A 111,877-nucleotide genomic window follows, 5' to 3' on the forward strand; every position below is an offset into this window, starting at 1 on the left:
GATGGCTTAACCGAAGAGGCGGTTGCCGCGCGCATCCGGCCGGTCGGCACCGTCGAGCTGCGCGATCCTTCGGCCCCGCGTGTGCTCAAAACCGGCCAGGAGGTCTACCAAGCCCAGTGCGTGGCCTGCCATGGCGCAGGCCTGGCTGGCGCGCCCAAGTTCGGCGATGCGGCTGCCTGGGCGCCGCGGGTGGCGCAAGGCTACGAGACGCTGCTGAACTCCGCCTTGAAAGGCAAAGGCGCCATGGGCGCGCAAGGGGGGGGCGAGTTCAGCGATCTGGAGATTGGCCGCGCCGTGGTGTACATGGTCAACAACTCGGGCGGCAACTTGCCCGAGCCGGCCGCACCGGCGGCCGCCGCAGCGGCTTCGCAATAAGCCGCGCGCCCGATGCGGCAGGGCAACGCAGGCCCTGCTGGAGCCGAGCCGGCCGCTGGCCGGCTTTTTCATGCCTGCGCGGCGGCGGCCTGGGGGCTGAGCACGTAGCCGTAGCGTTCGGGCAGCTCGGTCGATCGCACCTCCCGGGGCTGCCACCAGCCGTCTTCGATCGCCTGTGAGGCATCGTGCATGTCTTGGCTGTGCACCAGCCCCACGCCCAGCTCGGTGGCCAGGTACAGCCGGCCGGCCTCGTCGAGCAAGCAGTCGCGCACTTGGGTGGCCGCCAGGCCGGTGTGGCTGGTGATGGAGGGGGGGCGCTCGGACCCGTGGCTGCGCACGCGCCACACCCAGGGCGTGCATTCCAGCTCCACGTAGACGCGCTGCGGGCCGTTTTGGAAATACCACTGGCCGCGTTCATCGGCCTCGTAGTTGCGGTGGATGAATTCGCGCAGCTTGTCGTGCGTGATCAGACTGCCTTTGACCCGCGGGAAGGGGCCGGCTGCCTGGGTGCGCTCGTCACGCATGTACCACTGACCCCGGGCGTCCAGCGCCAGCCAGCCTCGGCAGGCGGGCACGTTGGGCCATTTCTTCAGTGCAGCTCTGACGATGTCATCCATGCGGCAATCATCACTCAAAGCCGTTGGTGCAGCCAGTCCGTCACCGCCTGCGGCAGGGTCATCACATGGCCGGGCAGCGGGCCGGCGGCAAAGCCGACATGGCCGCCATGCGGGGGCTGCCACAGTGTCACGAAGCGGCCGACCTCCTGCGGCCGGGGCAGGCTGGCTGCCGGCACGAAGGGGTCGTTGAGGGCATTGAGCACCAGCGCCGGGATGCGGATGCGATGCAAATGGGGTTTGGCCGAGGCGCGCGACCAGTAATCCTCGGTGTTGCGAAAGCCATGCAGCGGGGCGGTGAAGACATTGTCGAACTCGTAGAGGTCGCGCGCGGCCAGCAGCCGCTGGCGGTCGAACAGCCCGGGATACTGGGCCAGCTTGCGCAAAGCCTTGGGCTTCATGGTGCGCAGGAACATGCGCGTGTAGACCAGCCGGTTGAAGCCGCGGCCGATGGCCGCGCCGCCGGCGGCCAGGTCCAGCGGCGAGCTGATGGCGCATACGGCGCGCACGGTCTGCGCGGCTGTCTCACCGGCTTCTTCGGCCCAGCGCAGCAAGGCATTGCCCCCCAGCGACACGCCCACGGCCAGCAGCGGGCCGCGGTGCGAGCCGCGCAGACGCTGCAGGATCCAGCCGACTTCCTCGTAGTCGCCCGAATGGTAGGCCCGTGGCGCGAGGTTGAGCTCGCCCGAGCAGCCTCGGAAGTGCGGCACCGCATAGTGCCAGCGACGCTGCCGCGCCCAGTGCGCGAATGCCTCGGCGTAATGGCTGCGTGAGGAGCCTTCCAGACCGTGAAAGAGCACGAGCAAGGGCGCCTCGGGGGCCGGGGGTTCGGCCGTCCAGGTCAGGCGGTCCACGTCGATGAAATCATGGTCCGGGGTGGTCCAGCGCTCTCGGGTGTACGCCGGCCGCGGCCCCAGGAAGCGGCGTGAGAACAGCGCCGGCCAGATGGTTTGAGCATGGCTGCCGAGCGGACCGGCGGCGGCGAGCCAGCGCGGGGCGCGGTAGGTCTCCATCGGCGGTCAGTGCAAGGTGGTGGGCGCTTCGCCCGCCTCGGTGGGCTCGTGCGGCGAGCCGGGGCTTGCATGGTGGCACACCATGCGCCAGCCCAGGGCGGTCTTCACGTAGACGTTGGTGGCCACCACCAGCACCGACCGCGGCCCGTCTTCGGTCATGACGCGCACTTGCTCGATCACGCTGTGCACCGCGCTGTCATGGGCGTGCATGCGCCGCACGCGTTCGGGTTGGGCCTGGATGCTGCCATGGGCGAACAGGGCTGCGAACTGGGCCCGGATCGCGCTGAGCCCCACCAGCCGCGGCCCACCCGGGTGGATGCACACGACGTCTTCATCGTCGGCCCATACGGCCATCAGCTTGTCGATGTCGCCTTGCTGCAGGGCCTCGTAGAACTGGGCCTCGGTATCGTCGGGAGAGGCCAGGGGCGCGAGCGGGCGGGGCATGGGTGTTGCGGGTTTACTTGAACACGACGGTCTTGTGGCCGTTGAGCAGCACGCGGTGCTCCACATGCCAGCGCACCGCGCGGGCCAGCACCACGCATTCGACGTCGCGGCCCACGGCGGTGAAGTCCTCCGGACTGAGCGTGTGGTCCACGCGCTCGACGTCTTGCTCGATGATGGGGCCTTCGTCGAGGTCGGCGGTGACGTAGTGGGCGGTGGCGCCGATGAGCTTCACCCCGCGGTCATGGGCCTGGTAATACGGCTTGGCCCCCTTGAAGCTGGGCAGGAAGCTGTGGTGAATGTTGATCGCCCGACCTTTGAGGAATTCGCAGAACTCGGGGCTGAGGATTTGCATGTAGCGCGCCAGCACCACCAGATCGATGCCGTGTTCGGTGATGAGTTGCTCGATCTGACGCTCTTGCGCCCGCTTGGTGTCGTGCGAGGCCCCGGTGGGCAGCGGCAGGTGGTGGAAGGGGATGCCGTAGCTGGCGGCCAGTTCCGCGAAATCGGGATGGTTGGAGACGATGGCCGGCACCTCGATGGGCAGCAGGCCCGAGCGGTGACGGAACAACAAGTCGTTGAGACAGTGGCCGTGCTTGCTCACCATGATGAGCACGCGCGACTTGCGCGACAGCGCATGGAAAGCCGCTTGCATGCCGAACTGCTGGCGCACGTGGGCAAACAGCTTGTCCAGCGTGGCCACGTCGGCCAAATGTTCGGGCGCTTCGAAGTGCACCCGCATGAAGAACAGGCCCGTGCCGTCGGGGCTTTGCACGTCGCCGAATTGCTGGGAGTCCAGGATGTTGCAGCCGGCCTGGTACAGCAGACCAGAGACCGCATAGACCACGCCCTTGGTGTCTTGACAGGACAGGGTGAGGATGAATTCGCGGGAAGTGTTCATGATGGCTTTCAGACCTTGCCGATTGTACGGAGGCTGTACGCTGGCCGTCGGCGACGGCACAATGCGCCGCCATGACCATGTCGTTGCCGGATTCGCCTTGGAGTGAGCGCAGCCAGGAGCTGGGCCGCCTGCTGGCGCAGACCGCCTTGGGTCAACGGGCCGCCTTCGCGCAGCTGTACCGGCTCACCGCGGCGCATCTGCTGGGCGTGATCCTGCGTATCACCGGGGAACGCAGCCAGGCCGAGGACGTGTTGCAGGAGGTCTACCTGGCGGTCTGGAAGGCCGCAGGCAGTTTCGATGCCGCGCGCAGCCAGCCGATGACTTGGCTGACCAGCATCGCCCGACATCGGGCCATCGACAGCCTGCGGCGAGCCCAGGCGCGACCGCGCTTCAGCGATGAGGGGGCGGTCGATGATGAGCAGGATCCCAGCGGCGTGTACGACGAGCATCCCGACCCTCACCCCGGCCCGTCCGAGCTGCTGCAGCGCGCCGTCGAAGCGCGGCTGCTGCGGCACTGTCTGGCCGAGCTGTCGCCCGAGCAGCAGCACAGCTTGGCGCTGGCCTATTACCAGGGGCTGTCGCACAGTGAGGTGGCCCGGCAGTTGGGGCAGCCGCTGGGGTCGGTGAAGTCATGGATCCGACGGGCGCTGCTGTCGCTGAAGGGCTGCTTGGAACGGCTCGCGCCAGGAGGGCTGGCATGAGGGCTCTGCGTGCGGAGGTGGTCGAGCGGCTGGCGGCCGAGTACGTGCTGGGCACCTTGCGCGGTGGTGCGCGTCGGCGATTCGAAACCCTGATGATGGCGCATCCGAGCCTGCGCGAGGCCGTGGCTGGCTGGCAGGACCGGTTGCAGCCGCTGTCCGAGGCGGTGCCGCCGGTGGCGCCGTCCGAGCGGGTATGGCGCGCCATCGAGGCCCGGCTGGACGGCGCGGCGCCCGCGGCCGATGCGCGCCGCAGCCCGTGGGCGCGGCTGAACTTCTGGCGTGGCTGGTCGGTGCTGGCCAGCGCCGCCGCAGTGGTGATGGCCGTGCTGCTGCTGCGGCCCACGCCGATGCCGCCACCGCTGGTGGTGGTCTTGGCCGCGCCGCAAGGCCCCAGCACCTTCGTGGCCGGACTCAGCCCCGATGGCTCGAGCCTGGTCGTGCAGCCGGTGGCGGCCGTCCCCGTGGAGGCCGGGCGGGTGTTGGAACTGTGGGCCGTGCCCGGGCAAGGGGCGCCGCGTTCCTTGGGCGTGATCCGGGCCGACCGGCCCACGCGGCTGCAGCGCCGCCTGGAACTGCCCGGCACCGCGGCGCTGGCGGTCAGTCTGGAGCCGCCCGGCGGCTCGCCCACCGGCGCGCCCACCGGGCCCATTCTCTACACCGGCCGCGTGTCGTTGTGAGCGTTCTCGCGCATCCGGAAGGCGGTGCGCTGCGTATGGAAGGCAAGCCGGGGCGAGACCCGGTCCCGGCGTCCTGAACCCCTCTGACCGATTGGAGACTTCCATGCACAAGACCGTTTTGTCCAGCCTGGCTGGGTTGAGCCTGGCTGCCTGTGGATCGATGACCTCCGCGCCCATGGCCTCTGCGCCGGTGGACAACATGAGCCTGCCGCCGGAGATCCGTGTGCCCGCCGGTGTGCGCCAGACCCTGCACACCGTGGGCAGGGGCGAGATCACGTATGAATGCCGGGCCAAGGCCGGTGCGAGCGGCGTTTACGAATGGGTGTTCGTCAGCCCCATGGCCACGTTGTACGACCGCCAGGGCAAGGTGGTGGGCAAGTACTACGGGGGGCCGACCTGGGAGGCCCAGGATGGTTCGAAGGTCACGGGCAAGCAAGTCGCGGTGGCACCGGCCGGCGCCGGCCACATTCCTTTGCAGCTCGTCCAGGCCGAGCCGTCCATGGGCATGGGCTTGCTGCAGGGCACGGCCTACATCCAGCGCCTCAATACCCGCGGTGGTGTGGCGCCGGCGCCCGCCTGTACCGCGGACCAACAGGGACAGCGCCGCCAAGTGCCTTACCAGGCCGACTACGTGTTCTACGCTCGCTGAGTCAGGGCCGCAGCACGATGGCGCTGGAGTCGCAGCCGCGTCCTGCGGCGATCCAGCGCTTCAGCCACGGGGCGATCCAGGGCCATAGCGGCTGTGCAACCCGGGGCAGGTGGCGCCCAGGCTGCGTCAGGGCCCCACAGCGGTACCTTTGCTCGGCGGGCTCCCAGTGCAGGGCCCGGCAGCGGCCGCGGCGGCGCCGGCTGAGCACTTGCCCCAGGGGGCAGGGCTCGGCGGCGCAGCACACGCCGCAGCCATTGCACGGCTGTCCGGGGAGGGGTTTGCTGGGAGCTCGAGCTTGCAACAGGATGACGCGCGCCATGCTGGCATCATCGCGGTTGGAACGCCGGTGCGATCGATGGATCAACCCGACGCCACCGGCTCAAATCACAAGGAGAGCGACCGCATGACGCAGATCCCGACCCTGGAAGTTGCGCCCAAGTCCATCATCCACCTGGTCGGTGGTGAGAAAGGCGGCGTGGGCAAATCCCTCGTCTCGCGCCTGCTGGCTCAGTACTTCATCGACCACAACCTGCCGTTCGTCGGCTTCGACACCGACCGCTCGCATGGCACGTTCATGCGTTTTTATGCGGGCTATGCCTCGCCGATGGCGGTGGAGCGCTACGAGGCACTGGACGCCATGATCGAGTCGGCCATCGAGCAGCCCGGCCGGCGGGTGCTGGTGGATCTGGCCGCCCAGACCCATGCGCCGCTGGTGAAATGGATGGACGAATCCGGCGTGCTGGACTTGGCGGATGTCTCGGACCTGGCCATCCACTATTGGCATGTGATGGATGCCGGCAAGGATTCGGTGGACTTGCTGAAAAAACTGCTCGACCGCTTTGGCCGTCGGTTGCAGTATGTGCTGGTGCTCAACCAGCTGCGCGGTGACGACTTCAGTCAGCTGGAAAGCTCAGGCGAGCTGGAGCGCGCCCTGGCGCTGGGGGCGCGACAGATCACGCTTCGCAAACTGCACGAGTCGGTGGCGCAGAAGATCGATGCGGCCAACATGAGTTTTTGGTCCGCCCGCAACACCAGCGGCGGCGACGGCAGCAGCCTGGGCCTGATGGAGCGCCAGCGGCTGAAGCTGTGGATGAACCATGCGTATGCCGAGCTCGACACCTTGCGCATCTGAGCGTCTCCTCGGCATGGCACCAAGGCCCCATGCGCGTGCATGGGGGCGTCGCCGGCCGGCGATGGCCGCTTCAGGCTCAGTGGCCGTGGACTTTCTCGCCGGCCTTGAGCCGGTAGACCGTGCTGCAATAGGGGCACTTGCCCTCGCCGGTGGTGGCCACGTCGATGTACACCTTGGGATGGGCGCTCCACAGCGGCATTTTGGGGTGGGGGCAAAACACCACCCCATGGCCCTGGAGATCCCGGGCCGACAGTTCCACGACAGGGAGGGGTTGGTTGCTGCTCATCACTGCGACCTCAGACCCGTGTCAGCCATTGCGCGTACTTGGGATTGCGGCCATTGACGATGTCGAAGAAGGCCGTTTGGATCTTTTCGGTGATCGGGCCGCGCTCGCCGGCACCGATCTGGATGCGATCGAGCTCGCGGATCGGCGTGACCTCGGCGGCCGTGCCGGTGAAGAAGGCCTCGTCGGCGATGTAGACCTCGTCGCGCGTGATGCGCTTTTCGATGAGGTCGATGCCCAGGTCGCGGCAAATGGCGAAGATGGTGTTGCGCGTGATGCCATTGAGCGCCCCGGCTGATAGATCGGGCGTGTAGACCACGCCGTTCTTGACGATGAAAAGATTCTCGCCAGCGCCTTCGGAGACGAATCCGGCCGCATCGAGCAACAGGGCCTCGTCATAGCCATCGTCGGTGGCCTCCATGTTGGCCAGGATGGAGTTGGTGTAGTTGCTCACCGTCTTGGCCTGCGTCATCGTGATGTTGACGTGATGACGCGTGTAGCTGCTGGTCTTGACGCGAATGCCGCGCTTCAAGCCTTCTTCGCCCAGATAGGCGCCCCAGGCCCAGGCGGCGATCATCAGGTGGATGGTGTTGCCCTTGGGGCTGACGCCCAGTTTTTCCGAGCCGATCCAGGTCAGTGGGCGGATGTAGCAGCTGTCGAGCTGGTTGGCGCGCACGACTTCTTTCTGAGCCTCCATCACCTGTTCGACGGTGTAGGGGATCTTCATGCGCAGGATCTTGGCGCTGTTGAACAGGCGCTCGGTGTGCTCGCGCAACCGGAAGATGGCCGTGCCTTGGGCGGTGTGGTAGGCACGCACGCCCTCGAAGGCGCCGCAGCCGTAGTGCAGCGTGTGGGTCAGCACATGGATCTTGGCGTCGCGCCAGTCCACCAAGCGGCCATCCATCCAGATTTTGCCGTCGCGGTCTTCCATGCCCATGCAAGGCTCCTCGGAAATTCGGGGTAAAACGGCGATTTTACGGGGGTGAGGGCGCATCCGCGCCGGCGCCGTCGGGGCGCCACAGCGTCCAGCGCACGAGCTTGCCGCCGCGCAGCTCCAGCGTGACATGGGAGCCGCCGGGGTCGGTCCAGCGGTAGGCTTCCGGCTCGTCGCTGACCTTCTGGCCCAGGCTGCGCGTCATCATCACGATCTGGAGCATCGGCAGGCCCTTGCGTAGCTTGGCATTGAGCATCACGGCGCTGTCGATGTAGCCGATGGGGGCGCTGCCGGCCTGGCGCATCACGCGCACGGCCTTGTTGAACTGCAATAGCAGCCAGAAGGTGATGGCCGAAAAGGCGAACAGCAGGCCTTGCCAGCCATACTGTTGCCACGCCAGCAGGGTGAACAGGGCCGCCAAGCCCCAGCCGATCCAAGGATTCATGGGCGTGATCTTAGGGGCTGCGCCCCGGCGGCGGCTGCGTAGTGTCCGCAATCTCGGCCGCTGAGGGCTGGCCGGCCAGCTCCCGCATGCGCTGGCGCAGGGCGCGTTCGCGTCGTTGTTCCGAGCGCCAGTCTTGGCGCACCGCCAGCCACAGCGACACCGCCATGCCCACGATGACCACGGTGAAGGGCAGGGCGAAGACGATGGTGGCCGTCTGCACCGCTTGCACCCCGCCGGACATCAACAGCGTGATGGCGATGCCGGCCACCAGCACGCCCCAGATCAGCTTGACGCGGGCGCTTGGATTGGGCTGGCCCTGGGTGCTCATCATGCCCAGCACCAGCGTGGCCGAGTCGCCCGAAGTGACGAAGAAGATCAGCACCAGCACGGTGGCCGCCAGCGACATCACCATGCCCAACGGCAGCGCGTCGAACATGGCGAACAGGGCGGTGGAGACATCGGCTTTGACCGCCTCGGCCACCGGCACGCCCTGGAAGATCTCCAGGTGCAAGGCTGTGCCGCCGAAGACGGCGAACCAGACGAAGCCGGCCAGCGTGGGCGCCAGCACGGTGCCGATGACGAACTCGCGGATCGTGCGCCCCCGCGAGACCCGCGCGATGAACAGGCCCACGAAGGGGGACCAGCTGACCCACCAGGCCCAGTAAAACACCGTCCAGCTGCTCACCCAGTTGCTGTCGCGAAAGGGCGTGGTGCGCAGGCTCATGCGGACGAACTCGCTGAGATAGGCTCCCAGCGTGGTCGTGAAGGTGTCGATGAGCGCCACGGTGGGCCCCAGCAGGAAGACCATCAGCGCCAGCGCGCCGGCCAACACGAGGTTGGCGCTGGACAGCCATTTGATGCCGCGAGTCACGCCGCTGAGTGCCGAGGCAAGGAAGATCGCCGTCACCCCCAAGATGATGGCCACCTGCACGGCCTGCCCCACCGGCACACCGAAGACGGTGTGCAGTCCGCTGTTGATCTGCAGCGCGCCAATGCCCAGTGAGGCCGCCACGCCGAAGGCCGTGGCCACCACGGCCAGCACGTTGACCACGGGCGACAGCCGCCGCAACGGCTGCCAAGGCAGGGCGTCGGTGGACGCACTCACCAGGGCGGGCGCCCCACGGCGAAACTGGAAGAAAGCGATGCTCAAGCCGACCACCGCATACACCGCCCAGGGGTGCAGGCCCCAATGGAAGAAGGCGTAGCGCATGGCTGCATGGGCGGCCTCGGGGGTGCGCGGCGCGATGCCCGGCGGCGGCGAGGTGTAGTGGGAGATCGGTTCGGCCACGCCCCAGAACACCAGGCCGATGCCCATGCCCGCGGCAAACAGCATCGCAAACCAGGCGCCGATGGAGAACTCGGGCTCGTCATCTTCGGCGCCGAGCTTGAGCTCGCCATAGCGGCTGAAGGCCAGCAGCATGGCCAGCGTCACCAGTCCCAACACCACCCACAAATAAAACCAGCCGAAGTTGTGGGTGATGCGGCTCAGGGCGGTGTCGAAGAATGCGCCCAGCGAGGTCGGCGCCAGCAGGCCCCACAGCACGACGGCCAGGATCAGTCCGGCCGAGACGATGAGTTGCATGGTGTGTCCTCCGCAGAACCGCAAAAAGGGCGCGATCCTAGGCGCTTCGTTACATTGAGACAAATGTATAGCCCGAAAGCCGCACCGCCGTACTGCGAATTGTGTCCCCGGCCAGCAAGGACATCTTCAGCACAAATATAGCTTGAAGGCTAAGTGAGCGTTCGCACCAGTTCGATGGCCTGCTCGACGCGCTCCACCGGGTGGATGGTCAGGCCCTCGATGGGCTTTTTCGGCGCATTGGCCTTGGGCACGATGGCCACCGAAAAGCCGAGTTTGGCCGCTTCCTTGAGCCGTTCCTGCCCGCGCGGCGCGGGGCGCACTTCGCCGGCTAAGCCGACCTCGCCGAAGGTGAGGAAGCCACGCGGCAGCGCCTTGCCACGCAGCGAGCTGTGGATGGCCAGCATCACGGCCAGGTCGGCGGCCGGCTCGCTGATGCGCACCCCGCCCACGGCGTTGACGAAGACGTCTTGGTCGAAGCAGGCGATGCCGGCATGGCGGTGCATCACGGCCAGCAGCATGGCCAGACGGTTTTGCTCCAAGCCCACCGACAGCCGCCGCGGGCTGGGAATGGGGGAGCTGTCCACCAGGGCTTGCACTTCCACCAGCAAGGGGCGGGTGCCTTCGAGCGTGACCAACACACAGGAGCCGGGCACCGGTGCGCCATGGGTGGACAGGAAGATGGCGCTGGGGTTGGCCACGCCCTTGAGCCCGCGCTCGGTCATCGCAAAGACGCCGATCTCGTTGACCGCGCCGAAGCGGTTCTTGATGGCGCGCACCAGGCGGAAGCTGGAATGGGTGTCGCCTTCGAAATAGAGCACCGTGTCGACCATGTGCTCCAGCACGCGCGGGCCAGCCAGCGCCCCTTCCTTGGTGACATGGCCCACCAGCACGATGGCCGTGCCGCTGGCCTTGGCGCTGCGGGTGAGATGGGCGGCACATTCGCGCACCTGGGCCACCGAGCCGGGGGCCGAACTCAGCTGCTCGGAATACAGCGTCTGGATGGAGTCGATGACCGCGATGGCCGGGCGTTCGGCGGCCAGCGTGGCCAGAATCTTTTCGAGCTGGGTTTCGGCTTGCACACGCACCTGCGAGGCATCGAGCCCCAGCCGCCGGGCGCGCAGCGCCACTTGGGCGCCGGATTCTTCCCCGGTGACGTACAGCGTGGGCAGCGAGCGCGACAAGGCATCCAGCGCTTGCAGCAGCAGGGTCGATTTGCCGATGCCCGGGTCGCCGCCGATGAGCACCACCCCCCCTTCGACGATGCCGCCGCCCAGCACGCGGTCGAGTTCTTCCAAGCCGGTGGGGGTGCGCCGCACCTCGTTGGCCTCGATCTGGGCCAAGGGGGTGACCGGGGCGCTTTGCGCCCAGGACTGGAAGCGGTTTCTGGAGGCCGAGGCGGTCTGCGCGAGGGTTTCCTCCAACGTGTTCCAGGCGCCGCAGTGGGGGCATTTGCCCAGCCACTTCGGGCTCGTGCCGCCGCACTCGCAGCAGGTGTAGATCGTCTTGTCCTTGGCCATGGGGGGCGATTGTGGCCCCGTCTCAGCGCAGGAAGAACAGCGCGACCACTGCGCCGGCCAGCAGCGCGCTCACCCACATGAGCACCCGGGTGCGCAGCCGCAGGGTGTCGACGGCGGCCACCAGGCGTTCGTTGTGCTGGGCCAGGGCCTGGATCAGCTCGCTGGAGGCCACGGCCTCGCGGCTGAGTTCGGCCACGCGCTGTTCGAGCTGGGCCAGCCGGGCTTCGGGGGAGATGGGAGTGGCGGCCGCATCTTGCATCGCCGAGGCGGCGGCGGAGTCGTCCTGGCGCACTTTGCTCCACAACTGCTTGGCCCCCCGCACGATGGTCGGTGTGGCTTCGATGACATCCTTCCAGGGGATGATCTTGAAGGCGGTGATCCAGGGAAAAGCCATGGCAAGCTCCGCTCAGGCGTTCTTGATGCCCAGGTAGCGCTGCTCGAGCTCCCGGCGCAGCTGCTTGCGCAGCAAGGCGGCCTGGTGGCGGCGCTGTTCGTCCGGCGTGGTCGGGGTCAAGGGCGGCACCGGCGTGGGCCGGCCTTGGTCATCGACGGCCACCATCGTGAAAAAGCAGCTGTTGGCGTGGCGCACGACCTGGGTGCGAATGTTCTCTGCCACCACCTTGATGCCGACTTCCATCGAGGAGTTCCCGGTGTAGTTCACCGACGCGAGGAAGGTGACCAGCTCGCCCACATGGATGGGCTGGCGAAAGATCACCTGGTCGACCGAGAGGGTGACCACGTAGCGTCCGGCGTAGCGGCTGGCGCAGGCATAGGCCACTTGGTCGAGCAGTTTGAGGATGGTGCCGCCGTGGACATTGCCGGAAAAATTGGCCATGTCCGGCGTCATCAGCACGGTCATCGTGAGTTGGTGGCTGGGCAGGTCCATGCAGTCAGTGCGATCGCGAGGAGGAGGGGCGACGAATCACCATCACCGCCAGGGTGACGATGGTCAGGGGGATCACGAAACTCATCATGACGGTGGAGTAGGCCGCCAAGGCCTCATGGTGTTGGGCTGCCAGAACGAGGTAGGCCGTGTAGGCGCCATAGTAGGCCAGCAGCACACCGCCTTCCCAGCGCGCGATCTGGCGGTCGGTCATGAAAATCGGCAGGCAGGCCAACAAGGTGGCCATCATCACCCACAGGTCGAAGTTGCGCACGGCCTCGGGAATGGGCAGGCCGCCGTCGGCCACGACGCCGGCCAGGCCCAGGCAGCCCAGGATGTTGAAGAGGTTGCTGCCGACCACATTGCCCACGGCGATGTCGCGCTGGCCACGCAAGGAGGCGGTGACCGAGGCGGCCACCTCCGGCAGCGAGGTGCCGGCGGCCACGATGGTCAGGCCGATGACCACATCGCTGACGCCCAAGGCGCTGGCAAAGGCGGTGGCCGCCTGCACGAGCCAGCGCGAGCCCAGCACCAACGCGGCCAGTCCGACCAGCACCAGCAGGATCTGCACGCTCCAATGCCGATCCCACTGGCTGGCCGGTGCGTCGGCCGCGAACTCGCTTTGTTCTTGCGCCGGCGCGCGGCGTGCCTGCACGATCAGAAAGATGGTGTAGCCCAGCATCAGCGCCAGCAGCAGCGCCGCCTCGGGCCTCGAAATGACGCCGTCCAGGGCCATGGCGACCAACACGAGCCCGGCGGCCAACATGAGGGGTACTTCTTGCCGAATGACTTGCACGTGCACGACCAGTGGCGCGATCAAGGCCGACAGGCCCAAGATGAACAGCACATTGAACACGTTGCTGCCCACGACATTGCCCACGGCCACCTCGGTGGCGCCTTGCGCGGCCGCGCCGACGGAGACGGCCATCTCGGGTGCGCTGGTGCCGAAGGCCACCACGGTCAGTCCGACCACCAGCGGGGAAATGCCCCAGGACAGCGACAAGCGCGAGGCCCCGCGCACCAAGGCTTCGGCGCCCGCGACCAAGGCCATCAGGCCGGCGATGAAGGTGACGATGGACATGCTCCTGCCTCCATGAGTTGCCGCCATGGTGCCATGACCGGCGGCCCCCCGGAGGCATCCTTGCAGGCCAGGCCGTTCGATATAATGGACGACACGCGCCGGCTCAGGGGGGCGAGTATTCACTCAGGGAGGGCGACATGGCATCGGTGCAGACGATCGGCCGCGCGCTGCAGCGCTTTCGCCACCAGCGCGGGCTCAGCCTGGCGGGCTTGTCCGAGCGCAGTGGTGTGGCCAAATCGACGCTGTCGCAGCTCGAAAACGGCGAAGGCAACCCCACGATCGAAACCCTGTGGGCGGTCGCCAATGCCTTGGGCGTGCCTTTCGGTGTGCTGATCGACGACGGCGGCGGCGAGCAGCCCGCCTTGGGCGGCCCTGGCGTGCATGTTCGATTGATCGAACGATCGCGCGACGATCCCGAGATCGAGGTCTACACGATCGAACTGTTGCCGGGTTGCCGTAAGGAGTCGGCTCCGCATTTGCACGGCGTGAAAGAACGGGTGACGGTGCTGGCCGGGACGATGTTGGCCGGGCCGGCGGATCGCCCGCGCTTGCTGCGTTCGGGCGAAACCCATGTGTTCGAAGCCGATGTCCCCCATGTGTATGCGGCCCATGAGCATGGTGCGCGGGCCTTGGTCTTGATCGAGTATCCGCCCAAGGCCTATGGCGGCTGTGCCTCCACGCTGTACGTGCCCCAGCCCGCCGATGCGGCGGCGTGGGAGGGCTTGCTCGGGGTGTTGGAGCGGGCCTTGTTGGAGGTGTCCAATGGCTTGGGCATGCGCTTGTTGCGCTTGCGCGGCGAGCCCGAGCCCGGACGGGACGGGCGGCAGCTGTGGGCGCAGGCCCTGGCCGAGCTGCAAGCCGGTCCGTGGCCTTGGCCGGTGCATGCCTTCGTCGAGGAGGATGCGCAAGGGCCGTTCATCGGCCTGGTGCCGATGCTGGCCTGTTCGGCCTTTTCCGGCGAATGGGCGCCGCAGGCCTGGTCGGCCCAGCCCTTGCCCCAGCGATGCCTGCGTTTGGCCCGGTGGGCGCAATCGCCCACGACCCCTTTGGGCGAGGACGATGTGCGTTCGTTGCTGGCGGACCTGGAGTCGCCCTCGTGGGTGCTCAATGGGTTGGCGCTGGAGGTGTCGCTGCAGCGTGGCCAACGGCGCTTGCCGCGCGTCTTGCGGGCCGGCTTGCCCGAGGGGGCGTCGTGCCCCGAGCGAAGCGGGCCGCTGGGCAGCCGCATCGATGTCGAGCAGTACGATGCCTTCGAGTTGCTGCACCCGGCCTATGCGCGTCAGGTGGTGGCCGCCGCGCAGGACATCGCCAGCGCGGCATCGGCGCCACCGTCGGGCTTGGTCATCGACGTGGGCAGCGGCCCCGGGCTGCCCTTGTTGATGTTGCGCGAGTTGCACCCGTCTTTGGAGTTCTTGGCCGTGGAGCCCGATGAGGCGGCCTATGCCTGCTTGCAGCGCCGCACCGGCCAGACGCCGGGCATCGAGACCCATCGGGGCGATTTCCTGGCCTTGGAGTGGCCGGCAGCGCGCACGTCCTTGATCACGTCCTTCGGGGCCTCGCATCACTTGAACACCGCCTTCATGTTGCACAAGGCCGCGGCGTTGTTGCAGCCCGGAGGCTTGTTGGTGGTGGCCGATGAGTTCCTGCCCGAATTCACCAGCGTCGAAGAACGCCATGCGGCCTTGGTGCGGCATCACGGGGCGTATTTGCTGGCCAGCATGGCCTGGGTGGGCGAGCCGTGGCCCCAGGCCCATGGGGAGGACGCGCGGCTGTACCGGGACTTCCGTCGCACGGTGTTGATGGCTTCGATGGCCGCCGCCGAAGGGCGGGGCGCCCAGGCCGTGGGCATGTGCCGTCAGCTCTACGCCCGCCTGTGCGACTCCGAGGTGCGCCGCTGGCCGCAAGACGAGTTGGGCGCCTTCGTGCGGTTTTATTGGCTGGAGCTGCAAGCCATGGTGGCCGGCTTCGACTATGAAGTCGAACGCAAAACCTTTGCGCGGCGCTTTGCCGGTTTGGCGGCTTTGGCCGGTTTGGAATTGGTGCGTCACCGCCGGGTGTTCGCGACCGTGGGGCAAGACGATTGGGGCGGTGGCACGCATGTGTTCACGTTCCGCAAGCCACAGACCGCATGAGATCAGGGGTGTTCAGCGGCTTGGCCGACAGCGTGCCGATCGCGGCCGGCTATGTGCCCGTGGCTTTTTCTTTCGGCTTGGCGGCGGTGCAGATGGGACTGGGCAGCGCTTGGGCGGTGGCCATCTCGGCCTTGGTGTTTGCCGGGGCCAGCCAGTTCGTGCTGCTGTCGTTGTGGGCCGCGGGGGGCACGCCACTGGCGGTGGTGCCCACGGTGTGGCTGCTCAATGCGCGCCACTTGCTCTATGGCCAGGTGGTGGCCGAGCAGCTGGCGCAGGGGCGGTCGGCCCGGGTGTCGTCCACGCTGGCGTTTGGCTTGACGGACGAAGTCTTCGCCTGCGCAGCCACGCGTCTGCCCGGTCTGCCCCCCGAGCGACGGGCCGGCTGGCTGGCCGGTCTTCAGGCCGGGGCCTATGGGGCCTGGATCGCCGGGACCGCGCTGGGGGCCGCCGCAGGGGCTCAGTGGATCGATCGGTTCCCCTTGCTGCGCGAGGCCTTGCAATTCATGTTGCCGGCGCTGTTCCTGTCTTTGCTGTTGCAGATGGGCATGCGGGGGCGGGCCGTGGCGCTGGGGGCGGCCGCAGGGGTGACGCTGCTGGGGCTGGCGCTGGCGCCGGTGGCCGTGGCCCTTCCGGCGGGCATGCTGGCCGGTGCGGGTTTCCAGCTGTTGCACGCAGGCCGCGAGCATGACTGAGGCGGGCTGGACGTTGCTGCTGACGGTGCTGGCCTGCGGGCTGGGCACCTTCGTCCTGCGCGCCTTGCCGTTTTGGTGGCGCTTGCGGCGCCGCGGCGCGTCGGGCTCGCAGTCGATCCGCCGCTGGTCTTCGGCCATGGGCCCGGCGGCCCTGGCGGCTTTGCTGGTGGCCTCGCTCCATCCGCTGGTGTGGCCGGCGGCCGGCCCGACTCGAATCCTGCCGGTGGCCGCCGCCGTCGCCGCGGTGGTGGTCTGGCAGCGTCTGTGCGGGGGGCTGGTCGGTCCCACGCTGTGGGGGACGGCGGTGTATGCCTGGATGGTGTGGGTGGACGGCGGGCCTTGAGTCGGCTGATGCTCGGCTTACGCGGCCTGCGGCCCCAGATCGCGGACCGTCACCGGCACGCGCGCAGCCAGCGCGCACATCAATTCATACGCCACGGTGTGGGCCGCCGCAGCCACTTCGTCGATGGGCAGCAGGCTGCCGTGGGGGCCCTGGCCCCACAAGGTGACTTCCGCGCCGAGGCCGGCGTGGCGACCGGCTTGCTCGACCGGCGTGAGATCCACCGTGAGCATGTCCATGGACACGCGGCCCACCACACGGGTGCGCACCCCATCGACCAGCACCGGTGTGCCGGTGCCGCAGTGGCGCGGGTAGCCGTCGGCATAGCCGCAGGCCACCACACCGATGCGCATGGGCTGCGGCGCGGTGAAGGTGCTGCCGTAGCCGACGCAGTCGCCCGCCTCCAAGGACTGCACGGCGATCAGGCGCGATCGCAGAGTCATGGTGGGCAGCAAGCCCCAGTGGCGAGCGCTATGGGCGGGGAAGTCGGGGGCCGAGCCGTACACCATGATGCCAGGGCGTACCCAGTCGGCGCGCACGTCGGGATGGTCGCCCGCATAGCGCAAGGTGGCCGCGCTGTTGCAGAGTGAGCGCTCCCCGGGCAGGTCGGCCGTGGCGGCTTGGAAGGCCGCCACCTGATGGGCGATGCCGCGTTCGTTGTCGGCATCGGAAAAATGGGTCATCAGCGAGATTTCCTCGACTTGCGTGAGGCCGCTCAAGCGCATCCAGGCCGTGCGGAAGGCGTCGCGCTTGAAGCCCAGCCGATTCATGCCGGAGTTGAATTTGAGAAAGACCCGGTGCGGCCAGGTGGTTTTGTGGGTGGCCAGCCAGTCGATTTGCTGCTCGGTGTGCACCACATGCCACAGGTTCAGGCGCGAGCAGGCTTCGAGGTCGCGGGCTTCGAAGCAGCCTTCGAGCAGCAGGATCGGGCCGCGCCAGCCCAGGTCACGCACGCGTTGGGCCTCGGCAATGTCCAGCAGGGCGAAGCCATCGGCCCCTTGCAGTGCGGCGTAGGCGCGTTCGATGCCATGGCCGTAGGCATTGGCTTTGACCACGGCCCAGACCTTGGCGTCGGGGGCGCACAGGCGGGCGCGTTGCAGGTTGCGTGCGAGGGCGTCGGGGTGGATGATGGCTTCGATGGGACGGGGCATGGCCGCTAGGCTCCGGGGCAATCCCGCCGATTCTGCCAGCCGGGCGGCCGCATCCGATGCGATGTCAGGCCGTCTTGGGCGCAGCATTCACGGGTTTTCCGGTCGGCGCCGGGGGATCGCCGCATGCTATAAACCCGCTCGCTTCCCGCGACGAGGAAGCAAGCGTTGTCTGTCGTTTCAAGGATGTCACCCTGCCCGGAAGCCGGCGCCCAGCGAGCCCAGTGAATGAAAAAAGGCTTCTACACCATCATGTCGGCGCAGTTCTTCAGCTCGCTGGCCGACAACGCATTGTTCGTCGCGGCCGTGGAGCTGTTGCGGCTGTCGGGCGCTGGGGAGTGGCAGCGCGCGGCCTTGGTGCCGATGTTCGCGCTGTTTTATGTGGTGTTGGCGCCGTTCGTGGGGGCGTTTGCCGATTTCTTGCCCAAGGGCAAGGTGATGTTCGTCTCCAACAGCGTCAAGGTGCTGGGCTGCCTGATGATGCTGTTCGGCACCCATCCGCTGATGTCGTATGCGATCGTGGGCTTGGGCGCTGCGGCCTATTCGCCGGCCAAGTACGGCATCCTCACTGAGCTGCTGCCGCCTTCACAGCTGGTCAAGGCCAATGGCTGGATCGAGGGCCTGACGATCGCCTCGATCATTCTGGGGGTGTTGTTGGGCGGGCAGTTGGTCGGCCCGGTGTTGGGACCGTGGCTGTTGTCGGTGGACTTGCTGCCGGGCTGGGACACCGGCATCGAGACCGCGCCGCAGGCGGCGATCGCCTCGATCATCGTGTTGTACGTCTTGGCCGCGGTCTTCAATTGGTTCATCCCACGCACCAGCGCGACGCTGCAGCCGCTGCCGGCCTCGCCGCTGGAGCTGTGGCGAGACTTTCGCACCTGCAATCGCCGGTTGTGGCGCGACCGGCTGGGGCAGATTTCTTTGTCGACCACCACGCTGTTTTGGGGGGTGTCAGGGAATTTGCGCTACATCGTGCTGGCCTGGGCTGCGGCCGCCTTGGGCTATTCGACCACGCAGGCGTCTTCCCTGGTGGGGGTGGTGGCCGTGGGCACGGCGGTGGGGGCGATGGTGGCCTCGGTCTACATGCGCTTGGATCAGGCCACGCGGGTCATTCCCTTGGGCATCGCCATGGGGGTGTTGGTCATCGGCATGAACTTCATCGACAACGTCTGGGTAGCTGCGCCTTTCTTGATCGTGTTGGGCGGGCTGGGCGGCTTCCTGGTGGTGCCGATGAATGCGCTGCTGCAGCATCGGGGCCACAACCTGATGGGTGCGGGGCGCTCGATCGCGGTGCAGAACTTCAATGAGCAGGCCTGCATCTTGGGGCTGGGCGCGTTCTACACCGGGATGACCAAGCTGGGCTTGTCGGCGTTTGGGGCCATCACGGCGTTCGGGTTGGTGGTGGCCGGCACGATGTGGGCGATCGGGCGCTGGCATGCGCACAATCTGCGCCACCATGCCGAGGAGGTGGAGCACTTGCTCGAGATCGCGCGCAGCGATCGTCATTGAGGGCCGCGGCATGGTGTGGCCCACGCTGGCGTTGCTGTTCAATGCGGCCGTTTGGGGCCTGTCGTGGTGGCCTTTGCGGCTTTTGCGCGACATGGGCGTGCATCCGCTGTGGGCCAATGTCGGGCTGTTTTCGATCGGCTGCGCGGTGCTGCTGCTGTGGCGGCCGCAGGCCCTGGGACAAGTGCGGCGCACGCCGGTGCTGTGGGCCATGGCCTTGGCCTCGGGCGGGGTCAATGCGGCCTTCAACTGGGGGGTGAGCATCGGCGAGGTGGTGCGGGTGGTGTTGTTGTTCTACCTGATGCCGGTGTGGACCGCGCTGTTGGCTTGGCTGTGGCTGGGCGAGCGGCTGGGGTCGGGGGGGCTGCTGCGGGTGGGGCTGGCCCTCGGCGGCGCGGCCCTGGTGTTGCAGCCCGAGGGTGGGGCTTGGCCGCTGCCGCGCAGCCTGGCCGACGTGCTGGGGCTGTTGGGCGGCCTGGGTTTTGCCTGCAACAGCGTGCTGGTGCGGCGCTTTGCACCGGTCACGCGCGACGAAGGCCGCGCCTTGGCGATGCTGATGGGCTGTGTGGGTGTGTCTTTGGTCTTGGCCTTGGCGTTGGGGCCGCTGACCGGGATGCACTGGGTGCCGGCGTTGCCGCCGGTGCAGCCGCCGTGGATGGCGCTGCTGGGGCTGACGGCCTTGGCTTTCTTGGCCGGCAATTTGGCCTATCAGCATGGGGCGTCGAGGCTGCCGGCCAATGTCACGGCGGTGGTGATGCTCACCGAAGTGGTGTTTGCGGCGCTGTCGGCGGTGTGGATCGGCGCAGAGCCGCTGTCGGGGCGCACGCTGCTGGGGGGTGGGCTGATCGTGATGGCCGCTTTGCTGGCCACGCTGGCTCCTGCGCGGGTCGGTCGGGGTGCTCAGCCTGCGGCGAAGGCCAACCGGCGCACTTCGGCCAGCAGCTCGGCTTCTTCGTAAGGCTTGGTGAGGAAGACATCCACGCCAGCGTCTTCGGCGCTGCGCACATGCTTGGGGGTGGCGCGCGAGGTGAGCATGACCACCGGCAGGGTCTTCCATAGGCGCGATTCGCGCAGACGGCGGGTCAGCTCCAGGCCGTCGAGATTGGGCATTTCCAGGTCGGTGAGCACGACGTCGGCCTGGCGACGGATCAGCGCATCGAGTGCCTCGAAGCCGTCGCGCGCCGTGGTGACCTCATAGCCCGCATCGCCGAGGAGCTGGGCCAGGGTCTGGCGCACCGACAGGGCATCGTCGACCACCAACACATGCTTGCGTTGGACCTGCATGCGCCGACGCAGGCGCTCGGCGGCCTGGCGGCGCACGGGCGAGGCGTACGCTCGCTCCAGGGCTTCGAGGTCGAGCAGGAACACGAGCCGGCCGTCGGCGCGAAACGCGCCGCCGGCCACGCCGCGCAAACGGCGCAAGTAGCGCCCGATGTCTTGCAGGATGAGTTCGCGCGAGTCGAGGATGCGGTCCACTTCGAGCGCGAGGTCGCGTCCGCCCACGCGCGCCAGCACCACCGCAGGGGTCGCGACGGTGGACTCCGGCGGCGGCAGGCCCAGCCAGGCACCGAGCCGTTGGTAGGGGTACAGGCGCTGCGCATGGCGGAACTGCGTGCCTTGGGGGCCGACGACGACTTGCCCTTGGCCCGGGGCCAGCGCCAAGCTCAGGCCCTCGCTGGGCAGGGCATAGACCTGACCGCTGACTTCGACCATCAGCGCGTGTTGCAGTCCGGTGGTGGCTGGCACCGTGAGCACGAAGCGGCTGCCCGAACCCGGGCGGCTGTCGATGTCGATGCGGCCCTTCATCGCACGCAGGCGGTCGGCCACGATGTCCAGGCCCAGGCCGCGACCGGAAATTTCGCTGACCTCGCTGCGGGTGGAAAAGCCCGGCAGCAGGATGAGCCGGGCCAGCTCGGCCTCGGTGATGGGATCGTCGCGGCGCAACAGCTCCAGCTCCAGTGCGCGGGCATGGATGGCCGCCAGGTCCAGGCCGCGGCCGTCGTCTTGGCATTCGACCGTGACGGTGCGGCTGTCGCGTGCAAAGCGCAGCCACACGGTGCCGCAGGGCGGCTTGCCGGCGGCCAGGCGTTCGGCGCCGGGCTCGATGCCGTGGTCGACCGCATTGCGCAGCAGGTGCAGCAAGGGCTCGGTCAGGCGGTCTAGCACCTCGGTGTCCAGCGGCATGTCTTCGCCCTCGATGCGCAGCTCGACTTCTTTGCCGGTGAGGCGTGCGGTTTGCGCCACGTTGCGCTTCAGCCGCGCGACGATCTGACGCACGGGCACCAGGCGCGCGCTGATCAGCTCGCGGTGCTGCTCGACGAGCTCGTGCCCTTGTTTGCGCAGGGCCTGCACGGCGGCTTGGGCCTGGGCCCGCGCGGCGCGGGTGTGTTCGGCCTCGTCGGCCAGGGCTTCCGTGGTGAAGCGCACGAGCGATTGCAATTCGTTGTAGCGGTCCAGCTCCAGGCTGTCGAAGCCCGCGGCCGGGCTGGGCGCCGCAGGCGATCGCGCATGCACGTGTCGGTCGATGGCCAGCTCGAGGTCGCGCAGGCGGTCTTGCAGCGCGCGTTGGGCCCGATCGATCTGTGCCAGCCGGTCTTCGACCTGACGCACCATTTCCTCGGCGCGCCCTTGGTGCACCAAGGCTTGGGCGGCTCGCCGCACCAGGCGGTCCAGCCGCTCGGCGGGGATGCGCAGCGTGGCGCGCACCGTCTCGTCTGGCGTGGGCACGTGGAGGGCCGGCGCGGCCGGCGGGCCACCGGGGGCCGCAGGGGGAGCCAGCGGGATGGGCTGGGTCGGCTCGGCCAGGGCCTCGGCGCAGCCGTCGTGGAGCGCCTGCACCCAGCGTTCCAACCGCTCCAGGCAGTGTGGCGCGTCCAGAGGCGGGTCTTCTTCGCCACGCAGGGCGTAGACCATCTGGTCCAGGCAGGCGACGGCCTGTTCCAGGTCGCGCGCCACGGCGTGGGGCAAGCGGCCTTCTTGCTGGACGGCATGGTCCAGCACGTCCTCGATGCGGTGCGCCAGCCGCCCGATGCCGCGGATGCCGATGATGTGGCCACTGCCTTTGAGCGTGTGGGCGACGCGCCGGGCTTCGTGCAGGCAGGCCGCATCGGCACGGCCGGCGGTCAAGGCGCGCACGGCCTCGGCCAGCGTGGCCACTTGGCCCGGGGCGTCGTCGAGAAACGCTTCGTACAGCGCGGCGTCCACGTCGGCGGGCACTTCGAGCGACATTGCATCGGCATCGGCGGCGTGCGGCACGGGCGCGGCGAGCGCGTCCACGCCCGCGTCCGCGGGGCGGTGGAGCAGCGCCTCGCGCAGGGCTTGCAGCGAGTCCGGCGGCAGCCCCAGCGGTCCGCTGCGCAGAAAGTCGATCAGCGCCTGGGTGGCTGTCGTGCTGGCCGGCTGATCGAGGTAGTCCTGCACCGGCGGCTGCCACTGCGCCAGCCAGCCCAGGGCGGTTTGACGGTCGAGCCGGTCCAGGGTGGCCAGGGTGCTGATGCCATCGCGCAGCAGCTCCAACACCGCGGCCAGTCCGTCCAGGCCGACGACGCGGCAGGCTTGGTTCAAGCGGTCGAACAGCGTGGCTGCCTCGGCCGCCGCAGCCGCATCGTCCGGGTTGCTGAGCCAGCGCAGCAAGGCGTCGTCGACGTCGGGGGCCGCCAGCGCGAATTCCTCGCGCAGCACCTCGAGCAAGTCGTCGGTCTTCATGGGGGGGCTCAGGGGTGTTGCGCAGGTGGCAATCGGAACTGTCCGACGGCTTCGGACAGGCGTCGGGCGTAGTCGACCAGGGTGGCCGTCGATTCGGTTTGCTGTTCGATGGCCAAGATGGTTTGGGCCGATCCGCGGTCGAGCTGCTCCACCGACAGGCGCAGCTCTTGGGCCAGCGTGCTTTGGGCCTGCGAGAACGCGGCGATTTGCTGCACCAGGCTCACCAGCTGGGCCGTGGTTTGCCGCGTTTGCGCCATTTGCGCGCCGGCTTGGCGGGCTTGTTCGGACTGGCGCACCACTTCGGCGATGAGGCGGTTCATCGTCAGCAAGGTGTCGCCCGTCTCGACCTGGATGCTTTGCACGAGCTGGGCGATTTGCGCCGTGGCTGCCCGCGCGGATTCGGACAGGCGCTGCACTTCTTCGGCCACCACCACGAAGCTGCGTCCGGCTTCACCCGCGTTGCTGGCTTGCATCGAGGCATTGAGCGAGAGGACGTGGGTGCGCTCGGCAATCGCATGGATGAGGTTGACGATGGTGGAGATCTCTTGGCTGCGCTCGCCCAAGCGCTTGAAGCGCTTTTCGGTCTCGGCCATGGTGCCGCGCAGCGCTTCCATGCCACGCACCGTGGCGTCCACCGCATGCAGGGCAGCGTCGGTGGCGGCACTGGCCAGCTCGGCGGCTTCGCTGGAGGAGGTGGACAGCGCAGCCATCTGGGCGAGCTGGTAGGTGGCTTGGCCGAGATGGGCGGCCATGCCCTCCAGCGCGGCGCGTTCTTGCTGGGCGGTTTCATCCACGCGCAGCGCTTGCTCCCCGACGAATTCGCAGGCGCTGCGCACTTGATCGGCGATGTCTTGCACTTCTTGCAGGGTGCGGCTGGTTTCTTCGCCGAGTTGATTGATCGAGGCCGACAGGGTGCCGATGATGTCCTCGGTCACCTCCGCACGGGCGGTGAGGTCTTTGTTCGACATCTGGAACACCGTGTGCAGCAGGCCCACGACCGAGCGATTGAGGCTTTCGTTTTCCTGCGCGATGCGCTGCAGGCGTTGGCCCCGCTCATCGAGCACGCGGTCCAGTGCGGCGCCCAGAGCGCCCCATTCGTCATGGCGCTGCAGCCGGGCGCGGATCTGGGTGTCGCCGCCGGCGGCGCGCTCCAGGGTGTGGCGCAGCTGGTGCAAGGGCGCTTGCCAGCGCCGACCGAGCTGCGCCATCAGCAGTGCGCCCAGCAACGCGGCCAGCCCGAGGGCGAGCACCAGGGGCCAGGGCATGCCTTGCCCGGGCGGGGGCGCCCAATGCAGGGCCGCCCAGGCCGACACCCCGCCCAGCACGGCGGTGAGGGCTCCGCCCAGCAGCAGCTTCAGGCTCAAGTTCACACGAGGCTCCTGAGTGAGTCCATCACGCGCAGGTCGGCTTCACGCCAGACTGAGCTCGGCCGCCCAGGCTTCGAGCAGGGCGGCCGCGTCGATCACCGCCCAGGGCTGCCCTTGGGCATCGACGGCGGCGCCGCGCACGAACTCGGCCAGGGCCGGCGGCACCCCGGGGGCGGCGCCGGCGACGGGGTGCACCGGGGTGGGCAGACCGCGGAAGATCAGGCCGGCCACCTGGTCACCGTCGCCCCCCAGGAGCATCCGGCTGCCGGGGCCGGTGGGCGTGCCTTGCGCCGGATCCAGCCAGCGCAGCAGGTCGAACACCGGCACGACCGAGCCGTCCACGTTGGCCGCACCCAACAACCAGGCCGGCGCGTGCGGCACTTCCGACAGCTCGATGTCTTCGACGAACGTGCGCGCCCAGCTGTAGGGGAAGGCCAGCGCCCAAGGGCCGCAGCGCAGGCCCTGGGCCTGGGCGGGGGCAGTCGCGTGGCGGGAGGGAAGGTCGGCGGGCGGGCTCACGTCGAAGGCATCGGTGTCGGGCTAGTGTAGAGGCGCATCGGCTTCGAAAGAAAGCCCGGCCTGCCCGGTGCGGCGCCGACACGGGGGGAGACCGACGGCGTTGGCGGTTCGTCGGCGGTTGTCGGTGGTCCGTGGGCGGTCAGTTGGCGGCGGTGTTCTCGAACCCCCGCTGGAAGGCCGCGTCATAGCGGCTGATGACCCGCACCAGTTCGTCCTCGGACAGCGGTTTGGTCAGGTAGGCATCGCAGCCGGCCAGGGTGCCACGGATGCGATCGACCGGCCCGGCGCGGCTGGTGAGCATCACCACCACCGGCACGCGGCGTCCCGGCGACGGGGGCTTGCGTTTGATGGCCTTGCAGGTCTGGTAGCCATCCATCCCGGTCATCATCACGTCGAGGAAGACGAATTCGAATTGTTGTTGGGCGATACGCTGCAGCGCCTCCTCGCCGCTGCGCGCCAGATGGACCTTGAAGCCGAAGCGCTTCAGGCGCGCTTGCATGAAGCGCAGCGCGATGTCGGAGTCGTCCACCACGAGGATGTGATCGAAGCGCTCGTCCCCATCGACGGTGACGGAATTGGAGAAATCACTGCTGCCGGAAAAATCAGGCCGGCTGGGTGACATGGCGCGGGCGCGGCCCGAGGCGGCCGCCGGCATGGCCTCCAGCGCCAAGGGGGCGGCTGCGGCCGGGCGAGAGGGGGCTGCGGACAGGGCCGAGCGCTGCGGCGCGGCACCGGGCTGGCTCATTTCGTCCAGCATGCGCAGCACGTTCATCAGGTTGATGGGGCGCGGCAAGCGGCCCAGTCCGGCGCCCACGTCGTGCGCGCCGATGAACAAGCAGCGTGGCAGCCGGCCGGCCTCGCGCACGGCCGACACCGCCGCCGGCTGGTCGGCGTCGGCGATCACCAAGTCGGCGCTGCGCAAGTCCTCGACCAGGTCGTAGGCCGGCTGGCGTCGGGCGGCCAAGCGGAAGAACGACTGAAAGGTGGAGCGTTCGAAGGCGCTGAAGCCTTGGAGGGCCACCCGATATCGCATGCTCATGGGAACAAGGCTCCTGACGGCCGCCTCGGCACCCCGGGCCGGGAGCGCCGAGGCACGGCTGCATGCGACGATGTTCGGCCCCGCCTGTGGGGGCGTCAAGCCCGGAAACGTGGGGCGATGGGCTGGCGCAGGGGGGCGATGCGCCGGCCGTGCTTGGGCCCACGGCGGGCTCGGCGTACCATGTGCGGCTGGTTGACCCCGCTGAGTTGCGACATGACTTCGCCCCAGACCCGCAGCGTGTATGACTTCGAAGCCCAGGCCATCGACGGCCGCGTGGTGCGGCTGGCCGACTACCGCGGCAAGGTGCTGTTGATCGTCAATACGGCCAGCCGGTGCGGCTTCACGCCCCAATTCGCTGGGCTGGAGGCGCTGTGGCGCAAATATGCGGTTCGCGGCTTGGTGGTGCTGGGCTTTCCGAGCAATGAGTTCGGCGCTCAGGACCCGGGCAGCAACGAGGAGATCGCCAACTTTTGTCAGGTGAACTATGGGGTGAGCTTTCCGATGATGAGCAAAATCAAGGTCAACGGTGCGCAGGCGCATCCGCTGTACCAATGGCTCACCGCCCAGGCGCCGGGCTTGCTGGGCACCAAGGCGATCAAATGGAACTTCACCAAGTTCCTCATCGATCGCCACGGCCAGGTGCTCAAGCGCTATGCGCCCACGGACCGGCCCGAGGCCATCGAGCGCGACATCGAGGCGGCGCTGGCGGCCGACTGAGCGGCAGGCGATCGATAATCCGGCCATCGCGCATCGAAGGAGCTCTCATGTTTCAACACGTCGACCCTTATGGCGGCGACCCCATCCTGACCCTGAACGAGAACTTCCAGAAGGACCCCCGGCCGGGCAAGATCAACCTGAGCATCGGGGTGTATTTCGACGACGACGGCCGTCTGCCGGTGATGCGCGCGGTGCGGCAGGCCGAAGCGGCCCTGCTGCAGGACATCGGGCCACGGCCGTACCAGCCGATGGAAGGAGCGGCCAATTACCGGCAAGCCGTGCAGCACTTGATCTTTGGCGCCGACCATGAAGCCGTCCGCAGCGCCCGCATTGCCACCATCCAGACCCTGGGAGGCTCCGGCGGGCTGAAGGTGGGGGCGGATTTTCTGAAGCGCTACTTCCCGCAGTCCGAGGTATGGGTCAGTGACCCCACGTGGGACAATCACCGCGCCATGTTCGAAGGTGCGGGCTTCACCGTCCACACCTATCCTTACTATGACGCGGCCAGCGGCGGCTTGCGCTTCGACGCGATGCTGGCGGCACTGCAGGACATGCCCGAGCGCAGCATCGTGCTGCTGCATGCCTGCTGCCACAACCCCACGGGCGTGGACCTCACGCGCCAGCAGTGGGCGCAGCTCGTCCCGGTGATCCAGTCGCGCCGGCTCATTCCCTATGTGGACATCGCCTACCAGGGCTTTGGGGATGGCATCGAGGAGGATGCCCATGCCATTCGCGCGCTGACCGATGCGGGCGTGAGCTTCTTCTGCGCCAGTTCGTTTTCCAAGAGCTTTTCGCTGTACGGCGAGCGCTGCGGCGCGCTCAGCGTGGTCTGCCCCTCGGCACACGAGGCCGAGTTGGTGCTGGGTCAGCTCAAGGCGGCGATCCGTCGCAATTACTCCAGCCCACCCACACATGGCGGCCAGATCGTCGCGCGCGTGTTGCAAACGCCCGAGCTGCGCCAAGCCTGGGCCGAGGAGCTCGACGCGATGCGCGCACGCATCCAGCAAATGCGCCGTCGCTTGCATGCGGTGCTGTCGGCCCAGCTGCCTGGGCGCAATGTCGATTACTTCCTCACCCAGCGCGGCATGTTCAGCTACACCGGCCTGAGCCCCGAGCAGGTGGACCGCTTGCGCGAGGAGCATGGGGTCTACCTGGTGCGCACTGGCCGCATGTGCGTGGCCGGGCTGAACCAGCACAATGTCGAAGCCGTGGCCAAGGCCATGGCCGCCGTGTTGGCCCAGTGAAGTCACGGCCTTGGGCGCCTTCTTGCTCAAGCGCTTGGTCAGTGGCATCGCCACCTTGCTGGCGGCCTCGGTGGTGGTGTTCGTCGTGCTGGAGGTCCTGCCGGGCAATGCCGCCGAAGTGCGCTTGGGGCCCACGGCCACGCCCGAGCAAGTGGCCGCGCTGTCGGCGCAGCTGGGGTTGGATCGTCCGGCGTGGGTGCGCTATGTCGAATGGGTGGGCGGCGCCTTGCGCGGCGATTTTGGGGTGAGCGTGGCCTATGACACACCGGTGTGGACCCTCATTGCCGAACGTCTGCGCGTGAGCCTGCCACTGGCCCTGTTGGCCATGGGGCTGACCGTGGTTGCGGGCCTGTGCCTGGGCGTGTATGCGGCCGCGCGTCACAATCGCTTGGGCGACTTGGGTGTGATGACGCTCAGCCAGCTCGGCTTGGCCATTCCCAATTTCTGGCTGGCCATCTTGCTGATCCTGGTCTTTGCGGTGCACCTGCAGTGGTTTCCGGCCGGCGGTTTTCCGGGCTGGACGCAAGACGAAGGCGGCAGTCTGTGGGCTGGCCTGAAGGCCCTGGTGCTGCCGGCCGTGGCGCTGGCGGCCGTGCAGTCGGCCATCCTGGCGCGCTTCACGCGTTCGGCCGTGCTCGACACGCTGCGCGAAGACTATGTGCGCACCGCCCGCGCCAAGGGGCTCAGCCGCCGCGCCACCTTGTGGCGCCATGTGCTGCGCAACGCGATGATTCCGGTGCTCACCATCATGGGCCTGCAGTTGGGCAATTTGCTGACCGGCGCCATCGTGGTGGAGAACGTCTTCGTGTTGCCCGGCCTGGGCCGCCTGGTCTTTCAGGCCATTGCCAACCGCGATCTGGCCGTGGTGCGTGACGTCATCCTGCTGTTGGTGGCGGCCGTCATTCTGATCAACTTCGTCGTCGACGTGCTCTATGCCTGGATCGATCCGCGACTGAAAGGGGTCGATGCATGAGGGCCGCCTTCGGGCACCGCAGCTTCGTCTTGGGGGCCGTGCTGGTGCTGGCCTTGCTGCTGGCGGCCGCACTGTCGCTGGTGTGGACGCCCTATCCGCCCGAGGCCATCGATATTGCCCAGCGCTTGCAGCCGCCGTCGGCCGCTCACTGGCTGGGCACCGACAGCCTGGGGCGCGACATCGCCACGCTGCTGCTGGTGGGGGCGCAGAACTCCATCCTCGTGGGCGTGGTGGCGGTGGGCATGGGGCTGGTGTTCGGCGTGAGCCTGGGCCTGTTGGCCGCGGCGCGGCGCGGATGGGTGGAAGAAGTGGTGATGCGTGTGTCCGACTTCGGCTTCGCCTTCCCGGCCTTGCTCACGGCCATCATGCTCACCGCGGTGTATGGACCCGGGCTGTTCACTTCCATCGTCGCGATCGGCCTCTTCAACATCCCGGTGTTCGCCCGACTGACGCGCGCTGCGGCCAAGGCCGTGGGCGCGCGCGAGTTCATTGCGGCTGCGCGCGCCTGCGGCAAGGGCAGCTTGCGCATCACGCTGGAGCACGTGCTGCCCAACATCGCCTCGGTGATCATCGTGCAGGCCACCATCCAATTCGCCACGGCCATCTTGGCCGAGGCGGCGCTGTCTTACCTGGGCCTGGGCACCCAGCCGCCCCAGCCGTCCTGGGGGCGCATGCTCAGCGAGGCACAAACCCAATTGTTCCAGGCGCCGCAACTGGCGCTGTACCCCGGCATCGCGATCGCGCTGTCGGTGCTGGGGTTGAACCTCTTGGGCGACGGGCTGCGCGACCTGCTCGACCCGCGTCTGGCGAGGCAGCGATGAGCCGCAGCCTGCTGGAGGTGCGCGATTTGCGGGTGACGCTGCGTACCGCGCGCGGGCCGGCCGAAGCGCTGCGCGGCCTGAGTTTCTCGCTGCAACGCGGGGACACGCTTGGCGTGGTGGGCGAGTCGGGCTGCGGCAAGAGCCTGCTGGCACTCACGCTGATGGGCCTGCTGCCCGATGGCGCCCGGGTGTCGGGCTCTGTGCGCTTGGACGGCCGCGAGCTGTTGGCGCAGGACGAAGCCGCCTGGTGCCGGCTGCGGGGCCATCGCATCGCGATGGTCTTCCAAGAACCCATGACGGCGCTCAACCCGCTGCAGCCCATCGGTCGCCAAGTGGCCGAGCCGCTGCGCCTGCACCGCGGCCTGGATGCCAAGGCCGCGCGCGCCGAGGCCCTGCGTCTGCTGGAACAGGTGCGCATGCCGCAGGCCGCACGCCGGCTCGATGCCTATGCGCACCAGCTCTCCGGCGGCCAGCGCCAGCGGGTGCTCATTGCGATGGCCCTGGCTTGCCAGCCCGACCTGCTCATCGCCGACGAACCGACCACCGCGCTGGATGTGACCTTGCAGCGCGAGATCCTGCAACTCATGGCCGACCTGGTGGCGCAGCGCCACATGGCCCTGATGCTGATCTCGCACGATCTGGCGGTGATCGCCCGCAATGTGCGCCGCGTGCTGGTGATGTACGGCGGCCTGGGCGTGGAACAGGGGCCGGTGGACCAGGTGCTGCGCCGACCCCTGCATCCCTACACGCGCGGTCTGCTGGCCGCCCGCCCGCGGCTGGGCGCCTCGCGCAGTCAACGGCTGCACACCATCCCCGGCCGCGTGCCGGAGCTTGCGGACCTGCCGCGCGGCTGCCCCTTTGCCGACCGTTGTGCGCATCGTGCGGCGGTGTGTGACGATCGCCCCATGCCGCAGGCCGCCTCCCCACAGCACGAGGTGGCCTGCGTGCGCTGGGCAGAATTGATGGCCTGACGATGTCCCCAGCCTTGCTCGTGGTCGATCATCTCAGCCAGCGCTACCGCCTGCCGCGCACATCGCTGTGGCAGCCGGCCGAGACCGTGCTGGCGCTGGACGATGTGAGCCTGCGCATCGAGGCCGGCCGCAGCCTGGGCGTGGTGGGCGAGTCGGGCTCGGGCAAGTCCACGCTGGCGCGCTTGGTGATGGCGCTGGAGCGGCCCACCGCGGGCACCGTGCGGCTGCTGGGCCGGGACTTGCACCGCCTGGCCCCGGCCGAGCTGCGCCGGGCGCGGCGCGACTTCCAAATGGTGTTCCAAGACCCCTATGGCTCGCTCGATCCGCGCCAGACCGTGGAGCGCATCGTGGCCGAGCCGCTGTCGGTGCTGGACGAGGTGACGCCCACCGAGCGCCGCCGGCGCGTGGCCGAAGCGCTGGAGGCCGTGGGTCTGCGCCCAGCGGACAGGGCCAAATATCCGCACGAGTTCTCCGGCGGCCAGCGCCAGCGCATCGCCATCGCGCGCGCCTTGGTCACACGGCCCCAGCTGATCGTGGCTGACGAGCCCGTCAGTGCACTGGACGTGTCGGTGCAGGCCCAGGTGCTCAACCTGATGCGCGATTTGCAGCGCGACTTCGGCCTGACCTACCTCTTCATCAGCCACGACCTGGCGGTGGTGGACTACCTGTGCGACGAGGTGGTGGTGATGCAGCATGGACGCATCGTCGAGCGCGGCGAGGTGGCCACCGTCTTTCGCGCCCCGCAGTCCGACTACACCCGGGCCTTGCTCGCTGCAGTGCCCACGCTGTGAGGGGCGCTGGCGATTGCCCGCTCGCACCATTCATGGTGGAATGGCAGCGCAGGCATTGCTTCCCGTTCGTTCCAGGAGGGTCTCCATGAAGTGGCATCTTCGCCTCGTCGGCGCCTTGGCCCTTGGTGCCTGGGCGGTGTGCGCCACCGCGCAGGCGCGCAAGGACGGCGTCGTCATCGGCATGACGCTGGAGCCGCCAGGGCTGGACCCGACGACGGCGCCAGCGGCGGCCATCGGCGAAATCGTCCACTACAACATCCTCGAAGGCCTCACCAAGATCCACATGGACGGCAAGGTGGGCCCGCTGCTGGCCGAAAGCTGGACCATCTCGCCCGATGGGCGCAGCTATGTCTTCAAGCTCAAGCGCGGCGTGAAGTTCCACGATGGCGAAGACTTCGACGCCTCCGACGTGAAATTCAGCTTCGAGCGGGCCAAGGCCGAGGGCAGCACCAACAAGGCCAAAAAAGCGGTGTTCGACAACATCACGCGCATCGACACCCCCGATGCCTACACCGTCATCCTCACGCTGGACAAGGCCGACGGGACCTTTCTGTTCCGCCTGGGCGAGAACACCGCCGTGATCCTCGACCCCAAGAGCGCGGCCACCACCAGCACGCGCCCCATCGGCACCGGTCCGTTCAAATTCGACAATTGGGTCAAGGGCTCGTCGGTGACGATGAGCAAATGGCCGGGCTACCGGGATGCGGCCAGCGTGCGACTGAACCGCGTGACCTTCCGCTTCATCAACGATCCGGCCGCCCAGGTGGCCGCGTTGCTGGCTGGCGATGTGGACGCCATCCCGCGCTTCCAGGCCACCCAAAGCGTGGGCCAGTTCCGCAACGACCCGCGCTTCAAGGTCGAAGTCGGTGGCACCGAGGGCAAGACCATTCTGAGCATCAATCATCGCCGCAAGCCCTTCGACGACGTGCGCGTGCGCCGCGCCGTGGCCCATGCCATCGACCGCCAGGCGCTCATCGCCGGTGCGATGGACGGCTTCGGCACCCCCATTGGCAGCCACATGGTGCCCAGCGATGCCGGCTACGTGGACCTCACCGGCATGTATCCCTACAACCCCGAGCGCGCGCGTGCATTGCTCAAAGAGGCCGGCGTGAGCACCCCCTTGAACGTCACCCTCACGCTGCCGCCACCGGCCTATGCACGGCGCGGCGGCGAGATCATCGCGGCCCAACTCGCCCAGGTGGGCATCCATGCCAAGATCGAGAACGTCGAGTGGGCGCAGTGGCTCTCGGGCGCTTTCAAAGGCCAGTTCGACCTGACCATCGTCAGCCATGTCGAGCCCTTGGACATCGCCATCTATGCCAACCCCGACTACTACTTCGGCTACGACTCCAAAGCCTTCCGCAGCCTGCTGGCCAAGTTCAACGAAACCACCAGCGACACCGGCCGCCTGGCCGTGCTGGGCGAGATGCAGCGCCTGCTGGCCACCGATGCCGTCAACGCCTTTTTGTTCCAGCTGCCCCACATCGCCGTGAGTCGCCGCGGCCTGCAAGGCATCTGGAGCAGCTCGCCCATTTTCGCCAACGACATGGCTGCGGTGCGCTGGCAATGAAGTCCGAGACCCCGACCGCCCTGCACGACCTCTCAGCCACCGAGCTGCTGCGGCAATACGCCCGCGGCGCGCTGTCACCGGTCGAAGTGACCCGCGCCCTCATCGCCCATGTCGAGCGCTGGGAGCCGCACCTCAAAGCCACCTATGCCTTCGACCCGGACGGCGCGCTGGCGATGGCGCGCGCCTCGGAAGCACGCTGGCGCCGTGGCGAGGCCCGGGCACTGGACGGCGTGCCGGTGATGATCAAAGAAAACATCGCCACCCGGGGCGTGCCCACCCCGCTGGGCACGGCGGCCACCGAGCTCGTGCCGGCCGAAGACGACAGCCCTCCTGCGGCGCGGCTGCGCGAGGCCGGCGCGGTGTTCCTCGGCAAGACCACCATGCCCGACTACGGCATGCTGTCCTCGGGCTTGTCGAGTTTCCATCCGCTCACCCGCAACCCCTGGGACTTGCGCAAAAACCCGGGCGGCTCCAGCGCCGGGGCCGGGGCGGGCGTGGCCGCCGGCTATGGCCCGTTGCACCTGGGCACCGACATCGGCGGCTCGGTGCGCCTGCCTGCGGGCTGGTGTGGCATCGTCGCGCTCAAGCCCAGTTTGGGGCGCATCCCCATCGACCCGCCCTATCCGGCCCGCGTGGCCGGGCCCATGACCCGCAGCGTGACCGATGCGGCGCTGATGATGGGCCCGCTGAGCCGACCCGATGCGCGCGACCACATGAGCCTGCCTTGGCAGGACCTGGCCTGGCTCGACCTCGACCGCGACCTCAAAGGCCTGCGCCTTGGCTTGCACCTGGAAGCCGGCTGGGGCCAGCCCGTCGATCCCGAGGTGCGTGCCGCGGTGGAGGCCGCGGCGCGGGCCTTCGAAGCGGCTGGTGCCCATGTCGAGCCGCTGGCGCCGTGGTGCGACCGCGGCATGATCGAAGGGGTGGACCGCTTCTGGCGCACCCGGTTCTGGGTCGAGATGCGCAAGCTCACGGCCGAACGGCGAGAGCGCATCCTGCCCTTCGTGCGTGCCTGGGCCGAAGGCGGTGCCGGCTGGAGCGGCGAAGACCTCTACGAGGCCTACAGTCAAACCCTGGTCCTTCGCAAAGCCACGGTGGACGCCACCCAGCCCTACGACTATGTGCTGTCGCCGACCGCGCCGATGGCGGCTTTCGAGGCCGAGCTGCCGTGCCCAACCAACGACGTGAGGCGACCTTTCGAGCACATCGCCTTCACCTTGCCCTACAACATGAGCGAACAGCCGGCGATCTCGATCAACGCGGGCTACACCGCCGAGGGCTTGCCGATCGGCCTGCAAATCGCCGGCCGCCGCTTCGATGATCTGGGCGTGTTGCGCATGGCCCGCGCCTGGGAGCGCCTGCGGCCGGCCCAGCGCCCCTGGCCGCAGCCGCCCGCCTGAGGCCATGCGAGACCATCGCGGCTGCCCGGTCGGCACCGCCAGCGCGGCGGCGCTGGATCATCTCGAACAGGCGCTGTGGCGCCTGTCGTCCTTCTACGGCGACCCCTTGGCCGATTTGGAGGCCGCCAGCGCAGCCGACCCTGACTGGATGCTGCCGCACGTGATGCGCGCCGGCTATCTGCTCACACTGACCGAAGCCCCCCTGCGGGGCCCGGCCCGCCAGGCCCTGGAGACTGCGGCGCGCTGTCGCGGCCACCCCCGCGAGCAGGCCCACCTCGGGGCCGCGTGGCGCGCCTGGGCGGGCGATTGGCAAGGCGCGTGCGCCCAGTGGGAACAGCGGCTGCTCGAGCACCCCTGCGACCATTTGGCCTTGCAGCTGGCCCATTTGTTCGATTTCTATCGGGGCGATGCGCGCGAACTGCGGCTGCGCGTGGCGCGTGTGCAGCCCGAATGGCCGCGCGACGACGCGCTCTATCCCTATGTGCTGGGCATGTACGCCTTCGGGCTGGAAGAAAACCATCTCTACCCCCAGGCCGAGGCCGTCGGCCGCCAGGCCCTCGAAGGCGGCGCCCGCGTGCCCTGGGCCGTGCATGCCGTGGCCCATGTGATGGAGATGCAAGGCCGCCATGACGAGGGCCGCGCCTGGTTGCAGTCGCAGCGGCGCAACTGGTCGGACGATGGCAACGGCCTGCGCGGTCACAACGCCTGGCATCTGGCGCTGTTCCATCTGGAAGCGATGGACCTGGACGGGGCCTTGCAAATCTACGACCTCGAGCTCGCCCCGCTGATCGAAGGCGGCCTCACGCTCCAGCGCTTGGATGCAGCTGCGCTGCTGTGGCGACTGCACTTGTTGGGGGCCGAGGTCGGCCACCGATGGCACGTGCTGGCCTCGTGCTGGGCCGGTCAGCCCCAGGGCACCGGGTACTACGCCTTCAACGACGTGCATGCGCTGATGGCCTGCCTGGGAGCCGCAGACAGGGCCGCAGCCCAAGCCCTGCTGGATCGCGCGAGCGCGCAGGCCGAGGTCGCCGCCCCCTTGCAACGCGCCATGGCCCGCGAGGTGGGCCTGCCACTCATGCGCGGGCTGATCGCCCATGCCACCGAAGACTGGGACGCCGCCGTGACCCAACTCGGCCCCTTGCGCGCCGTGGCGCACCGCTTCGGCGGCAGCCATGCGCAACGCGACCTCATCGACCTCACGCTGCTGAGCGCCTGCGCGCACGGCAGCCACCGCGCCTTGGGCCGCGCCCTGTTGAACGAGCGGCAGCTGGCCAAAGGACCCACGCCGCTGATCGCCCATTGGCGCAGCCGGCTTGGCTGCTGATCCTGCGCCCAGACGGCGCCTCACAAGCCAGCCATCTGGACTTGCTGGAAGAAGCCACGTATCAGCGCCATGCAAAACGGCGGCACCAGCGTGCCGTGGTATTCGGCGGCGACATTGTCGGATTGGGTTTTGGCGTTTTGGAAGCCGGCATAGAGTGCGTCGCCCACCGAGCCGGCCGGCAAGGTGTCACGGTCTTCCAGGTCGAAACTGATCGCTTGCAGCGAGGCGGGCAGGCGGCTGTTCAGGTCGTCACGCATCGCAAACTGGTTGATGCTGGCGGGCACCACCGGGTCTTGCGAACCCGTGCACATCGCCACCGGGCGGGTGGGTGTCCAGCCCAGCAAGGTGTTACGCGCCATCGCACGCCGAAAACCGTTGTTGGCATTGTTGACATAGTCCTGCCGGTAGCTGTCCAGGATCAGGCCGTCGGGGTGGGTGTCGTTCTGGAACAGCTTGGCCGTGAACGTGGGGTCGTTGGGCAGGCGGCCTTGCATCACCAGGGTGTCGATCGAGGACGTGCTGGGCAACAGCGACTCGATGGTTGCTGCATACAGCGCGTTGTAGGCTTGCGCCGGGCTGGTGTAGAGATCGCCATAGGAGCGCTGATAGCTCGTCAGCAACAACGGCGTGAAGAGCACGGCGCCCGCGTTGATCACCAGGTCCTCGTTGATCCGGCGTCCGAACTCGGCCAGGTTGTATGGCCCGGCCATCGGCCCCGAGGCGGCCACCGTGAACTCGCCGGCATGATCCCGCTGCAGGGCGCGGTGGGTGGCCATGGCCACGTGGCCGCCTTGCGAGTAGCCGGTGACGAACAGCGGGCCGGTTGGCTGCGCACCCCCGGCAGCCTGCAGCGCCCGGCGCGCCGCGCGCAGACCGTCGATCATGTCCACCGCCTGCGCCTCGGCATTGAGATAGGGGTGCCAGCTCAGCGAAGAGCCGGCGTAGCCCAGGTAATTGGGCGCCACCACGATGTAGCCCTGGGCGGCGAACATGGCCAGCACCAGCTGCACCTCGGGGTCACCGAGATTGGCCATGTTCTTGTTGCGATCGACGCTGGTGCCGTGCGCATACAAGACCACCGGGCGGCTGCCGGTGCAGGCCGCTGCAGTACCCGTGGGCACCAACACGCCGGCCGAGGCCTCGGCCTCGTCACCGTGCGGGTCGCGCGTGACATACCGCACTTGCAGCGCCGACACGGCGCATTGCGCCGCGCCGGACAAGGCTTGCAAGCCCGAAGACTGCGTGGCCGCGTCGATCTGCGCGGCGCTGAGGCTGCCTGCGGGCGTGGACTGCAGCAAGGCCCCGCGCGGCGCATCGCCCCCGCCGCAAGCCGACAACAACAACGAAGCCGCCACAGCCAAGGCGGTCAGGGATCTCGACAGCATCATCAAAGGCCTCCTGGACCAACAGTCACACGACGGGATTGACGAAAACGAACGACCGTTCACAATTCCAGGCCTCACTATAGAAACCGCGCTGCCGCGCATCCACCGGGCAAAACCCTGCCCAGGGCTTGCCCTAGGGGCCCCCGGTGGGCGCAGCTCCTGCCCCGGTCTTGCGCTTGGCCGGGGCCTGGCCGTCCCAGGCCTAGACGCTCAGTTTTCCACCATTGCCGAACGCAATCCCAGATACTCAACGAACGGATCGAAATCCCGATCGCTGTAAAGCAAAGGCAGGTCGTCCTCGATGCACCGCGTCGCGATGATCTTGTCCATGGTTTTGCGTATCGTCACGCCTTGCGCTCTCAGTGCGCGGCAGTTCCGGGCAGCCTGCAGCGCGACCTCTTGCCCGCCCAGCGTGATCACCTCCAGGGATGTCATCAGCCTTCGGGCCTGGTTGAAGTCTTTCTCCGTGCTAAAGCCCTGCAGCACTTCGGACGGGATTAAATCCCCAACCGCGAGCGGCTCGATACCCAACAGCGAATCGAGCCGCTCGGTCTGCGGCGTCACCACCCCGCGGAAGAAATCAATCCAAACGCGAGAGTCCACGACAATCACTCGTCGGTCCTCATGGCGTTCAGGTCGCCCTCCCACTGCAGCTTGCCGCGGAAGCGCCGCAGCTCTTCTTGCTGGCGCAGTCTCACCAGCGTGCGCAGCCCCAACTCGACAGCCTCCTTCTTGGTCTTCAGGTCAGTCAAGCGAAGGGCATCGCTCATCAACTTGTCGTCGATCTCAATGTTTGTGCGCATGATGTGTACCAATCGTGCATTTGGTACACACCCTAGTTAGTACCTTGTCATCATCGCTGCAAACGTCTTTGACCGCAGCTGCGCCAAAGGATTGGCGCCAATTCTTCAAGAGGTTTCGAGGAACCGTGTTCCCCCAAAGGGGGGGCGCAAGCGCCTCAATGAAAGTGGTCGCTACAAACGTGACGAGATGCAAGTCGTCTTGAAATCGTTACCCTGTTTGGCGCAGGCCTTCGTCGAGGCTTGCGAGGGGCGCGGGGCGCTGGGTATGGTAAGGAAATACCTCGGAATACTTCGATGAAGTCCGTCATGACTGCTGCCGTTCGTCCCGTGGCCATCAAGCTCGACGAGGACACCAAGGCCCGCGTGAAGCGCCGCGCCGAGGCGCGCCGTCGCTCGTCGCACTGGCTGATGCGCGAGGCGATTACCCAATACCTTGAACGGGAGGAACGGCGCGAGGCCTTCCGCCAGGACACGCTCCAAGCCTGGGAAGAGTACCGCACCACCGGCCTGTATGCGCCGGCTGAAGAGGTCGAGGCCTGGCTGGCGAGCTGGGGCGCGGACAATGAGTTGCCTGCCCCGACATGCCGCAAGTGAGGTTTGCACCGGCCGTCATCCGCGACCTGGAGCGCCTGCGCGAGTTTCTCCGGCCCAAGAACCCCATCGCTGACCAGCGCGCGGGTGAGGCCATCCTCCATGCCGTGCGGGTGCTCGGCCTGCAGCCTCAGATCGGCCGCCCCATCGAAGACCTGCCCGACGAGCTCCGCGAGTGGGTCATCGATTTCGGCGACAGCGGCGACGTGGCCCGCTACCGCATTGGCCCGGATGCCGTCACGATCCTCGCGGTGCGGCACCAGAAGGAAGTGGGCTTCTGAGTGCCCAGGTTTCTCCAATGAGGCCCAAGGCGGGGGCATTCACCGCCCTGCTCGAGTTTCGCGCCGACACCGCGAAGTGTTCGCCAAAGACCGAGAGGCGAATGACCTCCCGCCACGCGCCTCGGTCTCGACGTGGACAACGTCTTGAGAAACTACACCCAGAGGGCCTGGCCGCTGGACAGCGTCGCCGCCCAGAAAGATTCGCTTACCCATCCGCCGCGCCGAGCCTTTACAGTGGTGCGCTATGTCGATGCTGCCTTTGCGTCTGCCGTGGTCCAGCCCGTGGGCAGGGCTGGCTGCGGTGGTCCTGCTGGTGGGCTGTGCCACGCCGCAGATCCGCGGCGTCTCCAGCTTTCGCGTTCCGCCCGGCCAGGTGCCGCCGCTGGGCCAATGCGCCATTTGGTACCCGGGCATTCCCTCGGCCCATCAACCACCGCCCATGTCGTGCAACAAAGCCCATGCCGAGGCCGAGACCTGGGGCGGTGTGGTGATTTGGGCCGAATCGGCCGCAGCGCGCTTCAGCGGCGAGGTGGCCTATGTGCGCTACGGCCCCCATCGCCTCCATGGTGTGCCGCCAGCCATGCTGCCCCCGCCCGGTCGTTGCCGCCTGTGGCTGCCCGACCGGCCCGATGGGCAGCAACCGCCACCGGGTGATTGTCGCCGCATCGAGGCCGAGCAACGCGTGCGAGGAGGGCGGGTGCTCTACATGCCCGGCAGCGACTTGCGTTGAGGGCTGCCACTGACCGGCCGCACAGCGGGGGCTGCGGGACATCCCTGGTTAGAATTTTCGCGGCGGTGTGCCGAAATGGCACAGGTCACGGTTTTGGAAGTTGATTCAAGACATGAGCTTGCAGCAGGCCACCATCGGCGAATTACTGCGCACGTGGCGAGAGGACCTGCTCAGCGGCCGGCTCAGCCCGCGGGGCTTTCGTGAGGCGGTCACTGGCCATGTGCTGTCGCATATCCGTTGCACCGAAGTCAGCATCTGGCACTTCACCGGTGCCCCAGGGCGGCGGCAGTTGGTGCGCGTGGCTGCGTGCCACCACACCGTCGGCTGGCACGACGAGCCTTGCGAAGACTTGCTCGAAACTCAGCTGGGGGCGTATTTCGAGGAGTTGTCCCGCGCCCGGGTGGTGCGCAGTGACGACGCGTGGAACGACCCGCGCCTGGCGGGCTTCCGTGACACCTTGGTGGCCCGTGACGTGCGAGCCTTGCTCGATGTGAGCTTTGCAGTCAATGGCCGCATCTACGGCGTGATTTGCTGCGAGCAAATGGGCGTGCCGCGCATCTGGACCGCCGCCGAAGCCCAATGGCTGCGGCACTTTGCCACCGCCCTGAGCACCCAGATCGCCCGCGCCAGCGGGGCGGACCGATGGGAGGCGCCCCTGCCGGCAGGGCTTGCGTGAACCCATCGTGGCCCATCGCTTGCGTCTGAGCGGGTCCGGGTTGGGCAGAGCGACGCCCTGCGATCGGACATCCGCACGGAAGGTCCGTGTGGCCTGACTTCGTGGCCGCGTCGTGATGCGCGGGCCCTGTCTCAGGGTGCGCAGGCCCCCCTGATCAAAGGGGACGATCCCAAGGCTTCAATTCCTACAATGCCGGCCTTCGAAAACAACACAGGGAGGCTTGCATGGCAAGCATGGCAGGGAAATGGCGAGCGCTGCCTTTCATGGGCAGCTACGTGCTGCTGGCCGCCGTGGTGCTTGGCTATTCGATCCAGTTGCTGCACGCAGGCCAGTGGTCTGGCCCGGACATCAAGCACCTGCAAGTCGCGGGCAATATCGGCTATTTGAGTCTCTCCACTGAGCCCTGGAGGCTGCTGACCAGCGTCTTCATGCATGGCGGGTGGACCCACATGCTGATGAACGTGGCCTTTCTGGCGCAGGTCGGGCTGTTGGTCGAAAGCCTCTTCGGAACGGGGCGCTTCTTGCTGATTTTCTTGGCGGGCGGCGTGCTGGCCGCATTGGGCAGCGCGGTGGGCAGTTTGTCGAGCACGGTCGAGCTGGGCCGGTTCGGGCCGATGGTGACAGTGACCGTGTCGGTCGGGGCGTCCGGGGCCTTGATGGCGATGTGCTCTGCGCTGGTGGTGGGGGCCGCGATGCAGAGCAAGGCATCCAAGCCGGTGATCAGCCTCGACGATGCATTCAAAGTGGTCTTGCCTGCCGTGGGTTTGACGCTGGCGCAAGGCCTGTTCATCAAGGGGATCGACCAAGTCGCCCACGTGGTCGGCTTGCTGGCCGGTGCGGTGCTGGGGGCGCTGGCCTATCTGCCCGAGCAGGCGCCGTCGCTGCTGCGCCGGGGGCTGGCTTGGCTCGGCGTGCCCTTGGTCACGGCCCTCGCCGTGGGCATGGCGGTGCCTTCCTCCGAAGCCTATGAGATCCGGGATCTGGTGGCCAAGATCGAACGAGAGCGAGCAGCCCGGGCGGCAGCGCCCGCGCCCCGGCCTTTCGGCGGTTTGTATCTCGATCAGCAACGGCTTCTTGATGAGCTGATGCGCAAATATCTGTCTGGGGGCGTGTCGCCGGATCGGTGATGGCGATCGTCATGGTCTGCGGTGGGCAGGGCCGCGCAGCCGGCCGAAGTCCCGACCCCGCAGCCGGATGAGGCGCACGAGCCTCTGGTGGCCCGGGGTCCTGTCGTACAGGCGGCCCAGCGGCAGCCGGGCGGGGCCAGCCGCTCAGAGGCACCTCATGGACCCCCGTGGGGGCCTGCCGCTGCAGGGGGAAGGTGCCAGCCGGTGCGGGCTCATTCCAAGGTGGCCTGGCGCACCGCATGGTCCCAACGAGCCATGAGTTCTTCGGCCCGGTGGCGCGGCATCGTGGGCAGGAAGCGGCGGTCCACTTGCCACAGGGCGGCCAGTTCGTCCAGGCTTTTGTAGACGCCGCATTGCAAGCCGGCCAGGTAGGCCGCCCCCAGCGCGGTGGTTTCGATGACTTTGGGCCGCACGACGGGAATGCCCAGCAGGTCGGCCTGGAATTGCATCAGCAGGTTGTTGACGCAGGCGCCGCCGTCCACGCGCAACTCGGCCACGGCGCTGGCGCCGCCGGCTTGCGCGTCACGGCTCATCGCCTGGAGGAGTGCGGCACTCTGGAAGGCGATCGATTCGAGGGCGGCGCGGGCAATATGGGCCGCGGTGCTGCCGCGGGTCAGGCCCACGATCGCACCGGTGGCCCGCGGCTTCCAGTACGGTGCCCCCAGGCCGGTGAAGGCGGGCACGAACATCACGCCGCCGGAGTCGGGCACGCTGGCGGCCAGGTGTTCCACTTCGCCCGAGGTTTGGATGGCGCGGATGCCGTCGCGCAGCCATTGCACGACCGCCCCGCCGATGAAGACGCTGCCTTCCAGGGCGAATTCGGGGTTGGCCGAGGGTTGCGCGGCGCTGGTGGTGACCAGGCCGTTGCCGGAGAGCTGGAAGCGCTGGCCGGTGTGCATCAGCATGAAGCAGCCGGTGCCATACGTGTTCTTGGCCAGCCCTGCTTTGAAGCAGGCTTGTCCAAAGAGGGCGGCCTGCTGGTCGCCGGCGATGCCGGCAATGGCCAGATGCGTGGGGCCGCCGTCGCCCAGCAGGCCGGGTTGCACCTCGCCATAGTGGTGGCTGGAAGGATGGACTTGCGGGAGCAGCTCGGCGGGGATCTCCAAGGTGCGCAGCAGCTCTTCGTCCCAGCGGTTGTCGCGCACGTTGAACAGCATGGTGCGCGAGGCATTGCTCACATCGGTGGCGTGCACGCGCCCGCCGGTGAGCTGCCACACCAGCCAGCTGTCCACCGTGCCGAAGGCGAGTTCACCGCGCTGGGCCCGCTGGCGCGCACCGGGCACGTGATCGAGGATCCACTTGAGCTTGGTGCCCGAGAAATAGGCATCGATGCGCAGCCCGGTCTTGGCTTGCACCACGGGCTCCAGGCCGGCGGCGCGCAGGGCTTCGCAGGTGGGCTCGGCGCGTCGGTCTTGCCAGACGATGGCGTTGTAGATGGGCTCGCCGGTGGCGCGGTCCCACACCAATGTGGTTTCACGCTGGTTGGTGATGCCCAGCGCGGCGATGGCCTGGGCCCGCGGCCCCAGCTGGGCCCACACCTGGCGGGCCGTGGCCCGTTGGCTGTCCCAGATCTCGCGTGGGTCATGCTCGACCCAGCCGGGTTGTGGGTAGATCTGGCGGAATTCGCGCTGCGCCATCGCGACGATCTGGCCGTCGCGGTCGAAGACGATGCTGCGCGAGCTGGAGGTGCCTTGATCGAGTGCGAGCAGAAGGCTCATGGCGTGTCCTCAGGGGCGATGATGCATTGCACGTCGGCCTCGGCCAGCAAGGCGGGAAACGGCTCGGGCGGGGCGGCGTCGGTGAACAGGCGATCGAGTTCGCTCAGATGCCCGAGCTCGACCATGGCGGGCCGATGGAACTTGCTGTGGTCGGCTGCCAGCCAGATCTCGCGCGAGTGCTCGACGATGGCGCGCGAGACCTTCACTTCGCGAAAGTCGTAATCGCGCAGCGTGCCGTCGGCCTCGATGCCGGAGATGCCGATCAGGCCGATGTCCACGCGAAACTGGCGGATGAAATCCACCGTGGCCTCGCCGATGATGCCGCGGTCGCGCGAGCGCACCACGCCGCCGGCGACAAGGACTTCGCAGTCGGGGTTGTCGCTGAGGATGGCCGCCACATTGAGGTTGTTGGTGATCACGCGCAGGCCGCGGTGGCGCAGCAGTTCGTGCGCCACGGCCTCGGTGGTGGTGCCGATGTTCAGGATCAGCGAGCAGCCTTCGGGCACGGCCTGCGCCACCGCGCGCGCGATGCGGCGTTTGGCTTGGGCGTTGAGGCTTTGGCGCTGGCGATAAGCGATGTTCTCCACCGTGGAGCTGGGCACGCGCACACCGCCGTGAAAGCGCGCCACCAAGCCGGCTTCGCTGAGCAGCTTCACGTCGCGCCGCACGGTCTGCAAGGTCACGCCAAAGCGCTCGGCCAAGGCCTCGACCGAGACCGAACCCAGCCGGCGCACTTCCTCGAGCAGCTGGGACTGGCGCGGATTCGGAGTCATCGTGGGTAAGTGGGGCATGCCAGACATTGTCTCCCCTGCGGCGGCCGGTGGCGTCGCGAACCTTAATCGAAGCAAAACGAAAAGAAATGAGGGTTTACCAGGGCTTGAACTCGGCCCTGATTCGACCTAAAACGAAAAAAGAGGAGCAAAAAGGAACATAATCGAACAATCGGGGACGCAGCAGGCGTCCGAGCCCTCTCTGGAGATGCCCTTGAACCGCGAGCCTAGCGCCAGTGTCGATCGATCGGATGCCGCCTTGGCCGGCGCAGTGCCTTCGTCATGCGACGTGCTGGTCGTCGGCGGTGGCATCAATGGCGTGGGCATTGCGCGGGACTTGGCCGGCCGCGGCTTGAAGGTCGTGCTGTGCGAGAAGGACGACTTGGCCTCGCACACCTCGTCGGCCTCGACCAAGCTGATCCATGGCGGGTTGCGCTATCTCGAGTATTACGAGTTCTCGTTGGTGCGCAAGGCGCTGCAAGAGCGCGAAGTGCTGCTCAGGAGTGCGCCGCACATCATGTGGCCGCTGCGCTTCGTGATGCCGCACGACCCGGCGATGCGGCCGGTGTGGATGATTCGTGCCGGCTTGTTTCTCTATGACCATTTGGCGCGCCGCGAGGTGCTGCCCGGCTCCGAGACGATCGATTTGCGTGCGCATCCGGCTGGCGCGCCCCTGAAGGACCGCTACACCAAAGGCTTCGTGTATTCCGACGGCTGGGTGGACGATGCGCGGCTGGTGGTGCTCAATGCCTTGGATGCGCAAGCCCATGGGGCCACGATACTGACGCGCACGTGCTGCACCGAAGCGCGCCGCGATCCGCAGGGCTGGCATGCCACGCTGCAGCCTGTGCGGGGGCCTGCGCTGCAGCTGCGGGCCCGGGCCTTGGTGAATGCCGCTGGCCCTTGGACCGAGGACTTCCTGCGCCGCCAGGCGGCCCAGCCTCACACCAAGTCGCTGCGGCTGGTCAAAGGCAGCCACATCGTGGTGAAGAAGATGTTCGATCACCCGATGGCTTACATCTTCCAGAATCCCGACAAGCGCATCATCTTCGCCATTCCCTACGAAGGGCAGTACACGCTCATCGGCACCACCGACGTCGAGCACCTCGGTCCCATCGGCAGCGCTCGCATCGACGAGGACGAGATTGCGTACTTGTGCGAGCAGGCCAGCCGCTATTTCGCCAAGCCGGTCACCCGTGCCGACGTGGTGTGGACGTATGCCGGGGTGCGCCCCCTGCTGGACGATGCCTCGGGCGATCCTTCGGCCGTCACGCGCGACTATGTGCTGGAGCTGGATACGCGCCAAGCGCCTTTGCTGTCGGTGTGGGGCGGCAAGATCACCACGTTTCGCAAGCTGGCCGAAGAGGCGGCCGATTTGTTGGGACGGGCGCTGTCGCATGCGGCGGCCGGATGGACGCGCGGGCAGTTCCTGCCCGGCGGGGATTTGAGCGCCTACATCGGCGCGCCACAGCGGCCGGATCTCGATTTCGAGCGCTTCGATCGGGTCTTGGCGCAGCGCCATCCCTGGCTGGACGACGCCTTGCGCCGCCGATTGGCGCGCGCCTATGGGGCACGCATCGACGCCGTGCTGGGTGATGCGCGGCGCGCCGACGCCCTGGGCCGGGAGGTGGCCCCCGGGCTGTACGAGGCCGAGCTGCACTATCTGTGCACCCACGAGTGGGCCACCGAGGCCGAGGATGTGCTGTGGCGCCGCAGCAAGCTCGGATTGCACTACAGCGAGGCCCAGCGTCAGGCGGTGGCGCAGTGGTTTGCCGAGCAGGCCGGCCGCCTCGACCGGCCCAAGCGGGCCTCGTGCTGAGCCGCTGCGGCGACGACGAACGGCAACACAGGATGGAGACGACATGCAGTTGGTGCTCGAAGGCATCGAAAAGCAGGTGGGCGGACAGACCCATCTGTATCCCTTGAACCTGAGTTTGGTGCCCTCGGCCGTGACGGTGCTGCTGGGCGCCACCCAGGCCGGCAAGACCTCGCTGATGCGCGTGATGGCCGGGCTGGATGCGCCCACGCGCGGGCACGTACGGGTCGATGGCCGGGACGTGACGGGGCTGGGCGTGCGCCGGCGCAATGTGGCGATGGTCTATCAGCAGTTCATCAACTACCCCTCGATGACGGTGTTCGACAACATCGCCTCGCCGCTGAAGCTGCGGGGGGAAACGCACATCGAGGCGCGCGTGCGGGCCTTGGCGGCCAAGCTGCACATCGAGCCCTTCTTGCAACGTCTGCCGTCGGAGTTGTCCGGTGGCCAGCAGCAGCGCGTGGCCCTGGCGCGTGCGCTGGCCAAGCAGGCGCCGCTGATGCTGCTGGACGAGCCGCTGGTGAACCTGGACTACAAGCTGCGCGAAGAGTTGCGCGAAGAACTCACCCAACTCTTTGCTGCCGGGGACTCGACCGTGGTGTATGCCACCACCGAGCCCACCGAAGCCTTGCTGTTGGGCGGCTACACCGCAGTGATGGACGCCGGTGAGTTGCTGCAATACGGACCGACCGCCGAGGTGTTTCACCGCCCGCAATCCATCCGCGTGGCACGCGCCTTCAGCGACCCGCCGATGAATCTGCTGCCTGGCGAGGCCGCCACGCTGGGCGTGCACTTGCCCGGCGATGTGCGGGTGGCCGTGCCTTTGCCCGGCAGCGGTACACGCCGCGTGACCCTGGGCGTGCGTGCCAGCGCCTTGCGCGTGCAGCGCCGCGAGGGGGACGTGGCTTTGCCCGGCACGGTGGAGCTGGCCGAAATCTCCGGCAGCGACACCTTCGTGCACGTGGACACGCCAGTGGGCGAAGTGGTGGCACAACTGACCGGCGTGCACGACTTCGAGCTCGGGGCATCGATCACGCTGTACCTGCACCCCTCGCAGGTCTATGTGTTCGACGAGGCTGGTGCGCTGCTCGTGGCGCCCGAACGCGCAACCCGGAGGGATGCCTGATGGCCCGCATCGATCTGGACCTGGCCCATGCCTACAAGCCGAACCCGCGGCAGGACAGTGACTACGCCTTGTTGCCGCTGAAGATGAGCTTCCGCGACGGGGGGGCTTATGCCTTGCTCGGCCCTTCGGGCTGTGGCAAGACCACCATGCTCAACATCATCTCCGGCTTGTTGACGCCTTCGCAGGGCACGGTGACGTTCGACGGCCGCGACGTCACCCACCTCAGTCCGCAGGCGCGCAACATCGCCCAGGTCTTTCAGTTCCCGGTCGTCTACGACACGATGACCGTGGCCGAGAACCTGGCCTTTCCCTTGCGCAACCGTGGCCTCGGCGCTGAGCGGATCCGTCAACGGGTCGGGCAGATCGCGGAGATGCTGGACCTCAGTGGCCAGCTCGATCAACGTGCCGCCGGCTTGAGCGCGGATGCCAAGCAAAAGATCTCGCTGGGCCGCGGCTTGGTGCGCGAGGATGTCTCGGCCGTGCTGTTCGACGAGCCGCTCACCGTGATCGACCCGCACTTGAAGTGGCAGCTGCGGCGCAAGCTCAAGCAAATCCATCACGAACTCAAGCTCACGCTGATCTACGTCACGCACGACCAGGTCGAGGCGCTGACCTTCGCCGACGAGGTCGTGGTGATGACGCGCGGCCGGGCCGTGCAGGTGGGCACGGCCGATCAGCTGTTCGAGCGCCCACAGCACACCTTCGTCGGGCATTTCATCGGCTCGCCGGGCATGAATTTTTTGCCGTCGCGCTGTGCCGACGGTCGCTTGTGGGTCGGCGATCACGCGCTGGAGCTTCCGCCGGACAAGGCCGCGCTGTTGAACCAGGCGGGCGAATTCGTGCTCGGGGTGCGGCCGGAATACGTCGAGCCTGCCGCGCAGGGCGACCCCGGGGCCGTGCCGGTGCGTGTGGCCCAGGTGCAAGACATCGGCACCCACTGGCTGCTGAGCGGCCGGCTGGGCGAGCACCTGATCAAAGCGCGGCTGGACCCCGAGACCTGCGCCCCTGCCGTGGGCGCCACCGTGTGGTGGCGGCTGTTGGGGCCGCACACCTGCTACTACAAGAACGAGGAGCTGCTGGCATGAATGAGGCGCTCAAGCCCGTCAATCAAAAGGCCTGGCTGCTGGTGCTGCCGGTCATCGTGTGTGTGGCGTTCTCGGCGGTCTTGCCGCTGATGACCGTGGTGAACTATTCGGTGCAAGACATCATCTCGCCCGAGCGGCGCGTCTTCGTCGGCACCGAGTGGTTTGCGATGGTCATGCGCGACGAGGAGCTGCACGGGGCGCTGCTGCGCCAGCTGGGCTTCTCGCTGGCGGTGTTGCTGGTGGAAATTCCCTTGGGTATCGCCTTGGCGTTGTCGATGCCGGCGCAGGGCTGGAAGGCTTCGGCCGTGCTGGTGATCGTGGCGCTGTCGCTGCTCATTCCCTGGAACGTGGTGGGCACGATCTGGCAGATCTATGGCCGCACCGACATCGGCTTGCTCGGCGCGACGCTGCAGTGGCTGGGCTTCGACTACAACTACACGGGCGATGCCACCGATGCTTGGCTGACCGTGCTGGTGATGGATGTGTGGCACTGGACGCCGCTGGTGGCGCTGCTGTGCTACGCCGGCCTGCGCAGCATCCCGGATGCCTATTACCAAGCCGCGCGCATCGACGGGGCGAGCAAATTTGCCGTCTTTCGCTACATCCAGCTGCCCAAGCTGCGCGGCGTGTTGATGATCGCGGTGCTGTTGCGCTTCATGGACAGCTTCATGATTTACACCGAGCCCTTCGTGCTCACTGGCGGCGGGCCCGGCAATGCCACCACGTTCTTGTCGCAGTACCTGACGCAAAAGGCGGTCGGCCAGTTCGATCTGGGCCCGGCGGCGGCCTTTTCGCTGATCTATTTCCTCATCATCTTGCTGCTGTGCTTCATCCTCTACAACTGGATGCAGCGTGTGGGCACCACGCCGAAGGAGGGGGGGCAATGAACCCGACCCGACGCTTGCGCAAGCGCACGTTCTTTCTAATCGCCTACTTGGTCTTTGCCATCTTGCCCATCTACTGGATGGTCAACATGAGTTTCAAGACCAATGAGGAGATTCTGTCGAGCTTCACGTTCTGGCCGCAGGACTTCACCTGGGACAACTACCGAACCATCTTTACCGATCCGTCGTGGTACTCGGGCTACATCAACAGCTTGATCTACGTCGTGATCAACACGGTGATTTCGGTCACGGTGGCGCTGCCGGCGGCCTATGCGTTTTCGCGCTACCGCTTCCTCGGCGACAAGCACGTGTTCTTCTGGCTGCTGACCAACCGCATGACGCCGCCGGCGGTGTTCCTGCTGCCGTTCTTTCAGCTGTACACGACCCTGGGGCTGATGGACACCCACTGGGCGGTGGCCCTGGCGCACCTGGTGTTCAACGTGCCGCTGGCCGTGTGGATCCTGGAAGGCTTCATGAGCGGCGTGCCGCGCGAGATCGACGAGACCGCCTACATCGACGGCTATAGCTTCCCGCGCTTCTTCCTGACGATCTTCCTGCCGCTCATCAAGGCCGGGGTGGGCGTGGCGGCCTTCTTTTGCTTCATGTTCAGTTGGGTGGAGCTGCTGCTGGCGCGCACGCTCACCAGCGTGAACGCCAAGCCGATCGTGGCCACGATGACGCGCACCGTCAGCGCCTCGGGCATGGACTGGGCCGTGCTGGCGGCCGCCGGGGTGCTCACCATCGTGCCCGGGGCCATCGTGATCTGGTTCGTGCGGCACTACATCGCCAAAGGCTTTGCGATGGGGAGGGTGTGAGATGTTGGCTTGGATGGTCTGGACCACCCCCGTGGCGGTGTTTTTCATCTGCATCGCGTTGATGCTGGTGGGCATGACGATTTGGGAAATCAAGTCGCCCACCACCTTGCGCAAGGGCTTTCTGCCGATTCCCACCACCCGCGGCGATCGGCTGTTCATCGGCTTGCTCTGCGCCGCTTATGTGAACTTGGCCTGGGTTGGCCTGGGCGAGAGCTTCGTCCAGTGGTTTTCGCTCGAAGAGCCGCCTTCGGTGTGGATCAGCTTCGTGCTGTCGATGGGGCTGCTGGTGCTCATCATGCGCAAAGGCTGAATGCATTTTCCGGTGTCGGCCCGCTTTGCCCCCCGGGCCGGCACCCCCGACGAACGAGGGGCGCGCTCATGAGGAGACCCGTGATGAAAATTCATTTGAAGGCGGTGGCCTTCGCTGCGATGGCCTTGGCGCTCGGACAGGCGGCCTGGGCGGGCGAGGCAGAGGCCAAGCGCTGGATCGATACCGAATTCCAGCCATCCACGCTGAGCAAGGATCAGCAAATGGCCGAGATGAAATGGTTCATCGAGGCGGCCAAGAAGCTGCAGGCCAAGGGCGTGAAAGAGATCTCGGTGGTGTCCGAGACCATCACCACCCACGAATACGAGTCCAAGACGCTGGCCAAGGCCTTCGAGGAAATCACTGGCATCAAGGTCAAGCACGACTTGATCCAGGAAGGCGATGTCGTCGAGAAGCTGCAAACCTCGATGCAGTCGGGCAAGTCGATCTATGACGGCTGGATCTCCGACTCCGACCTGATCGGCACGCACTGGCGCTACGGACAGATCATGAACCTGACCGACTACATGGCCGGTGCGGGCAAGGAATGGACCAATCCGGGCTTGGACTTGAAAGACTTCATCGGCCTGAGCTTCACGACCGCGCCCGATGGCAAGGTCTATCAATTGCCCGACCAGCAGTTTGCCAACCTGTACTGGTTCCGCGCCGATTTGTTCGAGCGCAAGGACTTGAAAGAGCGCTTCAAAGCCAAATACGGCTACGACCTGGGCGTGCCGCTGAACTGGAGCGCCTACGAGGACATCGCCGAGTTCTTCACCAACGATGTCAAGACCATCGATGGCAAGCCCATCTACGGCCACATGGACTACGGCAAGAAGGACCCGAGCCTGGGGTGGCGTTTCACCGATGCCTGGCTGTCCATGGCTGGTGCGGCCGACATTGGCATCCCCAATGGCAAGCCGGTGGATGAATGGGGCATCCGCACCACGCCCGATGGCTGCCATCCGGTGGGGGCCTCGGTGGCGCGCGGCGGAGCGACCAATTCACCGGCGGCCGTCTACGCGCTGACCAAGTACGTCGACTGGATGAAGAAATACGCCCCCAAGGAGGCCACGGGCATGACCTTCAGCGAGGCTGGCCCGGTGCCGGCCCAAGGGCAAATCGCGCAGCAGATCTTCTGGTACACGGCCTTCACCGCCGACATGACCAAGCCGGGCCTGCCGGTGGTCAATGCCGACGGCACGCCCAAGTGGCGCATGGCCCCCAGCCCGTATGGCCCGTACTGGAAGCAAGGCATGCAAAACGGCTACCAAGACGTGGGCTCCTGGACCTTCTTTGCCAAGCATGACCCCGACCGCACGGCGGCGGCCTGGCTGTATGCACAATTCGTGACCTCCAAGACCGTGTCGCTGAAGAAGTCGATCGTTGGTCTGACCTTCATTCGGGACAGCGACATCCGCCACGACTATTTCACCAAGAACGCTGCGAAATACGGCGGACTGATCGAGTTCTACCGCAGCCCGGCGCGCGTGGCCTGGACGCCCACCGGCACCAACGTGCCCGACTACCCCAAGCTGGCTCAGCTGTGGTGGAAGAACGTGGCGGTGGCCGTCACCGGCGAGAAGACCCCGCAGCAGGCCATGGACAACTTGGCCGAGGAGATGGACCAGGTGCTGGCCCGCCTGGAGCGTGCGGGCATGGCTCGCTGCGCGCCCAAGCTCAACAAGAAGGAAGACCCCAAGAAGTGGTTGAGCGACAAGGGTGCCCCGTGGGCCAAGCTGGCCAACGAGAAACCCAAGGGCGAGACCATCGAGTACGAGAAGCTGCTGGCGGCTTGGCGTGCCGGCCGGGTGCGCTGAACTTCCACGAAGGGGCCGCTCTGGGCACCTTCCCTTCCATGGCCCTGCGGCGCCGCCCCGCAGGGCTTTTTTCATCCGCCGTGCAGCGCCTCGTCGATGAGCTCGATCCAGTGCCGCACCGGCGTGGTCGTGCCGGTTTGCAGGTGTTGGATGCAGCCGATGTTGGCCGAGACAATGGTCTGCGGTTGCAGCGGCAGCAAATGGGAGAGCTTGCGGTCGCGCAGCGAGTAGGCCAGCTCGGGTTGCAGCACCGAATAGGTGCCGGCCGAGCCGCAGCACAAATGGGATTCGGTGGCGGCCAGCTGCACGTCGAAGCCCAGCTCGCGCAGCACCTGCTCCACTGCGCCGCGCAGCTGCTGGCCGTGCTGTAGCGTGCACGGCGGATGGTAGGCCAGTCGTTGGCCTGGCGCGGTGTGCCGCAGGCGTGACTTCAGCGCCGGCAGCAGCGGGGGCAGCACTTCGCTCAAATCCCGGGTGAGGGCGCTGATGGCTTGGGCGCGCTCGGCGTACTCGGGGTCGTGTCGCAAGGCGTGGCCGTAGTCCTTGACGGTCACGCCGCAGCCCGAGGCGTTCATCACGATCGCCTCGACCTCGCCGCGCTCGACCAGCGGCCACCAGGCATCGACATTGCGACGCATGTCGGCCAAGCCGCCCTCGTGGTCGTTCAGGTGGGTGCGGATGGCGCCGCAGCAGCCCGCCCCGTCGGCCACCAAGGTCTGCACGCCGGCGGCATCCAGCACGCGAGCCGTGGCGCTGTTGATGTTGGGCATCATGGCCGGCTGCACGCAACCGGTCAGCAGCAGCATCTTGCGTGCATGGTTGCGCGTGGGCCACTGGTGGGCGCGCGGGTGGGTGTCGCGCGGTGGCACTTTGTGCTTCAGCACGCTGGGCAACAGTGGGCGCAGCAGTTGACCGAGCTTGAGCGCCGCTGCGAACAGCGGGGAGGTCAGCCCTTCACGCAACAGGGCGCGCACCAGTTTGTCGCCCGCGGGCCGCTGGACGCGAGCTTCGACGATCTTGCGGCCGATGTCCACCAGGTGCCCGTATTGCACGCCCGAAGGGCAGGTCGATTCGCAGTTGCGGCAGGTCAGGCAGCGGTCCAGGTGCAGCTGCGTCTTGCGCGTCACCGGCTGGCCTTCCAGCACTTGCTTCATCAGGTAGATGCGACCGCGCGGGCCGTCCAGCTCGTCACCCAGCAGTTGGTAGGTGGGGCAGGTGGCGGTGCAAAAACCGCAGTGCACGCACTTGCGCAGGATGGCCTCGGCCTCCCGGCCCTCGGGCGTGTCGCGGAATTCGGGGGCGAGATGGGTCTGCATGCGTCAAGACTCGAAGCTCACAGGCCGCGGATCAAACGGCCGCGGTTGAACAGGCCCTGCGGGTCGAAGGCGGCCTTGAGGGCGCGATGCAGTCGCTCCAACACCGGCGGCAGGGGCGCAAAGACCGGGGCATCGGTCGGGCCCAGCCAGCGCGTGGCGTGGCCCCCGGCGCGGGCGGCTGCCTCGCGCACGGCCGCCGCTGGCGCGGGTGTGCACCACCAGCGCTGCGCGCCCCCCCATTCGATGAGCTGTTCGCCCGGCAGACGCAGCGGGGCGGCCGTCGGCGGCACGGACAGACGCCACAGGCCAGCGCCGCTGCGTACCGCGGCGCGCGCTTTGACGAAGAACTCGTCGCGGTGATCGCGCAGCCCCTCCCAGAAGGGGTCGGCTTGTACCGCGGCGATCGCTTCGCCGCCGAGCTGCCGGCTGGCGGCGGCCACCGCGGCTTCAGCGCCGCGCAGCCTCAGCAGCAGGCAGCCGTCCCACCAGGCGCTCGCGTTCAGCGGCAGGGGCTGCGCGGCCCATTCGTTGAGCCGTTGCAGCGCGGTGCTTTCGTCCATTTCGAAACGCAAGGTGGCACGGGCCGGGGCGATCGGCAGCACTTTCAACGAGACTTCCAGGATCACCCCGAGCGTGCCCAGCGAGCCAGCCAGCAAGCGGGCGATGTCGTAGCCGGCCACGTTCTTCATCACCTGGCCGCCAAAGCTGAGCACCTGGGCCCGCCCGTTGAGCATCGTGGCTCCCAGCACGTAGTCGCGCACCGCACCCACGGCGGCCCGCGCAGGGCCGGACAGGCCGGCGGCCACCATGCCGCCGACGGTGCCGCCGGCGGCAAAGCGCGGGGGCTCGAAGGGCAGGCATTGACCTTTGTCGGCCAAGGCGGCTTCCAGCTCGGCCAGCGGCGTGCCGGCGCGGGCCGTGACCACGAGTTCCGTGGGCTCGTAGCTGGAAATGCCGGCCAAGGGGCGCAGGTCCAAGGGCTCGCCTTCCAGGGGCTCGCCATAGAAGGTCTTGGTTTGGCCCCCCTGGATGGCCAAGGGGCGGCCGTCGGCGAGCGCGGCGCGCACCTGGTCGATCAGGCGGTCGAGGACGGGATCGGGCTTCATGCGCAAGGACGGGCCATCGAGGATCAGTAACGCTCCAGCTCGGGAAAGGGCAGCAGGCCCTTGCGCACGTGCATCTTGCCGTACTCGGCGCAGCGGTTCAGCGTGGGCACCACTTTGCCGGGATTGAGCCGCTCGGCCGGGTCGAAGGCCCGTTTGAGCGCACGCATCTGCTCGAGCTCCTCGGGCGAAAACTGCACGCACATCGAGTTGAGTTTCTCCACGCCCACGCCATGCTCGCCGGTGACGGTGCCGCCCAGGGCCACGCTGGTTTCGAGGATGTCGGCGCCGAAGCGCTCGCAGCGGGCGAGCTGGTCGGGGTCGTTGGCATCGAACAGGATCAACGGGTGCAGGTTGCCATCGCCGGCATGGAAGACGTTGGCGCAGCGCAGGCCGTATTTCTTTTCCATGTCTTGAATCGCCAGCAGGATGTCGGCCAGGCGCTTGCGCGGAATGGTCGAGTCCATGCACATGTAGTCGGGGCTGAGGCGCCCACTGGCGGGAAAGGCGTTTTTGCGGCCGCTCCAGAACTTCAGCCGCTGGGCCTCGTCTTGGCTCACTTCGACGCGGGTGGCGCCCGAGGCGATCAGCACCTGCCGCATGCGTTCTATTTCTTCGGCCACTTCTTCGGGCGTGCCATCGCTCTCACACAGCAAGATGGCTTCGGCACTGAGGTCGTAGCCAGCGTGCACGAAGTCTTCGACCGCGGCGATCATCGGCTTGTCCATCATCTCCAGTCCGGCCGGGATGATGCCGGAAGCGATTACGTGGGCCACCGCCTGGCCTGCTTTGCGGATGTCGTCGAAGCTGGCCATGATGCAGCGCGCCAGCAAGGGTTTGGGGATCAGTTTCACAGTCACTTCCGTGACCACGCCGAGCATGCCCTCGCTGCCGATGAAGACGGCCAGCAGGTCCAGCCCCGGGGCATCCAGCGCATGGCTGCCCAGCTCCAGCGGCTCGCCTTCGACCGTGTAGCCGCGCACCCGCAGCACGTTGTGCACGGTCAGCCCATATTTCAGGCAGTGCACGCCGCCGGAATTCTCGGCCACGTTGCCGCCGATGGTGCAGGCGATTTGGCTGCTCGGGTCGGGCGCGTAGTACAGGCCGTAGGGCGCGGCCGCCTCACTGATGGCCAGGTTGCGCACACCGGCTTGCACCACGGCGATGCGCGCGTGCGGGTCGATGCGCAGGATGCGGTTGAACTTGGCCAGGCTCAGGGTCACCCCCAGCCGATGCGGCAGGGCGCCGCCAGACAGTCCCGTGCCCGCGCCGCGGGCCACCACCGGCACTTGCAGCCGGTGGCAGGTGCGCAGCACCGCGGCCACCTGGTCCTCGGTCTCGGGCAGGGCCACGGCCAGCGGCTGCTCGCGGTAGGCGGTCAGCCCGTCGCATTCGTAAGGCGTGGTGTCTTCGCGGTGCCACAGCAGCGCATGGGGGGGCAGCACCTCGGACAAGGCCTGCACCACCTCGGCTTGGCGCCGGCTGCGGTCGGCCAGGTCCTCGGAGGCGGCCAGCGGGTCGGAACGCAAAGGGGCATTCATCGGGGGGGCGGTCTTTTCGTGTGCCGACAATGTAACGTGCGCGGCTGAGCGCGGCCTGAACACCCGAGCCGATCAGGCATCATTTCGGTTTTACGCAGGACGCAAAAATGACCCTTTCCGTCATGGCGCGACGGCCGCATGCCGCGGTCTGGTTGGCCCTGGTCTTTTTGGGCTTGGCGCATGGGGTGTGGCTGGCCTTGCCGGCGCCGCTGACGATGGCCTTGATGAGCGAGCACGGGCCGGTCGAGGGGCTCAATGCCGGGCTTTACGTTCTCGGGGCGGTCTTGATCGTGGCTTGGCGCCGGCCCGAGGACGACTGGCGGCTGTGGACGGCGTTGGTCATCGTGATGCTGGCCTTTGCAGCCCGCGAGATGGACTGGCACCGGGCTTTCACCGGCACCAGCGTGCTGAAGTTCAGTTTTTTCCTGCGCGACGGGCAGCCGGTGCACCGTGTCGTGGCCGCGCTGGTGCTGGCGCCGGTGGCCTGGGCGTGTGCGCATCTGTGCCTGCAGCAGGGCCCGCGGGTGCTGCGCGGCCTGCGTCGCCGCGACCCGGTGGCCGTCACGGTGCTGATCTTCGCGCTGACGCTGGTGGTGGCCAAAACGGCCGACCGCGCCCCAGCGATCCTGGCCGAGTCGTGGGGCATCGTGCTGTCGCCAAGCGTGCGGGCCTGGCAGACCTCGGTCGAGGAAGTGATGGAGCTGGCCTTGGCGTTTCTGGTGGCCTTGGGCGCTTGGCAGCACCGCAGCCGCACGGGCTGAGCCCCCCGTGGCGTTTCAGCGTGCCGGGGGCTGGGCCTTGCGCCGACGCCGCGGGGCGGCCGTCGGCGTCGGGGCCGGGGCCTGGGGCGCGGTGGGCGAGCCAGCCGCTGCGGCGGCTCGGGCGGTGCGGGCCCCGCTGTTGCGCAAGCTGTCTTCGGCGGCCGAGAAAGAGGCCGGCCCCGGTTCACCGGCCGTCTGGCGCGCCGATGCGTTGGCGGCATCGTTCAGCGCCGCGGAGGCCAGGCTGGTGAACTGACGGGTCAATGCGCCCCACCATTGCAGCGGATCGACCACCGCCGAGGCGGCGGCGCCAGAGGGGGCTGCTGACTTGGCCGCGGACTTGACTGTCTTGCCCGCCTTGGAAGGTTTTGCGGCGGCTGGCCGGCGGGTCGATGCGTCTTCGGTCGCCGCCGCAGCAGCTTCGGGTGTGCGCAGCATCAGCGACTCGCGCAAGGCCTCCACCGGGACGTTCATCGTCTTGAGCGTGGACAGCGTCATGCGCTGCACCTCCAGGGCCTGGATGGTGGCGCCCAGCATGCGCGCGTTCTGTTCCAACCAGAACTGCACGGTGCGCAATTCCTCGATGCGCTTGTCCAGCTCCTCGGGGTTGAGCGTGGGGGCGACCCACTGGCTGAAATGGGGCAGGGCCGTGCCGGCGTTCTTGACCAGGCCTTGCAGGAAATCGAACCCCGGCACCAGCTGGCCGAGACCTTGCAGAGGGTCGCTCATCGTGAGGGCTCCAAGAGAACGGTGTCGTCGGGCATTGTGCGCCGCCGGCGCGCGCTGGCCAAGCGCATCGGCCGGGCGGTTTTGCGGCGGGGCTTGCCCTCTTGCCCGGCGGTGGTAGTAGGCTTTGCCTCATCGGCACGGAGATTGCCGCACTGCGAGGATCGTTCATGTCATTCATCCGGCTGGCGTCTCACACCAAGGACCTCGGCGATGGTTTCATGGTGCGCCGCGTGCTGCCGGCGGCGGCCGTGCGGGCGGTGGGGCCCTTTGTCTTCTTCGATCATCTGGGCCCGGTCGATTTTCAGCCGGGCCAGGGGCTCGATGTGCGACCGCATCCTCACATCGGGCTGGCCACGCTGACCTATCTCTTCGAGGGGGGGCTCACGCATCGCGACAGCCTGGGCACGGTGCGCGACATCCGGCCGGGGGATGTCAATTGGATGGTCGCCGGACGCGGCATCGTGCATTCCGAGCGCACGCCGCAGGCACTGCGGGCGGCCGGACATGGCTTGCACGGCCTGCAGACCTGGGTGGCGTTGCCGCTGGCCGAGGAGGAGGCCGAGCCGGATTTCGTCCATGTCGAGGCGGCCGCTGTGCCCGCAGTGCGCTCGACCGGCGTGCACCTGCGCGTGATCGCGGGCGAGGCGTTCGGCCAGACCTCGCCCGTGCCGGTGCGCAGCCGCACGTTGTATGTGGCCGGTGAGATCGAATCGACCGCCCACATGGAAGTGCCCCTGGAGCACGAGGAGCGGGCGCTGTACGTCGTGTCGGGCTCGCTCACGGCCGATGGCGAGCCGCTCAACCCCGGGGACATGCTGGTGCTGCCGCCGCGACCCGTGCGCCTGCGCGCGCTGGAGGCCGTGCGTTTCGTGTTGATCGGTGGCGATCCGCTGGATCTCGGCCCGGAAAACACCCCTGAGCATCCGCGCCACTTGCGTTGGAATTTCGTGGCGTCGCGGCAGGACCGCATCGAGCAGGCCGTCCAGGCCTGGGCCCGCCAGGACCCGCAGGCCTTCCCGCCGGTGCCCGGCGAGACCGAGCACATCCCTTACCCCTGAGCGGGCAGCTCGCAGTCGATGGCGCCCATCGGCAGGCTGCCATCGTCGGCGTGCAGCTCGATGCGCACGCGGTCGCCCGATTGCAGCCAGGGGCTGCGCGGCTCGCCATGCTGCCGGGCTTCGTGGGCGCGTCGCTCGGCCAGGCAGGCCACCCCGCCAGAGGGCTCGGCCGGGCTGAGCGGTCCGCTGTGCACCACGGTGCCGGCCGGCAGGGCCCGCTGGCGGGCGGCCTGGGCCAGCCAGCGGCCCACATGCCAGGTCATCGCCGCAGCAGCGTCGCCGCGGCCCAGCCGCCGGCCCTGGGCTTGCACCGTCAAGTCCAGGTGCACCCGGCCGCGCCGCCAGGCGTCGCCCAATTCATCGGGCGTGACCGCCACTGGGCCATAGGAGGTCGCCGGCCGGCCCTGCAGCAGCCCCAGGCCCTGCGAACGGTCCTCCTCCAGCCGGGCCGGCAGCGTCCAGGGGCAGGCCAGCATCAACAGCCGCACGCCCTCCAAAGCCTCGGCCGGGCTGCATCCGGCCGGCACATCGCCGGTGGCCACCGCAACGGCGGCCCCGAGATCCAGCCCTTCACGCACCATGGCGGCGGAGGGTGCATCGGTCGGCCCCAGCACGTCGCCGGCCCAGGGCTGCGCCAGCGGGCCTTCGGACTTGGCCGGTGGCGGCCAGCCTCGGCGTTCCAGGTGCGGGGCGCAGGCCCAGGCGTCGTAGGCTTGCACCGGGCGCGGCAGGGGGGCCATGCACAGCGCCGGGTCGAACGCAAAGGCGTGGCGGGCGCGCCCCTGGTTGAGGGTCACGTACAAGTCCTGCAGCTGCGGCGACAGGAAATTCCAATCGTCCAAGACCTGCTGCAAGCGGGTGGCGATGCCCACCGCATAATGGGCCGTCGTCAAATCGCGCGAGACCACGACGAGCATGCCGTCGCGCGAACCATCTTTGTACGTAGCGAGTTTCATGCCCTCGGAGGTTGAGGTCAAAATGAGCGATTGTAGGCAGCGTCCTTGCACGGACCGGGGCGGTCATGGCGCTTGAGCCGGGGCGCCGCCGGTTCCTGCTGGCCCTGGCTTGGGCGGGGCCCTCGGTGGCCGGGGCGGGTTTGCCCGAGCCGGGGAGGCCGGCGCGCGCCGTCTGGCCGCCGCCGGTCACGTTGGACTACCAGGTGCGCCGCGGGTTGTTGTCCGGGCAGGGGCGCCTCATCTGGGACCCGCGGCCGCCGCGCTACCGGTTGCGGTTGGAGGCCCGCGTGGCGCTGCTGGGGACGGTCTTGACGCAGACCAGCACCGGCACGCTGGAAGACGGGGGCTTGGTGCCCGAGCGCTTCACCGACGAACGCTTCCGTCGCCCGTTGCGGGTGGCTGATTTCCAGCGTCCGAGTGGCCCGATCGTTTTCAGCGGCCGCCAGGACACCCAGCCCCTGCAGCCGGGCATGCAAGACCGTCTGAGCTGGATGATCCAGTTGCCGGCGCTGGTGCAGGCCGATCCCGGCTGGCAGCACAGCGGTCGAGAGCTCGGCCTGGTCGTGGTGGGCGCGCGCGCGGACCTGGATCGCTGGGTGTTCCGCTCCCATGGGCAGCAGACGGTCGCGCTGGCCGACGGCCGCAGCCTGCAGGCCTTGCATTTGGAGCGTTTGAACCCGGCCTCCGGCGGCACCCATGCCGAGGTGTGGCTGGACCCGGCGCGTCACCACCTGCCGGTGCGCGCCCGTTTGGTCGAAGGGCGGGACGAGCCCTTCGAGCTGGTGCTCACGGGGGGCTGAGCCCCGCGTCTCAAGCCGGCCCGCGCAGCGCCGATACCCCCGGCATCTGGGGGGCGTTCGGCAGGCTTGAAACTTGCAGAGGCGCCCCCAGATCTCAAGCACAGCAGGGACCGTGCGGCACTGCCACCCAGGTCGCACCGGGACCGGCCCGTGAAGGAGAGTGCTCCATGCAAATGGTCTACAACTCGGACAATTACGCCGTCGTGGCATTCGAGGTGCCCACGCAAGAGTCGGCGGCCCAGGCGGGGCAGCCGGGCGGGGCGCTGACGCGCGGGGGCTACGAGATCGTGGACAAGTTCGCGCGCAAAGAAATTTATCTCGAGGGGGCGATGGCCGAAAGCTTCAAGGCCGGTGTGGAGGCCCTGATCCAAACGTCGCCCAGCGTCGAGGAGATCGACGCCTACATCGAACGCTTCACATCGCTGGCGCACCAGCCCTTGGTGCTGCACTGACTCCTCCCCCCAGCCCGCCGCGGGGGGTGGGCTTCCCATGCCGCGTGGCCTGCGCTATGGTGGCCGCACATCCGTCCTTGGCGACCAGGAGGTGCGCATGGCTCGACGTCTGGCGCAGGCACGCCAATGGCCTTCCCCGGGGCTGCACGAGGCCCCCGTGCTCGACCGCATGTGTTCGCACTTCGTGCTGACGCTCACGCTGCGTCATCCCGGGCGTTTCAATGTGCGGCGCGACTGGAACGCCCTGCTGGGGCTGACCGGGCGCCATCTCGTCTGGCCCGATCCGGTCTTGCAGCGGCTGCGGGCTTATCTCGGCCGTCGCTGTGTCGGCAATGTGCTGTGGCGCGGACATGAACGACTGGACGACGCCACCTTCTTGCAACGGCACGGCGCCTGGCGCGGCCCCTACGAGGAGGGCACGCTGTTTTTCTATCTCGACGAGTACATCAAAGATGCGCCCAAAGACCTGATGGCCGTGCTTGGCGCCACGCGCGATTGGCTCGAGCGCGAGCTGCGGCGCGAATCGACCTTGGTCCAGCGCAACATCGACGCCCTGGGCGGCTTGCTGCAACTCAACCCGGCCGAGCGGGCCGTGCTGTTGTACGGCACGCTGGCGCGCTATCAGCGCGAGCTGCGCAGCCTGTTGGTCGAATTCAAGGTGGCCAGCGCCCAGGAGGCCTATGCCTTGCTGGCCGAGGTGGCCGGGGTCGACGAACGGGAGGTGGCCGAGGCCTTGCGCGCCGGCTCGCGGCTGGAGCGCATCGGCATGGTCGAGAACCTGCTGTCCGAGCACAACATCACGGACTTGGCCGACCTGATGAAGGTGTCCGAGCAGCTGCCGCCGGTGCTGATGCGGGAGTACCGCGATCCGGCCGACCTGATGGCCGTGTTCACCCGACCGGCGACGCCCACGCAGCTGACGCTGGCCGATTTTCATTACGTGGCCGAGGATGCGCGCGTGATGGTGGCTTTGCTGCGCAATGCCGTGGCCCGTCGGGAGCCTGGGATCAACATCCTGGTCTATGGCCCCCCCGGCACGGGCAAGACCGAATTGGCCAAGGTGGTGGCCAAGTCTGCCGGGCTGGAACTCTACGAAGTGGAATATGCCGACCGGGATGGCCATTCGCTGTCGGGCCGTGACCGTTACCGCTCGTTGCAGATCAGCCAGGTTTTCCTCAAAGGCAGCCCCCAAGTGGCCCTGTTGTTCGATGAGGTGGAAGATGTCTTTCCGCCGCTGTCCACCGATGCCGCGCAGTGGATGGCTCGGCTCGAGGCCGGTGAGGGGCCGCCCAATGGATCGGTCAGTGGCAAGGCATGGGTCAATCAGGTGCTCGAGAGCAACCCCGTGCCGGTGATGTGGGTGACCAACCGTATCGAGCAGATCGACCCGGCCTTCCGGCGGCGCTTTCAATACCACCTCGAATTGCGCTCGCCGCCGCCCGGGGCCCGCGAGGGTCTGGTGCGCAAAGCCTTGGAGGGGGTGCCGGTGGGTCCAGGCTTGGTCCAGCGGCTCGTCGCTCGCCAGGGGTTGACGCCTGCGCAAATCCGCACGGCGGTGCGCTTTGCCCGCCTGGCGCGCGAGGGCGATGAGCCCGCCGGACTGGAAGCCTTGATCGAGCGCCAGCTCGCCAATGCCGACCGCGCGCTGGGCGCGGGCATGCCTGCGCGTGGCCCGCGGGTGAGCGTGACGCATTACGACTTGGAGCTGCTGAACACCGAATCGCGCTTTCCGGTGGCGCGCATCGTCGAGGCTTTGCGCGGCCGCCAGGTGGGCACCTTGTGCTTCCACGGTCCGCCGGGCAGCGGCAAGACGGCGCTGGCCGAGCATATCGCCGCGCAGTTGCAGCGGCCCTTGCTGGTGCGTCAGGCGTCGGACTTGGTGAGCAAGTACGTGGGCGAGACCGAGCAGCACATGGCCCGCATGTTCGAGGAGGCGCAGGCCGAAGGCGCGGTGCTGCTGTTGGATGAGGCCGACAGTTTTCTGCGCAGTCGCCGCCGGGCCGAACGCCATTACGAGGTCAGCGAAGTCAACGAAATGCTCCAGGGCATGGAGCACTTTGCCGGCATCTTCATTTGTACCACCAATCTCTTCGACGAGCTGGATGAGGCGGCGCTGCGCCGTTTCACGTTCAAGATCCGATTCTTGCCGCTGCGGCCCGCGCAGCGTGAACGCCTGTTCGCCATCGAGGCCCTGGGCGATGCGCAGGCCCCTCTGGGGCGCGAGCAGCGCGAGCGCCTGGCCCGGCTGGACCAGCTCACCCCGGGTGATTTTGCCGCCGTGTGCCGCCAGGCCGACTTGCTCGGGGAGGCTTTCACGCCCGACGAATTCCTGTCGCAGCTGGAGGCCGAGCACCGCAGCAAGCCCGAGGTGCGCGTTCGCCGCGGCATCGGCTTCGTGCGCTGAAGCGGCGGCCCTTGCGGGCGGCCGCCCCAGACCCCATGCCCGAAGCGGTCTGAGGCGGCCTGCCTACAATGCAGGCATGGACGAGCGACCCTACACCCGCGCCGCCGCGCTGCCGGAGCTGATGCGTCAGCGCATCGTCATTCTCGACGGCGCGATGGGCACCATGATCCAGCGTTACAAGCTGAGCGAGGCCGACTACCGCGGCACGCGCTTTGCCGACCATCCCAAAGACCTCAAGGGCAACAACGAACTGCTGGTGTTCACCCGGCCCGATGTGATCAGCCAGATCCATGAAGCCTATCTGGCCGCCGGCGCCGACATCATCGAGACCAACACCTTCGGGGCCACTTCGGTGGCCCAGGAGGACTATGGGCTGGCCGCGATGGCGCGCGAGATGAACGTGCAAGCCGCCCGACTGGCGCGCGCGGCCTGCGAAAAATTCGCCACGCCAGACAAACCCCGTTTCGTGGCCGGGGCCTTCGGTCCTACGCCGCGCACGGCCAGCATCAGTCCGGACGTCAATGACCCTGGGGCGCGCAACATCGATTTCGACACCTTGCGCGCGGCGTATTACGAGCAGGCCGAAGGCCTGCTCGAAGGCGGGGCCGACCTCTTTCTGGTGGAAACCATCTTCGACACGCTCAACGCCAAAGCGGCGATCTTTGCGATCGACGAATTGTTCGAGGCCACCGGCGAGCGTGTGCCGGTGATCATTTCGGGCACCGTCACCGATGCGTCGGGGCGCATTCTCTCGGGCCAGACCGTCACGGCCTTTTGGCACTCGGTGCGCCATGCGCGCCCCATCGCCGTGGGTCTGAACTGCGCGTTGGGGGCGGCGCTGATGCGCCCGTACCTGGAAGAGCTGGCCAAGGCCGCGGACGACACCTTCATCTCCTGCTACCCCAATGCGGGGCTGCCCAATCCGATGAGTGACACCGGTTTCGACGAGACGCCCGAGGTCACCAGCGCGCTGATGGAAGACTTCGCGCGCGCCGGGCTGCTCAACATCGCCGGCGGCTGCTGCGGCACCACGCCCGAACACATCGCGGCGATCGCCCAGCGGGTCGGGCACTACCGGCCGCGCTGCCGGGCCCAGGGCTTGTTCAGCCGCCTGGTGCCTCAGGCGGCTTGAGCGCGGCCGCCTCGGCGCTCAGGGCGCCGGCACGCTGATGAGCAGCTCCACCCGGCGGTTGAGCGCCCGCCCTTGGGCCGTGGCGTTGTCGGCCACGGGTTCGGTCTTGCCGCGGCCTTCGGCGAGCATGCGTTCGACCGGCACGCCGCGCCCCACCAGGTAATCGCGCGTGGCTTCGGCGCGCTCTTTCGAGAGGCGGTTGTTCAGCGCGTCCGAGCCGCGCGCATCAGTGTGTCCGAGGATGAGCACCTGCGCGTCTGGCGCTTCGAGCAAGGCGGCGGCCACCAGGTCCAGGGTCTGCCGGAAGCCCTCGGTCACCGCGGCACGCCCGGACACGAAGGAACTGTCGCCCGTGGCGCGCACCAGCAGACGGTTGTCGTCGGTGCGTCGCACCTCGACCTTGCCGGCTTGGGCGGCGCTCAACAGGCGTTGCGCCAGCGCCTCCATCGAGGCCGTCCAGGCGTGGCCGTCGATCACCGAGACGGCTGGGGGCGCCACAGGTGCCGGTGGCGCCACCGGCGCTGCCGCCGGCGCAGGCGGCGGTGCTTCGCTCGGCCTGGGCTCGGTGGCGCAGCCGGCGAACCAGGTGATGGCGGCCATGAGGGGCCACAGTCCTCGCAAGCGCTTGCTCATGTCTTTTCCTCCTGAGTTGGATCGGTGGGGACGAAGAAAAGCCCCGGCCGGATGCCGGGGCTGGGCAGGGCGCAGCGGCGATCAACGGGCCTGAGCGGTTTGCTCGCGCTCGGCCACGAAGATCTCCACGCGCCGGTTCTTGGCGCGGCCTTCGGCCGTGTCGTTGCTGGCCACGGGTTCGCGGCTGCCGCGGCCGTCGATCGTGATGCGTGAGACGGCCACGCCGCGGGCGACCAAGTAGTCGCGCGTGGCTGCGGCACGCTCGAACGACAAGGGGTTGTTCACCGCATCGGAGCCCGTGCTGTCGGTGTGGCCGATGATGCGGATGTCGGTGGCCGGGTGTTCGCGCATGCTTTGGGCGAACTTGTCGAGCACGTGGGCCAATTGGGGACGGATGGCCGCGCGGCCCACGTCGAAGCCGGCGTCGGCGGGGATCTGCACGCGGATCTGGTTGTCGGCGGTGCGCTCCACGCCGATGCCGGTGCCCGCGCTGGCTTGCTCCATCTTGGCGCGTTGCTCCTCCATGCGCTTGGACCAGATGTAGCCGCCCAGCGCACCGACGGCCGCGCCGGCCGCCGCGCCGGTGGCCGCGCTCTTGCCTTTGTTGCCCCCGGCGGTGGCCAGACCGATCAACGCACCGGCGGCCGCGCCGATGCCAGCACCCTTGGCGGTGTTTTGCTGGGTTTCACTCATGTTGGCGCAGCCTGAGGCCAGCAAGGCCAAGGCGCACATTGCCACGATGCTTCGCTTCATGATCGTTCCTCTTACTGCCAAAGTCCACATTCCAGCCCAAGCATGGCCGACTGGCAAGGTCAGGGCGTTGAAAAATGTAACGGCCGCAGGGTCCGTGGGCCGCCCCCCGATTGGAGGGGCTTGGCGTAAAATGCGTTCCCTCCAAGGAGCGTTGCAGCACCGGCTCCTCGGGCGTCTTGTGTCAGGCTTGGAGTTTTTTCTCTCGCAACGACGCTCGCCCGCGCCGCCACGGGGGAGCCGTGGCCCCTTGCATGACCGGCCATGACTTCTGCCTCTGCCTCCCACATTGCCTCCTCTGCGATGCCGCCGATGCGACTGTCGGGGCTGGAACCCGTGTTGATCGGTGAGGGCACGCTGTTCGTCAACATCGGCGAGCGCACCAATGTCACCGGCTCCAAGGCGTTTGCGCGCATGATCCTCAACGGCCAGTTCGAGGACGCCTTGGCCGTGGCACGCCAGCAGGTGGAAAACGGCGCGCAAATCATCGACGTCAACATGGACGAGGCCATGCTCGACAGCAAGGCCGCGATGGTGCGTTTTTTGAACCTGATCGCCTCCGAGCCCGAGATCGCGCGCGTGCCGATCATGATCGACTCGTCCAAGTGGGAGGTGATCGAGGCCGGCCTCAAATGCATCCAGGGCAAAGGCATCGTCAATTCCATCTCGCTCAAGGAGGGCGAGGCCGAATTCAAGCGCCAGGCCCGGCTGATCCGGCGCTATGGCGCGGCCACCGTGGTGATGGCCTTCGATGAGCAGGGCCAGGCCGATACCTTCCAGCGCAAGATCGAGATTTGCGAGCGGGCCTACCGGATCTTGGTGGACGAGGTGGGCTTCCCGCCCGAGGACATCATCTTCGACCCCAATATCTTTGCGATTGCCACCGGCATCGAGGAGCACAACAACTACGCGGTGGACTTCATCGAGGCCACGCGTTGGATCAAGCAGCATTTGCCGGGGGCCAAGGTCTCCGGCGGTGTGTCCAACGTGAGCTTCTCCTTCCGCGGCAACGAGCCGGTGCGCGAGGCCATCCACACGGTGTTTCTGTACCACGCGATCCGCGCCGGCATGGACATGGGCATCGTCAACGCCGGGCAGATCGGGGTGTATGACGAGCTCGACCCGCAACTGCGCGAGCGCGTCGAGGACGTGGTGCTCAACCGCCGCCCCGACGCCACCGAGCGCTTGCTCGAAATCGCCGAGGCGGTCAAAGGCTCGGCCAAGGACGACAGCGCCCGCTTGGCTTGGCGCGCGCTGCCGGTGGAGGAGCGCTTGAGCCATGCGTTGGTGCATGGCATCACCGACTTCATCGTCCAAGACACCGAGGAAGCCTGGCAGAAGATCAAGGCCCAAGGCGGCCGCCCGTTGCATGTGATCGAGGGCCCGTTGATGGCCGGCATGAACATCGTGGGCGACTTGTTCGGTGCGGGCAAGATGTTTTTGCCGCAGGTGGTCAAGAGCGCACGCGTGATGAAGCAGGCCGTGGCCCATCTCGTGCCCTACATCGAGGAGGAAAAGCGCCAGCTCGAGGCCGCCGGCGGCGATGTGAAACCCAAAGGAAAAATCGTCATCGCCACCGTCAAGGGCGACGTGCACGACATCGGCAAGAACATCGTCGCGGTCGTCCTGCAGTGCAACAACTTCGAGGTGGTCAACATGGGCGTGATGGTGCCCTGCCAGGACATCCTCGCCCGTGCCAAGGTCGAAGGGGCGGACATCATCGGGCTGTCGGGGCTCATCACGCCCAGCTTGGAAGAAATGCAGTACGTGGCCTCGGAGATGCAGCGCGACGAATACTTCCGGGTCAAAAAGATCCCACTGCTCATCGGTGGGGCCACCACCAGCCGCGTGCACACGGCCGTGAAAATTGCCCCGAACTACGAAGGGCCGGTGGTCTACGTGCCCGATGCCTCGCGCAGCGTGAGCGTGTGCTCGGACTTGTTGTCGGACGAGCGCGCGGCGAAGTACCTCGAAGAACTGCGGGCCGACTATGAGCGCGTGCGTCAGCAGCATGCGGGCAAGAAGCAGGCGCCCTTGGTGAGCTTGGCGCAGGCGCGCGCCAACAAGACCCCGATCGATTGGGCCTCGTATGTGCCGCCCAAACCCAAGTTCCTGGGCCGGCGCGTGTTTCGCAATTACGATTTGGCCGAGATTGCGCAGTGCATCGACTGGGGTCCGTTTTTCCAGACCTGGGATTTGGCCGGTTCTTTTCCGGCCATCCTCACCGACGAGATCGTGGGCGAATCGGCGCGGCGCGTCTACAGCGACGGGCAGCGCATGCTCAAGCGGCTGATCGAAGGCCGCTGGCTCACTGCGCATGCGGTGATCGGCTTGTATCCGGCCTGTCAGGTCCACGATGACGACATCGTGCTCTATGCCGACGAGGCGCGCACCCAGGTGCTGATGACTTGGTACGGCCTGCGCATGCAAACCGAGCGCCCGGTGGTCGATGGGGTGCGTCGCCCCAACCGCTGTCTGGCCGACTTCGTCTCACCGCTGAACAACGATTACGTGGGCCTGTTCGCGGTGACCGCCGGCATCGGCGTGGAGAAGAAGGAGCGGTACTTCTTGGATGACCACGACGACTACTCGGCCATCATGCTCAAAGCGCTGGCCGATCGGCTGGCCGAGGCGCTGGCCGAGCGCATGCACCAGCGCGTGCGCACCGAGCTGTGGGGCTATGCTCCGGACGAGGCGCTGTCCAACGAAGAGCTGATCGCCGAAAAATACCGTGGCATTCGCCCGGCCCCTGGCTACCCGGCCTGCCCGGACCACAGCGTCAAACGCGACATGTTCCGAGTGCTGGGGGCGCACGAGATCGGGATGGGCCTGACCGACAGCCTGGCCATGACCCCGGCGGCCAGCGTCAGTGGGTTCTACCTGGCGCACCCGCAGGCGGTGTACTTCAATGTGGGCCGGGTGGGGGCCGATCAACTCGATGATTTGGCCCGCCGCAGCGGGCGCGACCGCGCCGAAGTCGAGCGCTTGGCCGGGGCCTGGGTCTGAGTGCGCAGCTCCAGCGGCAGCACGCCTTGCAAATAGGCGTCGATGAGCGCATGAGCGCTGTCCAGTGGCTCCAGCTCGGGCAGGCGTAGCAAGCGCAAGCGCAGCAGGCCACCCAGGAAGCATTTGGTCTCCAAGGCCGCCAGGCGGGGCGTGATGTCCGGGCGCAGCGTGCCTTCCAGACGGGCTTGTTCGTAGGTGCGCTCGAGCTTGCCGATCAGGTCTTGGCTGTGAGCGATCCAGTCGCTCAGATCCTCGCTGCGTTCGCCGACGAATTCGCACTTGAACTCCAGAATCTCCATCACCACCCGCAGCTCGGGGTCATCGATGGAGCCGATCAGCTGACGCAGGAAATTGCGCAGGCGGTTGCGCGCGTCGGCCTTGGGGTCGAGCAGCAGCGTGTAGTCCAGCCGATCGATGAAGGGGATCGAGACTTCATCGAACATGGCGTCGATCAACTCGCCTTTGTTGGCGAAATGCCAGTACACCGCGCCGCGTGTGACGCCCGCTTCCTTGGCAATGTCCTCCAGGCTGGTCATCGACACGCCTTGGGCGTGGAAACACCGCCGCGCGGCCGCCAAGATCGCCCGGCGGGTTTGTTCGGCTTCTTCTTTGGTGCGTCGCGCCATGATCCGCATACATTCGTGAATGTATGTATGATACGGGCTTTCCCGGGGGCGCGAACTCGGGGTTGATCCGCACCGGCGTGCGGTCGATCGAGGGACGCGCCCGGCTCGATCCACCTATCCATGCTCACGCCGACGGCTTCGTGTTCGAAGCCCGGGGCGGCGTGAGTCGATGAGGACTTCATGCGAACGATCGTCGATGACTTCACACGCCGGTTCGCTGCGGGCTCGGTGAGCCGCTGGAGCGCTGTATTGCTGGCTGCGGCGGCACTGGCGGGCTTGGCGGCCTGCGATGCGGCCAAGACCGCGCCCAGCCCTGCGGCCGGGGCGGCCCTGCCGGTGCAGGTGCGCGTGGTGCAAGAGCAGCAGCTGCCGATCACGTTGGAGGCCGTGGGTCAGGCCGAAGGCTCCAAACAGGTCGAGGTGCGCGCCCGCGTGACCGGGTTGATCGAGCGCCAGCGCTACCAAGAGGGCGAGCCGGTGCGTGCCGGCGCGGTGCTGTATCAGATCGAGCGCGCGCCCTTCGAGATCGCGCTGCAGCAGGCGCGCGCGCAGCTGGCCCAGCAGCAAGCGCAACTGGAGCAGGCCCGCCGTGAGTACGACCGACTGCGCCCGCTGGCCGAGGCTCAGGCCATCAGCCGGCGCGAGGCCGACAATGCCCAGTCGTCACTGCAGCTGGCACAAGCGGCCGTGGCCTTGGCCCAGGCCCAGGTGCGACAGGCCGAGTTGGACCTGTCCTACACCACGGTGACGGCGCCGATCTCGGGCATCAGCGGGCGCTCGCTGAAGTCGGAAGGGGCGTTGGTCAACCCGGGCACCGACAGCCTGCTGACCACGGTCACGCAGACCGATCCGATCTGGGTGCGGTTCGCGCTGTCCGAGGCGGAGCTGGCCCGTGTGCGGGCGGCCGGCGGCACGCAGGTGCGGCTGTTGAGCGACCAAGGCGAGTCGCTGCTGGAGCAGGGGCGACTGAACTTTGCGGGCTCCACGGTGGACCCCTCGCTGGGCACGGTGCCGCTGCGGGCCGAGTTTGCCAACCCGCGGCTGCGGGTGCTGCCCGGCCAGTTCGTCAAAGTGCAGGTGGTGGCAGGGCAGGCGCGAGGCTTCTTGGTGCCGCAGTCGGCCGTGATGCAAAACGAGCAAGGGCGCATGGTGTGGGTGGTGCGCGACGGTCAAGCCCAGCCTGCGCCCATCCAGACGGCCGGGTGGTTGGGCAGCGATTGGGTGGTCACGAGTGGGCTGAAGGCCGGCGATCAGGTCATCGTCGAGCATCTGATGAAGCTGCGTCCCGGCGCCCCGGTGGCGCCGCAGCCGGCCGAGCCGCAGCCCGCTGCAGCGCCAGCGGCCGCTGCAGCGGCCTCGACGCAGTGAAGAAGGAGGGCGCATGAACTCCCGCTTCTTCATCGAGCGGCCGATATTCGCCGCGGTCTTGTCCATCGTCGTCGTGCTGGCCGGGCTGGTGTCGATGCGCGCTTTGCCGATCGCCCAATATCCGGAGATCGCCCCGCCGACGGTCACCATCAGCGCGTCCTATCCCGGCGCTTCGGCCGAGACGCTGGCCACCACGGTGGCCGCACCCATCGAGGAGCAGCTCTCCGGCATCGAGGGGCTGCAGTACTTCAATTCCAGCGCCTCGTCCAACGGGACGGTGGAAATCACCGCCACCTTCGAAGTCGGCACCGACATCGACAAAGCCACCTTCAATGTCAACAACCGCGTGCAGCTGGCCTCGCCGCGCCTGCCTGACGAGGTGCGCCGCAACGGCGTGGTGGTGGCCAAGCGCTCGAACAATTTTTTGCTCGTCATCGCGTTGAACTCGCCGCAGGGCACGCACGATGAGTTGTTCTTGTCCAACTACGCCACGCTGAACATCCTGGACGAGCTCAAGCGCATTGCGGGCACGGCCGACGTGCAGGTCTTCGGCGCGCGCGACTATTCGATGCGGGTGTGGCTCAATCCGGACCGCATGGCCCAGCTGGGCATCACGCCGGCTGACGTGGCCGCGGCCATCGGCGCACAAAACGCGCAATACGCCGCGGGCAAGATCGGCGCCGAGCCTGCGCCACCGGGGCAAGAGATTGCCTACACGGTGACCGCGCGCGGCCGCCTGCTGCGCCCGGAAGAGTTTGGCGAGATCATCCTGCGCGCCAGCGGCCCCGGCGGCGTGCTGCGCCTCAAAGACGTGGCCCGCGTGGAGCTGGGCGCGCAAAGCTACGACCAGTCCAGCTACGTGGACGGCAAGCCCTCCATTGCCATCGGCGTGTTCCTGCAGTCTGGGGCCAATGCGCTGGACGTGGGCGAAGCCGTCAAGGCCAAGATGGCCGAGCTCAAGCGCGAGCGCTTCCCCACCGATGTGGACTACAGCATTCCCTACGACACCACCTTGTTCGTCTCGGCGTCGATCCACGAGGTGGCCAAGACGGTGATCGAGGCCGCGCTGATCGTGCTGGTGGTCGTGTTCATCTTTTTGCAAACCTGGCGCGCCACGCTCATTCCGATGTTGGCCGTGCCGGTGTCGCTGATCGGCACCTTCGCCGGCCTATGGCTGTTGGGCTTTTCGATCAACACGCTGACGCTGTTTGCGATGGTGCTGGCCATCGGCATCGTGGTCGATGACGCGATCATCGTGATCGAGAACGTCGAGCGGCTGATGCGCGAGGAGAGAATGAGCCCCTTTGCGGCGGCCATCGAGGCCATGCGCGAGGTCTCCGGCGCCGTGGTGGGGATCGTGCTGGTGCTGTGTGCCGTGTTCATCCCGGTGGCCTTCATGGGGGGCATCGCCGGCCAGCTGTACCGCCAGTTCGCCGTGACGGTGGCCATCTCGGTGGTGCTGTCTGGCGTGGTGGCGCTGACGCTGACCCCGGCGTTGTGTGCGTTGTTGCTCAAGCCCCATGAGCATGAGGGCCCCACGCGCGGCGAGCGGTTGTTCGCGCCGTTCAACCGTGGGTTCAACTGGCTGACGACGCGCTTTCTGAAAGGGGTGGATTGGGCGCTGCGGCGTCGGCTGGCCGCCTTGACGGGCTTCGTGCTGATGCTCGGCGCGGCGCTGTGGCTGCTGGCGACGGTGCCGGGCAGTTTCGTGCCCGATGAGGATCAAGGCTACATCATCGCCTCGGCGGTGTTGCCCGATGGCGCGACGCTGGCGCGCACCGAACGCACCACCGAGCGGCTGCGCCAAATGAATGCCGACAATCCGGCCATTCGCAACTTCTTCGCGATCAATGGCTTCGACTTCATCGGCGGGGGCGCCAAGGCCAATGCGGCCACCATCTTCATCCCCATGAAGCCTTGGGAAGAGCGCCAGCAAAGTGCGCAAGCGCTGGCGCAGGCGGTCTCGGGCATGGGCTTTGCCTTGCCCGATGGCATTGCCTTCGCGTTCAATCCGCCCGCCATCCTGGGGCTGGGGCAGGCCGGCGGCTTCGAGGTCTATGTGCAAGGCCGCACCGAGCCCGATCCTCTGAAGCTGGCGCAGGTCACGCAAGACTTCATGGCCGCGTTGGCCAAGCATCCCGCGCTGACGGGCTTGAACACCTTCTACCGCCCCACGGTGCCGCAGTTGCGCGTGGAGGTCGATCGCGAAAAGGCCCTGGCCTTGGGCGTGCCGGTCAGTGAGGTGTTTGCCGCCTTGCAAGCGCAGATGGGCTCGTACTACGTCAATGACTTCAACCGCCAAGGGCGCACCTATCGCGTCACGATGCAGGCCGATGCGCCCTACCGGGCCAAGCCGGAGGATCTCGGTCGCTTGCACGTGCGCTCACAGACCAGTGGGCAGATGATTCCGCTCAAGGCGCTGATCCGGGTCAGCGACATCGTCGGCCCGGAGCAGGTCGAGCGCTACAACGGCTACATCGCCGCCAAGATCTTCGGCAATGCCGCGCCGGGCTACAGCTCGGGTGAGGCCATCGCCGCGGTCGAACAAGTGGCGCGCGAGCATTTGCCGGCGGGCTATTCGATCGAATGGACCGGCCAGGCTTTCCAGGAAAAGCGCACCGGCAATGCGTCCGTGTTCGCCTTCGGCTTTGCGCTGATCATGGTCTATTTGATCTTGGCCGCCTTGTATGAGCGCTGGGGTGTGCCGATGGCGGTGATGCTGGCCGTGCCCTTTGCCGTCACGGGGGCGCTTTTGCTGGTGTTCTTGCGCGGCATGGAAAACGACATCTACTTCCAGATCGGCCTGGTGGTGTTGATTGGCCTGGCCGCGAAGAACGCGATCCTGATCGCCGAATTCGCCATGCAAGGCATGGAGCGGGGCTTGTCGGCCGTGGCCGCGGCCCGCGAGGCCGCGCGTCTGCGCTTCCGCCCGATCGTGATGACCTCGCTGGCCTTCGGCTTGGGGGTGGTGCCGCTGATGATCGCCACCGGCGCCGGTGCGGCGGCCCGCCAATCGATGGGCACGGGCGTCTTCGGTGGCATGCTGGTGGCCACCTTCGTGGCCCCGATCTTCATTCCGCTGTTCTTCACTTTGCTGGCCCGCAAGCCGCGGCCCCAGCACAGCCATGCGCCAGGCTCGACCGAGGAGGTACCGGTATGACGACGCGCCAACCGTTGCGAACCCTGCGGCTGGGGCCCCTGCTGGGTGCGGCCGTGCTTGGGGCTTGCGCGGCCGTGGGGCCGGATTATCAGCGTCCGGCCGTGAACCTGCCGCCGCAGTACGCCGCGCCTGCCGAGGCCTCCTCCGTGGCGCAGGCGCCGTCGGAGGTGTCGCCCCACTGGTGGACCTTGTTTGGCGATGCCACGCTCGACGACTTGATGCAGGCTGCGCGGCGCCACAATACCGACGTGCAAGCGGCCGTGGCCCGGGTCGAGCAAGCCGTGGCGCTGCTGAGCGAGGCCGAGGCGCTGCGCTGGCCCACGCTGGGTCTGCGCGCCAGCGCCACGCGCCAACGCAGCAGCGAGCTGTCGGCCACCGGCACGGGGGCGACCTTCAACACCTTCGAGCTTGCCGCCAGCACCGGCTTCGAGATCGATTTCTGGGGCCGGCTGCGTCGGGCTTCGGAGGCCGCCCGCGCGCAGGCCCTGGCCAGCGACCATGCCCGCGAGGTGGTGTGGCAGACCGTCAGCGGCCTGGTGGCCCAAACCTACTTCAGCCTGCGCATGCTCGATGAGCAGATCGCACTCAGCCGTGACACCCTGGCCTCACGCGAGGCCAGCTTGCAGCTGCTGCGCATGCGGCTGCAAGGCGGGGCGGCTGCGCGCTTGGACGTGGATCAAGCCGAGGCCGAGCGTGCCGAAGCGGCTTTGCAGTTGCGTGAGTTGCAGCGCCAGCGCGAGTTGGCGCGTTCACAGCTGGCGCTGCTGAGCGGCCAGCCGGATTTGCAGTTGGCCCCCGGGGCGGTGCGCGACCTGCCGGTGCCGCCGGTGCCGCCGGCCGGTCTGCCCTCGTCCTTGCTGGAGCGCCGGCCCGACGTGCGGCAAGCCGAAGCGCTACTGGCTGCGGCCAATGCCCAGATCGGCGTGGCCCGGGCGGCGATGTATCCCAGCATCACGCTGACGGGCGCCTTCGGCGGGCAAAGCGCCGAGCTGGCCGATCTGCTCAAGGGCGGTGCGCGCATCGGGCTGTTGGGCGTGGGGCTGGATGTGCCGATCTTCGACGCCGGCCGGCGCCGTGCGCAGACGGCTCAGGCCGAAGCGCGTCAGCGCGAGGCCCTGGCGGCCTACCAAGGCGCGGTGCAAGCGGCCTTTCGCGATGTCGCCGACGCCTTGACCAATCTGCAAGCCGCCCGGGCCGCGCAGGCCGATGTGGAGCGTGCCGCGCAGGCCAGCGAGCGGGCGCTGCGCTCCGCGCAGCAGCGGTATGAGGCCGGCTACTCGGCCTATCTGGAGCTGCTCGATGCGCAGCGCAGCGCCAATGCCGCGCGGCTGCGGGTGCTGGACAACCACCGCGCCCAACTGGCCGCGACGGTGGAACTGTTCAAGGCCTTGGGCGGCGGCTGGACGCCGCCCGCATCGCCGCCGCTGGCTCAGGGCTCCTGAACGCGGGCGCGGCCCTCAGGCCGCACCCGCCATCAGCGCTTCGATCTCGTCGGGCTGCACGGGGGCGTCGCGGGTCAGCAGCTCGCAGCCCGCGGGCGTGATGAGGGCATCGTCTTCGATGCGGATGCCGAGGTGCCAATAACGTTCGGGCACGCCTGGGGCTGGACGCACGTACAAGCCGGGCTCGACGGTGGCCACCATGCCCGGCTGCAAGATCCGCGAGGGTTTGCGCAGCACTCGGCCGCCCATGCCGTCGGGTTGCTCGATCGGGGGCTCGTCTTCTTGCACATACGAGCCCACGTCGTGCACGTCGCGGCCCAGCCAGTGGCTGGTGCCGTGCATGTAGAACGGGCGATACGCGGCCGTGCCGATGACCTCATCCACGTCGCCATGCCGGCTGCGGTCCAGCAGCCCGGTGTCCAGCATCCCCTGGCACAGCACGCGCAAGGCGGCCTCGTGGGCATCGCGCAGGCGGGCTCCCGGCCGCAGGGCCGCGATCGCGGCGGTTTGGGCGGCCAGCACGATCTCGTAGAGCTCGCGCTGCGCCGCGCTGAAGCGTCCGCTGATCGGGAAGGTGCGGGTGATGTCGCCGGCATAGCCGCGGTATTCGCAGCCGGCATCGACCAGGCACAGCTCCCCAGGCTTCAGCGCAGCTTCTCCTGCCGGATGGTGCAGCACACAGGCGTTGGCGCCGGCGGCCACGATGCTCGGGTAGGCCGGACCGACGGCGCCTTGGCGTCGTAACTCGTGCAGCAGTTCGGCCTCGAGATGGTATTCGCGACATGGCTCCAGCCGGCCTTCGCGTGCCCACTGGCCGCAGCGTTCCATCACGCGCACATGCGCCAGGGCCGAGATGGTGCCGGCGCGGCGCATCAATTGCAGTTCGTGCGCGTCCTTGATCAGGCGCATCTCGTCCAGCAGCACCGACAGGTCACGGCACTGCGTGGGGCAGCTTGCGCCCTGGCGCTCGCGCGCGCGCACCACGTTCAGCCAACGCTCGATGCGCGTGGCCAAGCCTTCGTGCACGCCAAAGGGGTACCAGACCGCCGGATGCCCGCTGAGCAAGTTGGGCATGTGCTGGTCGAGGTCTTCGACGCTGAGCGCCGCCTCCACGCCCAGGGCGGCCGCCGCGGCCTCGGGGCCGAGCCGATGGCCATCCCAGATCTCGCGCTCGGGATCGCGCGGCAGGCACAGCAGCGTGCTGCGCCCGGTGCTGTCCAGCACCAGCCAGGCGTCGGGTTCATCGAAGCCGGTGAGGTAATGGAAGTGGCTGTCGGGCCGATAGGGATGGTGAGTGTCGCGGTTGCGCACGCGCTGCGGCGCCGTGGGCAGCACGGCCACACCGCCGCCGGCCTCACGCAAGGTCTGCGCCAGCCGGGCCCGGCGCTGGCGGGGGGCCTCCGGGTCGGCGGCCAAGGGGGGAAGCAGGCTCATCCGCACAGTCTAGCCCGGCGGCGTGGTCGGTGGCGACTTCATCACCCTGTCACAACACAGGCAAACACTGCGCGGCGTTTGTCAGTCGTTGCAGGAGAAACTGTGAAGCAAAAGCACAAGCCCTGGGGGATGGGCGGCATCGTGGCGGTCGCGACGGCCCTGGTCGTGGGCTGCGGAGGCGGCAGCGACGGCAACTCACCCGACGAACCCGTGGTGCTCACACCCACCAGCCTGAGCATGACGCGCATCGGCGGTTACGTGCACGAGAACCCGACGAGCCAGCCCGGCGCTGCCGAGATCCCCGCCTACGATCCCCTGAGCCGTCGGCTCTTCGTGGTCAATGCCACCCTCGGCTCGGTGGACGTGCTCGACCTGAGCAACCCGGCCGCGCCGACCCTGGTGCAGACCCTGGACGTGAGTGACCTGGGCGCCAGCGTCAATAGCGTGGCCATACACAATGGCGTGGTGGCCCTGGCCATCGAAGCCAATCCCAAAACCGACCCCGGGCGGGTGGCGTTCTATCGTGCGGCCGATTTGCAGCGCATCGGCCAGGTCACAGTGGGGGCTCTGCCCGACATGCTGACCTTCACCCCCGACGTCCGGCGCCTGCTGGTGGCCAACGAGGGGGAACCCAACAGTTACAACCAGCCCGACTCGGTGGATCCCGAAGGTTCCATCAGCATCATCGACCTGCCGGCGCTCACGCCCACCCAGGCCACCCTCACCGTCACGGCCCGCACGGCGGGGTTTGCGGCCTTCAACAACCAGGCGGCCTCGCTGCGCGCGGCTGGCGTGCGCATCTACGGCCCCAATGCCACCGTGGCGCAGGATCTGGAGCCCGAGTACATCGCCGTCTCGGACGATGGCCGCACGGCCTACGTGACGCTGCAGGAGAACAACGCGATCGCCATCGTGGACATCGAGATGGCCACGGTCACGTCCATCCGCCCGCTGGGCTTCAAGGACCATAGTCTTGCCGGCATGGGCATGGACGTGAGCGACGAAGACGGCGGCACCCACACCAACAGCGGCACCCCCGCGGTGCGCATCGCGCCGGTGCCGGTGCGCGGGCTCTACCTGCCCGATGCCATCGCCAGCTACACGGTCGGCGGCCAGACCTACCTCATCACCGCCAACGAAGGCGATGCGCACGATTGGCCGGGCTTCAACGAGGAGACGCGCGTGCGGGCCTACTGCACCAACGGCCTGGAGCCGGCGATCTTCGGGCCGGACGCCGCCAACCTGCTGTTCGACTCCCACCTGGGCCGCCTGCGCATCACCACCACGCCCAACGGCGGGCTGGACGGCAAGAACAGCGCCGGTCGCTGCACCGAGCTGTACGCCTTCGGTGCTCGATCCTTCTCGATCTGGACCGCCGACGTCAGGCAGGTGTACGACTCGGGCGACGAGTTCGAGCAGCGCACGGCGGCCTTGGCGGGCACGCCAGGTCATGACTACGCCTTCAACGCCAGCAACGACAACAACACGCTCGATAGCCGCAGCCCCAGCAAAGGCCCCGAGCCCGAGGGCGTGGTGCTGGGCCGCTTCGGCGCGAAGACCTTCGCCTTCATCGGTCTGGAGCGTGTGGGTGGGGTGATGGTCTATGACGTGAGCGACCCCGCGGCGCCCCGCTTTGTCACCGACCTGAACACGCGCGAAGGCGCGGGTGGCGACCGCGGCCTTGAGGGCCTGGCGCTGATTTCGGCGGCCGACTCCCCCCATGGCCAGCCCCTGCTCATCGTCGGGCACGAAACCAGTGGCACCACCGCGGTGTATCAGCTCAACCTGAGCTACTGAGCCTTTTCGCTCTGGGCGCGGCGCAGCTCGACCAGCTTGCGTCGCAGTTCGCGCTCTTGCGGGTCCTTGGGCTCGCGCTGTGCTCTCGCGCGCCGCCGCTCGTTGGCCCGCCGCTGTTGCAGTTCACGCACTTGCTGGATTTGCAGCCGGATGAAATTGGCCACGTCTTCCACCCGACTCAGGCTGCCCAGCGTGGCCGTATGGGGGAGTTTGACGGCTTTGCCGTCGTCCAGGGTCAGCGCGATGTAGCAGGTGCCCAGTGGTCCCAGCCAGCGCTTTTCCACCACATGCACCTCGGCCACGCGCGAGACCGGCACTCGACGGGTGGAATGCCGCCAGCCGCGCCGCCAGCTCACGGACTTCACGCTGGCTGCGGCGCGTTCCCAGGTCCACCAGTCCCAGCCCAGGGCGGCGCACCAGGCCAGCCCCGCGGGCACCCACAGCCCGGGCCGATCGAAGACCCAGGCACAGGCTCCCAGCACGCCGGCCAAGATCAGACCGGCCCAGACGATCGCCAGGTCGCGCTGCGGCGTGAGCAAGGAGCGGTCGTAGACGAAGGAATCCAAGCCTTCGCCGGACAAGGGCGAGGCCGCCAGTTGCACGCCGCGCAGGGCCTTGATCACGCCCACTTCCAGCAAGGCCGCCAAGGCCACGGCCGCCAGCATTCCGACGAGCAGCTCCTTCATGTTCGGTCCTCCGGGGGCGGTGCTGTGCCAAACGGCAGCGGTGCCGACAAGGCTTCCCATTGTGCGGGGGTTCCGACGTTTTCCCAGCGGCCTGTATACATTTCGACACTGATTTGGCGGCGACGCATCGCCTCATGCAAGAGCGGGCCCAGCGCGGCAGGACGCCCCACGGGCAGGTGGCGGCACAACTCGGCGCGCATCAGCGCCAGGTTGGCGTAGGTATGGCGCGGCACGGTCTGCGGCGGTTCGCTCAGTCCCAGGCCGTCGGCGCCGATGCCGAAGTCGCCGCGCGGGTGGTACGGCGGGTTGGGCACCAGCCACAGATGGGCCAGCCGCGAGCCTGCGGCAAAGGCCTGCGCGCGCGCGGCGTCGAAGCGGAAATCGGGGGCGAAGATGTCGCCGGAGACCACCCAGAAGCATTCGCCCAGCCACGGCAGGGCCTTGGCGATGCCACCGGCGGTCTCCAGTGCCCCGCCATGGTCGCGACCTTCCATCGAGTAGTGGATGCGCAGCCCGAAGCGCGAGCCATCGCCCAAGGTGGCTGGGAACTGCGCCTCCAGCCAGGCGGTGTTGATGACCACCTCGCGCACGCCGTCGCGTGCCAGGGCCAGCAAATGCCATTCGATCAAGGGCCGGCCGTGCACCGGCAACAGCGGCTTGGGGGTGTGGTCGGTCAGCGGGCGCATGCGTTCGCCGCGGCCGGCTGCCAGGATCAGGGCTTTGAGGTTGTCCATGCGCGCAACAAAGGGCCTTCGGAGGCCCGGCGGGCCCCCAGCGGGGTGATTATCCGCGCCGACTTACAATGCGGGATTCCCCGATCCAACCCCCGTCCCATCCGCGCATGCCGTCGGCGGCGCCGGGATGCACAGCCGCAGCGGCAGGTTTTCTCATGGACATGAGTGCCCAGACCCCCTCGACCCTCCAGAACACCACCTTGATGGCCAATGCGATCCGCGCCCTGGCGATGGATGCCGTGCAGGCCGCCAATTCGGGCCACCCCGGTGCCCCCATGGGCATGGCCGAGATGGCCGTGGCGCTGTGGAGTCGCCACTTGCGCCACAACCCGGCCGACCCGCAGTGGCCCGATCGCGACCGCTTCGTGCTGTCCAATGGGCACGGCTCGATGCTGATCTACGCGCTGCTGCACCTGAGCGGCTATGACTTGTCGCTGGAGGAGATCAAGCGCTTCCGTCAGTTGCACAGCAAGACCCCGGGGCATCCCGAGGTGGGCATCACGCCGGGCGTGGAGACGACCACCGGTCCGCTGGGGCAGGGCTTGACCAATGCCGTGGGCATGGCCTTGGCCGAGAAATTGCTGGCGCATGAGTTCAACCGTGGCGAGCACCGCATCGTCGATCATTACACCTACGTGTTTCTCGGCGACGGCTGCTTGATGGAAGGCATCAGCCACGAAGCCTGCGCCTTGGCTGGTGCCTGGAAGCTCAACAAGCTCATTGCGCTGTACGACGACAACGGCATTTCCATCGACGGCCAGGTCGATCCCTGGTTCATCGATGACACTCCCCAGCGCTTCGCGGCCTACGGCTGGCAAGTCATCGACGACGTGGACGGCCATGACGTGCAGGCAGTGGATGCGGCCATCGCCCAGGCCAAGCGCAGCACCGACCGGCCCACGCTGATCGTGTGCAAGACCACCATCGGCAAGGGCTCGCCGAACCGGGCCGGCACGGCCAAGGTCCATGGCGAGGCCCTGGGCGTGGAGGAGATTCGCGCCACGCGCGACGCCTTGGGCTGGGTGCATGACCCCTTCGTGATTCCGGCCGAGGCCTACACGGCTTGGGATGCCCGCCAGACTGGTGCGGCGCTGCAGCGCGACTGGCAGTCCCGCTTCGAGGCTTACCGGGCCGCGCATCCCGAGCTGGCCGCCGAATTCGAGCGCCGCATCCGCGGCGAGCTGCCTGCCTCGTTCGCCCAGGTGGCGGTGGATGCGGCCGTGGCGGCCCATGCCAAGGCCGAGACCGTGGCCACCCGCAAAGCCAGCCAGATCGCGCTCGAGGCCTTCACCGCGGCGCTGCCGGAGCTGCTGGGCGGCTCGGCCGATTTGACCGGCTCCAATCTCACCCAGACCAAGAGCACGCCGGCGTTGCGCTTCGATGCGGTCAGCGGCGAGCCCAACGGCGGGCGGCACATCAACTACGGGGTGCGCGAGTTCGGCATGGCCGCCATCATGAACGGCATCGCGCTGCACGGTGGCTACATTCCCTACGGCGGCACCTTCCTGACCTTCAGCGATTACTCTCGCAACGCCATCCGCATGGCCGCGCTGATGAAGCAGCGCGTGATCCACGTGTTCACGCACGACTCCATCGGACTGGGCGAAGACGGCCCGACCCACCAGTCGATCGAGCATGCGGCCAGCCTGCGTCTGATCCCCAATTTGGATGTCTGGCGTCCGGCCGATACCGCCGAGACCGCGGTGGCCTGGGCCTGCGCGCTGCAAAACAAACATCGCCCCACGGCCTTGCTGCTGTCGCGTCAGAACCTGCCCTATGCGCCCAAGGCGGGGCTGGAGGACATCGCGCGCGGGGCCTATGTGCTGGCCGAGCCGAGCGAAGTGGGGCTGCAGAAAAAGCCGCAGGCCGTCCTCATCGCCACCGGCTCCGAGGTGCAGCTGGCCTTGCATGCGCAGCAGTTGCTGGCCGTGCAGGGCATCGCGGTGCGCGTGGTGTCCATGCCGTCGAGCACCGTCTTCGACCGCCAGGACGCTGCCTACAAGAGCCAGGTGCTGCCTGCGCGGCTGCCCCGCATCGCGGTGGAAGCTGGCGTTACCGACTTCTGGTGGAAGTACGGCTGCGCCGCGGTGGTCGGCATCGATACCTATGGCGAATCGGCGCCGGCCGGTGTGCTGTTCAAACACTTTGGCTTCACGCCGGAGAATGTGGCGGCCACCGTGCGCGCCGTGCTGGCACAGTGAGTCGAAGAGCGGGGGCGACCGACGACGGCGCCCCCGTTTTTCATGAGCGACACAGATCGACTTTTCTCTAGGAGAGCGCAATCATGACCATCAGAATCGGCATCAACGGCTTTGGGCGCATCGGGCGCATGGTGTTCCGCGCGGCGGTGAAGAACTTCCCGGACATCGAGGTGGTGGCGATCAACGACTTGCTCGAACCCGACTACCTGGCCTACATGCTGCGGTACGACTCGGTGCATGGTCGCTTCGATGGCGAGGTGGCCGTCGAAGGCAGCACCTTGGTGGTCAATGGCAAGAAGATCCGCCTCAGTGCCGTGAAAGACCCGGCCGAGCTGCGATGGGGCGAGGTCGGCGCCGACATCGTGGTGGAATCCACCGGTTTGTTCCTCACCAAAGACACCGCTGGCAAGCACCTGAGCGCCGGCGCGAAGAAAGTGATCATGTCTGCGCCGTCCAAGGACGACACCCCGATGTTCGTCTACGGCGTCAACCACACCAAATATGCCGGCGAGGCCATCATCTCCAATGCGTCTTGCACCACCAATTGCTTGGCGCCGCTGGCCAAGGTGCTGCACGACAAATGGGGCATCAAGCGCGGCCTGATGACCACCGTGCACGCGGCCACGGCCACGCAAAAAACGGTGGACGGGCCGAGCAACAAGGACTGGCGCGGCGGCCGCGGCATCCTCGAGAACATCATTCCCTCCAGCACCGGCGCGGCCAAGGCCGTGGGCGTGGTGATCCCCGAGCTCAACAAGAAGCTCACCGGCATGGCCTTCCGCGTGCCCACCTCCGACGTGTCGGTGGTTGACCTCACCTGTGAACTGGAGAAGCCCGCCACCTATGCCGAGATTTGCGCCGAGATGAAGGCCCAAAGCGAAGGCGCGTTGCGAGGCGTGCTGGGCTACACCGAAGACAAGGTCGTGGCCACCGATTTCCGTGGCGACCCGCGCACCTCGATCTTCGATGCCGAAGCCGGCATCGCCTTGGACTCCACCTTCGTCAAGCTCGTGGCCTGGTACGACAACGAATGGGGCTACTCCAACAAGGTGTTGGAAATGGCCCGCGTGGTGGCCTCGAAGTGATCGGCGCTCGTCGTTGACCTCAGGGCTCCTGCGGGAGCCCTTTTTCGTGTCCCCGTAGGATCAGGGGCGCGCGTCGGGCGCAACCTCACAGGGCGCGGGCCGACGCCCCTGCAGCCGCGGGGCCAGGTCCTCCAAGCGCGTTTGAAGTTCGGCGCTGGCCGCGGGGATGCGCACCTGCACACGCACGGCCGGTGGCGTGATCGTCAGCACGCGGGCCGCGCGCACACCGCGATCGGCCAAGGCCAAGGCCCGCCGCTCGGCGCTTTCGCGCGAGTTGAAGCGGCCCAGCGTCAGCCCGGGCTCCAGGCCGGGCGAATGGCGCAGCTCTTCAGCGCGGATGCCGGCTGCGCGCAGTTCCTCTTGCCGGCGCAGCAGCGCCTCGCGGCTGGGGTACTTGCCCAAGTAGACCAGGAACACCCCGCCGTGCTCCTCGCGCTGCGCGCTCCAGTCCACACCTTGCAGCACCTGCGAGAAGGTCGTTTGCACGGCGGCGTACTCGGCCTCGGTGTAGGGGCCGATCTCCAAGCAGCTGCTCTGGGCTGCCTCGCTGGCGGCCGAGGCTGGGGCGGGCAGCGCCGGGGCGTCCTGTGGCTCAGCCGCCGAGGCCGCCTCGGGCTGAGAAGGCGCAGTCGCCTGCGGCGCGGTGTGGATTTGCACGAGCTCGGGACGCACCTGGCGCTGGAGCCGTTCGGGCTCGCGTGGGCTCGGCGAGATCGACACCAGGCCGTGCAAATGACCGGCCGTCCAGGCGTAGTAGCCCAGGTTGGCCAGCAGCAGCACGAGCACCAGCAGTCTCAACATGGGCGCACACTCACCTCGCCGCTGTCCAGACGGTGTAGGCCGTGCGCGTCACGCAGCAGCAAAGCGCCATCCTCGTCGACCCCTTCGGCCTGGGCTTCGGGCAGCTCCGGCTTGGTGGTGCGCACACGGCGGCCGCGCAATAAATCACGGGCTGCGAAACGCCGCGCAAAGGCCGCAAAGCCGCGCAGCTCGAACATCTTGAGTGCGCCCACCAAAGCGGTGGCGGCCGCCGTGAGGGCCTCGGCGGCGGTGAGGCCCGGGTCGAGCTGGCGCAGCCAAGCCACCGGATGGCGCGGGTCGGGCAGGGCCGGCGGCGCCTCGATGTTCAGGCCCACGCCCACCACCACATGGCGGGTGGCACTGGCATGGCCCTGGGTCTCGATCAAGATGCCGCCCAGCTTGCCGGCGGGGGCGCCGTGGTCGTCGAGCGTCCACAAATCGTTGGGCCACTTGATGCGCAGCAGCGGGTGCAGCGCCTCGGCCAGGGCCACGCCCACGGCCAGCGACAGTCCGCCCCAGCGCTGCGGCGACAGCGGCAAGCCCAGTGAAAAGGTCAGCGAAGCCCCCGGCGCCGACTGCCAGGCCCGCCCTTGGCGGCCGCGCCCGGCGTGTTGGCGCTCGGCCACCAGCAGACAGGCGGCGGTATCGCCCTGACGTGCGCGTTCCAGCAGCCGGGTGTTGGTGGAGTCGACCTCGGCCAGCACCTCCACGCTCAACCCCGGCAGCTGGGGTTCGAGCCGTTCCCAGAGGTCTTCGACCGGCCAGCGCAAGGTGCTCATCGCTTCGGGGCGAGCATGGTGCGGCGGCAGTTCGGTGCACCGCAGCGGCATTCGTACTGCTTTTTCAGTTTGGGCGTGTAGCGCTCGTCGATCACCAGGCGGTAGTCGTAGAACAGCTCCTCGCCAGGGGCGATGTCACGCAAGGCCTTGATGAACACGCGGCCATTGACTTCGTCGGCTTCGCAATTGGGGTTGCAGGCATGGTTGATCCAGCGTGCGGCGTTGCCGCCGTACTTGGCGTCGATCACATGGCCGTCGTCGATGTGGAAGTAGAACGTGTGGTGCGGGTCGCTCGGGTCGTGCGGGTGGCGGCGTAAGGCTTCGGCCCAAGTGATGACTTCGCCCTTGTACTCGATGATGCGCTCGCCGGCGCGGATGGGCGCCACGGCGAACACCCCTTTGCCGTGCACGCTGGAGCGGCGCACCTGGATGCGCCGCCGCCGAGCTGGGGCAGCGGACCCCGCGGCGGCGCGGGGGGAACGGGAGGGCCGAGCTTGCGTCATGGTCGACTTTGGGTACATTGAAATGTGGGAGCGCGCGCGTGCGTGCGCGCACGCGCGAGGCAGCGGCATTGTAGGGGCCGCGCGCTAGGCGCGCTGCGTGGCCGGCTCGCCGCCCCCTTTCCTGACCCCCACACGAGATCCATGAGCAAAGCCCTGGTGATTGCCGAGAAGCCGTCCGTCGCACAAGACATCGTGCGAGCGCTCACGCCTGTCTGCGGCAAATTCGAAAAGCACGACGAGTATTTCGAGAACGAGCGCTACATCGTCAGTTCCGCCGTGGGCCATTTGGTGGAAATCAAGGCGCCCGAGGCCTACGACGTCAAGCGCGGCAAGTGGAGCTTTGCTCACCTGCCGGTCATCCCGCCGCATTTCGAGCTGCATCCGATCGACAAGAGCAAAGGCCGGCTCAACACGCTGGTCAAGCTCATTCGCCGCAAAGACGTCACCGAACTCATCAATGCCTGCGACGCCGGGCGCGAGGGCGAATTGATCTTTCGCCTCATCGTGCAGTACGCCACGCCGGCACGCGGGGGCTTGAACAAGCCCATTCGCCGGCTGTGGTTGCAAAGCATGACGCCCCAAGCCATTCGCGAAGGCTTCGAGCGACTGCGCAGCGACGAAGAGATGCGCGGCCTGTCGGAGGCCGCGCGCAGCCGCAGCGAGGCCGACTGGCTGGTGGGCATCAATGGCACGCGGGCGATGACCGCCTTCAATTCGCGCGACGGGGGGTTCTTCCTGACCACCGTGGGCCGCGTGCAAACGCCCACGCTGTCGATCGTGGTCGAGCGCGAGGAGAAGATCCGCAAGTTCGTGCCGCGTGACTACTGGGAGGTGCGCGCCACCTTCGCGGCCCAGACGGGCACTTACGAGGGCAAGTGGTTCGACCCGGCCTGGAAGAAGAACGAGGCCGACCCCGAGCTGCGCGCCGACCGGCTGTGGTCGGCCGAGCAAGCCCAGGCCATCGCCGAGGCGGTGCGTGGCCGCGCCGGCACCGTCACCGAAGAGGCCAAGCCCAGCACCCAGAGCAGCCCGCTGCTGTACGACCTGACCACGCTGCAGCGCGAGGCCAATTCCCGCTTCGGCTTCTCGGCCAAGACCACGCTGTCGCTGGCGCAGGCCTTGTACGAGAAGCACAAGGTGTTGACCTACCCGCGGACCGACTCGCGCGCTTTGCCCGAGGACTACCTCGGCGTGGTCAAAAAGACGATCGAGATGATTGCCGGCGAAGACCTGCCGGGCCCGTTGCGCGAGCTGGCGCCTCATGCGGCCAAGGCGATCCAGGCGGGCTACATCAAGCCCAACAAGCGGGTGTTCGACAACGGCAAGGTTTCGGACCACTTTGCCATCATTCCGACCTTGCAGCCGCCCAAGAGCCTGACCGAGGCCGAGGCCAAACTCTATGACCTGGTGGTCAAGCGCTTTCTGGCGGTGTTCTACCCGCCGGCCGAATACCTGGTCACCACCCGCATCACCACGGTGCAGGACCAGGGGCAAACCTACAGCTTCCAAACCCAGGGCAAGGTGCTGGTGCAGCCGGGCTGGCTGGCCGTCTATGGCAAGGAGGCGCAAGAAGACGATGCCAACCTCGTGGCAGTGACGCCGGGTGAGACCGTGCGCGCCGAGGAGGTGGCCATCCATGCCACCAAGACCCGGCCGCCGGCGCGCTACACCGAAGCCACGCTGCTGTCGGCCATGGAAGGGGCAGGCAAGCTGGTGGACGATGAAGAGCTCAAAGCCGCCATGCAAGACAAGGGCCTGGGCACCCCGGCCACCCGCGCGGCCATCATCGAAGGCTTGATCCAAGAGAAGTATCTCGTGCGGGAAGGGCGCGAACTCGTTCCCACCGCCAAGGCATTCCAGCTCATGACACTGCTGCGCGGCCTGGACGTGGAAGACCTCACCAAGCCCGAACTCACCGGCAACTGGGAGTACCAGCTCGCCCAAATGGAGAAGGGCAAGCTGTCGCGCGAAGCCTTCATGGCCGAGATCGCCGCGATGACGCAGCGCATCGTGCAAAAGGCCAAGGAGTACGATCGCGACACCATCCCGGGCGATTACGCCACGCTCAAGACGCCATGCCCCAACTGCGGCGGGGTGGTCAAAGAGAACTATCGGCGCTTCAGCTGCACGGGCAAGACGGGTAACGAAGACGGCTGCGGCTTTTCGATCAGCAAGATTCCCGGGGGCCGCAGCTTCGAGCTGCACGAGGTCGAGCAATTCCTCGCTCACAAGAAGATCGGCCCGCTGGACGGCTTTCGCTCCAAGGCCGGCTGGCCGTTCTCGGCCGAGCTCAAGCTGGTCTATGACGAAGATCTGGGCAACTACAAGCTCGAGTTCGATTTCGGCGAGGATGCCAAGCAGGCACAAGATGGCCAGCCGGTGGACTTCAGTGGCCAAGAGTCCTTGGGCGCCTGCCCCAAATGCAAGGGGCATGTGTACGAACACGGCACCAGCTACGTTTGCGAACACGCCGTGGGCTCGCCCATCACCTGCGACTTCAAGAGCGGCAAGATCATCCTGCAGCAGCCCGTGGCGCGCGAGCAGATGAGCAAGCTGCTGGCCACCGGCAAGACCGATTTGCTGGAGAACTTCGTCTCCAACAAAACGCGTCGCAAGTTCAAGGCCCACCTGGTGTGGGACGCCAAAGAAGGCAAGGTCGGTTTCGAGTTCGAGCCGCGTGCGACCAAGACGGCGGCCAAGAAGACCCCGGCGGCGAAGAAGGCGGTCGCCAAGGAATGAGCTCGGCGGTCTTTCTGAAGCTGCTGGCCATCTTCATCGTCGTGACGATCGGTTGGCTGGCGGGGCGGGCCAAGTTCTTCGGCGGTGGCCAGACGGCGCGCTCGCTGTCCAATGCTGCGTTCTACTTGTTTGCGCCGGCGCTGCTGTTTCGCACCACCGCGCGCATCGACTTCGCCGCCTTGCCCTGGACGGTGATCCTGGCGTATTTCATGCCCGTGGTGGGGCTGTTGCTGGCTCTCTATGGCTGGCGACGCACACAGACCGCTGGGGCCAAAGGCGCGCCGGCCGAGCCCAGCGTGCGCGCCATCACCGCCACCTTCGGCAACACCGTGCAGCTGGGCATCCCGATCGCGCTGGCGCTGTTCGGTGAGGCGGGGTTGTCGATCCACCTGGCCATCGTCAGCTTGCACGCGCTCATCCTGCTGAGCCTGTTGACGGTGTTGGTGGAGCTCGACTTGGCGCGCGCGGCCTCGCGCGCGCAGGGCGGCCGCTCCCGCCTGAGCAACACGCTCAAGCTCACGGTGCGCCACACCCTCATCCACCCGGTGGTGCTGCCGGTGCTGGTGGGCATGGGCTGGAATCTGGCGGGCTTGCCGATTCCGCCGGCGGCTGACGAAATCCTGTCCATGCTGGGGCAGGCCGTCGTGCCGGTGTGCCTGGTGGCCATCGGCATGTCGCTGGCCCACTATGGCTTGCAGGGCTCACTGCGCGCAGCCGCTGGGCTCACCGCGGCCAAGCTCGTGGCCCAGCCGGCGCTGGTGCTGGCCGTGGGGCACTTCGTGTTTGGCTTGTCGGGCCTGCCGCTGACGGTGATCGTGATGTGCGCGGCGCTGCCCTCGGGCACCAATGCGCTGATGTTCTCGCAACGCTATGGCTGCCAAGAGGCCGAAACCACGGCCACGCTGGTGTTGTCCACCTTGGCCTTCGTGCTCACCGGGCCGCTGTGGCTGGCCCTGTTGTCGCGGCTGTGAGCCCGGCGGCGGCCGGCTGGATTTGCGACAATGCCGGGATGACCCCCATCGATCTCCAGGCTTACATGACCCAAGTGGGTGCAGCCGCTCGCGCGGCCGCCGCCCGCATGGCTGCGGCGTCCACCGCAGCCAAGAACGATGCCTTGCGGCGCTTGGCCGCCTTGATTCGCGAGCATGGGCCGCACCTGCAGGCCCAGAACGCCAAGGACCTGGCGGCCGCGCAGGACCGCGGCTTGGCCGCGCCCATGGTCGATCGGCTGCGCATCAGCGATGCGGTCGTGGCACAAATGGCCGAAAACTGCGAGCAGGTGGCGGCTCTGCCCGATCCAGTGGGCGAGATGATCAACCTGCGCCGTCGCCCCAGTGGCATCACCGTGGGCCAGATGCGCGTGCCCATCGGGGTGTTCGGCATGATCTATGAAAGCCGCCCCAACGTCACCATCGAGGCTGCGTCGCTGGGCATCAAGAGCGGCAATGCCTGCGTGCTGCGCGGCGGCTCCGAGGCGCTGCACTCCAACCTGGCGCTGTGGAAGCTGGTGCAGCAGGCCCTGCAGGCCGCTGGCCTGCCGCCCGAGGGCGTGCAGCTGATCGAAACCACCGATCGTGAGGCGGTGGGCCGTTTGATCGCGATGCCCGAGTACGTGGACCTCATCATCCCGCGTGGTGGCAAGTCCTTGATCGAGCGCATCAGCCGTGAGGCCACCGTGCCGGTGATCAAGCACTTGGACGGCAACTGCCATGTCTATGTCGATGCCTGGGCCGATCTCGAGTTGGCCGTGGCCGTCACCGACAACGCCAAAACGCAGAAATACAGCCCTTGCAATGCGGCGGAGTCCTTGCTGGTGCATGAGGCCATCGCCCCGGCCTTTTTGCCCCGCATCGGCGCGATCTTCGCCGCCAAGGGCGTGGAGATGCGCTGCGATGCGGCCGCCAAGGCGCTGCTCGCGTCCGTGCCGGGCGCCAAGCTCGTGGACGCCACCGAGCAGGACTGGTTCGAGGAATACCTCGCGCCCATCATCAGCATCAAGCTGGTCAAAGACCTCGACGAGGCCATCGCGCACATCAACCGCTACGGCTCGCATCACACGGATGCCATCCTGACCGAGCACCATCCCAACGCGATGCGTTTCCTGCGCGAAGTCGATTCGGCCAGCGTGATGGTCAATGCCAGCACGCGCTTTGCCGATGGATTCGAATATGGCCTGGGCGCCGAGATCGGCATCTCCACCGACAAATTCCACGCCCGCGGACCGGTGGGCCTGGACGGGCTGACCTCCTTGAAGTACATCGTGCTGGGACAAGGAGAGCGGCGTGGCTGATTCCCGCACGGCGCTGGTGCTCTTCAGCGGCGGGCAGGATTCCACCGTGTGCCTGGCCTGGGCGCTGTCGCGCTTTGCGCATGTGGAGACCGTGGGTTTCGACTATGGCCAGCGCCACCGCGTCGAGCTGGCGTGCCGGCTCACCGTGCGCGACGAGTTGCGGCGGGCGTTCCCAGGGTGGGCCAGCCGCCTGGGCGACGACCATGTGCTCGATCTGGCCTTGCTGGGCCAGCTCAGCGACACGGCCCTGACCCGGCAGCGGGCCATCGAGATGCAGGCCCATGGCCTGCCCAACACCTTCGTGCCTGGGCGCAATCTCTTGTTCTTGACCCTGGCGGCCACGCTGGCCTATCGGCGTGGGGCCAGTGTGTTGGTGGGCGGCATGTGCGAGACCGACTACTCCGGTTACCCGGACTGCCGCGACAACACGCTCAAAGCCTTGCAAGTGGCCATCAGTCTGGGCATGGACACCCCGATGACGGTGGAAACACCGCTGATGTGGCTGAACAAAGCCCAAACCTGGACGCTGGCCGAAAGACTGGGCGGGACCGCGCTGGTGGACTTGATCGTCGAACACACGCACACCTGTTACCTGGGCCAGCGTGAGCCGCGCCATGCCTGGGGCCGCGGCTGCGGGCAGTGTCCGGCCTGCGAGCTGCGTGCGCGCGGGCATGCCCAATACCTTGCCGGTGAGCCGGCGGCCGAGCTGAGCTGAACCCGAGCCCGGCAGCCGGCGCGCGCTGGCGTATCGCGCGATCGTAGTAGAGTCGCGGGAACGAGACTGCCATGGGGGATCCTCGATGAGCACCACACAAGTGCTGGGCTGGGTGGTCGTGGCCGTGTTGGTGTTTTGGGCCGTGGGGGCCTACAACCGGCTGGTGCGCTTGCGCAATGCCATTGGCAATGCCTTTGCCCAGATCGACGTGCAGCTCAAGCGGCGCTACGACCTCATCCCCAACCTGGTGGAGACGGCCAAGCAATACATCGCCCACGAGCGCGAGACGCTGGAAGCGGTGATCGCTGCGCGCAACCAAGCCCGCTCCGCGGCCGAGCATGTGCGGGCCAAGCCCACGCATGCCGCTGCGGTGGGCGCGCTGGCGGTGGCCGAGCAGACCCTGGAGGGCACACTGGCGCGGCTGATGGCGGTGGTCGAGAACTACCCCGAACTCAAAGCCGACCAAACCCTGCGCGAGCTGTCCGAAGAGCTCACCAGTACCGAAAACCGGGTGGCCTTCGCGCGCCAGGCCTTCAACGATGTGGCGCTCGACTACAACAATGCCGCGCAGCAGTTTCCGACCAACCTCATCGCCGGGCTCTTCGGCTTCAGACCGGCAGGCATGCTGCAGTCCACCGCCAGCGACGAGGAACGCAAAACCTTGCGTGTCCAGTTCTGAACAGGCCCTGGCAGGCTGGCGCTGAACCCCCATGGCGATGCGCTTTCGCGAACATCAGGAAGCCGCGCAGACCGCCTCGCGGCGCCTGCTGTACTTGTTCGCCCTGGTGCTGGTGCTGCTGGTGCTGGCGGTCAACGGCGTCTTGGCGTTGATCTACCGGCTGAGCTTTCCGTGGACTCAGGGCTTTCCCCCGCTGTTCTTCGAGACCAACACCGCACTGACCTTGTTGTTCGTGCTGGGGGGCTGCTGGTTCGAAACGCTGCGTTTGCGCGAAGGCGGTGCCCATGTGGCCCGCCTGGCCGGTGGTGTGCCCATCGATCCGCCGCAGGGCCGGGTGGGCGATCTGTACGAAAAACGCTTGCGCAACGTGGTCGATGAAGTGGCCTTGGCCGTGGGCATGAAGCCGCCGCCGGTCTATGTGCTGCAAGGCGAGCAGGCCATCAACGCCTTTGCCGCAGGCTGGGATGCCGATGACGCGGTGATTGTGGTCACCCGCGGCGCACTGGAGCGGCTCACGCGCGATGAACTCCAAGGCGTCGTGGCGCATGAGTTCAGCCATCTGTTTCACGGCGACACCCGGCTCAACATGCGCCTGATCGGCCTGGTGTGGGGCCTGCAGATGATCTATATCTTTGGCCGCACGCTGGTCGAGCCCGATGCGATGGGCCGGCGCAAGGCGGGGGTCTTGGTCGGCCTGGCCCTCATGGCCGTGGGGGCGCTGGGCTGGCTCGCCGGGCGCTTGCTCAAGGCGGCCGTCTCGCGCCAGCGCGAGTTCCTGGCCGATGCCTCGGCGGTGAAGTACACGCGCAGCATCGAAGGCATCGGTGGAGCTTTGCGCAAAATCGCCGATCAGGCTTGGCGGGGCAGCCATCGCATGGCCCACCCGCAAGTCGAGAGCCTGTCGCATCTGCTGTTCGTCTCGCGCGTGCGCTGGGACCTCTTTGCCACCCACCCTCCACTGGCCGAGCGCATTCGCCGCATCTATGGCTTCGAGGTGGTGCCCCTGGCTGCGCGGGTGCTGCCTGCCGAAGACGACGACGCGCCGCTGACCCAACCGATGGCCGGCTGGGTCGCTGCTGCCGAGGACCTTCCGGCCGATGGGGCGGGCGCCGTGGGCCTCACGCGGCCGGCCGAGGCGGCGGCTGCGGCAGCGCCGACGGACGCTAGGCGCCACGATGCCGCGCCGGACCCCGCCGGGGACGGGCTGGCGCAGCATGAACGGGAGGCGTTGGCGCGCATCGAGCGCTGGCAGGGGCCGGGCGAGCGCCGTGCCGCGGTGCTGGGTTTGCTGGTCACCCCCGGGCAAGCGCGCGAATGGCAGGCCTGGGCCGAGGAAACCGCTGGGCTGGCCGTGGCGCCGACCGTGCGGGCCGAGCTGGAGCAACTCAGCCACCGCCTGCGGCTGCCGGTGTGGGAGATGATGCTGCGCCGCTGCGCCAAGGCCCCCCTGGCCGAGCGCCGCAGCTTGGTGGAGGCCGCGCGCCGCATCATGAAAGCCGATGGTCATGTCAGCCCCATGGATCGCCTGCGCTGGCTGGCGATGCGCCACGTGCTCAGCGGGGCGGCGCAGCGCCTTCCCCCGCCCACGGGGGATAACGATATTGCTCATTTGGCTAAAGACGTGACCACCGTCACGGCATTTCTGGCGAGAATCATCGACGCACAGGCGTGTGAACAGGGGCAAGCCGGTGCTTGGTATCAGCGTGTGATGCAAGGGCTTTGGGGGCCAGAAGCGGTGCCCACATGGTCCGCGCCCGACCTCGATGCGTGGGTTCAGGCCTGGCATCGGCTGATGCGTCTGTCGGCGATGCAGCGGCCGGTGCTGCTCAAGGCCTGGGTCGATGCGGCATGGCAGTGCGCCGCGCCAGGCCAGGCGCCGGATCCGGCCGCGTGCGATGCGCTGCGTTTGTGCGCGGTGTTGCTGGATACCCCTAGTCCCAAAGCGCTGGCAGACCAATATATTGATGTTCACTGATATTCAAAACCTGAGGAGTCCGCACGATGAACTTGAAGTCCGCAGCGGCCGCAATGGCCTTGATGGCCGCTGGGGCGGCCGGCGCTCAAGATGCGCAGTCTCTTTACGTTCGGAGCCTCGCGGCCACGTGTGCCAATTGCCATGGCACGTCGGGGCAGGCGGTGCCTGGCTCTCAAGTGCCGTCCCTGGCTGGCATGCCGCAAAGCTACATCGTCGAGCAGATGAAAGCCTTCAAGACCGGTGCGCGCACGGCCACGGTGATGCACCAGCTCGCCAAGGGCTATAGCGACGAGCAGATCCAACAGATTGCGGCCTATTTCGCCGCGCAGAAGAAGTGAGGAGGTCCACCATGCTGCAACGACGAACGTTCCTCCAAGGCGCTGCGGCGGCCGGCGTGTTGGGCCTGAGTGCCTGCGCGACCACCGGGGTGCCCTCCAAAGCCCGTGTGTTGGTGGTGGGCGCAGGCTATGGTGGGGCCACGGCGGCCAAGTATGTGCGCCTGCTGTCGGACTATCAGATCGAAGTCGTGCTGGTCGAGCCCAACAGCGCCTTCGTGTCTTGCCCCATCTCCAACTTGGTGCTGGGTGGCCATCGCAGCTTGGAGGAGATCACCACGCCCTACGACAACCTCGTGCGTCGCCACGGCGTGCGCTTGGTGCGTGACATGGTCAGCCGCATCGATCCGGCCAAGAAGGTCGCGGTGCTGGCCTCGGGCCCCACGATCGCGTACGACAAGCTGATCCTGTCGCCGGGCATCGATCTGATGTTCGACAGGATCCAAGGCTTGAAGGCGGCCCATGACAGCGGGCAGATCCTGCAGGCCTGGAAGGCTGGCCCCGAGACCCTGGCCTTGCGCCGCCAGCTCGAGGCCATGCCCGATGGGGGCGTCTTTGCGATGACCGTGCCCGAGGCCCCCTACCGCTGCCCGCCGGGGCCGTATGAGCGCGTGTGCCAAGTGGCCGACTACTTCAAGCGCGCCAAGCCGCGCTCCAAGGTGTTGCTGCTCGATGCCAACCCCGATGTCACCTCCAAAGGACCTTTGTTCAAAAAGGTCTGGGCCGAGCAGTACAAGGGGATCATCGAGTACCGGCCGCAACACAAGGCCGTGGCCGTGGATGCCAAGACCAAGACCATCAAGTTCGAAGTCAATGACGATGTCAAGGCCGACGTGCTCAACGTGTTGCCCCCGATGCGCGCAGGCAAGATCGCCGTGGACACGGGCCTGGCCAATGCCAATGCACGCTGGTGTCACGTGAACTTCCTCAACTTCGAGTCCACCGCCGCCAAGGACATCCACGTGCTGGGCGATGCGATCCAAACCGCGCCCTTGATGCCCAAGAGCGGTCACATGGCCAACTCGCATGCCAAAGTGGCGGCGGCGGCCGTCGTGGCCGAGCTGCGCGGCTGGCCGGTCAATCCTGCGCCGATGCTGACCAACACCTGCTACAGCTTCGTCGACGGCAAGAACGTCATCCATGTGGCCAGCGTGCACGAGTACGTGCCAGCCGAGAAGACCTTCAAGACCGTGGCCGGCTCGGGGGGCGTGTCCTCGGGGCCCAACGAGCTGGAGGGCATCTACGCTTGGAACTGGGCCCGCAACATCTGGGCCGATAGCCTGGCTTGAGCCTCGCCCTGGCGCCTGAGGGGCCGCTGCGGTGCAGCGGCCCTTTGTTTTTTGTGTTGCCCCCTTAGACTTCGGGTCGTGAACTCGCCTTCCTTGCCCTTGTCCCGCTTGTTGAACCACACGGCTGAGGCCGTGCTGGCCGTGGGGCGGGGCCGCTCGCTGACCGAAACCCTCGCCCGTGTGGCGGCTCCGGCGCGCGCCGGCACCCAGGCCCTGAGCTTTGCCGTGATGCGCGAGCTGGGCCGCGCCCGCGCCTTGCGCCGCCACCTGGTGCCGCGCGCGCCGGCTCCACCGGTGGAGGCGCTGCTGTGCACCGCCTTGGCCTTGCTGGTGCAAGGCCGCGACTCGGGCTATGACGAGCACACCCTGGTGGACCAGGCCGTCGAGGCCGCCAAGCGGCAGAGCCGGACCTCTTGCGGACTGGTCAATGCCGTGCTGCGCCGGTTTCTGCGCGAGCGCCAGGCGTGTTTGGCTGCCGTCGAGGCCGACCCCGAGGCGCGTTGGAACCACCCCGCGTGGTGGATCCAACGGCTGCGTCAGGACTGGCCTGCCGAGTGGGAAGCCTTGCTGCATGCCGCGCAGCAGCACCCACCGATGACCCTGAGGGTCAACCGCCGGCGCATCGACCGCGAGGCTTACGCGCGCCAATTGGCCGAGGCTGGCCTGCGCTGCCACCCGCTGGGCGAGGTCGGCTTGGTGCTGGACCGTCCCCGGCCCGTGGAGCAGATTCCGGGCTTTGCGCAAGGCCTGTGCTCGGTGCAGGACCTGGCGGCCCAATGGGCCGCGCCGCTGCTGCTGGGCATGGGCTTGCCCCCGCGCGCGCGCGTGCTCGATGCCTGCGCCGCCCCGGGCGGCAAGACCGCCCACCTGCTGGAGTCGGCCGACCTGGAGGTGCTGGCCCTGGACAGCGATGCTCAACGCTTGCAGCGCGTGCGCCAGACCTTGGACCGTTTGGGCTTGCAAGCCGAACTGAAGGTTGCCGATGCGCGCCACACCGCGGCCTGGTGGGACGGCCGGCCCTTCGATGCGATCATGCTGGATGCGCCATGCAGCGCCTCGGGGATCGTGCGCCGCCATCCCGACATCCGGTGGCTGCGCCGCCCCGGCGACATCGAGGCGCTGGCGGCCCTGCAGCGCGAGATGCTGGACGCGCTGTGGCCGCTGCTGCGTCCTGCAGGCGTCTTGCTGTATTGCACGTGCTCGGTCTTTCGGGCCGAGGGGCAGGCCCAGATCGACGCATTTTTGCAACGCCATCCCCAGGCCCGGGCCCATCCGGCGCCCGGCCATGCCCTGTCCGTGCCTGACAATGGACCCCGGGCCGTCGCCGACCACGATGGCTTCTACTACGCCTTGATCGAAAAAACCGCCTGAACCCCGGATCGTCCACCCGTGCTGACCGTTGCGCCGCGTTTGACCGATGCCTCCGGCCCCGCGGCCACAGGCCTGCTGTGGGCCGCGCGCAGGGCGCTGCTCGCCTGGGTCTTGGCCCTGGGTGGGGTCGTTGGCCTCATGCCGCTGGGTGCGCTGGCCCACAACGGCAGCATCATGCTGTCCGAAGTCGAGATCGACCGCAGCGACGAAGGCGTGTTGCTGAGCTTCAGCACGCGCATCGAGTTGCCTCGTGCGGTGGAAGACGCCCTCATCAAAGGCGTGCCGCTGCAGTTCGAGGCCGAGGTCAACACCTACCGCAGCCGCTGGTACTGGCGCGACCTGCGCGTGGCCACGGCCAGCCTGTCCTGGCGCATCACCTACCAGCCGCTGACACGCCGCTACCGGGTCCAGTCCGGGGCGTTCAGCCAACAATTCGAATCGCTGCACGAGGCCCTGGGCACCATGCAGCGCACCGTGGGCTGGAAAATCGCCGACGGCTCTCGCCTGGCTGCCGGCGAGCGCCATTACGCCGAGCTGGTCTTCCGCCTGGACACCAGCGTCTTGCCCCGGCCCTTCCAAATCGGCATCGGGGGCCAGTCGCACTGGGACTTGTCTGCCCAGAGCGTGCTGGTGATTCCCGACCGCCCTTGAGCGGCACCCCAGGAGAGCGGCCGTGAGCAAAGCCACCCGTTGGGCCTGGGTCCTGTCCAGCGTGGCCGTCTCGGGCGCGGTGCTGGTCTTGATGTTCTTGCTGGCGCTCGCCAGCGACAACCGCCGACTGTACGAACAGCACTATGGCTGGTTGCTGGGCTTCAATGCCATCATCGCCTCGGTGCTCATTTTGGCCCTCGCCATCGCTGCGGTGCGCCTGGCCGTGCGCATGCGCCGCGGCAAGTTCGGCTCCCGCCTGCTGGCCAAATTGGCCGGCATCTTCGCCCTGGTGGGGGTGATTCCCGGCGTGCTGCTGTACACCGTGAGCTACCAGTTCGTGGCCAACAGCATCGATTCCTGGTTCGACGTGGAGGTCGAAGGCGCCTTGGATGCGGGCTTGAACCTGGGCCGCGTCACCCTCGACACGCTGGTCAATGACTTCGCGGCCAAGACCCGGGCGGCCGCCGACCGGCTGGCCGACGCCGGCGGCGGGGCCAACGCCCTGGGGTTGGAGCGCATCCGTGAGCAACTCGCCGCCGAAGATGCCGCCTTGCTCGATGGGGCCGGACAAGTCTTGGTCAGTGCTGGACTGTCGCGCGAGGCGCTGGCACCCGAGCGGCCGCCGGCCGCACTGCTGCGCCAGGCCCGCAGCCAGCGCATCGCCACCCAACTCGAAGGGCTGGACGAAGACGCCGGCCCGCCCCGCATCCGTGCCGTGGCCTATGTGGCCTCGGTCGGCTTTCGCCTCAGTCCCGAAGAACGCTACCTCCAGGCCACTCAACGGCTGCCGGCGACCTTGGCGGCCAATGCCTTGGCCGTGCAAAAGGCCTATCGGGAATACCAGCAACGCGCGCTGGCCCGCCAAGGGCTCAAGCGCATGTACCTGGGCACCCTCACGCTGGCGCTCATCCTGTCGGTCTTTGGGGCGGTGCTGCTCGCCGTGGGCCTGGGCAACCAGCTGGCCCGGCCGTTGTTGCTGCTGGCCGAAGGCGTGCGTCAAGTGGCCCGTGGCGACCTCACGCCCAAACCGGTGTTCACCTCCCGGGACGAACTGGGCGGACTGACGCGCTCGTTTGCCGACATGACGCAGCAGCTGTCCGATGCCCGCGCGCTCGTCCAGCGCAGCCTCAGCGAACTCGAAGGCGCCAAGACCAACTTGCAGACCATCTTGGACAACCTCACGGCAGGGGTGATCGTGTTTGGGGCCGATGGTCGCATCGACACCGTCAACCCCAGCGCCACACGCATCCTGCGCCTGCCGCTGGGCGCCTACCAAGGCCGCCGGTTGGCCGAGGTGCCCGGCCTGCAAGACTTCGCCACGGCCATCGAGCAGCAATTCGAACAACACGCCGCTGGCAACGAAGGCGGCGAACGCGATCACTGGCAGCAATCCTTCGAGCTCAGCAGCGCCGAGGCGGGCGTCGATCGCGAGCCCATGACCCTGTTGGTCCGCGGGGCCTGGTTGCCGCAACAGGCCCGGCTCATCGTCTTCGACGACATCACCGAAGTCATGTCGGCCCAGCGCTCCGTCGCCTGGGCCGAGGTGGCCCGACGCCTGGCCCACGAGATCAAAAACCCGCTCACGCCGATTCAGCTGTCGGCCGAGCGGCTGCAGCACAAGCTCGAAGCCAAGCTCGACGAAGCCGACCGCCAGCTCCTGACCAAGGCCGTGGGGACCATCGTCAGCCAGGTGGGGAGCATGAAGCAACTCGTCAACGAGTTCCGTGACTACGCCCGCCTGCCGGCGGCTCAATTGCGCCCCATCGATCTCAATGACCTGGTCAGCGAAGTGCTGGTGCTGTACGGCTCGGTGCAGGAAGAAGGGCGGCTCAAGGTCGATCTCGAACCCGGCTTGCCGCTCATCCTCGGGGATGCCGCGCAGCTGCGTCAGGTCATCCACAACCTGCTGCAAAACGCCTTGGATGCCGTGGCCGAGCGACCCCAGGGCCAGGTGCGGGTGCACACCGAGGCTGCCCGCACCGACACGGGCGAGCTGCGCGCGGTGCGCTTGATCGTGGCCGACAACGGTCCGGGCTTCCTCGACAAAGTGCTCAAACGCGCCTTCGAGCCTTACGTCACCACCAAGAGCAAAGGCACTGGCCTGGGGCTGGCCGTGGTCAAGAAAATCTGCGACGAACACGCTGCGCGCATCCGCCTGACCAACCTCACCACATCCGAAGGGCTGGGCAGCGCCCAGCGAGGGAAGAACCCCGAAGTGAGAGGGGCCCAAGTTTCGATATCATTTTCTAGGTTTGCGACCGCTCAGGAGGGCGGCCGCGACGACACCGCAACCCCAGGTGCCCGTCCAGGGGCCTGACCATCCGCATGGCCACCATACTTGTAGTAGACGACGAGCTTGGCATTCGCGCATTGCTGTCGGAAATCCTGGCAGACGAGGGGCACACCGTGGAGCTGGCCGAAAATGCCGCCCAGGCGCGCGCCTTGCGTGAGCGCATGCAACCCGATCTCGTGTTGCTCGACATCTGGATGCCCGACGTCGATGGCATCACCTTGCTCAAAGAGTGGGGCGCCAACGGCCAGCTGACGATGCCGGTGATCATGATGTCTGGGCACGGCACCATCGACACCGCTGTGGAAGCCACCAAGCATGGCGCCATGGCCTTTTTGGAAAAGCCCATCACCTTGCAAAAGTTGCTGCGCGCCGTCGAGCAGGGATTGGCCCGTCAGGCCCCGCGTCCTGCGGCCCCGGCATTGACCACGGCGGCGGCGCCGCGCGAGCGCGTACCGGAGGGTGTCAACCACGGTGCTTCAGTGAGCAACAGCCTGTCCTCCGGGCCGCAGGCCGAGCAGGTCTTCGTGCTCGATCGCCCCTTGCGCGAAGCGCGTGATGCTTTCGAGAAGGCTTACTTCGAGTTCCACCTGGCCAAGGAGCACGGCAGCATGACCCGCGTGGCCGAAAAAACCGGTCTAGAGCGCACCCATCTGTACCGCAAGCTCAAACAGCTGGGCGTGGACCTCTCGCGCAACAAGCGCAGCGCCGGCAACTGACCCCTGCTGGAGGCGCAAGGTTTGCTGCTATAATTTCGTTCTTTCCGGCCAAGTAGCTCAGTTGGTAGAGCAGCGGACTGAAAATCCGCGTGTCGGTGGTTCGATTCCGCCCTTGGCCACCACATTTCAACGCCCAACCTCTATCGGTTGGGCGTTTTCGTTTCTGGGTTCCGCAGACGACGCGGGGCTGCGGGCCGTTCTGCGTGTGCCACGCGGTAAAGGCGCGCCGCCCGAAAGTCGCCCAGTTCGACTCTCTTTTGCCCTTTCTTCTCTCAAAACCCGCGCCAACTTCTCGGCGGAAGCGCACGCAGACGGCCTTGCGCGTCAACGACTTGCACGTGTGTCACGGGCGTCGGTTGTCCATCGTGCTTGGGTGAGCAGCACACCCGTTTCACTGCGACGCATGGTCTCGCCATGAGGTCCGTGATTGCCCAAGGACGCATGAGTCGACCCTGGGCACCTAAACCGCACAGCGCTGACTGCGTTCAGATTCCGATCAGCCGGTATCCCACCTGGAGTTCGGTGATCAAGTAGCGGGGGCGGGCAGGATCGTCTTCCAGCTTTTGGCGCAGGTTGGCCATGTGGACTCTCAGGTAGTGAGTGCGGTTGGCGTAACCAGGCCCCCAGACATCGTGGAGCAGTTGGCGATAGGTCAACACCGCGCCCTTGGCCTTCAGCAGCGCTGCCAGCAGCCGATACTCCGTCGGTGTCAGATGCACCATCTCGTCTCGTTTTCGGACTTCGTGCCGGGTGAGGTCCACTTCGACGTCGCCAAAGCGCACGATGACGTCCGCAGCCGTCGATGATCGCCGGCGCAGCAGCGCACGCAGCCGGGCCAGCAGCTCGTCCACGCCGAAAGGTTTGGTCAGATAGTCGTCGGCGCCCGCATCCAGGGCCGCGACCTTTTCCCGCTCCTGGTCGCGGGCCGAAAGCACCAGGATGGGCAGATCCGACCAGCCGCGCACCTCCGCGATCAGGCGCTTGCCGTCGCCGTCGGGCAGGCCCAGATCGACGATGATGAGATCGGGCCGGCGCGTGGCGGCGTCGATCAGACCGCGCTTGACACCCTCGGCCTCGACGACGCAATAGCCTGCATCTTCGAGCGCGACGCGTACGAAGCGGCGGATCTGGACATCGTCCTCGATCATCAAGATGTGAGCCGCGCTCATACGGCCGCTTCCTCTGGCGGCAAAACGCCCTTGGGAAAACGCAGCGTAAAGATCGTGCCGTGTGGCGGCTTCTGGCGGACATCGATTTTGCCGCCATGCATCTGCGCGATCCGTTCGACCAGCGCCAATCCCAGCCCCATCCCGAGTACGCTGGATTCAGGTTGACCGCGACGGAAGGGTTCGAACAGGATGCGCGGATCCGCAACAGGCAGCCCCGGGCCGTCATCGGCGACTTCGATGATGACCTCACTGCCTTCGAGCCTGACGCGAAGCTCGACGGTCGTGCCTTCAGGCGTGTACTTGAAGGCATTGTCCAGCAGATTGACCAGCGCGCGTTCGAGCAGCAGGCCGTCCACCTCGATCAGCGGCATGTCGGGGGGCAGATGAAGCTGCAAGCGATGCGTCCCCTGCGTGGCTTCGACCTGCCGCAGGGTGCTGCCGACGATTTCCTCCAGTGAATGCCACTGCTTTTCCAGGCGGGCCATGCCGGATTGCAGCTTGGCCAGTTGCAACAGGTTGTCGAGAAGCCGCTGCATGGCGCGCGCCTGCGCAACGATCTGCCGCAGCAGTTCTTCGATGGCGCTGCCGCCTGCTCGCTGCGCTGCGACCTCCGCAGCGCCCAAAATACCCGTCAACGGCGTGCGCAGATCGTGCGAGAGGGTGAGCAACAAGGTGTTGCGCATGCGCTCCCCTTCCATTTGTACGAGGGCGTCGCGGGCCACCTCCACGAAATGTACCCGCTCCAACGCGACTGCGATCTGCCCTGCGCACGCCTCCAGGGCATCAAGATCCTCGGGACGTAGCCAAGGCAATGTGTCGGCATGCTTGGGCTCGACGATCAAGACGCCGCGCACGCGCATCGGTGCTTTTAGCGGCAGATAACGGCCGGTCGTAGCGCTGAGCGTACCCGTGCCCGCACCTGCCGTTTCGCCGCGATCGAGAACCCATTGGGCGATGCTGAGGTCCATTGCTGCGGAGCCGCCTGCGCGATCATGGATTCGGTGATCGGCATCGGGAATCGCCAGGGCGATGTTCACATCGAACCGGGACTCCAAGACTTGTACTGCGATTTCGACGATCTGCTCGACTGTCAAGGCTCCAGACAGTGCATTGGACAGGCCCATCAGCAAGCCGCTGCGCCGCTCGCGCTGACGCATGGCGATCACGGCGAAGCGCAATCGCGCTGTGAGCTGGCCGATGATCAAAGCCACTGCCAGCATCAACACGAACGTGAACAGATACTGGCTGTCGCTGACGGCAAAAGACCATTGCGGCGGAACGAAAAAGAAGTCGAAGCACAGTACCGCCAACAGTGCGGCCCAAGCGCCGGCACGGCGCCCCCAACGCAGGGAGACCAGCACCACCGCCAGCAGGAACAGCATGACAATGTTGGACAGATCAAATATGTGCGACAGAGGCCAAGCGATCAGTGTGGTCGTCGCGCACACTGTGCTGGCCCACAGGTACGGGTGCCGTGGGCGCAGTGCATCCTCGGCCCCAACACGCCGCGCGGATCGCGCCTGGACCGGCAGACCGATGAGAGAAATCTCGATGTCGGGTGCGAGGCGGCGGATGCGTTCCACCATGGGTGGATTCAACAGGCGTTTCCAGCCCGGCCGCGGTCGCCAGCCAAGCATCACCCGGTTGGCATTACGCTCGCGCGCCAGTTCGACCAGGGTACCCGCCACATCGTCACCCGCCACGGTCGATACTTCGGCCCCCAGCCGCCGCGCCTGCGATAGCAACGCCATCACCTGCTCGCGTTTGTTTTTTTCGGTCTGTGCCGCGGTTCGATCCACATGAACCACGATCCAGTCCGCTTCCAGCCGTGTCGCCAGACGCATCGCCGAGCGCAACAGTGGTTCGTCGTCGCCATCGCCAACAGCGACCAGCAGCCGCTCGCGCGCGGGCCAGACGGCTTCGATCGCCTTCTGGCTGCGGTAGGCACGCATCTGCGCGTCTACGCGTTCGGCTACGCGCCGTAGGGCGAGCTCACGCAGAGCGATCAGATTGCCCGGGCGGAAGAATCGGTCGATGGCCGTCCGTGCAGCCTCGCCCATATACACCTTTCCGGCATGCAGCCGCTTGATCAGATCTTCGGCAGACAGATCGATCAGGGTGACTTCGTCGGCGCGATCGAACACATGATCGGGCACGGTCTCGCGCACCCGGATGCCGGTGATGGCGGCCACCACATCGTGCAGGCTTTCCAGATGCTGCACGTTGAGCGTGGTGTAGACGTCGAAACCGGCATCGAGGAGTTCTGTCACGTCCTGCCAACGCTTGGCGTGACGGCTGCCGGGAACGTTGCTATGAGCCAGTTCGTCGATGGCAATCAGCGCCGCGTCCGAGGCCAGTGCGGCATCGAGGTCGAACTCGGACAGGGTGCGTCCTCGGTAGTCGATCGATCGCGACGGCAGTCGGGGCAAACCCTGCAACAGCGCCTCGGTATCACTGCGGCCATGAGTCTCGACCACGCCGAGCAAAACGGCCACGCCCTCACGCCGGCGTTCGTGCAGCGCCTGCAGCATGGCATAGGTCTTGCCCACGCCCGGACAGGCGCCGAAGAAGATCTTCAATCGGCCGCGCCGCCGCTGCGTTTCCTCCGCCTGGACGGCAGCAAGCAGCCGATCTGGATCGGGGCGCAGGTCATCGCCAGCGGTGTTCACGTGCGACGTCGCCCAGGGTTGTCGAGTGGAAGGCGCATACGCATGAACTCAGAAACTGCGTGCGATCCAGACGGTCGCCCGCGATCGGCCCATTTCTATCCCATTGCGATCGGTCCACAGCGCATGGTCGGCATTGGTGCCGGTATATTGCACGCCAACACTCATGCCTTTCCAGAGCGCACCGGATCTTCCCAGGTCATAGCTCAGGGCAAGCTTCCAGTCCTCGTAGCCAAAATCGCGTGCGTTGCCGCGGAAACGCTGTCTTCCCCAGTGCAACGCAGCACTCAGCCCCGTATCCGCCAGCGGTATGCTGGCACCGATATCGAAATAGGTACTGCCTGCTGGCGCAGCGAAGCCGAAGGTGTCACCCAGGCTGTAGGAGAGCTTTGCGGTCAGCCATCTCCACCCCCCGCCCGCGTAGATTTCGTTGGTATCGGCGGCTACCACGCCGGTCGGACGCTTACCGGGATAATTGTAACGAATCACGCCGAGGTCGTAACTGAAGCCATTGCCGATATTTCCGCGCCAGCCACCATACGTGTCGAGTTCCAGGCTACCCGTGCGGTACCCCTGGTAATTCTGGAGCCAGTCGACGTTGGACCCCCACAACCCTGCATACACGCCGCTGGGGTGGGAGAATTCGACGCCCCCCTGAAGCGCTGGTTTGTGCGCGGTTTGCGTCATGCCACGAAAAACGTACTGACTGTAGAGGCCCAGGTTGCCGCTGGCGGTCACCTCGGGCACATCCTCGGCGAGCACAGGTGTGCAGAGGCCGAAGAGCGCACAGGTCATGACGGCGGCTGCCGCCTTGTCGAAGGTTCTGGACATGGTGTCTTCCCCGAAACGAGGCCGAACAATCGCGCTCAACGCGCGCCACCGGCGGACTGCCTTGCGAGGCGATCGAGTGCAAGGTTGAGTTCGAGCACATTGACCCGGGATATGCCCAACACGCCAAGCAGTGGCGTTTCGGTATGTACACGGATCAACTCTTCGATCTGCTGCACGGGGAGACCGCGCGCCTTGGCGATGCGCTTGGCCTGCCACAGCGCGGCCTCGGGCGAGATGTGGGGGTCGAGACCGCTTGCCGAGGCGGTCACCAGGTCCATCGGCACCGGCCCCTGCGCATCGGGGTTGGCCGCGCGCAGCGCCTGCATGCGCTCCTCGACCGCCTTGATCAACGCCGGGTTGCTCGGCCCCAGGTTGCTGCCGCCCGAGGCCTGGGCGTTGTACGGGAGGGGGGCCGTCGCCGAGGGGCGGCCCCAAAAGTACTTCGGATCATCGAAACTTTGGCCGATCAGGCGGCTGCCGATGACTTTGCCGTCCTGCTCGATCAGGCTGCCGTTGGCTTGCCAAGGCAGGGCAACCTGGGCGATGCCGGTGAGCGCGAGCGGATAGATCAGCCCGGTGACCACGGCCAGCAGCGCAAAGCTCACCAGCGCCGGGCGCACAAGCGATTTCAGGTCGTTCATTTCAAAGCTCCTTCACTCAAGCCACGCCCAAGGCGACCAGCAGCATGTCGATCAGCTTGATGCCGATGAACGGCGCGATCAGCCCGCCCAGGCCGTAGATGAGCAAGTGCCGGCGCAAGAGGCGTTCGGCCGATTCCGCCCGCCAACGCACGCCCTTGAGCGCCAGCGGAATCAGCACGACGATGATCAAGGCGTTGAAAATCACCGCAGACAAAATGGCCGACTGCGGGCTGTGCAATCCCATGACATCGAGCGCGGCAAGCTGCGGGTAGGTGGCGACGAAGGCCGCCGGGATGATGGCGAAGTACTTGGCCACGTCGTTGGCGATCGAAAAGGTCGTGAGCGCCCCGCGGGTCATCAGCATCTGCTTGCCGACCTCCACCACTTCCAACAGCTTGGTCGGATTGGAGTCCAGATCGACCATGTTGCCCGCTTCCTTGGCCGCCTGCGTGCCGGCGTTCATCGCCACCGCGACGTCGGCCTGCGCCAGCGCCGGGGCGTCGTTGGTGCCGTCGCCGGTCATCGCCACCAGATGCCCCTCGGCCTGGTATCTGCGGATCAGCGCGAGCTTGTCCTCGGGCGTGGCTTCGGCGAGAAAATCATCCACCCCGGCCTCGGCGGCGATCGCGGCGGCGGTGAGCCGGTTGTCGCCGGTGACCATCACCGTCTTGATCCCCATGCGCCGCAGCTCGGCGAAGCGCTCGCGGATGCCGCCCTTGACGATGTCCTTGAGCTCCACCACGCCGAGCACGCGTCTGCCTTCGGCCACCAAAAGCGGCGTGCCGCCTTGGCGCGCGATGGCCTCAGCACGTTCGCGCACCGGGCCTGGTAATTCGCCGCCCGCTTCGCGCACGAAGCGCTCGATGGCATCGACCGCGCCTTTGCGGATGCTGCGGCCATCCACATCGACGCCGCTCATGCGGGTGCGCGCGGAAAACGCGACGAACTGCACGCCGTGGGTGTCGCGCCCGCGCAGATTGAAGCGCTGCTTGGCCAGCACGACGATCGAACGCCCTTCGGGGGTTTCATCGGCAAGCGACGCCAGCTGCGTGGCATCGGCGAGTTCCTGCTCGCTCACTCCCGGGGCCGGATGGAAGGCCACCGCCTGACGGTTGCCGAGCGTGATGGTGCCGGTCTTGTCCAAGAGCAGCACGTCCACGTCGCCGGCGGCCTCCACCGCACGGCCGGAGGTGGCAATCACATTGGCGCGCAGCATGCGGCTCATCCCGGCGATGCCGATCGCCGCCAGCAAAGCGCCGATGGTGGTCGGGATCAGGCAGACCAAGAGCGCGATCAGGACCGTGACCGACACCGGCTGTCCCTGCTGCGCCGCCTGTGCGCTGTATTGCGAGAACGGCAACAGGGTGACGCAGACGATCAGAAACACCAGGGTCAACGCCACCAGCAGGATGGTCAGCGCGATCTCGTTGGGCGTGCGCCGGCGCTTGGCGCTCTCGACCATCGAGATCATCCTGTCGAGAAACGTCTGCCCCGGCTGCACCGTGATGCGTACCACGATCCAGTCGGAGATTACCTTGGTACCGCCCGTCACCGCCGAGCGGTCGCCGCCGGACTCGCGGATCACCGGCGCGGACTCGCCGGTGATGGCCGATTCATCGACCGAAGCCACCCCCTCGATCACCTCGCCATCGGCAGGGATCACGTCTCCGGCTTCGACCAGCACCACCTTGCCTGTGGCCAGCTCGTCGCTGGGCACCGGAATCCACGAAGCACCATGGTGCGGTTCCTGCAATACCTTGGCATAGACGCGTTTTTTCGCCGCGCGCAGCGCCGCGGCCTGCGCCTTGCCGCGGCCCTCGGCCAGCGCTTCGGCGAGATTGGCAAACCACACGGTCAGCCACAGCCAGGCCGCGACCCAAAGGGTGAAACCCACCGGCGCGGTCAGCCGGCCGAAGGCCGCCAGGATGCCGATCAGGGTGACCAGGGCCGCGCCGACCCAGACCACGAACATCACCGGATTGCGCCATTGCGCCCAGGGAGCAAGGCGCTTGAGCGACTCGAGCAGTGCGGGCTTGAGCAGCGCCGGGTCGAGCATCGAAGGCGCGCGATGCGTCATCGTCGTCATAGGAATCTCCTTCACCGAACGCCGAATAGTGCGAGGTGTTCGGCCACGGGGCCCAGCGCCAGCGCGGGCACGTAGTTGAGCGCCCCCACGAGCAGCACCGTGCCGACCAGCAGCACCACGAACAACGGACCATGGGTCGGCAGCGTGCCGGGCGAGGCCGTCAGCCGCGGCTTGGCGGCCAGACTGCCGGCGAGCGCCAGCACCGGCACGATCACCAGGAAGCGGCCAAACCACATCGCCGCCGCCAACAGCACGTTGTAGAAGGGCGTGTTGGCCGAAAGCCCCGCGAAGGCCGAGCCGTTGTTATTGGCTGCCGAGGTGAGCGCGTACAGCGCCTCGGAAAAGCCATGCGCACCCGGGTTGAGCAAACCGGCCAGTCCCGGCTCGAGGCGCACCGCGAGCGCCGTGCCGCCCAGCACCAGCGCGGGCACGACGATCACCGCGATCGCCACCATTTTCATTTCATACGCGCCGATCTTCTTGCCCAGGTACTCCGGCGTGCGGCCCACCATCAGCCCGGCGATGAACACGGCGACCACGGCAAAGAGCAGCATGCCGTACAGCCCCGAGCCCACACCGCCGAACACCACCTCGCCCAATTGCATCAGGAACATGGGCACGAAGCCGGCCATCGGCATGAGACTGTCGTGCATGGCATCGACCGCGCCGCAACTCGCCGCCGTGGTCGCGGTGGCAAACAGCATCGTGCCGACGACGCCAAAGCGCGTTTCCAACCCCTCTAGGCTCGGTCCGTGCAGACCCAGCTGGGCTAGCATCGGATTGGGGGTGGCCTGGGCAGTCACACCGACGGCATACAAGCCAATGAACAGCACGAGCATGGCGCCGAGCAGCGCTGCACCCTGCCGCCAATCCCCCACCCAGCGGCCGAACAAAAACACCAGCGCCGCGGGAATGAGCAGGATGGCCAGAGGCTGGAAGAAATTGGTCAGCGCGGTCGGGTTCTCGAAGGGGTGCGCCGAATTGGCATTGAAAAACCCGCCGCCGTTGGTGCCGAGCAGCTTGATCGCCTCTTGCGAAGCCACCGGGCCGACCGGGATCGCCTGCGTGGTGGCGGTCTGTGTCACCGTCTGCACACCTTGCTGCATGGTGTAGGTCACCGGGTCGAGCAGCTGCGCCGTGTGCGTGCCGGCCAGCGTCTGCGGCACACCCTGCCAGACGAAAAACAGCGCAAACACCACCGACAGCGGCAGCAACACCAGGAGCGTCGCCCGCGCAAGATCCAGCCACGCATTGCCCAGGCCCTGCGCCGAGTGCCGCACCAGGCCGCGGATCAGCGCCAGCGCCACGGCAATGCCGGTGGCTGCCGACAGAAAGTTCTGCACGGCAAGCCCGAGCATTTGAGTCAGATGGCTGACCGTGCTCTCACCCGAGTAGCTTTGCCAATTGGTATTGGTCACGAACGACACGGCGGTGTTGAGCGCGAGATCCGGCGCCACCGTGCCCATGCCCGTCGGGTTCAACGGCAGCACGCCTTGCAGGCGCTGCAAGGCATAGAGAAAGAGCAGCCCGATGACGTTGAACAGCACGATGGCCAGGGCATAGCGTCGCCAGCCCATGTCCTCGTCGGCGCGGCTGCCTACAAGCCGCAGCCAGCCCACTTCGATATGGCCGAGCAGCCGCCAGCGCTGCGCCAGCCGGCCGCTGAACACCGCATCGCACCAGCGCGCGAGCACCCAGCCCAGCGCCAACAGGACGCCGAGAAACAGCGCCAACATCGCCCAAGGGATTGCATCGGGGTTCATTCCATGCCCTCCACCCACAACAGCGCATAGATCAGATACAGCAGCAAGCCGGCGGCGAGCAGCGCAGCCAGCCCTATCAACCACATCGGTTCCATACCGCCTCCTCAGCCGCGTTTGAGCCGGTCACAGCCGGCGATGGCGCTCCACACGAGCACGACGAAACCTGTGGCCCAGGCCAGATAGATCAGATCCATCGATTGCCTCCTGATCAAAACTTCTGAGGCAGGCATCGTCCTGAAACCGATATCAAGACGGCATTCGATTGATGGCGTCCATATCAAGATCGCATCAAGATCGAGCGTCAGCGGTGAACGCGCCGCGCGGTTACCCCCATCAGATCGGCTGCCGGACGAACGAGGCTGGAGATTGACGCAGAGCAGATCTCCGCGGCCGCTGTATGGGCCCTGCCTTGGGCGCGCTCAGCCCTCAGAGATCGCGCACGGCATCGAGTACAAGCCCGCGCGCTGCTGCGTGACCACGAGCGTGCGGTAAGCAAAGAGCGGCCCTTCGGCTTCCGACTTGCCCTTGTCGCGCGCCTTGACCTTGAACACGTCGATGGGCTTGTCACTGTCGAGCCCGGCGCGCTGCATGATCTGTTCGGCCGTACGCGGCTCGCCCTTGAACGACCACAGCGCCCGGAACACAGCAGCCTGCGCCTGGGTGAGATGGATCGGGCCGTGCGGCCCCTCGGGCAGCGTGACCCAGCGGAAGTCGGCGGAGAACGGCCCCTTCACCGGCGTCGTGGGATCGCTGGCCTTCGGGCTTGGTGGCTCCCCCGGCATGCCGATGAACGCGATGCCGCCCGCGTAGAAGGCGAAGCGCTCCTCCAGCGCCCACCACTCCACGCCCGGACCGAAGGGTGAGCCGCGCGTCTCGCGGGGCTTCGGCGTGATCACCCGGACGTTGCGACCGGCCACGCGCACGCGCTCCAGCAGCGCCGGTTCGCGCCACAGCCTCACGATGTCGCGTGCGAGGAGCACCGGCGAGCGCCGGCAATCCCCCAGCCGCCACACGCCGTCGCCGAGGTCGTCGACGCCATCGCGGCTATCGATGGCAAGGGCCAAGCGCAGTTGTTGGTGCAGCCATGTCTCGTTGAGCCGAATCGCCGCGCCATCATCAGGCACGAGCGGTACCGGCCCGCAGTCCGGGCAGCGGCACAGCCGCCCGCCGCGGCCGTCGCCGAACACCGGTGCCCGATGCAGCAAACAATGCGGGCACGGCACGAAGGATTGATCGATCACCGCCGCCTGGATCGCGCACCCCAGGTGCGGCAAGAGCGCCACCTCGCGCGGCGACAGCGTGGCGCGCAGCACCGGCGTGCCGCTGGCGAACAGCCGGCAGAGGAACTGCCAGGCCTCGTGCGCCGACATCTCACGCGCCCTCGGCGGCCGGTGTGCCAACGGCGCCCGGCGGCAGGGTCTGCGCGCTCAGGGTCTGGCCAGGGCGCAGGATGCCGATCCTCACCAGGTAGCGCTCCAGCTGCGCTTGCAGCCTGGCATCGAATTGGTGCAGGTTGAGCCGTCCGCGGCTCGTGACCTCGATGGGCACCACGCGCGCCCGGGGGCGTCCCGGCTCGGGCGGGTAGTACAGGTTGATCTGGGCGGCCAGCACCGCCCAGCGGCCTTCCAGCGGGCCCGGCAGGTGCTCGCGCAGCAGTTCATGCACCGAGCGGTGATGGCTGGCCTGCATGGCCGTGCACTCGATCTTCAGATCCCCGTGCGGGCTCAGCAGCGTGAGCGACTTCAGCTGCACCAGCGAGAAGCCGTCCTCGAACACCTCCGGCACGTCGAAGCCCGTGCGCAGCGCCGACAGGTCCAGCGCCGGGGCCTTGATGCGCTCGGGCGTGGCCTCGACACCGAGCACATGCTCGGCGAAGGCCTGCACCAGCATCTGCTGCACCTTGTGGCCGCCGCGCGCCAAGGTGCGCACCACGCCCGTGGCTTCGGCGTACTCCAGCACCATGTGGATGTTCGGATTGCCCACGCGCTGCTTCAACACCACGCCTTCGAACTCCAGCCGCAGCATGGCCAGGTCCTTGACGTGCACCGTCAGCAGGTGGACGCCGGGGCTTCTCGGCACCAGGTAGGCCACACACCCCTCGCCGCACTGCCGCTCGCGCTGGTAATAGGCCGAGATCGCCTGGCGCAAGCCAGCCAGGGCCACCTCCGTCGTGATCGGAGGGCGCCGCACCCCCAGGTCGTACTGCTGCGCCTGGGCGCTGTGGTGCGCCCAGAAGTCGAGATCGCTGGCGCGTTCGAACAGCGCCCGGTGCCGCACGTACAGCCAGAACGAGCGATGCAAGTCGCTGTGGCACAACGCCAGCCCCGTCACCACGGCCGGATCGGACAGCGCCGCCTCGAACATCGCCTGGCAGCCGGCGGCATCGCCCAGCGCGACACTGGCCATCAGCTCGGCCGTCATCCGGTCGCGCGCCAAGGTGTCGCTCCAGGTCTTGATGGCCTCGATCACGACCTGGTTCGGCGGTGCGTCCGGCTGCGGATCCAGCGCTGGCAGCGCCAGCCCATGGCCGGCGAGGAACTGGTGCAGGGTCTCATCCGGCGGCAGCGCCTGCAGCACGTCGACATAGGTCTTCTTCATCGCGTCTCGGTCCTTTCCCTGAAGTGGCGTCGAAGGTCTGCGGACCGAGGATTCGGGCACGCGGGCCGGCCGCCATTGACTGAACGGATATCACACAAAAGTAAGGCAGCGTGATACAGCGCGATTGTGTCCCTCCCTGACTTGCCTGTCAAACGCCGTGGCACATCTGGCGCTCACGTGTATCACGGCGCTATACTGTCGGACTGCATTCCAACACTCCCCCGTGATTCGAGACAGGACATCGCCATGGCTTCCGCGTTTGGATCTCGCCTGCGGCGATTTCGCGAGGCGAAGAAGCTGACCTTGCAGCAAGTGGCCGACGCGGTCGGCTGCACCAAGGCCTACATCTGGGAACTGGAGATGAAGGAGGGCCAACGCCCCTCGGCCGAGCG

General features: G+C 67.3%; 102 protein-coding genes, 1 tRNA gene and 1 riboswitch (2 of these 104 only partly in view). Of the genes, 58 read left to right on the forward strand and 45 right to left on the reverse strand.

Features of this window, described 5'->3' with window-relative positions:
- A protein-coding gene (locus CTA01S_RS01130; RefSeq protein WP_062191195.1) for a c-type cytochrome crosses the window boundary here: on the forward strand, positions 1-375 show its 3' portion. The gene continues 168 nt to the left of window position 1, outside the view; only the last 375 of its 543 coding nucleotides appear in the window; its start codon lies off the left edge, out of view; its stop codon occupies positions 373-375.
- Between the two features lie 68 nt (positions 376-443).
- Here CTA01S_RS01130 and CTA01S_RS01135 read toward each other — a convergent pair whose 3' ends face one another.
- From CTA01S_RS01135 to purU, 4 genes are read right to left on the reverse strand one after another with little or no spacing between them, the layout of a single operon-like run.
- Positions 444-992 (reverse strand): DUF2946 family protein, encoded by a 549-nt coding sequence (locus CTA01S_RS01135; RefSeq protein WP_062191197.1) that lies wholly within the window; start codon positions 990-992, stop codon positions 444-446.
- A 14-nt stretch (positions 993-1,006) separates the two neighbouring features.
- Positions 1,007-2,002: a YheT family hydrolase gene (locus CTA01S_RS01140; protein ID WP_019561628.1), complete on the reverse strand. Its 996-nt coding sequence runs from the start codon at positions 2,000-2,002 to the stop codon at positions 1,007-1,009.
- A 6-nt stretch (positions 2,003-2,008) separates the two neighbouring features.
- Positions 2,009-2,446 carry a YybH family protein gene (locus tag CTA01S_RS16575; RefSeq protein WP_019561629.1) on the reverse strand — a complete coding sequence of 146 codons (438 nt, stop codon included), beginning with the start codon at positions 2,444-2,446 and terminating at the stop codon, positions 2,009-2,011.
- 13 nt (positions 2,447-2,459) lie between these two features.
- Positions 2,460-3,344 (reverse strand): formyltetrahydrofolate deformylase, encoded by an 885-nt coding sequence (purU, locus tag CTA01S_RS01150; protein ID WP_019561630.1) that lies wholly within the window; start codon positions 3,342-3,344, stop codon positions 2,460-2,462.
- A gap of 71 nt (positions 3,345-3,415) precedes the next feature.
- On the opposite strand from purU, the gene CTA01S_RS01155 reads away from it, so the two are divergent.
- The 3 genes from CTA01S_RS01155 (at position 3,416) to CTA01S_RS01165 (ending at position 5,371) form a co-directional block, all read left to right on the forward strand.
- On the forward strand, positions 3,416-4,045 hold the full coding sequence (locus tag CTA01S_RS01155; protein ID WP_062191199.1) for a sigma-70 family RNA polymerase sigma factor: 630 nt from the start codon (positions 3,416-3,418) through the stop codon (positions 4,043-4,045).
- Positions 4,042-4,722, forward strand: coding sequence for an anti-sigma factor (locus CTA01S_RS01160; RefSeq protein ID WP_019561632.1), 681 nt, complete (start codon positions 4,042-4,044; stop codon positions 4,720-4,722). Before CTA01S_RS01155 ends, CTA01S_RS01160 begins: the two co-directional genes overlap by 4 nt.
- Positions 4,723-4,825: 103 nt before the next feature.
- Positions 4,826-5,371 carry a DUF3455 domain-containing protein gene (locus tag CTA01S_RS01165; RefSeq protein WP_019561633.1) on the forward strand — a complete coding sequence of 182 codons (546 nt, stop codon included), beginning with the start codon at positions 4,826-4,828 and terminating at the stop codon, positions 5,369-5,371.
- A gap of 1 nt (position 5,372) precedes the next feature.
- On the opposite strand, the gene CTA01S_RS01170 is transcribed toward CTA01S_RS01165, so the two are convergent.
- Positions 5,373-5,690: a hypothetical protein gene (locus tag CTA01S_RS01170; RefSeq protein ID WP_026330309.1), complete on the reverse strand. Its 318-nt coding sequence runs from the start codon at positions 5,688-5,690 to the stop codon at positions 5,373-5,375.
- A gap of 84 nt (positions 5,691-5,774) precedes the next feature.
- Here CTA01S_RS01170 and CTA01S_RS01175 point away from each other — a divergent pair, with 84 nt between their 5' ends.
- Positions 5,775-6,503 carry a P-loop NTPase family protein gene (locus tag CTA01S_RS01175; RefSeq protein WP_019561634.1) on the forward strand — a complete coding sequence of 243 codons (729 nt, stop codon included), beginning with the start codon at positions 5,775-5,777 and terminating at the stop codon, positions 6,501-6,503.
- A 76-nt stretch (positions 6,504-6,579) separates the two neighbouring features.
- On the opposite strand, the gene CTA01S_RS01180 is transcribed toward CTA01S_RS01175, so the two are convergent.
- The 8 genes from CTA01S_RS01180 to CTA01S_RS01215 all read right to left on the reverse strand — a co-directional run bounded on the left by CTA01S_RS01180 (position 6,580) and on the right by CTA01S_RS01215 (position 13,228).
- Positions 6,580-6,789 carry a zinc-finger domain-containing protein gene (locus CTA01S_RS01180; RefSeq protein WP_062191204.1) on the reverse strand — a complete coding sequence of 70 codons (210 nt, stop codon included), beginning with the start codon at positions 6,787-6,789 and terminating at the stop codon, positions 6,580-6,582.
- A 10-nt stretch (positions 6,790-6,799) separates the two neighbouring features.
- Positions 6,800-7,723, reverse strand: coding sequence for a branched-chain amino acid transaminase (locus CTA01S_RS01185; RefSeq protein WP_019561636.1), 924 nt, complete (start codon positions 7,721-7,723; stop codon positions 6,800-6,802).
- A gap of 37 nt (positions 7,724-7,760) precedes the next feature.
- Positions 7,761-8,165 carry a hypothetical protein gene (locus CTA01S_RS01190; protein WP_062191207.1) on the reverse strand — a complete coding sequence of 135 codons (405 nt, stop codon included), beginning with the start codon at positions 8,163-8,165 and terminating at the stop codon, positions 7,761-7,763.
- 10 nt (positions 8,166-8,175) lie between these two features.
- A complete protein-coding gene (locus CTA01S_RS01195) occupies positions 8,176-9,747 on the reverse strand; it encodes a BCCT family transporter (RefSeq protein ID WP_062191210.1) in 1,572 nt (523 codons plus the stop codon).
- 149 nt (positions 9,748-9,896) lie between these two features.
- Positions 9,897-11,264, reverse strand: coding sequence for a DNA repair protein RadA (gene radA, locus CTA01S_RS01200; RefSeq protein WP_019561639.1), 1,368 nt, complete (start codon positions 11,262-11,264; stop codon positions 9,897-9,899).
- A gap of 22 nt (positions 11,265-11,286) precedes the next feature.
- On the reverse strand, positions 11,287-11,658 hold the full coding sequence (locus tag CTA01S_RS01205; protein ID WP_062191213.1) for a hypothetical protein: 372 nt from the start codon (positions 11,656-11,658) through the stop codon (positions 11,287-11,289).
- A gap of 12 nt (positions 11,659-11,670) precedes the next feature.
- Positions 11,671-12,150: an acyl-CoA thioesterase gene (locus CTA01S_RS01210; RefSeq protein WP_019561641.1), complete on the reverse strand. Its 480-nt coding sequence runs from the start codon at positions 12,148-12,150 to the stop codon at positions 11,671-11,673.
- Positions 12,151-12,154: 4 nt separating this feature from the next.
- Positions 12,155-13,228: a calcium/sodium antiporter gene (locus CTA01S_RS01215; protein ID WP_062191216.1), complete on the reverse strand. Its 1,074-nt coding sequence runs from the start codon at positions 13,226-13,228 to the stop codon at positions 12,155-12,157.
- Positions 13,229-13,365: 137 nt separating this feature from the next.
- Between CTA01S_RS01215 and CTA01S_RS01220 the strand changes: the two genes are divergently transcribed.
- Genes CTA01S_RS01220 through CTA01S_RS01230 form a run of 3 tightly spaced genes read left to right on the forward strand, consistent with a single transcriptional unit; the run spans position 13,366 to position 16,395 of the window.
- Positions 13,366-15,360, forward strand: a complete 1,995-nt coding sequence (locus CTA01S_RS01220; protein WP_062191218.1) for a helix-turn-helix domain-containing protein — start codon at positions 13,366-13,368, stop codon at positions 15,358-15,360.
- The gene (locus CTA01S_RS01225; RefSeq protein WP_062191222.1) at positions 15,357-16,052 is read left to right on the forward strand and encodes an AzlC family ABC transporter permease; all 696 of its coding nucleotides are present in this window, start codon (positions 15,357-15,359) and stop codon (positions 16,050-16,052) included. The genes CTA01S_RS01220 and CTA01S_RS01225 overlap by 4 nt, the downstream gene beginning before the upstream one ends.
- Positions 16,045-16,395 carry an AzlD domain-containing protein gene (locus tag CTA01S_RS01230; RefSeq protein WP_084362244.1) on the forward strand — a complete coding sequence of 117 codons (351 nt, stop codon included), beginning with the start codon at positions 16,045-16,047 and terminating at the stop codon, positions 16,393-16,395. Before CTA01S_RS01225 ends, CTA01S_RS01230 begins: the two co-directional genes overlap by 8 nt.
- A gap of 17 nt (positions 16,396-16,412) precedes the next feature.
- On the opposite strand, the gene alr is transcribed toward CTA01S_RS01230, so the two are convergent.
- Positions 16,413-17,543 (reverse strand): alanine racemase, encoded by a 1,131-nt coding sequence (alr, locus tag CTA01S_RS01235; RefSeq protein WP_062191228.1) that lies wholly within the window; start codon positions 17,541-17,543, stop codon positions 16,413-16,415.
- 225 nt (positions 17,544-17,768) lie between these two features.
- Between alr and lplT the strand changes: the two genes are divergently transcribed.
- Positions 17,769-19,049, forward strand: coding sequence for a lysophospholipid transporter LplT (gene lplT / locus CTA01S_RS01240; protein WP_019561647.1), 1,281 nt, complete (start codon positions 17,769-17,771; stop codon positions 19,047-19,049).
- A 10-nt stretch (positions 19,050-19,059) separates the two neighbouring features.
- Positions 19,060-20,004 (forward strand): DMT family transporter, encoded by a 945-nt coding sequence (locus CTA01S_RS01245; protein WP_062191231.1) that lies wholly within the window; start codon positions 19,060-19,062, stop codon positions 20,002-20,004.
- Here CTA01S_RS01245 and CTA01S_RS01250 read toward each other — a convergent pair.
- The 4 genes from CTA01S_RS01250 to CTA01S_RS01265 all read right to left on the reverse strand — a co-directional run bounded on the left by CTA01S_RS01250 (position 19,947) and on the right by CTA01S_RS01265 (position 25,676).
- Complete coding sequence (locus tag CTA01S_RS01250; RefSeq protein WP_062191234.1) at positions 19,947-22,751, reverse strand: hybrid sensor histidine kinase/response regulator; 2,805 nt, start codon at positions 22,749-22,751, stop codon at positions 19,947-19,949. The two genes, CTA01S_RS01245 and CTA01S_RS01250, sit on opposite strands and share 58 nt — an antisense overlap.
- An 8-nt stretch (positions 22,752-22,759) precedes the next feature.
- A complete protein-coding gene (locus CTA01S_RS01255) occupies positions 22,760-24,121 on the reverse strand; it encodes a methyl-accepting chemotaxis protein (protein ID WP_019561650.1) in 1,362 nt (453 codons plus the stop codon).
- A 39-nt stretch (positions 24,122-24,160) separates the two neighbouring features.
- The gene (locus tag CTA01S_RS01260) at positions 24,161-24,637 is read right to left on the reverse strand and encodes a chemotaxis protein CheW (RefSeq protein ID WP_019561651.1); all 477 of its coding nucleotides are present in this window, start codon (positions 24,635-24,637) and stop codon (positions 24,161-24,163) included.
- A gap of 139 nt (positions 24,638-24,776) precedes the next feature.
- Positions 24,777-25,676: a response regulator gene (locus CTA01S_RS01265; protein ID WP_062191238.1), complete on the reverse strand. Its 900-nt coding sequence runs from the start codon at positions 25,674-25,676 to the stop codon at positions 24,777-24,779.
- 213 nt (positions 25,677-25,889) lie between these two features.
- Between CTA01S_RS01265 and CTA01S_RS01270 the strand changes: the two genes are divergently transcribed.
- From CTA01S_RS01270 to CTA01S_RS01310, 9 genes are all read left to right on the forward strand, one after another.
- A complete protein-coding gene (locus tag CTA01S_RS01270) occupies positions 25,890-26,393 on the forward strand; it encodes a glutathione peroxidase (protein WP_062191241.1) in 504 nt (167 codons plus the stop codon).
- Between the two features lie 47 nt (positions 26,394-26,440).
- Positions 26,441-27,637 (forward strand): amino acid aminotransferase, encoded by a 1,197-nt coding sequence (locus tag CTA01S_RS01275; protein ID WP_062191246.1) that lies wholly within the window; start codon positions 26,441-26,443, stop codon positions 27,635-27,637.
- A gap of 10 nt (positions 27,638-27,647) precedes the next feature.
- On the forward strand, positions 27,648-28,610 hold the full coding sequence (locus tag CTA01S_RS01280) for an ABC transporter permease (protein WP_019561655.1): 963 nt from the start codon (positions 27,648-27,650) through the stop codon (positions 28,608-28,610).
- Positions 28,607-29,431 (forward strand): ABC transporter permease, encoded by an 825-nt coding sequence (locus CTA01S_RS01285; RefSeq protein WP_062191249.1) that lies wholly within the window; start codon positions 28,607-28,609, stop codon positions 29,429-29,431. The genes CTA01S_RS01280 and CTA01S_RS01285 overlap by 4 nt, the downstream gene beginning before the upstream one ends.
- On the forward strand, positions 29,428-30,402 hold the full coding sequence (locus CTA01S_RS01290) for an ABC transporter ATP-binding protein (protein ID WP_019561657.1): 975 nt from the start codon (positions 29,428-29,430) through the stop codon (positions 30,400-30,402). Before CTA01S_RS01285 ends, CTA01S_RS01290 begins: the two co-directional genes overlap by 4 nt.
- Positions 30,403-30,404: 2 nt before the next feature.
- Positions 30,405-31,193, forward strand: a complete 789-nt coding sequence (locus CTA01S_RS01295; RefSeq protein WP_062191253.1) for an ATP-binding cassette domain-containing protein — start codon at positions 30,405-30,407, stop codon at positions 31,191-31,193.
- Between the two features lie 85 nt (positions 31,194-31,278).
- Positions 31,279-32,763, forward strand: coding sequence for an ABC transporter substrate-binding protein (locus CTA01S_RS01300; RefSeq protein ID WP_019561659.1), 1,485 nt, complete (start codon positions 31,279-31,281; stop codon positions 32,761-32,763).
- Positions 32,760-34,163: an amidase gene (locus tag CTA01S_RS01305; protein ID WP_062191256.1), complete on the forward strand. Its 1,404-nt coding sequence runs from the start codon at positions 32,760-32,762 to the stop codon at positions 34,161-34,163. The genes CTA01S_RS01300 and CTA01S_RS01305 overlap by 4 nt, the downstream gene beginning before the upstream one ends.
- Before the next feature lie 4 nt (positions 34,164-34,167).
- Complete coding sequence (locus CTA01S_RS01310) at positions 34,168-35,487, forward strand: tetratricopeptide repeat protein (RefSeq protein ID WP_062191258.1); 1,320 nt, start codon at positions 34,168-34,170, stop codon at positions 35,485-35,487.
- 20 nt (positions 35,488-35,507) lie between these two features.
- Here the strand turns inward: CTA01S_RS01310 and CTA01S_RS01315 are convergent, their stop codons facing one another.
- The 3 genes from CTA01S_RS01315 to CTA01S_RS01325 form a co-directional block, all read right to left on the reverse strand.
- Complete coding sequence (locus CTA01S_RS01315) at positions 35,508-36,875, reverse strand: alpha/beta fold hydrolase (RefSeq protein WP_062191261.1); 1,368 nt, start codon at positions 36,873-36,875, stop codon at positions 35,508-35,510.
- Positions 36,876-37,082: 207 nt separating this feature from the next.
- Complete coding sequence (gene vapC, locus CTA01S_RS01320) at positions 37,083-37,475, reverse strand: type II toxin-antitoxin system VapC family toxin (RefSeq protein ID WP_232300962.1); 393 nt, start codon at positions 37,473-37,475, stop codon at positions 37,083-37,085.
- A gap of 5 nt (positions 37,476-37,480) precedes the next feature.
- Entirely contained in the window at positions 37,481-37,675 is a 195-nt protein-coding gene (locus CTA01S_RS01325; protein ID WP_062191267.1) for a type II toxin-antitoxin system VapB family antitoxin, read from the reverse strand.
- Positions 37,676-37,981: 306 nt separating this feature from the next.
- Here CTA01S_RS01325 and CTA01S_RS01330 point away from each other — a divergent pair, with 306 nt between their 5' ends.
- From CTA01S_RS01330 to CTA01S_RS01350, 5 genes are all read left to right on the forward strand, one after another.
- Positions 37,982-38,269, forward strand: coding sequence for a CopG family ribbon-helix-helix protein (locus CTA01S_RS01330; protein WP_062191270.1), 288 nt, complete (start codon positions 37,982-37,984; stop codon positions 38,267-38,269).
- Positions 38,257-38,547: a type II toxin-antitoxin system RelE/ParE family toxin gene (locus CTA01S_RS01335; RefSeq protein ID WP_062191273.1), complete on the forward strand. Its 291-nt coding sequence runs from the start codon at positions 38,257-38,259 to the stop codon at positions 38,545-38,547. Before CTA01S_RS01330 ends, CTA01S_RS01335 begins: the two co-directional genes overlap by 13 nt.
- Before the next feature lie 244 nt (positions 38,548-38,791).
- Positions 38,792-39,277 carry a hypothetical protein gene (locus tag CTA01S_RS01340; protein ID WP_026330374.1) on the forward strand — a complete coding sequence of 162 codons (486 nt, stop codon included), beginning with the start codon at positions 38,792-38,794 and terminating at the stop codon, positions 39,275-39,277.
- A gap of 112 nt (positions 39,278-39,389) precedes the next feature.
- Positions 39,390-39,953, forward strand: a complete 564-nt coding sequence (locus CTA01S_RS01345; protein ID WP_062191276.1) for a GAF domain-containing protein — start codon at positions 39,390-39,392, stop codon at positions 39,951-39,953.
- A gap of 233 nt (positions 39,954-40,186) precedes the next feature.
- A complete protein-coding gene (locus tag CTA01S_RS01350; RefSeq protein WP_198150736.1) occupies positions 40,187-41,080 on the forward strand; it encodes a rhomboid family intramembrane serine protease in 894 nt (297 codons plus the stop codon).
- 212 nt (positions 41,081-41,292) lie between these two features.
- Here the strand turns inward: CTA01S_RS01350 and glpK are convergent, their stop codons facing one another.
- Entirely contained in the window at positions 41,293-42,798 is a 1,506-nt protein-coding gene (gene glpK, locus CTA01S_RS01355) for a glycerol kinase GlpK (protein ID WP_062191281.1), read from the reverse strand.
- Entirely contained in the window at positions 42,795-43,571 is a 777-nt protein-coding gene (locus CTA01S_RS01360; protein ID WP_019562068.1) for a DeoR/GlpR family DNA-binding transcription regulator, read from the reverse strand. The genes glpK and CTA01S_RS01360 overlap by 4 nt, the downstream gene beginning before the upstream one ends.
- A gap of 205 nt (positions 43,572-43,776) precedes the next feature.
- Here CTA01S_RS01360 and glpD point away from each other — a divergent pair, with 205 nt between their 5' ends.
- The 7 genes from glpD (at position 43,777) to CTA01S_RS01395 (ending at position 51,421) form a co-directional block, all read left to right on the forward strand.
- Positions 43,777-45,387: a glycerol-3-phosphate dehydrogenase gene (glpD, locus tag CTA01S_RS01365; RefSeq protein WP_157451269.1), complete on the forward strand. Its 1,611-nt coding sequence runs from the start codon at positions 43,777-43,779 to the stop codon at positions 45,385-45,387.
- 43 nt (positions 45,388-45,430) lie between these two features.
- Positions 45,431-46,510, forward strand: a complete 1,080-nt coding sequence (locus tag CTA01S_RS01370) for an ABC transporter ATP-binding protein (RefSeq protein ID WP_062191284.1) — start codon at positions 45,431-45,433, stop codon at positions 46,508-46,510.
- Positions 46,510-47,595: an ABC transporter ATP-binding protein gene (locus tag CTA01S_RS01375; protein ID WP_062191286.1), complete on the forward strand. Its 1,086-nt coding sequence runs from the start codon at positions 46,510-46,512 to the stop codon at positions 47,593-47,595. The genes CTA01S_RS01370 and CTA01S_RS01375 overlap by 1 nt, the downstream gene beginning before the upstream one ends.
- Positions 47,592-48,482, forward strand: a complete 891-nt coding sequence (locus CTA01S_RS01380) for a carbohydrate ABC transporter permease (RefSeq protein WP_019562064.1) — start codon at positions 47,592-47,594, stop codon at positions 48,480-48,482. Before CTA01S_RS01375 ends, CTA01S_RS01380 begins: the two co-directional genes overlap by 4 nt.
- On the forward strand, positions 48,479-49,294 hold the full coding sequence (locus CTA01S_RS01385; RefSeq protein WP_062191289.1) for a carbohydrate ABC transporter permease: 816 nt from the start codon (positions 48,479-48,481) through the stop codon (positions 49,292-49,294). Before CTA01S_RS01380 ends, CTA01S_RS01385 begins: the two co-directional genes overlap by 4 nt.
- Position 49,295: 1 nt before the next feature.
- The gene (locus tag CTA01S_RS01390) at positions 49,296-49,604 is read left to right on the forward strand and encodes a DUF2160 domain-containing protein (protein WP_019562062.1); all 309 of its coding nucleotides are present in this window, start codon (positions 49,296-49,298) and stop codon (positions 49,602-49,604) included.
- An 83-nt stretch (positions 49,605-49,687) separates the two neighbouring features.
- Positions 49,688-51,421, forward strand: a complete 1,734-nt coding sequence (locus CTA01S_RS01395) for an ABC transporter substrate-binding protein (RefSeq protein WP_019562061.1) — start codon at positions 49,688-49,690, stop codon at positions 51,419-51,421.
- A gap of 71 nt (positions 51,422-51,492) precedes the next feature.
- Here the strand turns inward: CTA01S_RS01395 and glcF are convergent, their stop codons facing one another.
- From glcF to CTA01S_RS01410, 3 genes are read right to left on the reverse strand one after another with little or no spacing between them, the layout of a single operon-like run.
- Positions 51,493-52,737, reverse strand: coding sequence for a glycolate oxidase subunit GlcF (gene glcF, locus CTA01S_RS01400; protein WP_062191292.1), 1,245 nt, complete (start codon positions 52,735-52,737; stop codon positions 51,493-51,495).
- 17 nt (positions 52,738-52,754) lie between these two features.
- Positions 52,755-53,843: a glycolate oxidase subunit GlcE gene (gene glcE, locus CTA01S_RS01405; protein ID WP_062191295.1), complete on the reverse strand. Its 1,089-nt coding sequence runs from the start codon at positions 53,841-53,843 to the stop codon at positions 52,755-52,757.
- A gap of 23 nt (positions 53,844-53,866) precedes the next feature.
- Positions 53,867-55,381, reverse strand: coding sequence for an FAD-linked oxidase C-terminal domain-containing protein (locus CTA01S_RS01410; RefSeq protein ID WP_019562058.1), 1,515 nt, complete (start codon positions 55,379-55,381; stop codon positions 53,867-53,869).
- 107 nt (positions 55,382-55,488) lie between these two features.
- Here CTA01S_RS01410 and CTA01S_RS01415 point away from each other — a divergent pair, with 107 nt between their 5' ends.
- On the forward strand, positions 55,489-56,142 hold the full coding sequence (locus CTA01S_RS01415; protein ID WP_157451270.1) for a hypothetical protein: 654 nt from the start codon (positions 55,489-55,491) through the stop codon (positions 56,140-56,142).
- Between the two features lie 15 nt (positions 56,143-56,157).
- On the opposite strand, the gene CTA01S_RS01420 is transcribed toward CTA01S_RS01415, so the two are convergent.
- Entirely contained in the window at positions 56,158-56,871 is a 714-nt protein-coding gene (locus CTA01S_RS01420; RefSeq protein WP_062191301.1) for a PhaM family polyhydroxyalkanoate granule multifunctional regulatory protein, read from the reverse strand.
- Between the two features lie 167 nt (positions 56,872-57,038).
- Between CTA01S_RS01420 and CTA01S_RS01425 the strand changes: the two genes are divergently transcribed.
- Positions 57,039-57,929 carry a pirin family protein gene (locus tag CTA01S_RS01425; RefSeq protein WP_062191304.1) on the forward strand — a complete coding sequence of 297 codons (891 nt, stop codon included), beginning with the start codon at positions 57,039-57,041 and terminating at the stop codon, positions 57,927-57,929.
- Here CTA01S_RS01425 and CTA01S_RS01430 read toward each other — a convergent pair.
- Complete coding sequence (locus tag CTA01S_RS01430) at positions 57,920-58,885, reverse strand: fumarylacetoacetate hydrolase family protein (RefSeq protein WP_062191307.1); 966 nt, start codon at positions 58,883-58,885, stop codon at positions 57,920-57,922. The two genes, CTA01S_RS01425 and CTA01S_RS01430, sit on opposite strands and share 10 nt — an antisense overlap.
- A gap of 65 nt (positions 58,886-58,950) precedes the next feature.
- On the opposite strand from CTA01S_RS01430, the gene CTA01S_RS01435 reads away from it, so the two are divergent.
- The 4 genes from CTA01S_RS01435 to CTA01S_RS01450 all read left to right on the forward strand — a co-directional run bounded on the left by CTA01S_RS01435 (position 58,951) and on the right by CTA01S_RS01450 (position 63,673).
- Positions 58,951-59,685, forward strand: coding sequence for a DUF3108 domain-containing protein (locus tag CTA01S_RS01435; protein ID WP_062191311.1), 735 nt, complete (start codon positions 58,951-58,953; stop codon positions 59,683-59,685).
- Positions 59,686-59,852: 167 nt separating this feature from the next.
- Positions 59,853-60,137 carry a BTH_I0359 family protein gene (locus CTA01S_RS01440; RefSeq protein ID WP_019562052.1) on the forward strand — a complete coding sequence of 95 codons (285 nt, stop codon included), beginning with the start codon at positions 59,853-59,855 and terminating at the stop codon, positions 60,135-60,137.
- A gap of 97 nt (positions 60,138-60,234) precedes the next feature.
- Positions 60,235-62,541 (forward strand): ATP-binding protein, encoded by a 2,307-nt coding sequence (locus CTA01S_RS01445; RefSeq protein WP_062191473.1) that lies wholly within the window; start codon positions 60,235-60,237, stop codon positions 62,539-62,541.
- Between the two features lie 76 nt (positions 62,542-62,617).
- Positions 62,618-63,673, forward strand: a complete 1,056-nt coding sequence (locus tag CTA01S_RS01450) for a homocysteine S-methyltransferase family protein (RefSeq protein WP_062191313.1) — start codon at positions 62,618-62,620, stop codon at positions 63,671-63,673.
- An 18-nt stretch (positions 63,674-63,691) separates the two neighbouring features.
- Here the strand turns inward: CTA01S_RS01450 and CTA01S_RS01455 are convergent, their stop codons facing one another.
- Complete coding sequence (locus CTA01S_RS01455) at positions 63,692-64,306, reverse strand: OmpA family protein (protein WP_062191316.1); 615 nt, start codon at positions 64,304-64,306, stop codon at positions 63,692-63,694.
- An 81-nt stretch (positions 64,307-64,387) separates the two neighbouring features.
- Positions 64,388-65,059, reverse strand: coding sequence for a YiaD family glycine zipper/OmpA-like lipoprotein (locus CTA01S_RS01460; RefSeq protein WP_062191319.1), 672 nt, complete (start codon positions 65,057-65,059; stop codon positions 64,388-64,390).
- Between the two features lie 137 nt (positions 65,060-65,196).
- Positions 65,197-65,282, forward strand: a riboswitch (S-adenosyl-L-homocysteine riboswitch).
- Positions 65,283-65,320: 38 nt separating this feature from the next.
- Between CTA01S_RS01460 and metH the strand changes: the two genes are divergently transcribed.
- Entirely contained in the window at positions 65,321-68,062 is a 2,742-nt protein-coding gene (metH, locus tag CTA01S_RS01465) for a methionine synthase (RefSeq protein ID WP_084362247.1), read from the forward strand.
- Here metH and CTA01S_RS01470 read toward each other — a convergent pair.
- Positions 67,987-68,688 carry a TetR family transcriptional regulator gene (locus tag CTA01S_RS01470; protein ID WP_198150738.1) on the reverse strand — a complete coding sequence of 234 codons (702 nt, stop codon included), beginning with the start codon at positions 68,686-68,688 and terminating at the stop codon, positions 67,987-67,989. The genes metH and CTA01S_RS01470 overlap by 76 nt on opposite strands.
- 180 nt (positions 68,689-68,868) lie before the next feature.
- Here CTA01S_RS01470 and CTA01S_RS01475 point away from each other — a divergent pair, with 180 nt between their 5' ends.
- Genes CTA01S_RS01475 through CTA01S_RS01485 form a run of 3 tightly spaced genes read left to right on the forward strand, consistent with a single transcriptional unit; the run spans position 68,869 to position 74,658 of the window.
- Positions 68,869-70,056, forward strand: coding sequence for an efflux RND transporter periplasmic adaptor subunit (locus CTA01S_RS01475; RefSeq protein WP_062191325.1), 1,188 nt, complete (start codon positions 68,869-68,871; stop codon positions 70,054-70,056).
- 13 nt (positions 70,057-70,069) lie between these two features.
- Positions 70,070-73,216 (forward strand): efflux RND transporter permease subunit, encoded by a 3,147-nt coding sequence (locus CTA01S_RS01480; protein WP_062191328.1) that lies wholly within the window; start codon positions 70,070-70,072, stop codon positions 73,214-73,216.
- Complete coding sequence (locus CTA01S_RS01485; protein ID WP_062191330.1) at positions 73,213-74,658, forward strand: efflux transporter outer membrane subunit; 1,446 nt, start codon at positions 73,213-73,215, stop codon at positions 74,656-74,658. The genes CTA01S_RS01480 and CTA01S_RS01485 overlap by 4 nt, the downstream gene beginning before the upstream one ends.
- 15 nt (positions 74,659-74,673) lie before the next feature.
- Here the strand turns inward: CTA01S_RS01485 and CTA01S_RS01490 are convergent, their stop codons facing one another.
- Positions 74,674-76,092 (reverse strand): aminopeptidase P N-terminal domain-containing protein, encoded by a 1,419-nt coding sequence (locus CTA01S_RS01490; RefSeq protein ID WP_062191333.1) that lies wholly within the window; start codon positions 76,090-76,092, stop codon positions 74,674-74,676.
- 102 nt (positions 76,093-76,194) lie between these two features.
- On the opposite strand from CTA01S_RS01490, the gene CTA01S_RS01495 reads away from it, so the two are divergent.
- Positions 76,195-77,889, forward strand: coding sequence for a choice-of-anchor I family protein (locus tag CTA01S_RS01495; protein WP_371326074.1), 1,695 nt, complete (start codon positions 76,195-76,197; stop codon positions 77,887-77,889).
- Here CTA01S_RS01495 and CTA01S_RS01500 read toward each other — a convergent pair.
- The gene (locus tag CTA01S_RS01500; RefSeq protein WP_198150747.1) at positions 77,883-78,575 is read right to left on the reverse strand and encodes a PH domain-containing protein; all 693 of its coding nucleotides are present in this window, start codon (positions 78,573-78,575) and stop codon (positions 77,883-77,885) included. The genes CTA01S_RS01495 and CTA01S_RS01500 overlap by 7 nt on opposite strands.
- Positions 78,572-79,309, reverse strand: a complete 738-nt coding sequence (gene murU, locus CTA01S_RS01505; RefSeq protein WP_062191341.1) for an N-acetylmuramate alpha-1-phosphate uridylyltransferase MurU — start codon at positions 79,307-79,309, stop codon at positions 78,572-78,574. Before murU ends, CTA01S_RS01500 begins: the two co-directional genes overlap by 4 nt.
- 155 nt (positions 79,310-79,464) lie before the next feature.
- Here murU and tkt point away from each other — a divergent pair, with 155 nt between their 5' ends.
- A complete protein-coding gene (gene tkt / locus CTA01S_RS01510; RefSeq protein ID WP_084362249.1) occupies positions 79,465-81,510 on the forward strand; it encodes a transketolase in 2,046 nt (681 codons plus the stop codon).
- 83 nt (positions 81,511-81,593) lie between these two features.
- The gene (gap, locus tag CTA01S_RS01515) at positions 81,594-82,595 is read left to right on the forward strand and encodes a type I glyceraldehyde-3-phosphate dehydrogenase (protein ID WP_019561534.1); all 1,002 of its coding nucleotides are present in this window, start codon (positions 81,594-81,596) and stop codon (positions 82,593-82,595) included.
- Positions 82,596-82,655: 60 nt separating this feature from the next.
- Here gap and CTA01S_RS01520 read toward each other — a convergent pair whose 3' ends face one another.
- From CTA01S_RS01520 to CTA01S_RS01530, 3 genes are read right to left on the reverse strand one after another with little or no spacing between them, the layout of a single operon-like run.
- The gene (locus CTA01S_RS01520) at positions 82,656-83,396 is read right to left on the reverse strand and encodes an SPOR domain-containing protein (protein WP_062191345.1); all 741 of its coding nucleotides are present in this window, start codon (positions 83,394-83,396) and stop codon (positions 82,656-82,658) included.
- Complete coding sequence (locus tag CTA01S_RS01525; protein ID WP_062191348.1) at positions 83,390-84,226, reverse strand: biotin--[acetyl-CoA-carboxylase] ligase; 837 nt, start codon at positions 84,224-84,226, stop codon at positions 83,390-83,392. Before CTA01S_RS01525 ends, CTA01S_RS01520 begins: the two co-directional genes overlap by 7 nt.
- The gene (locus CTA01S_RS01530) at positions 84,172-84,678 is read right to left on the reverse strand and encodes an SET domain-containing protein (RefSeq protein ID WP_026330288.1); all 507 of its coding nucleotides are present in this window, start codon (positions 84,676-84,678) and stop codon (positions 84,172-84,174) included. The genes CTA01S_RS01525 and CTA01S_RS01530 overlap by 55 nt, the downstream gene beginning before the upstream one ends.
- Before the next feature lie 141 nt (positions 84,679-84,819).
- Here CTA01S_RS01530 and CTA01S_RS01535 point away from each other — a divergent pair, with 141 nt between their 5' ends.
- The 13 genes from CTA01S_RS01535 to CTA01S_RS01595 all read left to right on the forward strand — a co-directional run bounded on the left by CTA01S_RS01535 (position 84,820) and on the right by CTA01S_RS01595 (position 99,853).
- Positions 84,820-87,417 (forward strand): DNA topoisomerase III, encoded by a 2,598-nt coding sequence (locus tag CTA01S_RS01535; RefSeq protein ID WP_062191352.1) that lies wholly within the window; start codon positions 84,820-84,822, stop codon positions 87,415-87,417.
- A complete protein-coding gene (locus tag CTA01S_RS01540) occupies positions 87,414-88,388 on the forward strand; it encodes an AEC family transporter (protein ID WP_062191354.1) in 975 nt (324 codons plus the stop codon). The genes CTA01S_RS01535 and CTA01S_RS01540 overlap by 4 nt, the downstream gene beginning before the upstream one ends.
- Positions 88,389-88,426: 38 nt before the next feature.
- Positions 88,427-89,707, forward strand: coding sequence for a glutamate-5-semialdehyde dehydrogenase (locus CTA01S_RS01545; protein ID WP_062191357.1), 1,281 nt, complete (start codon positions 88,427-88,429; stop codon positions 89,705-89,707).
- Positions 89,700-90,422, forward strand: a complete 723-nt coding sequence (queC, locus tag CTA01S_RS01550) for a 7-cyano-7-deazaguanine synthase QueC (protein ID WP_062191360.1) — start codon at positions 89,700-89,702, stop codon at positions 90,420-90,422. The genes CTA01S_RS01545 and queC overlap by 8 nt, the downstream gene beginning before the upstream one ends.
- 85 nt (positions 90,423-90,507) lie before the next feature.
- Complete coding sequence (locus CTA01S_RS01555; protein WP_062191363.1) at positions 90,508-91,101, forward strand: LemA family protein; 594 nt, start codon at positions 90,508-90,510, stop codon at positions 91,099-91,101.
- Positions 91,102-91,132: 31 nt separating this feature from the next.
- Entirely contained in the window at positions 91,133-93,076 is a 1,944-nt protein-coding gene (locus tag CTA01S_RS16705; protein WP_232300963.1) for a M48 family metallopeptidase, read from the forward strand.
- A gap of 26 nt (positions 93,077-93,102) precedes the next feature.
- On the forward strand, positions 93,103-93,414 hold the full coding sequence (locus CTA01S_RS01565) for a c-type cytochrome (protein WP_026330289.1): 312 nt from the start codon (positions 93,103-93,105) through the stop codon (positions 93,412-93,414).
- Positions 93,415-93,425: 11 nt separating this feature from the next.
- Complete coding sequence (locus CTA01S_RS01570) at positions 93,426-94,700, forward strand: NAD(P)/FAD-dependent oxidoreductase (RefSeq protein ID WP_062191366.1); 1,275 nt, start codon at positions 93,426-93,428, stop codon at positions 94,698-94,700.
- A gap of 78 nt (positions 94,701-94,778) precedes the next feature.
- Complete coding sequence (gene rsmB / locus CTA01S_RS01575) at positions 94,779-96,071, forward strand: 16S rRNA (cytosine(967)-C(5))-methyltransferase RsmB (protein ID WP_062191369.1); 1,293 nt, start codon at positions 94,779-94,781, stop codon at positions 96,069-96,071.
- Between the two features lie 18 nt (positions 96,072-96,089).
- Positions 96,090-96,722, forward strand: coding sequence for a DUF4390 domain-containing protein (locus tag CTA01S_RS01580; protein WP_019561547.1), 633 nt, complete (start codon positions 96,090-96,092; stop codon positions 96,720-96,722).
- A 22-nt stretch (positions 96,723-96,744) separates the two neighbouring features.
- Positions 96,745-99,039 (forward strand): sensor histidine kinase, encoded by a 2,295-nt coding sequence (locus CTA01S_RS01585; protein WP_019561548.1) that lies wholly within the window; start codon positions 96,745-96,747, stop codon positions 99,037-99,039.
- 8 nt (positions 99,040-99,047) lie between these two features.
- Positions 99,048-99,731: a response regulator gene (locus tag CTA01S_RS01590; RefSeq protein WP_026330291.1), complete on the forward strand. Its 684-nt coding sequence runs from the start codon at positions 99,048-99,050 to the stop codon at positions 99,729-99,731.
- A 46-nt stretch (positions 99,732-99,777) separates the two neighbouring features.
- Positions 99,778-99,853, forward strand: a tRNA-Phe gene (locus tag CTA01S_RS01595).
- A gap of 363 nt (positions 99,854-100,216) precedes the next feature.
- Here the strand turns inward: CTA01S_RS01595 and CTA01S_RS01600 are convergent.
- The 8 genes from CTA01S_RS01600 to CTA01S_RS01635 all read right to left on the reverse strand — a co-directional run bounded on the left by CTA01S_RS01600 (position 100,217) and on the right by CTA01S_RS01635 (position 111,485).
- Positions 100,217-100,900, reverse strand: a complete 684-nt coding sequence (locus CTA01S_RS01600) for a response regulator (RefSeq protein WP_062191371.1) — start codon at positions 100,898-100,900, stop codon at positions 100,217-100,219.
- Positions 100,897-103,569 carry a DUF4118 domain-containing protein gene (locus CTA01S_RS01605; protein WP_062191374.1) on the reverse strand — a complete coding sequence of 891 codons (2,673 nt, stop codon included), beginning with the start codon at positions 103,567-103,569 and terminating at the stop codon, positions 100,897-100,899. Before CTA01S_RS01605 ends, CTA01S_RS01600 begins: the two co-directional genes overlap by 4 nt.
- Positions 103,570-103,617: 48 nt before the next feature.
- Positions 103,618-104,397, reverse strand: coding sequence for a TorF family putative porin (locus tag CTA01S_RS01610; protein WP_062191377.1), 780 nt, complete (start codon positions 104,395-104,397; stop codon positions 103,618-103,620).
- A gap of 35 nt (positions 104,398-104,432) precedes the next feature.
- Complete coding sequence (kdpC, locus tag CTA01S_RS01615; protein ID WP_062191380.1) at positions 104,433-105,038, reverse strand: potassium-transporting ATPase subunit KdpC; 606 nt, start codon at positions 105,036-105,038, stop codon at positions 104,433-104,435.
- Between the two features lie 16 nt (positions 105,039-105,054).
- Positions 105,055-107,124, reverse strand: coding sequence for a potassium-transporting ATPase subunit KdpB (kdpB, locus tag CTA01S_RS01620; RefSeq protein WP_371326075.1), 2,070 nt, complete (start codon positions 107,122-107,124; stop codon positions 105,055-105,057).
- Positions 107,125-107,135: 11 nt separating this feature from the next.
- Entirely contained in the window at positions 107,136-108,887 is a 1,752-nt protein-coding gene (gene kdpA, locus CTA01S_RS01625; RefSeq protein WP_062191386.1) for a potassium-transporting ATPase subunit KdpA, read from the reverse strand.
- A gap of 419 nt (positions 108,888-109,306) precedes the next feature.
- Positions 109,307-110,257: a hypothetical protein gene (locus CTA01S_RS01630; protein WP_062191389.1), complete on the reverse strand. Its 951-nt coding sequence runs from the start codon at positions 110,255-110,257 to the stop codon at positions 109,307-109,309.
- A gap of 1 nt (position 110,258) precedes the next feature.
- Positions 110,259-111,485 (reverse strand): hypothetical protein, encoded by a 1,227-nt coding sequence (locus tag CTA01S_RS01635; protein WP_062191392.1) that lies wholly within the window; start codon positions 111,483-111,485, stop codon positions 110,259-110,261.
- A 246-nt stretch (positions 111,486-111,731) separates the two neighbouring features.
- Between CTA01S_RS01635 and CTA01S_RS01640 the strand changes: the two genes are divergently transcribed.
- Positions 111,732-111,877: the 5' portion of a helix-turn-helix domain-containing protein gene (locus CTA01S_RS01640; RefSeq protein WP_062191395.1), read on the forward strand. The gene runs 202 nt beyond the window's last position; only the first 146 of its 348 coding nucleotides appear in the window; the start codon lies at positions 111,732-111,734; its stop codon lies beyond the right edge, outside the window.

The organism is Caldimonas taiwanensis NBRC 104434, assembly GCF_001592165.1.
In the GTDB taxonomy this organism is placed as follows: domain Bacteria; phylum Pseudomonadota; class Gammaproteobacteria; order Burkholderiales; family Burkholderiaceae_C; genus Caldimonas; species Caldimonas manganoxidans.

Excerpts from the sequence above, each read along its gene's own strand:
- CTA01S_RS01565 (WP_026330289.1), top strand. The coding sequence starts at position 93,103 with ATGAACTTGAAGTCCGCAGCGGCCGCAATGGCCTTGATGGCCGCTGGG.
- kdpC (WP_062191380.1), bottom strand. The coding sequence starts at position 105,038 with ATGAACGACCTGAAATCGCTTGTGCGCCCGGCGCTGGTGAGCTTTGCG.
- CTA01S_RS01470 (WP_198150738.1), bottom strand. The coding sequence starts at position 68,688 with ATGGCGCGACGCACCAAAGAAGAAGCCGAACAAACCCGCCGGGCGATC.
- CTA01S_RS01300 (WP_019561659.1), top strand. The coding sequence starts at position 31,279 with ATGAAGTGGCATCTTCGCCTCGTCGGCGCCTTGGCCCTTGGTGCCTGG.
- CTA01S_RS01250 (WP_062191234.1), bottom strand. The coding sequence starts at position 22,751 with ATGAAGACCGACGACTTGCTCGAGGTGCTGCGCGAGGAATTCGCGCTG.
- CTA01S_RS01455 (WP_062191316.1), bottom strand. The coding sequence starts at position 64,306 with ATGAGCAAGCGCTTGCGAGGACTGTGGCCCCTCATGGCCGCCATCACC.
- glpD (WP_157451269.1), top strand. The coding sequence starts at position 43,777 with ATGCCCTTGAACCGCGAGCCTAGCGCCAGTGTCGATCGATCGGATGCC.
- CTA01S_RS01435 (WP_062191311.1), top strand. The coding sequence starts at position 58,951 with ATGGCGCTTGAGCCGGGGCGCCGCCGGTTCCTGCTGGCCCTGGCTTGG.
- CTA01S_RS01140 (WP_019561628.1), bottom strand. The coding sequence starts at position 2,002 with ATGGAGACCTACCGCGCCCCGCGCTGGCTCGCCGCCGCCGGTCCGCTC.
- CTA01S_RS01485 (WP_062191330.1), top strand. The coding sequence starts at position 73,213 with ATGACGACGCGCCAACCGTTGCGAACCCTGCGGCTGGGGCCCCTGCTG.
- CTA01S_RS01160 (WP_019561632.1), top strand. The coding sequence starts at position 4,042 with ATGAGGGCTCTGCGTGCGGAGGTGGTCGAGCGGCTGGCGGCCGAGTAC.
- CTA01S_RS01445 (WP_062191473.1), top strand. The coding sequence starts at position 60,235 with ATGGCTCGACGTCTGGCGCAGGCACGCCAATGGCCTTCCCCGGGGCTG.
- CTA01S_RS01460 (WP_062191319.1), bottom strand. The coding sequence starts at position 65,059 with ATGAAGCGAAGCATCGTGGCAATGTGCGCCTTGGCCTTGCTGGCCTCA.
- CTA01S_RS01370 (WP_062191284.1), top strand. The coding sequence starts at position 45,431 with ATGCAGTTGGTGCTCGAAGGCATCGAAAAGCAGGTGGGCGGACAGACC.
- CTA01S_RS01395 (WP_019562061.1), top strand. The coding sequence starts at position 49,688 with ATGAAAATTCATTTGAAGGCGGTGGCCTTCGCTGCGATGGCCTTGGCG.
- CTA01S_RS01185 (WP_019561636.1), bottom strand. The coding sequence starts at position 7,723 with ATGGGCATGGAAGACCGCGACGGCAAAATCTGGATGGATGGCCGCTTG.
- CTA01S_RS01180 (WP_062191204.1), bottom strand. The coding sequence starts at position 6,789 with ATGAGCAGCAACCAACCCCTCCCTGTCGTGGAACTGTCGGCCCGGGAT.
- CTA01S_RS01340 (WP_026330374.1), top strand. The coding sequence starts at position 38,792 with ATGTCGATGCTGCCTTTGCGTCTGCCGTGGTCCAGCCCGTGGGCAGGG.
- gap (WP_019561534.1), top strand. The coding sequence starts at position 81,594 with ATGACCATCAGAATCGGCATCAACGGCTTTGGGCGCATCGGGCGCATG.
- CTA01S_RS01155 (WP_062191199.1), top strand. The coding sequence starts at position 3,416 with ATGACCATGTCGTTGCCGGATTCGCCTTGGAGTGAGCGCAGCCAGGAG.
- CTA01S_RS01360 (WP_019562068.1), bottom strand. The coding sequence starts at position 43,571 with ATGACTCCGAATCCGCGCCAGTCCCAGCTGCTCGAGGAAGTGCGCCGG.
- CTA01S_RS01425 (WP_062191304.1), top strand. The coding sequence starts at position 57,039 with ATGTCATTCATCCGGCTGGCGTCTCACACCAAGGACCTCGGCGATGGT.
- CTA01S_RS01170 (WP_026330309.1), bottom strand. The coding sequence starts at position 5,690 with ATGGCGCGCGTCATCCTGTTGCAAGCTCGAGCTCCCAGCAAACCCCTC.
- CTA01S_RS01270 (WP_062191241.1), top strand. The coding sequence starts at position 25,890 with ATGACTTCGCCCCAGACCCGCAGCGTGTATGACTTCGAAGCCCAGGCC.
- CTA01S_RS01590 (WP_026330291.1), top strand. The coding sequence starts at position 99,048 with ATGGCCACCATACTTGTAGTAGACGACGAGCTTGGCATTCGCGCATTG.
- CTA01S_RS01630 (WP_062191389.1), bottom strand. The coding sequence starts at position 110,257 with ATGTCGGCGCACGAGGCCTGGCAGTTCCTCTGCCGGCTGTTCGCCAGC.
- glcE (WP_062191295.1), bottom strand. The coding sequence starts at position 53,843 with ATGAAGCCCGATCCCGTCCTCGACCGCCTGATCGACCAGGTGCGCGCC.
- CTA01S_RS01535 (WP_062191352.1), top strand. The coding sequence starts at position 84,820 with ATGAGCAAAGCCCTGGTGATTGCCGAGAAGCCGTCCGTCGCACAAGAC.
- glcF (WP_062191292.1), bottom strand. The coding sequence starts at position 52,737 with ATGCAGACCCATCTCGCCCCCGAATTCCGCGACACGCCCGAGGGCCGG.
- CTA01S_RS01210 (WP_019561641.1), bottom strand. The coding sequence starts at position 12,150 with ATGGACCTGCCCAGCCACCAACTCACGATGACCGTGCTGATGACGCCG.
- CTA01S_RS01525 (WP_062191348.1), bottom strand. The coding sequence starts at position 84,226 with ATGCCGCTGCGGTGCACCGAACTGCCGCCGCACCATGCTCGCCCCGAA.
- lplT (WP_019561647.1), top strand. The coding sequence starts at position 17,769 with ATGAAAAAAGGCTTCTACACCATCATGTCGGCGCAGTTCTTCAGCTCG.
- CTA01S_RS01475 (WP_062191325.1), top strand. The coding sequence starts at position 68,869 with ATGCGAACGATCGTCGATGACTTCACACGCCGGTTCGCTGCGGGCTCG.
- CTA01S_RS01305 (WP_062191256.1), top strand. The coding sequence starts at position 32,760 with ATGAAGTCCGAGACCCCGACCGCCCTGCACGACCTCTCAGCCACCGAG.
- CTA01S_RS01500 (WP_198150747.1), bottom strand. The coding sequence starts at position 78,575 with ATGAAGGAGCTGCTCGTCGGAATGCTGGCGGCCGTGGCCTTGGCGGCC.
- CTA01S_RS01230 (WP_084362244.1), top strand. The coding sequence starts at position 16,045 with ATGACTGAGGCGGGCTGGACGTTGCTGCTGACGGTGCTGGCCTGCGGG.
- radA (WP_019561639.1), bottom strand. The coding sequence starts at position 11,264 with ATGGCCAAGGACAAGACGATCTACACCTGCTGCGAGTGCGGCGGCACG.
- CTA01S_RS01330 (WP_062191270.1), top strand. The coding sequence starts at position 37,982 with ATGACTGCTGCCGTTCGTCCCGTGGCCATCAAGCTCGACGAGGACACC.
- CTA01S_RS01205 (WP_062191213.1), bottom strand. The coding sequence starts at position 11,658 with ATGGCTTTTCCCTGGATCACCGCCTTCAAGATCATCCCCTGGAAGGAT.
- tkt (WP_084362249.1), top strand. The coding sequence starts at position 79,465 with ATGGACATGAGTGCCCAGACCCCCTCGACCCTCCAGAACACCACCTTG.
- CTA01S_RS01440 (WP_019562052.1), top strand. The coding sequence starts at position 59,853 with ATGCAAATGGTCTACAACTCGGACAATTACGCCGTCGTGGCATTCGAG.
- CTA01S_RS01225 (WP_062191222.1), top strand. The coding sequence starts at position 15,357 with ATGAGATCAGGGGTGTTCAGCGGCTTGGCCGACAGCGTGCCGATCGCG.
- CTA01S_RS01530 (WP_026330288.1), bottom strand. The coding sequence starts at position 84,678 with ATGACGCAAGCTCGGCCCTCCCGTTCCCCCCGCGCCGCCGCGGGGTCC.
- CTA01S_RS01420 (WP_062191301.1), bottom strand. The coding sequence starts at position 56,871 with ATGAGCGACCCTCTGCAAGGTCTCGGCCAGCTGGTGCCGGGGTTCGAT.
- CTA01S_RS01430 (WP_062191307.1), bottom strand. The coding sequence starts at position 58,885 with ATGAAACTCGCTACGTACAAAGATGGTTCGCGCGACGGCATGCTCGTC.
- CTA01S_RS01215 (WP_062191216.1), bottom strand. The coding sequence starts at position 13,228 with ATGTCCATCGTCACCTTCATCGCCGGCCTGATGGCCTTGGTCGCGGGC.
- CTA01S_RS01295 (WP_062191253.1), top strand. The coding sequence starts at position 30,405 with ATGTCCCCAGCCTTGCTCGTGGTCGATCATCTCAGCCAGCGCTACCGC.
- metH (WP_084362247.1), top strand. The coding sequence starts at position 65,321 with ATGACTTCTGCCTCTGCCTCCCACATTGCCTCCTCTGCGATGCCGCCG.
- CTA01S_RS01545 (WP_062191357.1), top strand. The coding sequence starts at position 88,427 with ATGACCCCCATCGATCTCCAGGCTTACATGACCCAAGTGGGTGCAGCC.
- CTA01S_RS01610 (WP_062191377.1), bottom strand. The coding sequence starts at position 104,397 with ATGTCCAGAACCTTCGACAAGGCGGCAGCCGCCGTCATGACCTGTGCG.
- CTA01S_RS01415 (WP_157451270.1), top strand. The coding sequence starts at position 55,489 with ATGACCCTTTCCGTCATGGCGCGACGGCCGCATGCCGCGGTCTGGTTG.
- CTA01S_RS01375 (WP_062191286.1), top strand. The coding sequence starts at position 46,510 with ATGGCCCGCATCGATCTGGACCTGGCCCATGCCTACAAGCCGAACCCG.
- CTA01S_RS16705 (WP_232300963.1), top strand. The coding sequence starts at position 91,133 with ATGGCGATGCGCTTTCGCGAACATCAGGAAGCCGCGCAGACCGCCTCG.
- CTA01S_RS01315 (WP_062191261.1), bottom strand. The coding sequence starts at position 36,875 with ATGATGCTGTCGAGATCCCTGACCGCCTTGGCTGTGGCGGCTTCGTTG.
- purU (WP_019561630.1), bottom strand. The coding sequence starts at position 3,344 with ATGAACACTTCCCGCGAATTCATCCTCACCCTGTCCTGTCAAGACACC.
- CTA01S_RS01290 (WP_019561657.1), top strand. The coding sequence starts at position 29,428 with ATGAGCCGCAGCCTGCTGGAGGTGCGCGATTTGCGGGTGACGCTGCGT.
- CTA01S_RS01635 (WP_062191392.1), bottom strand. The coding sequence starts at position 111,485 with ATGAAGAAGACCTATGTCGACGTGCTGCAGGCGCTGCCGCCGGATGAG.
- CTA01S_RS01450 (WP_062191313.1), top strand. The coding sequence starts at position 62,618 with ATGGACGAGCGACCCTACACCCGCGCCGCCGCGCTGCCGGAGCTGATG.
- CTA01S_RS01390 (WP_019562062.1), top strand. The coding sequence starts at position 49,296 with ATGTTGGCTTGGATGGTCTGGACCACCCCCGTGGCGGTGTTTTTCATC.
- CTA01S_RS01385 (WP_062191289.1), top strand. The coding sequence starts at position 48,479 with ATGAACCCGACCCGACGCTTGCGCAAGCGCACGTTCTTTCTAATCGCC.
- CTA01S_RS01165 (WP_019561633.1), top strand. The coding sequence starts at position 4,826 with ATGCACAAGACCGTTTTGTCCAGCCTGGCTGGGTTGAGCCTGGCTGCC.
- CTA01S_RS01135 (WP_062191197.1), bottom strand. The coding sequence starts at position 992 with ATGGATGACATCGTCAGAGCTGCACTGAAGAAATGGCCCAACGTGCCC.
- CTA01S_RS01265 (WP_062191238.1), bottom strand. The coding sequence starts at position 25,676 with ATGAGCATGCGATATCGGGTGGCCCTCCAAGGCTTCAGCGCCTTCGAA.
- alr (WP_062191228.1), bottom strand. The coding sequence starts at position 17,543 with ATGCCCCGTCCCATCGAAGCCATCATCCACCCCGACGCCCTCGCACGC.
- kdpA (WP_062191386.1), bottom strand. The coding sequence starts at position 108,887 with ATGAACCCCGATGCAATCCCTTGGGCGATGTTGGCGCTGTTTCTCGGC.
- CTA01S_RS01555 (WP_062191363.1), top strand. The coding sequence starts at position 90,508 with ATGAGCACCACACAAGTGCTGGGCTGGGTGGTCGTGGCCGTGTTGGTG.
- CTA01S_RS01345 (WP_062191276.1), top strand. The coding sequence starts at position 39,390 with ATGAGCTTGCAGCAGGCCACCATCGGCGAATTACTGCGCACGTGGCGA.
- CTA01S_RS01190 (WP_062191207.1), bottom strand. The coding sequence starts at position 8,165 with ATGAATCCTTGGATCGGCTGGGGCTTGGCGGCCCTGTTCACCCTGCTG.
- CTA01S_RS01520 (WP_062191345.1), bottom strand. The coding sequence starts at position 83,396 with ATGTTGAGACTGCTGGTGCTCGTGCTGCTGCTGGCCAACCTGGGCTAC.
- CTA01S_RS01275 (WP_062191246.1), top strand. The coding sequence starts at position 26,441 with ATGTTTCAACACGTCGACCCTTATGGCGGCGACCCCATCCTGACCCTG.
- CTA01S_RS01480 (WP_062191328.1), top strand. The coding sequence starts at position 70,070 with ATGAACTCCCGCTTCTTCATCGAGCGGCCGATATTCGCCGCGGTCTTG.
- CTA01S_RS01410 (WP_019562058.1), bottom strand. The coding sequence starts at position 55,381 with ATGAATGCCCCTTTGCGTTCCGACCCGCTGGCCGCCTCCGAGGACCTG.
- CTA01S_RS01220 (WP_062191218.1), top strand. The coding sequence starts at position 13,366 with ATGGCATCGGTGCAGACGATCGGCCGCGCGCTGCAGCGCTTTCGCCAC.
- CTA01S_RS01490 (WP_062191333.1), bottom strand. The coding sequence starts at position 76,092 with ATGAGCCTGCTTCCCCCCTTGGCCGCCGACCCGGAGGCCCCCCGCCAG.
- CTA01S_RS01245 (WP_062191231.1), top strand. The coding sequence starts at position 19,060 with ATGGTGTGGCCCACGCTGGCGTTGCTGTTCAATGCGGCCGTTTGGGGC.
- CTA01S_RS01570 (WP_062191366.1), top strand. The coding sequence starts at position 93,426 with ATGCTGCAACGACGAACGTTCCTCCAAGGCGCTGCGGCGGCCGGCGTG.
- CTA01S_RS01380 (WP_019562064.1), top strand. The coding sequence starts at position 47,592 with ATGAATGAGGCGCTCAAGCCCGTCAATCAAAAGGCCTGGCTGCTGGTG.
- CTA01S_RS01310 (WP_062191258.1), top strand. The coding sequence starts at position 34,168 with ATGCGAGACCATCGCGGCTGCCCGGTCGGCACCGCCAGCGCGGCGGCG.
- CTA01S_RS01175 (WP_019561634.1), top strand. The coding sequence starts at position 5,775 with ATGACGCAGATCCCGACCCTGGAAGTTGCGCCCAAGTCCATCATCCAC.
- CTA01S_RS01540 (WP_062191354.1), top strand. The coding sequence starts at position 87,414 with ATGAGCTCGGCGGTCTTTCTGAAGCTGCTGGCCATCTTCATCGTCGTG.
- CTA01S_RS01335 (WP_062191273.1), top strand. The coding sequence starts at position 38,257 with ATGCCGCAAGTGAGGTTTGCACCGGCCGTCATCCGCGACCTGGAGCGC.
- CTA01S_RS01285 (WP_062191249.1), top strand. The coding sequence starts at position 28,607 with ATGAGGGCCGCCTTCGGGCACCGCAGCTTCGTCTTGGGGGCCGTGCTG.
- CTA01S_RS16575 (WP_019561629.1), bottom strand. The coding sequence starts at position 2,446 with ATGCCCCGCCCGCTCGCGCCCCTGGCCTCTCCCGACGATACCGAGGCC.
- CTA01S_RS01195 (WP_062191210.1), bottom strand. The coding sequence starts at position 9,747 with ATGCAACTCATCGTCTCGGCCGGACTGATCCTGGCCGTCGTGCTGTGG.
- CTA01S_RS01350 (WP_198150736.1), top strand. The coding sequence starts at position 40,187 with ATGGCAGGGAAATGGCGAGCGCTGCCTTTCATGGGCAGCTACGTGCTG.
- glpK (WP_062191281.1), bottom strand. The coding sequence starts at position 42,798 with ATGAGCCTTCTGCTCGCACTCGATCAAGGCACCTCCAGCTCGCGCAGC.
- murU (WP_062191341.1), bottom strand. The coding sequence starts at position 79,309 with ATGGACAACCTCAAAGCCCTGATCCTGGCAGCCGGCCGCGGCGAACGC.
- CTA01S_RS01600 (WP_062191371.1), bottom strand. The coding sequence starts at position 100,900 with ATGAGCGCGGCTCACATCTTGATGATCGAGGACGATGTCCAGATCCGC.
- CTA01S_RS01325 (WP_062191267.1), bottom strand. The coding sequence starts at position 37,675 with ATGCGCACAAACATTGAGATCGACGACAAGTTGATGAGCGATGCCCTT.
- kdpB (WP_371326075.1), bottom strand. The coding sequence starts at position 107,124 with ATGACGACGATGACGCATCGCGCGCCTTCGATGCTCGACCCGGCGCTG.